The sequence below is a fragment of the Flavobacterium procerum genome (genome assembly GCF_042431625.1).
Classification (GTDB): domain Bacteria; phylum Bacteroidota; class Bacteroidia; order Flavobacteriales; family Flavobacteriaceae; genus Flavobacterium; species Flavobacterium procerum.
Genome location: NZ_JBHLYW010000032.1, coordinates 173015 through 288357, shown reverse-complemented (window position 1 = coordinate 288357; position 115343 = coordinate 173015). Strand labels below are relative to the sequence as shown.

Genomic DNA, 115343 nt, shown 5'->3' with positions numbered 1-115343 from the left:
GAGATTGCGTAAAAGGAGTTTACCCAACAAGTGCTGTAATCATTCAAAAAAAAGTAGAAAATGTTAGACTATAAAGTAAGAAACAGAATAGAGTGGTTTTGCAAGAATAAGATAAACGACTTTTCGCCAACCATTTCGCCAGCTCCAAAAAGCAGAGAAAGAAACGAAATAGAAAGTATTGTCGAAGCAATTCATTATTATACAGAAAGAGGCGTAAACGAGTTTGTAGTTCAAAAGAAATACATGGGCTCTTATTGCACCATTTACCTGAAAAGAAATATCGAAGAAACGTATTTTGTTTCCCGAAACGGCTTTAAAATGGACCACATAAATGTAGAGCAGGCAATCGAAAGTCTTAGAGTATTACATGCCAAAATGCTTGTTGATTTTCCTGAATTCGAGACTCTTTTGATTGCATCAGAATTATTGCCATGGAAAGTTTTGGGAGCAGGATTAATCGAAAAAGAATTTACGGGTTATTATGAAGCTTTACAGACGCAAAATTCTTATTTAAAAGATTCGGGATTGATTGAAAAATTAATCAGTGTCAAAAACGATACAGATTTTACAGCTTACATTTCAGATAAAAAAAAGCTTTCGAGAAAGGAGTTTGCGAGCAAGCACAAAATGCATATTATCCGTCAGTATGATGCTTTGCAGGCAGTAAGAATTCCAGATTTAGATAAACAGCAGGAATCATTAAATGTATTCAAAAATCAAATTGATACTTTTGGTACAGAAGGCAAAATCTATTTTAAACCATTTACGATTTTAAAAGAAGTAAAAATTTCGGGTGAGGAAATAATGCCAAACAGCAATCTGACTTGCGAATTGATTAACGATGACCCGTTTTTGCATTTGGAGATTACAGCTTTAAATAAAGAAGAAAAGCTAAAAGAAATTTATGCTTTTTTCGAAAAACTGACCCAAGCAAACGAAGAAGGAATCATGATAAAACCGGTTCAGAATTACATCAAAGGTTTGCCGCCGTGTTTCAAAGTCAGAAACAACAATTATCTGACTATGATTTATGGAGTGAATTTCCATCAGGATTTTGACTATTATTTAGAAAAAAGAAACGTAAAAAAGAAGTTGGAACAGTCTATAAACGGCTGGGAAATCAACCAAAAAATGCTTCAGATTCCGTATAAAAATCTAGAAGAAGAAAATTACTTGATGCGTTTACTTTTATTGAAACGAATCAACAACGAAGAAATAGAAAAAACATTAGATCCAAGATTATAAAATGAAAAAGATACCCACATTAACGATACTTATAGGTTGTCCGGCATCAGGGAAAAGTACTTTTGCAGAATGGAAAGTAAGAACCGAAGCCAAAACGATGCGAATAAGCCGTGATGAAATCAGGTTTTCTCAATTTCAGGAAACCTTGGATCAGTCATCAGAAAGTATGATTTCGAAAATTATTAACGGACAAATTCAAACCCTGCTTTCAAACAATTGGAACGTAGTTTTGGATACCTGTAATGTGAAGTACGATTATATCAAACAGCCAATAGATAATTTTTCGGAAATGGCGAATATCGAATTTAAAGTGTTTGATTTGCCATTGGAAGAACTTTTTATTAGAAATGAAAAAAGAGACCGAAAAGTACCAAAAAAGGTGATTGAAAACATGTACAATCAATTGCAGAAAACCAAAGAAAAATTTGATTTTAGCCCGATAAAGAAAGTCGAAAAAAACTTGGAATACTGTGCTCAGAATCCCGATTTACCAAAAGCAATTATTTGTGATCTTGACGGAACATTAGCTTTAATGAACGGAAGAAATCCGTTTGATGCAAGCAAATGTGACGAAGACGAACTCAATGCTCCGGTGGCCAATGTATTAAAGAATTACAAAAAACTGGGATACCAAATATTGCTGGTTTCCGGAAGAGAAGACCGATACAAAGAGCCAACATTGCGTTTCCTTGAAAAACACGAAATCGAATACGATGACTTGATCATGAGAAAAACCAAAGACAGCCGAAAAGATTCCATCATCAAAACCGAAATCTACAACGAATTCATAAAAGAGAAATACTTCATAGAATTTGTTCTAGACGATAGAAATCAAGTTGTAGATACTTGGAGAAATGATTTGAAACTGCCTTGTTTTCAGGTCTATTACGGAGATTTTTAAAAAAAGGTTCAAAGAGACAAAGTAACAAAGTGGCAAAGGTTTTTCCGCATTTTATGTCATTTCGACCGAAGGGAGAAATCACACGCGGAATTCGACAAAGATTGGCGACATTCTGTGCGGAGTTTCTAGTGTGATTTCTCCCTTCGGTCGAAATGACAAACTTTACGAAAAAAAACTTTGCGACTCAGCGACTTTGCGAGATTAAAAAGAAAAATTTAGCAACTTAAAATAATAACAACCAGACCAAAGAATAAAAAAATCTTGGTGCCTTAGCGCCTTAGTTGCAAAAAACAAAAAACAATGAAAACATATATAGATATCGGAATTAATTTAACAAATAAACAATTCCAAAACGACATAGACGATGTTGTACAAGACGCGCTCGACGCCGACGTATCTCAAATGATACTCACAGGCACAAGCGTACGAAATAGCGAAGAATCTGCCAAGATGGCGAGACAATACCCAGGCGTGTTGTATGCTACGGCGGGAATACATCCGCATGATGCGAAGAGTTTCGACGCGCAGAGTATTTCGAAACTTAGGAAATTATTAGAACTGAAACACGTTGTTTCGGTTGGCGAATGCGGACTCGATTTTGATCGTGACTTTTCGCCCAGAAACAAACAGGAAGAATGTTATAAAGCCCAATTAGAATTGGCGATTGAAGTTCAGAAACCGTTGTTTTTGCATGAAAGAAGCGCTTTTAGTTCTTTTATGAATAGTACCAAAGACTATTTACCGCAATTGCCAAAAGCCGTTGTACATTGTTTTACGGGAACGTTGCAAGAAGCCAAAACCTATCTCGATAACGGATTTTATCTGGGTTTTACGGGAGCGATTTCAGATGCCAAACGTTTCAGCCATTTAAAAGAAGTCATTCAGTACGTACCGCTCGACCGAATGATGATTGAAACCGATGCGCCGTTTATGCTTCCTAAAAATGTCCCGAACAGCCTTTTGAAGAAATATCATGAACGCAGATGCGAACCGGCATTTCTGCCTTATGTTGCGGGAACAATTGCCCAGTTTAAAGGAATTAGTTTGGATAAGGTTGCAGAAGAAACGACTCGAAATTCTAAAAGTTTTTTTGTTATTTAGTTTTGTTCTCCTAACTCGTTTTCCAAACCTGTTAGGATGAAAAAAAAATCAGAATCATGACAAATCTTAAAAATAGAGGAAAAGAAGCTAGCGATGATACTTTGTTTGGAACGGAGAAAATACAGTTGAAACTAAAAGAAGCCGTAACAGATATGCATTATTTCCTAAGTAGAGGTTATGGCGAAAAAGCAACATTAGCTTTGGTCGGAAACCGATATCGTTTAAATTCTCGTCAGCAACAAGCCGTTCGCGGAATGAGTGCCTCTCAAAGTCAGATTGAAAATCGACAATCTAAAGAAATTCAAAGTTTCGATTTAGAAGGAAAAGAAATTGCGATAGATGGTTTTAACGCTTTGATTTTATTAGAAAGCATTTTGTCAAACGCTTATGTTTTTAAGGGACAAGATGGTTTTATTCGCGATTTGTCGAGTGTGCACGGAACTTATAAGAAAGTAATACAAACATCTCAGGCAATAGAAATGATTGCTGCTTTTTTCAAAAAAGAAAAGATTAAAACATTCTATTGGTTTTTCGATAAACCGGTTTCGAATAGTGGAAGATTAAAAAAAATGATTGAAGAAATAGCTTTAGAAAATCAATACGATTGGCAAGTAGAATTAGTTTATAATCCAGATAAAATCATTGCAGAAAGTAATAAAATTGCCATAACTTCTGATGCTTGGATTTTGGATAATGCTTCAGCTAACTTTAATTTAATGAAATATATTTTGTCGGAAATGAATGTGAATGAAAATGTAATCTGTTTGGAATAAAATGAAATCGAATGTTCTTTTTAATGAAATAAAAGCAGTGATTCCGGACTTAAATAAAGAATGGAAAGAAAAATATGCTTTGTTTTTAACAGATGAAAATCTGGAGCTTTTTTCAGAAAACCTGATTGTTTTTCACAATCAGAAAATAGAAATTTTGAGACTTCCTTATTTCAAAGATGAAATTATAGTTTCATTGCAAGATGCTGTTTCTTGTTTTAAAGACGTTTTAGAAAATTTCGAAAACAATTCAGAGGGATTAAAAAAAAGTTTGATTCAGACTTTCGAAAAAACACCTTTTGAATTCGTTTTACTTATTTTGGGACAACGTTTAACATCTGCCAGCAAACGTGATGAAACGGGAATTCCGCCTGCAAAAGAAATCCTTTTGGAAAGCTGTTTTAAGCCTTTCAATAAAGAAATTTCAATCGCAGCGAGAGCTTGGGAAAAACATGTCGGCAGAAAAAAAGATAGTATTTTTGGAGAAATAAAAGGAAATGTAAACCAGAAAAAAGAAAAAGTAGAAAAGCTTATTAACTACATTATAAATCATAAAACGTGGTGGAATATTTTCTTTCATTATAAACACGGTTTGGTTTACGAAATAAGAATACAAAACGGACAAGGACTGAGATGGTCAGCTGATGGAAAAAAGTTTATCGGATTCTTAGAAGACTTTTTAGAAGAATAAAAATGGAAACAGTTTAGTTAGTTTACTGCCACAAAGGCGCTAAGACGCAAAGAAAACTTAATAGAAAAAACTTAGCGACTCTGCGCCTTTGCGAGATTAAAAAAAAACTTAGCACCATAGTGGCAAAAAAAATACCATTAAGATATTAAGAAAATTAAGTTCAAGCTTTGCCAAGAGAATTAAGCCAAGCTATATTTATGAAAGACAAGCTTAATTTTCTTAATGTCTTAATGGTAAAATAAAAAAAAACTTAGTGCCCTAGCGCCTTCGTGGCAAAACAAAAATATCATGAAAGAAAAAATACTTCAAAAATTAAAAGAAATAGAACTAGAAAAAGACGTAGAAATACTCTTTGCTGTAGAATCGGGAAGTCGTGCCTGGGGATTTGCTTCTCCAGATAGCGATTATGATATTCGTTTTATATACAAACACAAACTCGAGTATTATTTATCACTTTGGGAAAAACCAGATGTAATAGAATTCATGACCGAAGAAGACCTTGACGGTTCTGGCTGGGACTTACGGAAATCCGTAAGGTTGTTAGCAAAATCTAATGCACCTTTGATTGAGTGGTTGTTTTCGCCAATAGTGTATTATGCAAATGATGATTTTGTAAAACAAATGCAGGACTTAGCCGTAGAGTGTTTCTCGCCAATAGCAGTTTTACATCATTATTTGGGAACAACTAAAAAATTTATGGAAGTATGCGAAATGGAAGAAGTAAAACTAAAAAGTTATTTCTACGCTTTACGTACTGCTTTAGCCGGAAAATGGATTATAGAAAAGAATACTTTTCCTCCAGTTGCTTTTGCTGATTTATTACTAATTGCACCGCAAAGCATACGAGAAAAAATAATTGAATTACAGCAAATAAAAGCTAACCATGATGAAAAGTATTTGCATCCAAAAGAAAATTTGATTACTGATTTTTTAATGGAGATAATACAGTTCAATCAAGATAATGCAAATAAATTAGGAAGTGGAAAGAAATTGAGTGAGGAGCTGGATTTGTTTTTTAAAAGTTTAATTTAATTTATATGAAAGATTTTTACGATTTAATTTTTTCTGAAAATACAGAACTAAATGATTATTTTTTAAATGAAGAAGTAGAAGGGATTTCTTTTTTTCCAAAATTCAATAATATAAATATAATTGTTGGAGCTAATAATAGTGGAAAGAGTAGATTTATCAGAAGCTTTATGTCCTTTCAAAATTTGCAAGGAGTAGATGATATCAATAAAATTAAAACTTTTATTCCCATTTATAATAAAGAAGTACAAGAAGTCAATAAAATTATAGATTCCAATATAAATACGTATCAATTTAGGTCAGAAAACACGTACTATTCTGACGGGTCAAATCCTGATAGGGAGAATGTTAAAATTTTATCTCGTAATATATTAAAAGTTTTAGACTTTGATGTGTTAACCGATTTTTTATCAATTGTAAAAGAAAATAAAGATAAGATCGTAAATGTGAGTTATTTTGGTATTAAAAATCAGTATTTAAGCGAGTTCAATGAAATTGATGATTTCTTTTTGAAAGAATTTAAAAGTATAAAAAGATATTATATACCAACATTAAGGACTGCACATTCCTTATTTAATTTTGATTTAAAGCTAGATAAGTATTCTAAAATTGAAAATGATGTTTTTTTAGAGACACTAAATAATTATTATAAGTTGGATAAAATTGATGTTGAAGTTTTTACAGGAATTCATCTATATAAAGAAATTCTTAATACAAGAAATTCTAGAAGAGAAATCAGACAGTCTTTTGAAAAGTTTGAAGATTTTATTGGGAAATATTTTTTTGACAAAAGAAAAGTAGATATAGTAGCTGAATTTAATAAAGATGAGAGTTTAGCTGGAAACAATAATTTAGAAAATATAAGTGTTCATATTGAGGGAGAAAAGAATACTAGAGATTTATTTAGATTAGGAGACGGAATACAAGCTATAATAATTTTAATGTATAAAATTTTTATGTCAGAGAATGACTCGTTTATATTTATTGATGAACCGGAACTTAACCTTCATCCTGGAATGCAACGATTGTTTTTAGAGCAAATAACCAGAAATGATGATTTAAAAAAGAAAAACCTGACTTATATAATAACAACTCATTCTAATCATTTTTTAGATTTGACTATTGAAAAAGAAAATGTCTCTATTTATTCTTTTTCAGCAAAGAAAAATACACATGGTGAGAAACAATTTATAATAAAAAATGTCAATAGAGGAGATAACGAATTGCTTAGGAATTTAGGAGTAAATAATTCGTCAGTATTTATGGCAAATTGTAGTATTTGGGTTGAAGGTATTTCAGATCGTAATTATATAAAAGCATTTTTAAAATCATACTATGATTGGATTGGAAAATCTTATCCTAAAGAAGATATCGATTTTGCTTTTTTTGAGTATGCAGGATCAAATATTGATCATTATATTTTTGAAGACAAAATTGAGAAAGAAGATGTTGAAATTATTTTAGAAGATATAAAAGCTTTAGCAATTAGTAATAGAATATTTCTTTTAGCAGATTCTGATGCATCTAAACAGAGTAGCAAGAAGGGAATTAGATTGAAAGAATTGGAAAATATAAAATCAGATAATTTTATTCCTAAAGTTGTTTGGAATATTAGAGAGATTGAAAATCTTTTGACAAATGAAATGTGGAAAGAAATTCTAATTGAACTTTGCAATAAAACACTAGTTAAATCAAATGAAGCTGAGGTTTTATTAAAAATTGAAGAAGCATTATCAGAAGTTAAATATTCAGATTATGAAAAAAGATACGTGGGAGAATTTCTAGAAGAAATAAAAAATAAAATGGGTAAGATCTCTTCATCATTTATACTTAACCAATCTACTTACGAAGTAAAGTCTGATGGTTCTTTTGGAACAATAATCAATAAAAAGGAATTAAGTGAATTGGTTTTTAATAAAAATTTCTCATGGGAAACTTTATCCAAAAATAAAGAAATTGAAAAATTAACAATTGAAATTTATAAATTCATTTCACGAAAGCAATGACCATCAAAGATTTAAAATCCCAAAGCCTAATCCTTTTCGAAGTTATTTCGGGAAGTAAATCTTTTGGGTTAAATACACCAACTTCTGATACCGATATTAAAGGCGTTTATTATCTGCCAAAAGAAAAATTCTTTGGACTTGATTATATTCCGCAGATTAGTAATGAAACAAATGATGAGGTTTATTATGAAATTGGTCGTTTTGTAGAATTACTGCTTAAAAATAATCCAAATATTCTGGAGATTTTGGCTTCGCCTGAAGATTGTATTTTGTACAAACATCCGGTAATGGAGTATTTGCAACTAGAAGATTTTCTATCTAAACTCTGTAAAGATTCTTTTGCCGGTTATGCCGTAACTCAAATCAAAAAGGCGAGAGGTTTAAACAAGAAAATTGTAAATCCGTTACCAAAAGAAAAGAAAAGTCTTTTAGATTTTTGTTATGTTTTAAAAGGTTACGAAACGGTTTCATTATCAGGATTTCTAAAAGAAAATAGTTGGAATCAAGAACAGATGGGTTTGGTAAATCTTCCTAATTCAAAAGGAATGTTTGCAATGTTTTATGATGAAAATAAAACTTTAGGTTATAAAGGAATTATTCAGAAAGAAAATTCTAATGAAGTTTCACTTTCATCAATTCCAAAAAATGAAAAAATAATAGGTTATTTATCTTGCAATCAAGACGGATATTCTAAATATTGTAAAGAGTACACTGAATATTGGAATTGGATTGAAAAACGAAATGAAGATCGTTACAATACAAACCAACAACACGGAAAGAATTACGATAGCAAAAACATGATGCATACAATTCGTCTTTTACAAACGGCTGAACAAATTCTTTCGACAGGAAAATTGAATATTAGAGTTTCCAATCGTGATGAATTATTAGATATAAAAGCGGGAAATAGAGAATATGATGATTTACTTGAAATGGCGGATAATTTAATTGCTTCAATAGAAAGTTATTATCTAACTTCCAATCTTCCTGAAAAGGCAGATGAAGATAAGGCAATTAAAACCTTAATTGAAATTAGAGAACAATTTTACCAATAAAAACCCAAACCCTGCAAATACCAATTTGCAGGGTATTTTTTTAGTATCAAATCGTACTTTTAATTCTGAGATTTTTTAACATTTTAAAGACATTATTTTAAGAATAAAATGATTTAAAATTCTTACATTACCACCTCAAAATAAAAGCCGATTAAAGATGAATATCAGCATCTCAGTTAAACAATTAGGAAAAAAACATCCGCTTCTTCAGGAAAAAAGTATCGCTCTGGATATCGAAAATCCTGTCATTTCCACACAAAAACTAATCGAATCGATTGTAGAGTATCAGGTACAATTATTCCATGCTTCCTCTTTTGAATTTGAAGACGAAGACAAAATCCATCTTCCAAAAGAAAATTACCTTCCCATTTTAACCGATACGGGAAAAGTGGGTTTTGGCGCACTTTACAACCACAACAAAGTAGATTTGGCCAAAGCGCAGGAAAATGCCATTCTAGCTTTCGAAGACGGTTTGTACGCAGTTTTCTATGGCGACGATCAGCTCGAAACTTTAAGCGAGGAAATCGATTTATCCAAAAACAAATCCATCACTTTTATCAGGCTTACGTTTCTGGCGGGAAGCTATTGGTGATTAAATTCCAAAAAATAAATTCCAAATTCCAAATCTTTGGGTGAAATCCTTCGATTTCGCTAAGGACAATGTGAAGCAATCTAAAATCTAAAATCAGAAATCTAAAATATAAAAACATGACAATTGAAGATTTATTAAAAAGCAAAGCAATCGAGAATCCGATTAAGAGATTCAAGAAAGAACTGGAGGAAATTGTAAACAGTAATCTGGTTACGAAATTATTTTCCGGATCAAAACTCAAAAAAGAAGTCGCTGAGTTTGGTTTGGAGTTTCTTAAGCTTGACGACAATTATTACAGCAATTATATTTCGCTGGGTTCTAAACAAGCCGAAAAATTTACAGCACTGATAAAAGAGAATATTTGGGAAGACAAAAACTATTATGATCTTTTGGTTTTCTTTTTTGGGGAAGAAAATGCGGTTTATGTAAAAGAGGCTTGGAACAGACTTCCGCTAAAAATGTATCAAACGGGGTATTCCAGACGCTCTTTTAGAGCGCCAAATCATAAAAAATATCTGTTGGTCAATCAGGTTAATTTTCTGCGTTCTTTGCTCGGCGGACCGAATAAATACCATTATCAGGACAGCAAATCAGTTTATTATGATTTAAGCATCGAAGATCAAATCCGATTTGATACTGAGATTTCGAATTCTGGCAATCAGTTTATGATTTGGTCCGTGGCGCTTGATTTAAACAAAGAAAATCTCTATCAGCTTTTTGAAGATATTATTTTCAATAAAGAACCACAGGGAAAAGTTTCCAGAAACATTATCAAAGCACTTTTAAACAGTGAGAAAAAAGAAAACTGGGAACTGGTAGAAAAATTATTGCTTTCGGCACAGCGTCAGGAAGGACTTCGTCAGGTTGTTTTAGAAGCGTTGGACGAAACCAGTATCGGCGCTTTGCAATACATGATCAAAGTGATTATCGATAATAAACTGAGCCGTTTTTCTTCGGTTGTACGAGCGATCGATACTTGGACAGGTTTGGGCTGGGATGCGGAGAAAGAAACTACGATTCGTACTATTATCGAATTGGCCTATGGTTATTTTTCGAATCCAGAAACTATTCCGTCAGGCATTCGCAGTAAAAATAATAACGAAGCCTATATGGCGCTTTGGGTTCAGGGCGTTTTTGATGTCGAAAAAACGACTCCGTTTCTGTACGAATTAGTAGAAAAAGGAACGCTTGAAAAGAAATGTCTCGCATTGAAATTTGCAGGAGAAACCAACGATCCGTATATCGAAATGCCTCTTTATTTTAAAGCTTTAGACGACGAAAACCTTCAAGTTTTGGCATTTGCCATTCCAAGAATGAACATGCTTTTGGAAGCCAATACGAAATCAAAATATTATATCGAAAATGCTGATTATCCGGATTTCTTCAATAAAGTGTATAATCTTGCCGAAATGATAACCGTAAAAGAAAAAACTTTTGAAGGAAAAGTATTTTCATGGCTCAATGCGAAGTTCGAAAAAGATACTTTGTATTCGTCGGCCATTAATTTAATTGGCGATCATAACGATAGATTGGAACTTATTTTAAATCAGTTCGAAACTTTTTCTATCAATTTAAGAGAAAAACTCACGCGTCAAATTCTGGGCGATTATTACTGTTATTCGTTTTACAGTTTTAAAAGTAATGAAGGAAAAGAGAAAAAAGCACCAACGGATTTCCAAAGAAGTTTTGCTTTAAGAATTCTGAAAGACAGGGGAGAATCGCTTGTAGCTTCGGCAATTTCTACTTTAAATAATCTTACGCTTACGGCTGACGAATTGGCCATTTTTCAGGAATTATACAAACGTAAAAACTCCAATTTAAAGAAAAACCTAACGTCGATTTTACTGAAACAGGAAGATCAAAACATTATCACTTTTGTAGATGCGATTCTGGAAAAAGGCGATATGGAACAGCGTATGTCTGCTTTGGATATCATGTTGCAATTGCAGAAAAACAACAAACTGACGGATAAAGTAAACGATTGGGTAAAAGCGTATTCGGCAAGACCAAAAATTACCGAAAAAGAAACTAAATTTATTGAACAGTTAGAACCGTCGCAAAAGAAAAATATTCTAAGCGCCGAAAACGGATACGGTTTCTTTACGCCAAATCATGTTTCAGCTTATGAATTGCCAAAACCAGCTTCGGATTCTTTGTATTCAAAAGCGGTAAAAGCACAGCAATATGGTTTTTCAAAATCGATGTCTCATATTAAAAATGAAATTTCGAAACTGTATCAATTATTCGAAGAAAACCGAAATTATGAATACGAAATCGAAAACTACGATAACAGTAAAGAAACGGTATTGCTTGGAAATACTTTCAGACAGTTAAAAAATCTGAAAGACGAAAAAGACAAGGAAGTTTTGGCGACAAATTATCCTTTGTATGAGGTTTGGTCAGGTTGGTTTCAGGATTCAGGATTAGACGAAAGAGATTTGTTTTTAATAACGCTGGTAAGCAATTGCGACCGAAAAGTCTGGCGTGATTTCCTCGAAAAACATGTTTTTTATTATAAAGAATTATTACCGCACCCCAACAAAAGAGGTTACGATTGGGACAATGCGATTTTGAATATTTTGAATGCTTTAAAGCTAAAATATGACTTTAAAGAAGAAACAGATTTCTTGATTGATGCTTGTACAACTTTGTATGCCGATCTTCCGCAATCTGTTTTGGAGTTTGAATACAAACCGGGAAAAGACCAATATTATTACAATTCGGATAGTGGAAATGGCTGGCAGAATCAGGGCTTTTTTGATATTTATCTGAATAAAATCAGTTTAGCCGATTTAACTCCGGAACAGGAAAACAAAGTTTGGAATCTCTACAGATGGCGACAACTCAACGGACTGGAAAGAAACATTTCGTACTGTAAACCGCCAATTCATTTATACTGCACTGCTTTTGAACAAAAATTAATTACCGAAGGCGAATTGTACGAAGGTATTTTGGAATCGGAAAGAATTTCGGTTTTAACCAGCGAAAGTAAGCATTACAGACATTACGGAAGTGAAGAATTGCTAAAAACGTTCCCATTTTTAGTTCCGATGATTGATAAAATCCGCGAAACATTTTTGGATATCGAAGTCAAAAGAGGCGATTCGAATACTTCGGTTACACCTTTGGTACAGAGTTTCCAGAAAATTTATGGCATTAATCGTTTGGTCGAAATGCTTACTGCGCTTGGAAAAGCAAGTTTGTACAAAGGTTATATTTATTCGTGGAGTTATACCGAATTGACGAAACAAAAGCTATTCAGTTATTTACTGAAAAGATGTTATCCGTTAGAATCTGATACACAGCAAATTTTTAATGAAGCCGTTAAAAAAGCCAAAATCTCAGAAGAAAGATTAATTCAGACGGCAATTTATGCGCCGCAATGGCAAAAGTTCATCAGTAATTATTTAGACTGGAAAGGTCTGGACGAAGGAATCTGGTGGTTTCATGCGCATACTAAAACGGCAAGTTACAGTGCTGTAAACTCGGAACTGGAAAGCGAAATGGCGAAATTCTCTTCTATCGATTTACAGGATTTTAAAGACGGAGCGGTAGATAAAGATTGGTTCGTTTCGGCCTATAAAAAATTAGGCAAAGCCAAATGGGAAATGCTGTACGAATCGGCTAAATATGTAACCGACGGAAACGGACATCGTCGCGCGCGTTTGTATGCAGACACAATTACAGGCGATTTGAAAATCAGGGAAGTTACTGCCAAAGTAAAAGACAAACGTGATCAGGATTATTTGCGTGTTTACGGTTTGGTGCCTTTAAGCAAAGCGAGTCCTGAAAAAGATATTTTGGCGCGTTACGAATATTTACAGCAGTTTAAAAAAGAGAGTAAAGAGTTTGGTTCGATGAAACAAGCGAGCGAAGCTTTGGCAATTCGTGTAGCTTTGGAAAACTTAGCCAGAAATGCGGGTTATCCGGATCCTGTTCGTTTGACTTGGGCTATGGAAACCAAACAAATTCAGAATATTTTATCTAAAGAAACTGAGGTTAAGTTAGATGATGTAACGATAAGTTTGGTCATCAACAAAGAAGGAAAAGCCGATTTGGTTACTTTGAAAGGCGATAAAGAATTAAAATCGATTCCGCCGAAATACAAAAAAGACAAAGGAATTCTCGAACTGACGAATTACCGCAAAACGATGCGCGAGCAATGGACACGTTCAAGAAAAGGTCTTGAAGAAAGTATGATTCGCGGAGACGAGTTCTTATTCGCAGAAATGCAGAATCTTTTCGAACATCCAATCATTTCTAAGCATTTGGAGAAATTGGTTTTTATTTCCAACGAAGATCAAATTGGTTTTTATGTAGATGGAAATCTGGTAACGGCTTTAGGAGAAATGATTTCGTTAAATGAAAAACAGACTTTTAGAATCGCACACTGTTTTGATTTGCATAAAAATAATGTTTGGACAGATTTTCAGAAATATTGTTTTGATAATAAATTGCAACAGCCGTTTAAACAGATTTTCAGAGAATTGTATGTTCCAACGCCAGATGAATTAAAAGAAAAATCAATTTCAAGACGTTACGCCGGACATCAGGTTCAGCCAAATCAGACTTTAGCATTATTAAAAGGAAGAGGCTGGAAAGTAGATTATGAAGAAGGATTGCAGAAAGTTTTCCATAAAGAAGGCTACCAGGTAAAAATGTATGCTTTGGCAGACTGGTTCTCTCCGGCAGATGTCGAAAGCCCGACTTTGGAAACGATTGAATTCCATTCCTTAAAAGATTATAAAAACATCGCTTTTGAAGATATAAATCCGAGGATTTTCTCCGAAGTAATGCGCGACATTGATTTAGTTGTAAGCGTTGCTCATGTTGGCGGTGTTGATCCGGAAGCGAGTCATTCTTCTATCGAAATGAGAGCGGTATTGTTAAGAGAAACATTGCGTTTGTTCAAAATCAAGAATGTAGAAATTACCGGAAACCACGCCATCATAAAAGGACAATTAGCAGAATACAGCGTTCATTTAGGAAGCGCGATTGTACATCAGGTTCCAGGTAAATATTTATCGATATTGCCAATTCACTCACAGCACAGAGGACGTTTGTTCCTTCCATTTGCAGACGACGATCCGAAATCGGCTGAGGTAATGTCTAAAGTTTTATTGTTTGCCAAAGACAATGAAATTCAGGATCCAACTGTTTTGAGTCAGATTGATAAGACGTATGCTTAATTAAATATTTGATTAAACCTAACAGGTTTTTAAAACCTGTTAGGTTTGGTCTTATTATAATTTCAAATATCAATTTCAAAACAATGATTTTGCGAATCTCTGCGAATTTTTTGCGAACCTCTGCGAAATAACAATTTAAAACAAAATAAAAAAATCAGTTTTAATCCGCGTTTTCGCGATAGCGAATCCGTAAAATCCGCGTCTAAATTTTAGATAAGCTTAGAATAAGTATGTTGAAAAAATAACCACAGCAATGAAAAAAAGACTTAAATATATTGAAGGCAATTCAGATAAATTCTGGGAAATAAATGTTACTGGATTTGAATTTACAGTAACTTATGGTAAAAACGGAACCTCTGGAACTTCGCAGACCAAAAGTTTTGCTACGGATGAAGAATGCCTAAGAGTCGCCGAAAAATTATTAAATGAAAAAATTAAAAAAGGATATTCTGAAAGCGGAGAAGTTACTGACGTTGCAAAACCCAAAACGGCTAAAGGAATCAATTCTGCAGCTGTTTTACAGGAGTACGACGATATCATAAAATCAAAAGATATTAAGCTGTTGTTGCCTTTTTTAAAAGAAAATTCAAAGGGAAACATTGAAGCTTTAAAGAAACAGATCAAGAAAAATAAAAGATACTGGACGCAATACATCGATTTGTCTAAAGAACCCGAATTTCTCAAAAAGAACAAAACGAATAACAATTGGGGATCTTCATGGGGAACGAGAGGAGATTTTTTACAAAAAGAAATCATTACCTTGAGCGGTATAGCTTTATTTGACAAAACTGATATCAACTCATGGGATGACGCGTTTCAATTGTTAGATGAGGCAAATCGCAAACCGTACGTAATAGAAATTCTTCAATGGGCAAAACCAAACTGGCTGGAAACTTTTATTCTCGAAAAGGTCAGAAGGTCAGATTGGCTGAGTTTTAGTTACTATATTCTGCGTCAGTTTGAAGAGTTGGGGCTGATACAATTCAATCCAGAATTGTATGCCTTATGTTTGGGCAGTACCAATGAATGGCGTAGTAGTATCAAATCGAGAGTTTTTATCGCTAAGGTTTTAGAAGATAAAACAACTTATCAACGTGATATTCCAGAGCTTTTTAATTATGAAACTATTCTTCATACTATTTTGTTTCGGGATAATGATAAGCAAAAACACGATGAGTTTAGTACGTGGGCAATTATTTACAAAGAATTGTTGGATCAGAAAAAAATGAACCGTGCTTTCTTTTTTGAAAATGCCATTCAGATACAGACTAAAGAATGGAACAACAACGTGAAATCTTTCTTTAGAAAAAGAATCGAAGAATTTGCTGCGACAGAAGATGAATTAGTTGTTTTTCAGGAGAATATATTTTCGTTTTTACACAATGCGTACCCACCTATTACGAGTTACGGAATCGAATTGATAAAGAAAATCTACAATCATCCTAAATTCAAAACCAAATCATTTTTAGAGTGGCTCGAGCCGATGATGATGAGAAGCGATTGTAAAGCAGGAATAAAAAGTGTATTGCCAGTTTTAGAAAAAATAAGCAAAGCCAATCCAAAGTTAAACAATCAGATTGCTTCAATCATCACTGATATTTATGTAATTGCTGACTTGACTTTACAGGAACGTGCAAGTAAAATCCTTGTAAAAGTAGGTTCTGCAAAAGATAAAGCATTGAAAGAAAAACTGACTTCATACGTGACTTTAATGCAAGGAAACATCAAATCTGGTTTAAGTCAGTTTATGGATGAAGATTCTTTGATTATTGATGAGATTGGTTTTGAAGAATACCAATTTGAACCCAAGAAAGAATTGTTGCTAACAGAAGAAGTAACTTTGCCGAAGGATTGGAATGAAATTTTGTTTCAGTTTGGAAATTTCATCGGTTCAGAGGAAGTTCTCGATACCGAAATTCTGATGAATACCTATATTCAGCAAAGAGATTTATTCCCAGAAGATTATAGTTCACAATTACAGCCGTACGAAAAACAGCTTCAAAAACATTATTTTGAGGCGAATCACAAGAATGTGATGAAGTCATTTTTATCTCAAAAAATTGAAAATATTAAGGGAGGATTTGACAATCGATTCAAACATTATTCAAAAATAAATACCATTCTTTTGATCAAACCTTTGTTGGAAAAAGTACAACAAAAGATGGACTCAAATTCTAAGTTGCCACTACTTTCTTTTCCAAGTCACAAACCGTATTGGGTTGCGCCGAAAGTTTTGTTAGAGAGGATAATTGCTTATCAAAAAGCAAACGAAGAGATTGATTATCTGGATTTAGCGATTGCGATTGCCAGAATGCCAAGAGAAAATACTGAAGAAGCGATTTCATTACTAAATAAGATTGAAGGCGAATTGAAAACGCTTTTGTCTTTTGCTTTAGGAAAAGAAGACAAATTGATGATTGATTCTACTTCATTAGTCTCAAAATTGCTGGCAACATTCGGTAAAACCACCAAAGAAACCGGAAATTTGTCTTTATGGGCAGTTGTGGCAAGAACATTTTATCCAGAAGATACTTTTAAAGAATTTGAAAATACTTATTTAAAGGAAGTTCCCTTTGTGGTTTCGCCTTACAGACCAGAAATTAAGTTCAAGGAACAATGGAATGAATGGAGAAATTATCAAACTAAAGAAAAAGAAAGATCACCATCTTGGTACGAACTGCGTTTTGATATGCCAAACTATACCAAAGTTCCGAATTATCTAATTTACAGTCAGGATATTTATACGCGATCAAACAGTTGGGATTATTGTTTAAATTATGCTGGAAACACCTATTATTGGCACAGTTTAATGCCGCAAAATTCGGATGCGTTAGCATTGACTTTGCTGAATAATTGCAGAATTACAGATGGATCAAAACCCGAATTAAAAGGTTACTTGGACGTGATGAACAGACCAGAATTTAGATTTTCTGAAAACAGCTTGGTTTTGTTTGCAACATTTTTTTTCCAAGAGAAAAAAGATTTGAGATTATTAGCTTCTGAAACTTTAATCAACTTAATAGAAAAACAAATTGTTGATATCGAAAAACTTGCTGAAAAAACAGCATTTTTGGCTTCTGAGAAATATGGCGCGTTTTCAAGATTAACAGATGGAATAATCACCTTGAAAGATATTTCTCCTTTGCACAATAGTGCTTTGTTCCAGTTTTTTAATGTCTTTTTTGCTCATTTGGATGTTCAAGATAAGCTTCCAACAAATTTCAAGAAAATGGTCGAAAATTATGTCGATGTTTTAATTAAAATCAATCAAAAGCCATCAGAAAAAGCGATTGCCTTTTTTGAAAAATGGAAAGATAATGCTTCGCTTAAATCATTGATTAAGCAAATTTTAAAATAAAGAAAATGACAGACTTACAATATAATTACAAAGGAGTTTCGACATACAGCAAAACAAAAGGCATCAATAATTTGGTTTTGGCACATCAAACCGAAATAGAAGAAGTCAATAATATTCCTTGTTTTTTCTGGGGAAGTTTGACAGATCCTTATGTGACGGCAAAATGCTGGAGTACGATTGCCAAAGTAGTTCGTTCGAGTTTTGGGCCGATTCCGCCTAGCCTTCGTGACCCGATTGTTTCTGCCGGATCAGAGAGACTTCGTTTTGAAGGATTTTCGTCCTGCAACGGAGTTTATGTAAGATTGGATATGAAGCCTGAAGCCATTGACGGCGAATTTATAGCAAACGGAACTACAAATGTTGATTTCAATGATCCGATGCTGAATGCATTGAATGCCATTCAAAAAAACGAAAAAGTAACGCTTGCCGTTGGCCAGCAGGATGTTCAGGTGATTACCAGCAAAGCAAAAGTAGTAGAGAAAAAAGTGACTTTGCCCATGCGCTGGATAAAAGGTTTAACAAGCGTTCAGTTGTATTTGGCGGATATGGATTTGAAATTTGAACTCAACAAAATTCAAACCATTCAGCTTTTTCAAAGTCTGCCGAAAGGAAACGTAAAAGGCGATTTTTTTATAACCAAAAGAGCTGGAAAATTTATGTTTTCGACTTTGGCAACTTCAGACGGAGTTAGAATTGGCGGCGTGCAAAGACTACGTTTGTTAGAAGGAATTTTGGCGATTGTCGATAAGATTTTTATTTACGAATCTGATGATAAACAAACTTGTGCAGTGGTATGCGAATTTGGAAAAATGCAGTTATTGATGGCTTTTTCTCCAGATTCCTATCGCGGATTTTCAGGTGAAGGAAATGTATTGGAAACCATGACTGAAAACCTGCCAATGGAATGGGTTTATGGATTAAACAGTTTATTAAAATCAAATGAAATGTTTGACCCAACCATGCTTTCTATAGAAAATGATATTGATTTTGGAACTATGGACAATCTGACTTCAAATCTATCTTCGATGGGATTGTTAGGTTATGATTTAAGCGAAAAAGCTCATTTCTACAGACGACTTCCTTTTAAAACGGAACGTATTTTGTCTTTAAATCCGAGGTTGAAAAACGCCAAAAAACTAATCGATAACGAAGAAATTGAAATTGTAGAACGAAAAGCCAATTATATTGAAGCAAAAGTAAAAGGTTCTGGCGTAGTGCATAAAGTGATTATTGACAATGAGTTGCAAAGATGTACCTGCGATTGGTTTACGGCCTATCAAGGAAAGCGCGGAATTTGTAAGCATGTTTTAGCTGTAAAAATGACAATTTCTTAGTATTAGGAATATAAAAGACGATTCTATGTATATTCCTTTAGGTGATTTTAAAAAAACGCTTTACAGTGTTATTTTTTTTCTGATAGTTCCACTGTGTTTTTTGGAAGCACAAACCACTTTTGAAGAGCTGCCCAATATAGAAGTGCTGTCTCCCAGAGCGGTTAAACAAATACAGAAGCAAAAAAAGAATGGACTTGTCATCACCGATACGCCTGCCGCTATTTTTATCAATAACTATAGAAACAAAAACAGTAAGTTGTTCCATAAATTTAGAAAATTGGAGCAAGAAATCTATAAATTCTCTGGTTTTGATGGCGCTGTTGGCACTTCGTTTCCTATGATGACCATGTCAAGTGCAGCGGTGAGTTTTAAAAATGGAGATTCCGAATTTGTATTAGACAGTGTTTACATGCCAGAATGCGGTCTTATTCTTAATAATGGGAAAGATGCTCCAGTTATCATTAGAGGTTTGAAAGATTCGTACGTACCTTATTTTAAAGCCTACTTTGCAGTTGCAAATACAGAAGCTTTTCAGAAAATGATAAGCAAGTTTGAGAAAAAAGCAGACAGAAAAAGCAATAAACAATTTAAAAAGGATTTCAAAAATAAAGTGAATGAGATTGATGAGAATGAAGGAGAACATATTGCATTTCCCAAGGAAGCTGTAGATGAGGCTAATCATAATATTTTTAAGGCTTTGTTTGTAGAAGATGATATTATTCCCGATTACAAAAAAATGAAGAATACCAAAAGGGTTTATATCGAATATACAACAGGCAGTTGGAAAGGCAGAAATTATACTTTTGAATACGACAAACAACAACGAATTGTAGCTTATCAAAGAAAATTGTATGGTAATACCGACATGGATACTTATAAAGTGAAATATTTTGCAGATGGATTGATTAAAAAATTGGACTACATTAATGAACGCACCGATATTAATTCAAAATCATACACAACAATACTGGTTAAAACACCCGATTCGCTCACAGTTCGTGTATTATTGGTTCCTAGTAAAGGAGAGGGAGCAGCCGTAAGCATTGAATTAGACGATTTATATTCATACGATTTTTATTATGATGCTTTATATCAGCTGAAAGAAATGAATTGGCTGTCGGGGCAGATAGTTCTTAACAATACCCAATATAATTATCTAAATAAAAACCTTATAAAAAAAGTGCGGACAGTCTTAGATGACAAAAAGTCTCCAATACTGATTATGACTGAGAATTTCAGCTACAACAAAAAAAATGAAATGATTGGCAAGAATTTTAGTTATGATCGAAAGGGCGTTGAAAACACCAAAGGCAGTTATATTATATCGGTAGAAGGAGAAAGGGAGGAAGGAAAAGACGAAATGACTCTTACTTATTTTTATGATAAACAAGGAAGAAAAGTACTTGCAAAAAACACAAACGTAAATTTTCCTTATGAAATAAAGTTCTCCTATGAGGATTTTTAATTATACTTTTAAAAATAAAAAACAACGAATTTCGTAATAAAATGTTAAATTAAGATAAAAAAGACTACATTTGCATCAAAATATAACAAAAGAGATACATATGAAACTTTCAGTAAGCAGAATTTTTGAACAATTAGCCGGAGATTATCCAGTTGAAAGCTCAGGATGCCTATGTATTTTTTATGAAGTGAAAATGTAAATTTTAGAGTCAAACTCATCATAAAACCAAAAAGCGTCCTCATTTCAGGGCGCTTTTTTTGTTTTTTATGACCATTTGAATTCGTCGAATACCGCAAGAATTAGATTTAAAAATGATTAAAAAGAAGTCTTAACTAAAAAAAACTAAAAAAATAATTGACCAAATGTTTAATGATTAATCAAAATAGCGAAATACAATCTTGAAAAGTAATCCGATGAGTAACAATCATTTGATAAAAAGATAAATCTGCATCAGTTTGCGGACAGGAATTTCTTTGCTTTAATTTTGGATTTAACTAATTGATAATCAGAAAAATAATCTTAAAAAATATTTGGAAATATGATTTTTTCGACATTATCTTTGCCGAACAAAATTGAAACAAAGCGTTTCAAATAATAGCAAGAATTTTTAAAATATAATACAGCATATAAAATGGCTTTACAAAGTAAAATATCATATAGACTACCAGCAAACGCAAGCTTCAAACTTGGACGTTTCACAATGCAGGTGCATCAATATAGGCAATAGGATAGTTATATCACGTTGAATTTTGTAAAGCACCTTTGATCAGGTGCTTTTTTTATGCCTATTGTTTTACCACGAAGACACAAAATAGCAAAGGTTATAAGTATAAAAAAAATAAAACTTTGAGTCTTAGCGCCTTTGTGGCAAAAGAAAAATAAATGATTTTGTAGCTCAGTTGGATAGAGCGTCTGCCTTATATGCAGATGGTCGAAGGTTCGAATCCTTCCAAAATTACTTGTTCTCTAGAAGGAACTGGCTCATTGGGGTTACTGGATAACCTTCCCGACTGTCTCTCGGGAGAAACGGGTTCGATTCCCATGAGCCGCTTTTTTTTTAAGATGCTTAGGTTGTAAGATACTGAGACTCTAAGAATTTTAGATGTTGATAAGGTTTAGATTCAAAGATTTGAAGAGAACTTAGCTTCTTAGAATCTTAGCAACTCAGAATCTTAGAAAAACTGGGAAGATAACGGTGGCTGTTTACCCGCCTTGGACGCGGGAGGTCGCAGGTTCGAATCCTGCTTCCCAGACAAATATTGAAAATGCCCCGAAGGCACAAAGGTTTGATGAAGATATAAAAAGAAAACTTTGCGACTCTGCGACTTTGCGAGAGATTTTGAGGATGAAGTGAGAGTAATATTCTCGCAATCCCGATTGCTATCGGGAGCCAAGACGCTAAGAAAAAACTTTGTGACTTTGTCCCTTAGTGGCAAACTAAAAATAATAAAAATGAAAAAGATAAGTACATTATTCGCAAAGAATCCTAACGATTTAGGTAGAGTTATAGATAAGATTAATATTGAAAATAAATGGGTTTTTGATGGAGAAGCCATTGCAACCCGCAAATTTGACGGTACATCTGCAGCTATTATTGATGGAGAAATCTTTAAAAGATTTGATGCTAAAAAAGGAAGAACAATTCCAGAAGGAGCAATTCCGTGCCAGGAGGCAGATTCAATTTCGGGACATCATCCGCATTGGTTAAAATGTATTCGCTCAAAATCGGAAGACAAACATTTTTTCGAAGGTTTCGATGCATTGGAAGATAAAATCGAAGGAACTTACGAATTATGCGGACCCAAAGTACAAGGAAACCCTGAAAAGTTTGCAAAACATACTTTGGTCAAACATGGCAAGGAAGTGCTTGATTTTGTTAATCTTGAATTTGATGATCTAAAAATATTCTTAGAAGAAAATGATATTGAGGGAATTGTTTTTCACCATATTTCAGATGGAAGAATGTGTAAATTAAGAAAATCAGATTTCGGAATTAAACGTACGAAATTAGAATTTGTATAGATTTTATGTTCTGCGCAGAATAATTGCGCAGAACCATTTGAATCTTTGTTCAAGAAATAAAAGTTCTTTAGAAAAATAAATTACATCAAAGGAAACTTTGATTTACAATATCAAACAAGTCCGGTTGCGTGTTTCTGTATAGCACCATTGTAGGGAACTTTTCGCAGAGGCGAATTATGTTTTTCTATGCAGCTTGATTTGGAGGTTTTAATGGTTTTCCAAAAAACTATCACACACAAGGGATCTAAGGGTTGTGGGTTCGAATCCCACTCGCAGCGATGCGGTGGCTCAAATAGGATAGAGCATTAGAGTGTTTACGCAGGTTCGAATCCTGCACCAATTTCGATTGGTTGGACGAGTCCGGTTTAAGTCAACAGACTGAAAATCTGTATTTCGAGAGACCATCACTCTTAAAAAGATGACTAGTAAAAGAAACTGATTTGTCTTTGTCAGTGAAATCAGGATTTTGCAATCCGAAATTTCACACTCATGATAAAGCCAGTGCGAAAGTACTGTTTTTTGAAGCAGTCGTTTTCTTTTCGGTTTGATTGTAAAATGATTTGGGGATCATTTTTACCAAATACAACCGCAAACAATTCGGGTAAAACAAACAACAATTTTTGACCCGCTTTTTTCGGAGGATAAAGGCAAGGAGGTTTTTTTAAAATTTAGAGAATAGAATAAAGAAAATATAAAATAGAACAAAGATTTCTTCTGTTTCAAAACATAAAACAAAGAAGAACTTGAAACAAAAAAAAAATGATAAAGAGAATTGAAATCGAAACCTACCAAGTGGGCTTGGTGTTCGAAAATAGAAAATTAGTAAAAGTAATCGAAGAAGGTTTACACTGGATCTTTGGAAATAAAAATGTCATGATTTACGATTTGAATGGATCTTTTCAGGCTCCTTTTGAACTTGAGATTTTATTGCAGAATCAAGTATTGGCTTCACTTTTAGAAATTGTTGAGGTTGCTGATAACGAGATTGTACTGCAATTCGTAAAAGGGAATTTCAAAGAAATTTTAGCGCCAGGAAAATATGCTTTTTGGAAGGGAATTGTAAAAAATGAATTCATAAAAGCGGATTTGTCTAAAATCGAAATCACAGAAAATATTTCAGTGAATTTGCTAGAGAATCCAAAACTTAGATACTTCACAAGAAAGTACATAGTAGCAAGTAATGACAAAGCGTTGTTGTTTGTGAATGGCACTTTCGTGAAAGAACTAAAATCAGGAACGTATTACTTCTGGAATAATGCAATTACAATCGAGGTTAAAACAATCGATATGAGGCAACAGCAAGTAGAAATTTCTGGTCAGGAATTGTTGACTAAAGATAAAGCAGGATTAAGAATCAACTTTTTTGTAAAATACCAAGTGGTTGATATTTTGAAAGCTTTGGTCGAGAATAAAGATTTTGAGAAACAATTGTATGTTACAATGCAATTGGCTTTGAGAGCTTTTATAGGAGGTTTGACTTTAGATGAATTGTTAAGCAAAAAAGATGCTATTGCAGAAACTATTTTGGAAGAAGCAAAAACTAAAATCAAAGATTTAGGTTTGGTCATTTCTGATGCTGGAATAAGAGACGTAATTCTTCCAGGAGATATGAAAGAAATCATGAATCAGGTTTTGGTTGCTGAGAAAAAAGCACAGGCAAACAGCATCATGAGAAGAGAAGAAACTGCCGCAACAAGAAGTTTGCTAAACACAGCAAAGCTGATGGAAGAAAACGAAATGTTGTGGAAATTGAAAGAAATGGAATATGTCGAAAAAATTGCTGACAAAATCGGTGAAATTACCATTTCTGGAGGCGGAAACGTGATTGGTCAATTGAAGGAAATCTTCGTCAAGTAAAAAAGAACCATTAGCAGTAAATGTCTATAGTTTAAGTTTAATAATAAAAATTTAAGGATGAATCAAGATATAGTAATTACGTTGAACCACAAGTTTGGTCAAAACGGTATCGTTGAAGTTAGTGAGCCTGGGTTTGCCTCAATCAGAGAGGTAAACGTGGAAAACATTAAAAAATGGAATGAAAAGGTAAATTCGAGAGATTATCTCATTTAGAGGTATTTATCCAGTATAGTAAAGGTGTTTTTAAAGCTTTGCAAAGTACTGGAATCTCAAGAATTACCTAGTCTTTCCTGAGATTCCCAAGAATGCAAAAAAAAATACCATGAAAAACAATACACTAAAAAAATATAAAAAAGCGATTATAAATAAATATGAGACAGAAAAAGAGGGAAAATACTTTGATTATTTGTACAAGCCATCTCGTGGGAAACTTCGTGATCTGTGCTGGCTTATTTTCGAAAATAACCCAACTCAAGAAGATTTGAACGTCTTCAGAAATTTCCTGTCTCTCGATTTTGATCACACTAAAAAGAATAAGTTCAAAGAGAAAAAAGATAAGTTTAGACCTATTGAGACTTTCTTTAAAGGAGAAACAGATCTGACAAACATTGATGCTATAAATATGGCGGCAATTATGGTCGATTTTCATCCGCGTCCTTTTAAAAAGTTTTACGAAAATTCTAAAATTGAAGAGGTAAAACCAGTACAACAGATGGAAAAAGCTAAAGCGGTTTTTGAAAAAATGATTTCTGCGAAAAAGGAAGAGACCGCGAAAAAGAAGAAGAGGAATTTCTTTCTAGATTTCAAAAGCATGTTCTTATAGGGTTTTGCCACGAAGGCGCTAGGGCACAAAGTTTTTTTTAGCCACAGATTATAAAGATTAAAAGGATTATAAAAATCTGCTGAATTTGCTGAATCTGCGGGAGAATAAAATCTTAGCGTGCCTTTGCGTAAACCTTTGCGGTTAGAAAGTCTCAAAGCTTTTTAGCCACAGATTAAAAGGATTAAAAACGATTATGAAAAAATCTGCTCAAATCTGCAAAATCTGCGTGAAACAAATCTTTTCGGTTAAATAAACAAAACATTAAAAACATAAAGAAAATGAAAACTACAGATAAAATTATCATTATTGATTTAGAAGCCACTTGTTGGCAGAGCGCGGTTCCGAAAGGACAGCAGAATGAAATTATCGAAATCGGTCTTGCCGTTCTTAATACAGAAAACGGAGAAATTACGAAGAACAATGGCATTCTTATTAAACCGCAACGTTCGACAGTAAGTTCGTTTTGCACTGAGCTGACAACGATTACACAGGATTTACTAGATCGAAACGGGGTGAATTTTGAAGAAGCATTAAATATGCTGGTAGACGAATACAATCCTGATTTATATACTTGGGCAAGTTACGGCCAGTACGATTTGAATATGCTAAGAAAACAATGCCAGTCGTTTGGAGTTGAGTATCCAATGAGCAACGAACATATTAATGTCAAGACTTATTTTGCTGAAAAATTCGGATTAGACCGAGCGACAGGAATGAATGGAGCCTTGCAAATGCTGAATATTCCGTTGGAGGGAACACATCATCGCGGTGTAGACGATGCAAAAAATATTGCCAAGATTTTGAATTGGTGCCTTAAAAATTAGAATTTGATTTGTTGATTGCAGTTGCCCAAAAAGGATAGCGGATAGTTGCAAAAAGGAAAACTGTAAATACAACTATTTACAGTTTTCTAATGATGTCGGTTAGTCTTTCATTATGAAAAAAGGATATTTAAGCAGTCATGAAAAACGATTTAAATCCATTCTCCAGAGGCATTGTAATCATCGGGAAGATAAGTAAGGTATTGAACCATTCTAGGAGTTTCCCCTTTGTTGGGCGTTGCGCAGTGTGGCAGTGCGTTATGCCAGATTATAAAATCTCCCGCATCGCCTGGGATTGGTTTTGCTTTTAATGTCTGAAGTGCTTTTTCTCTTGGGTTTTCGTCTGGTTCAATTTCGTCCAGCCATTTGTCAATTTGTTTATGGAATCCAGGAACACAGTGAAAAGCTCCATCATTTGGTCCGCAGTCGGTTAAGTAGAGTAATCCCTGCAATCCTGATACAAGCGGTTTTTTTAAACTGATATCCCAATGCAGCGAACTTCCAAGAAATAAAAAACTATCTGTTTCTGGCGGGTTAAAACTTACCTTATCTATCGTTCTGTAGATTTTGGTCGTTTTATACAGCTGTTCATACGCTTTTTTGATTCTAGGCGAAAAACGATTACGGTTTAATATTTCATGATCCGAAAAATTCAGCATCAGTCCTTTTTGGTTTTCATGTAGGTTGTACCAGCTTTCTTTCTGGTTAGGATTCATTTTTAGGTATTCCCAAATGACATCTTGTGTGTTTTTGCAGTCTTCTTTTGAGATGGCATTTTTAACAACCACATAACCATTTTGGTTCCAAAATTCAAGATCTTGTTCAGAAAGGACATTTTCAGTCAAATCTGTGGTTTCGAGCGCATTTCGTTTTCGGTTGTTGATCCAGGTTTTGAAAGTCTCAAAATCGGGTTTTTCAAAATAGATAAATTGTAAAGCATCTTCCATGCCAATGCCCAATTGATACAAGGTTTTAATCTCGTAGTCCCAATTGCTAAGGAGGGCATCGGTACTTTTAGGATTTGTATTGCGTTTCCAAAATTGTTCGAGAATAGTCCACGGCATAATTTTTTGATTATAGTTGAGATAAGCTCAAAAATACAGGATTTCTGGTTTGGTATTTAAAGTAAAAATACCTGTTTTTATCCTGAAAAAATGCTTATTGCAACTGTGAAAATCAAATGATTTTCAAAAAATAAATTTTAACAAAGTTCAGATTTAATAATATATTTGTCAGTATGGCATTTTTAAGGAATATGCTGATTAAGATTTTTTCATATAATGAATAAAATAAACACTCCTTTTTTAGATACAATCTACCAACTCAGAACAATTGAGAAGATCATACTTTATAATAAGCTGCTTTCCATTTCTAAAGAGGAAGAGACAGAAACTATTCTTTTTTTGGAAAATGAATACGATAAAGAAGTTTTAGAATATCCCGGAATTCCTCCTGTATTTAACGCAGACGCAGCTTTGTGGGGCGCAAAAACGGTTTATTTGGCGGCGCAGTTCCTGCTTTACAGAGAACTCAGTTTTGAAGATACGAATACTCTTTTGCCTCATTTTAAAGGAAAAAAAGATGCCTCAGCTTTTATTTGTGCAGATCTGTGTCTGCGTTTTCTGCCTCAGATTCTTGCGGAATTGAAAAGACTGGATGCCGATGATCCGGTTATCTCACTTTTAGAAATGCATTTATTGAATTTCCATTATTCAGTAATTGGATTTGAGATTGAAACTGCTAAGATTAATTTTGATGAAATAGCCTCAGACGATTGTTTATTGCAGTTGTATATTGACCGAATCGTAGAAAGAAAAGCTCTGAAATTTACGGAATCTGATTTCATCAAAAAACAATTGGAAATTGGTTTTGGCGATTATAGAAAACTGTTTTGGGCAGGCTTGTAAAGTAGAAGAAGAAATAAAATAAAAGATAAAATAAATGAATGCTACCGATAAATTAAATGTTGTTTTAAAGCATATTAAAGAAATTTTTGTTGGAAAAGACGAAATTATAGATTTGTTAGGAATTGGATTATTAGCAAGAGAAAATGCTTTTTTGCTAGGCCCTCCAGGAACGGCAAAAAGTGCCTTGGTTAGGGCTTTGTCTAACGGAATTGAAGGCGGTAAAAATTTTGAGTATTTGTTAACGCGTTTTACAGAGCCTAATGAAATTTTCGGGCCTTTCGATATCCGTAAACTTAAAGAAGGCGAATTGATTACCAATACAGAGGGAATGATGCCTGAAGCCTCGATGGTATTTTTGGATGAAATCTTTAATGCCAATTCGGCGATTCTGAATAGTTTATTAATGGCACTTAACGAAAAGATATTCAGACGTGGTAAGGAAACAAAAAAATTACCCGCTTTGATGTTTGTAGGCGCGAGTAATGTGCTTCCTGAAGATGAATCACTTAATGCCTTGTTGGACCGTTTTCTTATTCGTATAAAATGTGATTATGTCGAGCCAGATTTGCTGCATCAGGTTTTATTGGCCGGATGGAAGCTAGAAAGCGCAAATGCTGGAGAAACACCAACAATTACTGCTGATGAAATACGCGGGTTGCAGCAACTTTGTAGACAAGTGGACTTAACGCCTACACGAAATGAGTACGTAGACATTATTCACAGTCTGAGAAATACTGGAATAAAAGTATCCGATCGACGTGCTGTTAAATTGCAGAACCTCATTGCGGCTAGTGCTTTAATGTGTGGCAGAAACGAAGCTGTCTTGTCTGATTTTTGGGTGCTGAAATATATTTGGGATAACGAAGAACAAATCGAAATTCTGGAAAGCATTATCAATAAGATTATCGAAAAAGACAAATCTGAATCTGCACACCCGCAAGCATTGCACAATAAGACACCAGATGCCGAAAGTGTGATGAAAGAAGTACAGTATCTGACTGAAAAATGGCAAGATGAAAATCTTTCGTTTGAAGAACAAAACATCATAAAAGATAAACTTCGTTTTATTCAGACCCGTTGTGATTGGATTAAAGATGCTGAAAAGAAAAAATACATTCAGGATCATATAGAATCATTGTGGCAGAAAATCCTGCAGACCGTTTAATATGTATCTCTTAGAAATAAACAAAGAACACAAAAGCCTTTTAGGTGTTATAAGGCATTGGGAAAATCTAAAAACAGCATTTGATGCCGATAGCATTTGGATTAAAGATTTTTCTTTTGAACAAATCAATTCAGATGCAGTTCTTCAAATTCCGTATGTACATATGTACGAATTAAAAGAAAATCTGCTGTTTGAGAAGGGGAAATTGCTCCCGTCAAAAAAACTGCCGTCTGGATTGTTGTGGACACCCATAGTTCGTGCTCTTCCTGTTTCGCTACCTGGTTTTAATCATAATTTTTTTGGTATTAATCATGAAATAGAAATTTCATTAATACCCTCAGAAGAAATAAAAGATGCTTTTGCCTTGTTGGTAAATTACAATGACCTAAAGGCATACATAGAAACAGCGCCGAGATTTAGACTTGAGCCACTCCAATGGGTGATCATCGATGATAAGATTCTTATTATCGGAAATCCGCAACTGCCGATAAAAGGAAGTGTCTATTGGTTTAACAACTATTTTTTAATACCTGTTGGCTATGATTTTGAATGGTTTTCTCTGATAAAAAAGCTTCAGGATAAATTAAACCCATCAGCAGAAAAAATGATACTTTGGAATAAGGATGGAACTTATACCGCCATTTCTTCAGAAAATATAAAACCGCTTTCGTTGAGCTCTTTTCGCTTAACTTTTTCATAATAAATCAAATGGAATTTCAAAAATACTTTCAATCATATCACGATTATTTCTGGGAATGGGAAAACAATTCTGATGGACAGATTCATGATGCAGTCGCAATTTCTGACGGGCAAACAATTGGATATGTGCAGTTTGTTGTCGAAATTTTAGATTTTTTGTCTGATGAGGGCATACCTCCGTTTGGAAGTTTATTAATGGCAATTGCGGCCACAAATCCTGAAGGAGAACAGGCGATTGAAATGATTCATGAAATAGCAAAAAAGAAACAGCTAGAAAAAAACTCTAATCCTAATTTTAGGATTGGTGCAAGCATGGATTTTTTAAAAATACTTGCCGCTTTGCCAGAAGAATACAAAAGAGGCGAAAAAAGAGTGCTGCTGTTTCAAACTATTTTTAAGGATTGCCACAACAGAATTTCTGCAGAGAGAGCGAAAAGATGTATTGCAGATTATAAAAAACGTCAGCCCTATGTTTATAAAATCTTAGACAAGATTGAGTTCAACGAACCTAATTTTATTAAAGATTTCAGGACGCTTGCTTTGTTAAAAGCAAAATTTCCGTTAGTTCAATCTCTATTAGATGCAATGGAAAATATTCCGAGTAAGGAATTGCGTGAAAAGCTGGATGACGAAATTTTAGAAGAAAAAAATAGCACAGAAACGGCAGTCGGTTTTGTAGACCAGCTTATAGAAGAAAACAAGACTTTTCAGGTCGGAAGCTTGATAAAATGTCTTTGGTCGGGATTTAATATTCCGTTACATCATAATCATCCGAGCGAACAGCCTTTAGGAGGAATCTCAGATTTGACTAATAAAGGTGATTTTGATAAGCTTGTTATTTCAGAATTTGCGTATGATGACGATGTTTTTATGTCGAGGATTGCGAATAACGAAGCTCTTTTTATTCAAAGAGAAGTGCCGCCTGAATCAGAAAAATTTGAACGTATTTTGTTGATTGATGCATCGCTGAAAAATTGGGGAAATCCTAAGATTCTCTCCTTTGCTTCGGCGATAGCGATTGCCAGACATCCAAAAACAGATATTGCTTGTAGGGCTTTTGTTTTGGGTGATACCTTCAAAGAAATTATTCTAGAAAATGTAAATCAAGTAATAGACGCTTTAGGAGAGCTTAACGGCAAACTGGATTGTGCGGCTGGACTTGATTTGTTTTTCAAGGAAAACAAAATAAACAGTAAAAGCCAGGAAGTGTTTCTATTTTCTTCAGAAGAAAGCCTTAAGCTTATTCCGATGCGAAATGCCTTGAGTACTTATTTTTCAGCTATAAAATATGTTTTTGAGATGCAGTTGCAGACCATTAGTATATATAAACATCAGAATAAAGGCCGAAAACAGCTTCAGCAGATTACACTGCCGTTAGACGAATTGTGGACGGTTAGAAAAAATAAAAAGTATTCGAAAAAAGCGTTAACAGGAAGTATTCCAATTTTATATCCTGCGGAAAGATCCTATCAAAATGTTTTTGGATGCCAAGACGATTTTTACACCTACATAAACGGTAATTTATTTATGTTTACCAGTGAGCAGTTTGATAAAGGATTCTTAAAGATTGCATCTAATCTAAAGTTAGGAAATGGCAATTTTGCATTGAAGACAAATGATAGGGAAGAAAAAATCTTGCTATGTCATAACTCTGATTTGAAACAAAAGGTGCAGACTTTTAATCTAAATACAGGCATAATGCAAGAGTATTTTGTATCGGATTATAAGATTAATCTTGCCACTGTTAATGTTTTTGTGTACAACAACGAATTTTACTTCTACAGTGAAATCGATTTCTGGCATATTGCAGATGATTTTAAATTAACCTGGCTTAGAGAGGTGAAAATCCGCCAAGCTCAGTTAGATTATTCTAAAAGGAAGTATGAATTTGTGAATAGTTATAAATTTAACAAACTTAAATACACTGTAATCAAAAGAATAGACCGTGTATATATACATCAAAATCTTTTGAACGTAAACGGTTATACGATTTCAAATTTTTTATTCGAAAAAGACAATCATTTAGCGAGGCGAAATGGTACCATTCGATTGGAAGAAAGAGTGAATTTGATTCTGAAAAACAAAGGAAAATCTCCTTTAGAGATTGTAAAGTATATAAAAGAGAATACAAATAAAAGTCTAAAGGAAGCTAAAGACATTGTAGATCAAGATTTTGGAATTGTTTTGGAGAATGTTACAAAATCTGATGCAGAAAAATTTAAGGTTGTTCTTGAAAGAAGTGGAGCGGTTTGTTATATCGAAATACAGTATTTTCAATCTGAAGATGGCAGCAAAATAAGCAATCAAGATGGGATTCTGGTTTTTGAAAGCAGTAATCCAGAAATTGAGAAATTTTATATTCCGTTCATTTTTCATATGCAGACTGCGTATATGTCTGAGCAAGAATTTGCTGGGAATGATTATTTTATTTCAGAGCATTCACAGGACGAAATAGAAGAAGAAAACTTCAGAGAAAAATATATAAATCCTTTTATTTCAAATATTGTCGGTTATGGATTTTAGACTACAAATTAGTTCGAAGAATGTTTATCCTAAAGAAGGAATCCTTATTAAAGGCGCAAACCCGGATTTATGGCTTTATGAAATTCAAAAAATGGGATTGGAATTGGACAAAATCACTGTTTTTCCGCTTCCAGATGTAAAAGCAAATGAAGTATTCGGTTGTTTGGTTTTTAATAAAAAGAAAACGAAAGTTTTAGATACAGGAAAAAATAATTTCTGTCAGTTGGTTGAAAATAAATTGTTTATTCCTGAAAACACCAACGTTTTTCCGATATTGACAAAAGAAGAATGGCAGAAATTGTTTTCAGAAAACTATCATTTTCTACATCCTGTGATTGGTTTGGTTGAACTAAACGATGAGGTAAACTGGGACGATTTTATAAAAGTTCCAAAAGAGGTGACAGTGGCAATTACAGAACCGAGTAAGAGTGTTGTGATTCCGAAATTTATTTCTTCGTTTACGATAGAAGTAGATCAGGAAGAAATATTGAAGCATATCGAGAATCCGTTGTCTGAGGAAGAAATTATTGAAAAACTTCCTTTCAACATGAAAAAGCTGATGCAAGGAAACAATCGCGAAATGGATAAATTTTTAGCTTATTTAGAGAAACATCCAGAGAAAGCCATGCAACTTGCTATTCCGCTCGACACACTCGGAACATCCAGAGGCGGAAATGGAGGAACTTTTTCTTTTAATTCGGGTATCGGTGAGTTGTTTAATTTTGGATGGATCAGACGATTTTTTGATAATCTGTCTTCAGGAGGAAATAACTCAACCGGATTTTTCAGATACGGTTTTGTGTTGCTTTTTATGATTCTGGCGCGCAGTTGTAAAGGATCCGAAGTAAAAGAAAATCTGCCTTCGATACTGGTATTTGTTGTGATTCTTATTATTGTGATTTTTCTGATTTCATTATGGGCAGGATCACAGTCTGGTTCTTCAGGTTCTGTTTCTGGAGGCTCATTCTTGATTGATTCAAATAGGTTTAATACTTTGCGAAGCAGATATGAAAAACTGGCGCAAGATTATATTGCCAGAAAAGAATACGAAAAGGCTTCGCATATTTATTTGAAGCTTTTGAAGAACAATCATCAGGCAGCCAAAGTTTTAGAAGATGGCGGTTTGTACCGTGAAGCCGGATCGGTTTATTTAAAATACCTTCAAAACAAAATAAAAGCGGCAGAATTGTACGAAAAAGGGCATGCTTACAATGAAGCACTTGCATTGTACAAAGAACTCAATCAGGATGAAAAGACTGGTGATTTATACCTGTTGCTGCATAATAAGTCTGAAGCAGATAAATATTTTAATAAAGTAATTTCGAATTATAAAGCACATTCTCAATATGTCAAGGCTTCTCTCATTTATAAAAATAAGATAGGAGATAGGACTCAGGCGCAGGATTTATTGCTTGAAGGATGGCGAACAAACCAAGATGCGGGCAAATGTCTCAATAATTACTTTGCCAATATTTCTGATGCAGAAGCCTTGGAGGTTGCAATTAGAAGTGTTTACAAAAATGATGTAAAAGACGAAAACGCTTCGTTGTTTCTTCATTTGTTAAAGTACGAACACAGCAGATTTGAGGAAATCGAAGAAGTAACAAGAAATATTGCCTATGAGATTGTGGCTAGCAGAATTGATAAAAATCCAGAAATAGCCTCTGAACTGATTCATTATGCAAAAAACAATTCAACACTACTAAAAGATGTAGGAAGATATAAGCTAAAAGCAAAGCGAAGTTAGTAGGCTATAAATTTGAATAAATTTGAAAGTAAAAACGGCTGTCTTAATCAAGACAGCCGTTTTCCTTTGGTTATATTATTTTGATTTAATTATTTCCGTAGATTTTTGCGTAAAGATCTTTGTAAATTTCTTTGATGATTTTACGTTTTAATTTTAAAGTAGGAGTCAGCTGTCCGCCGTCTATTGACCATACGTCAGGAGTAAGCTCAAAACGTTTGATTTGTTCCCAGTGTCCGAATTTTTTGTTTATTCCTTCAATTTCTTCATCAATTCGTTTAATGACATCAGGATTTTTACTGATTTCTTCTGTTGAGGTTCCTAAACTTATTTTATGGATTTTGGCCCATTCTTTCACAAATTCAAAATTTGGCTGAATAAAAGCAGCTGGCATTTTTTCGCCTTCACCGATAACCATTATCTGCTCAATAAAACGCGATTGTTTCATAGCATTTTCAATCATCTGTGGTGCAATGTATTTTCCGCCAGAGGTTTTGAACATTTCTTTTTTACGGTCAGTGATTTTAAGGAAACCTTCGCTGTCAATTTCACCAATATCTCCCGTATGGAAATAACCGTCCTGAACCGCTTCTGCAGTTTTTTCAGGATCTTTGTAGTAACCCAACATTACATTTGGTCCTTTTAGAAGGATTTCTCCATCTTCTGCAATCTTAATTTCAAGATTCTGAATTGGTTTTCCAACAGTTCCAATCTTAAATCCTTTATTTCTTTGATCGTTTACAGCAATAACAGGAGATGTTTCCGTTAAACCGTAACCTTCCATAACTGGGATTTCTGCTGCAGCAAAAACTCTTGTCAAACGAGGCTGCAATGCCGCGCTGCCCGAAACCATTAAATCCAATCTTCCACCCAAACCTTCTTTCCATTTGCTGAAAATAAGTTTTCGGGCAATTTTTAATTGAAATTCATACCAGAAACCATTGGCTCCGTATGGCTCATATTTTAAACCTAAATCAATAGCCCAGAAAAAGAGTTTTTTCTTGATGCCCGTTAGTTCTGCTCCTTTTGCATAAATCTTGTCGTAAACTTTCTCTAAAAGCCTTGGAACTGCGGTAATAACAGTAGGTTTTACTTCTTTTAAGTTATCGCTGATTTTGTCAATAGATTCTCCAAAATAAACCGATACGCCGTAATATTGATAAATGTATAAAATCATTCTTTCAAAAATATGACAAATCGGAAGGAAGCTCAAAGCGGTACTGTTTCCTGCATTAAAAGGAATTCGTGGAGAACTGTCCAAAACGTTTGAAACAATATTTCTATGAGAAAGCATTACGCCTTTTGGTTTTCCTGTGGTTCCAGAAGTGTAAATGATTGTTGCCAAATCATCTGTTTTAATGCTGTCTTTTCTGGCTTCAACTTCGTTTTGGTTGCTTTCGTCTGCGCCCAGTGTCAAAAGTTCAGACCAATGTTTGCAACCTTCGATTTCATCAAAAGAATAAACTTCTTTTAAAGAAGGAACATTGGCTTTTATGGCATTTACTTTCTGAAGAACTTCTGTATCAGAAACAAAACAGTAAATACTGCCGCTATGGTTTAATATATATTCGTAATCTTCTTCGGCTATTGTTGGGTATATTGGAACATTCTGTGCACCAGTTTGCTGAATCCCAATATCCATTATATTCCACTCCGTTCTATTGTTCGAAGTAATTAAAGCAATTTTATCATCTTTTTGAATGCCCATTCGAAGTAAAGCTCTCGAAACGGCATTAGCTTTTGCAATATATTCCTGGCTGGACGTTTTTTCCCAGACTCCATTTTTTTTTGTTGCTAGAGCAACAGGAAGGTTATAAGTTTCTAGTTGATAATAGGGAAAATCAAAAAGGCGTGTGATTGAAACCATGTTTAATATATTGAATTTTATTGCAAATTAAATAAAATTTAGGAATGATTTTTAATTTTATGGAATTTTATCGGAAAATTTACGACTGCTTTAAAAAACAACGAAAACGTTTTCTTTTTGACATGGTTTTTTCTTAAAAAGCGAGAAATGTTTAATTTGAACTGCTTTTTAGAGACTATTGTACGTTGTAATCTTCATAAACTTTTACTCTTTCGCCCATTAAGAACATTTTTTTCTTTGCAAAATGAATAGAAAACTGCGAATAACTCCATTCGTTGCTGTCATTTGGACGATACCAGAACGTATAGGTCGCACTGTTGAATCCTTCTTTAAAAATAGGCACTCCGTCTTCTGTACATTCAATTCCCCAGTTCATCTTTTTTTTGCTTTTATCATCTGACTGAATAAAACCCGTTCCGTCTGGATTTAAAACGGTAACTGGCTCAGCCATTCCGATTGGGGCATAAGTTCCTGGAGCTGGATATCCAATCGTAGTAGTGATAAAACGCGATTTGGAATTGTAGGTGATTTGATTTACTTCAACTTGAGAAAAGGATTTTGTAACAAATAAAAAAAATACAGCAAATAATAGAGGGGCGGCTTTCATTTTTGACATAGGTTTAAGTGTTTTTGGGTTGGGGGAAATCATAGTGATTTCGAGGCTAAATATAACTCAATTTTTTAATAGAATCACCCCTTAAAAACACAAGAATCATTTTTTTAATTCTAACCAGTCTAGAATCCGTTTTTTACTCCGTTGAGAACTGATTTTCGAGTAATTTTTCTTTAAAATCAGATTTAAAGGTGTACGCAAAAGTCAGCATAAAAGCGCGAGTGTCCGATTTAGAAGTTCTATAGTTTCTAAACAATGAAGTGTTGTTTTTGTAACCACTTTCTAAAGTGTTAAACATATCGGTTACTACTAGACCCAAACGAGCATTGCTTTTTCCTAATTTTTGCTGAAACCCTAAATCTATATTGTAAATCGGAATTCTTTTTCCTTGAGCTGTAGCAATAGAGGAGTTGTAATTTCCAATAATTTGAAGTTTTCCTCCTTTCCAAGGAACAAAATTATTTATAAGTTTTCCGTACCAGCTAAAAGCATTGCTTACAGCGTCTTGTGCTTGCTCGAGATTCCCTGCATTAATGCGTTGCTGAAAAGCAGTTAAGCTCATATTTGCATCATAAAATGAGAAAGGTTTTAAGCCGAAAATCGTTTCAACTCCATAAGTAATTGTGTTTCCAATATTTTGAGGTTGCAGTAAAATAACTCCATTGTCTTGAAGAATAGAATATTGTCGGATTGTATTGTTTGCATTTCTATAAAAGGCATTTCCTGAAAAGGAATAAGAATTCCAATCTTTATTATAATTTAATTCTACAATATGAATAATTTCAGGTTTCAAATACGGATTTCCTCCATGCGGATTCAAGGCATCGGTAATATCTACAAACGGATTTAAATCGTCTAAATCTGGTCGATTGATGCGTTTGCTGTAACCGAATTTTAAAAACTCATCTGATTGAAAATTCAGCTGTACAGAAGCAGAAGGAAAGAATTTTAGATAATTGTTTGAGAAACTATCGCTTCCATTTTCTGTTTTTCCATTATTAGTAACTTGTTCTGCGCGAAGTCCTAAATTGTATTTCCATTTTGGATTGTCTTTAGAACCCGAATACAAATTTACAAGCCCGTAAACTGCATTTATCTGTTCGTTAAAATCGAAAATATTGCTTGTCAGCGGATTAACGACATAATCGCCATTTGCTAAATCGGCACTTTGGAAATCAGAATTAAAGAACCTGAAAGTTCCTTTGTATCCTGTTTCAATTATTGATTTTTCTGAAATAGGAAAACTGTAGTTCAAAATTGCATTCGAAATGTTTTCTTTTTCATAATTATGAGTGCGCTGCCAGAAAGTATCACCAATAAGATTTTGATTTTCATCATATTTATCAGTGTCAATATTGGTGTTTTCTCTGTGAAAATTATATGAAGTAGTGATGCTGGCATTTAGACTTTTTCTATCATCAGAAAATTTTCGATCATAATTAAAAGCAAATTCTGTAGCTTTTGAACGTTCTAATTCTAAAGAATGACGTTTATTACCAGAATAAAATTGATTAGAACTGTTAAAAACATCTGTTTTTAAAGTTTCGCCATTATCCTGACTTTCGATATTTCCTACCGATTCAAAAGAAAAAACATTTCTCTCATTTGGCGAAAAATCGACATTGAATTTTAAGTTCTGTAAACCTTCCGTTCTTTGATCGCTTCTGTTTTGCTCAATAAGATGTTCATCATCAATAAAATAATTGGTTCTTTCGCCTTTTATGCTTTTTGTTCGTCCAGCAAAACGATTATCATATGCTAATCCAATATTCCATTTATCTGTTTTATTATTTAAAAGAACAGAACTATTCATTCTTCCTTTTGATCCAAATCCACCGCCAAGTACTATTGCACCATTTAAGCCATTTAAATTGTTTTTTTTCAGCTTAATGTTGATGATGCCACTTTCAGCATTCGCATCGTATTTTGCGGTGGGACTTGTGATAATTTCGATACTTTCAATACTGCTTGCAGGAATCTGGTTCATATTGGTAATAGCAGAATTTTTTCCGTTGATTAAAATTAGAGGTGTTTTTCCTCTAAGCGAAATGGCATCATCTGCATCTACAGCAACTGTAGGAATGTTTTTCAGCATATCAATAGCTGTTCCGCCGGATTGTGAAATATTGGATACGGCATTAAAAACAAAACCTTCATTGGTTTTCTGAATTTGTTTTTTCTGCGAATTGACAACAACAGTATTGAGCAGATTGGCATCTTCCTGTAAAACGATAGTTCCAAGTGAAAGCGAAGATCCGCTATGTTTTATCTTTTGATTTATGGTTTTAAATCCTATCAAACGAAATTTTAAGATGTAATCGGATGGATGAATGTTTTCAAGAGTAAATTTTCCTGAAGAATCAGTAACTGCATATGCAACTGTTTTGGTGGTATCAGTAACTGATTTTAAGACTACATCGACGAATTCAATTGGCATTTTCCCATCTGAAACAGTTCCATTTATAGAATTTGTTTTTTGACTAAAAGAAGATTGGCTTATGGCAAATAATAAAATTGCAGCGACTAAATTTTGTTTCCATTTTTTCATGAGACAAATATATTTATGCGAATATTTATACTCGCTTAAACTGTCTTAAGATACCATTAAGCTATTCTTATATGTTAATTAGAGTACGGTTAATGAACTTGAAAAAAATAGGAATTATACCCTTTGAAAAACAGTGGCTTACCTTGTGGAATCTAATTTTGCGTATCCTAATTTTACCTCAATCAAATGCGTAAACCGAAAAGCAAAAGAGTAGGTACAAATCAAATCATGAAATTATGGAAACTGCTTTATTTTTAGCAATGGGCTGGTGTGGAACCAAATACCCAGGCTGGTGGAGACGTTTTTGGAAAAATCCACCACCACCTCCAAATCCAGAACCTTGGTGGACTATTGCATTAATCGGAATTGGATTGGTAGCAGGGGCTGCCGGCGGATTATTATTTAGTAACGCCATTGCTGAAAATCAATTTTTTGCAGGTCAAAATGCAGTCGCTTCAGGGCTATTTGCTTTTGGCGCTTCAAATGTTGTAACTGGCATAATTTCTATTTTTAGAAAGTGAAAAAATGCTTCGACTTAGGGATAGCGTCGAAGCATTTTTCTATAATGGAAATGATGTCTGAGTAAATATTTTTTGCCACGAATTTCACGAATTATTTTTTAGAATTATTTGTTGTTTGTAAAATAGGACAAAGAATTTTAAAATCATTTTAATCCTTTAATCTGTGGCTAAAAAAAAAATAGTTAAAATTCGTGAATTGCTACGCCTATTCGCTATCGCTCGGGTCGTGGCTATCAAAAAAAAACGCCCGATAATTTCGGGCGCTTTTCATAAGATATATTTTTTAGTTTTTCTCAATCCATTTTCTGGCATTGACAAAAGCTTCATGCCAAGGTGAAACCTCGTCATTTCTGTCTTTTGGATAATGCGCCCAGTTCCATTGGAAAGTCGAACGCTCAATGTGAGGCATCATAACCAAATGTCTTCCGGTTTTGTCACACATCATAGCGGTGTTGTAATCAGAACCGTTAGGATTTGCTGGATAACCTTCATAAGCATATTTAGAAACAATGTTGTATTGGTCTTCTGAATATGGTAATTTGAATTTTCCTTCTCCGTGAGAAACCCAAACTCCTAAAGTGCTTCCAGCCAAAGTCGATAACATAACAGAGTTGTTTTCCTGAACTTTTACAGAAGTAAAAATACTTTCGTGTTTGTTACTTTCGTTATGGTGCATTTTCCCATGAATTTCGTGTTCTGGATTAATTACTTCCAATTCCATAAACAACTGGCATCCGTTACAGATTCCAACAGAAAGCGTATCTTCTCTTTTGAAGAATTTGTCTAAAGCTGTTTTTGCTTTTTCGTTGTATAAGAAAGCTCCAGCCCAACCTTTAGCAGAACCTAAAACGTCTGAATTAGAGAATCCTCCAACGGCTCCAATAAACTGAATATCTTCAAGAGTTTCACGGCCAGAAATTAAATCCGTCATGTGAACGTCTTTTACGTCAAATCCAGCCAAGTACATTGCATTTGCCATTTCACGCTCAGAATTACTTCCTTTTTCACGAATAATAGCTGCTTTTGGTCTTGGTTTCGAATTGTCGATTTCTGGTTTCTTTCCTGTAAAGTGCGCAGGGAAAGTATAATTTAAAACCTGATTTTTGTAGTTTTCAAAACGAGCTTTTGCTGTTCCGTTTTTAGATTGTTTTTGATCTAATAAATAAGAAGTCTCGAACCAAACATCTCTGTACTCCGCAATATCCAAATTATAAATTCCAAATTCCAAACGTGGTTTGCTTTGAACTGTTCCTAATTTGAAGAATTCGATGTTGTTTGCATTTAATTTTGCTTCAACAGCCGAATCAGATTTAGCTTGGAAAACGATTCCGATATTTTCTGCGAAAAGGATTTTCAATAAATCTTTTTCCGCGAAAGCGCTGAAATCAATTTTAGCTCCAAGATTAACATCAGCAAAACACAATTCTAATAAAGTAGTGATTAAACCACCGCTTCCGATATCGTGACCCGCTAAGATTTGGCTTTCGCCGATTAATTCCTGAATTGTATTAAAGGCATTTTTGAAGAAAGAAGCATTTTTAATAGTAGAAGTTTCGTTTCCGATTGTATTTCTAATTTGTGCAAAAGATGAACCTCCAAGTTTGAAATCATCCTGAGACAAATTGATATAATAGATTGAATCTCCGTTTTTCTGTAAAACTGGTTCAACAACTTTTCTAATATCTGTACAGTTTCCAGCAGCCGAAATAATAACCGTTCCTGGCGCGATTACTTCGTCATTTGGATATTTTTGTTTCATTGAAAGTGAATCTTTTCCTGTTGGAATATTGATTCCCAATTCAATAGCGAAATCTGAACAACCTTTTACAGCATCATATAAACGAGCATCTTCGCCTTCGTTTTTACAAGCCCACATCCAGTTTGCAGATAATGAAACGCCGCCTAAACCATTAATAATCGGCGCCCAAACAATGTTTGATAACGATTCTGCAATAGCATTTCTACTTCCTGCAACAGGATCAATCAAAGCCGCAATAGGAGCGTGGCCAATAGAAGTTGCAATTCCTTCTTTTCCTAAATAATCCAAAGTCATAACTCCAACATTATTCAAAGGCAATTGTAAAGGTCCGGCATTTTGTTGTTTAGCAACTTTTCCTCCAACGCAACGGTCCACTTTGTTTGTCAACCAGTCTTTTGAAGCAACAGCCTCTAAACGTAAAACGTCTTTTAAATAACTTTCGAAATCCCCTGCGTTGTAAGCAACATCAGCATATTTTCTATCGATAGTTTTGTCTGTCATAACCGTTTTTGGAGAACTTCCGAAGAAATCTTCTAAAGCATAATCCATCGGTTTTGAACCATTTGATTTTGATTCGAATGTAAAACGGTGATCTCCCGTTACATCTCCAACCTGATACATTGGAGAACGCTCTCTGTCAGCAATTCTTTGTAATGTGTCAATATCTTTTTGACTAATAACCAATCCCATTCTTTCCTGAGATTCGTTACCAATAATTTCTTTTGCAGAAAGAGTAGGGTCTCCAACTGGTAATTTGTCTAAATCAATCAAACCTCCAGTTTCTTCCACTAATTCTGAAAGACAGTTTAAGTGTCCACCCGCACCGTGATCGTGAATCGAAACAATTGGATTATTGTCGCTTTCTACTAAACCGCGAATTGCGTTTGCAGCACGTTTTTGCATTTCAGGGTTTGAACGCTGAATCGCATTCAACTCAATTCCTGAACCAAAAGCACCAGTATCTGCAGAAGAAACCGCAGCACCACCCATTCCGATTCTATAATTTTCTCCACCAAGAATTACGATTTTATCACCTTCCTGTGGTTTATGTTTTATGGCTTGATTTAATTTTCCGTAGCCAATTCCGCCCGCTTGCATGATTACTTTATCGTAACCAATTTTACGGTCGTTTTCTGAATGTTCGAAAGTCAAAACAGAACCTGTAATTAACGGCTGACCAAATTTATTTCCGAAATCAGAAGCTCCGTTTGAAGCTTTAATCAAAATATCCATTGGTGTTTGGTACAACCATTTTCTTTCTTCAACTGCATTTTCCCATTTTCTGTTGTTGTTCAAACGAGAATAAGATGTCATATAAACCGCAGTTCCAGCTAATGGCAAAGAACCTTGACCTCCAGCTAAACGGTCACGAATTTCTCCTCCTGAACCTGTTGCAGCTCCGTTGAAAGGCTCAACAGTTGTTGGGAAATTGTGTGTTTCTGCTTTTAAAGATAAAACAGAATCAAATTCTTTTATTTCGTAAAAATCAGGTTTATCAGCCGATTTTGGTGCAAATTGCTGCACTTTTGGTCCTTTTACAAAAGCAACGTTGTCTTTGTAAGCAGAAACAATATCGTTAGGATTTTCCTGAGATGTTTTTTTGATTAATTTGAAAAGAGAAGTTTCTTTTTCTTCTCCGTCAATCACAAATGTTCCGTTGAAAATTTTGTGTCGGCAGTGCTCTGAGTTTGCTTGAGAGAAAGCAAAAATCTCAGAATCCGTTAATTTTCTTCCAAGTTTAGTTGCAAGATTATTTAAGTAATCAACTTCTTCTTCGCTTAAAGCTAAACCTTCAACTTTGTTGTAAGTGGCAATATCATCAATTTCCAGAATAGGTTCTGGCTGAATGTTGATTGTGTAGATTTCTTGGTCTAATCCATTGAATTTTTGAGAAAGCATTGGGTCAAAATCAGTGAAATCTTCCGTTGCAGGATGAAATTCCTCGATTCTGATAATGCCCGAAATTCCCATGTTTTGAGTGATTTCTACAGCATTGGTACTCCAAGGTGTAATCATAGTAGCACGCGGACCAACAAAAAAATCCGTCAAAGCGGATTTCTCGATCTTATGTGCATCGGCAAAAAGCCAGTTTAATTTTGAAATGTCTTGAGCTGAAATTTCGTTTTCCGTTTGTACGGCAAAAACAGTTTTGCTTTGGTTTTCAAAGAAATGGATCATTTTGTGTGTTTGTTGTATTGAGCTGCAAATTTAATGTAAATAAATAGTAAGCGCAAATTTGAAAACAATCTCTTTTTAAAAAAAATGAAATTGCTTTTTTCTTGCATTTTTTTTACTAAAAATACGCAAAATCAATAGGTTTTGGTTTCTTGAACATTTCAAAGATTGGTGAAAAATCTACATGGATATGTTCTGCTAGATTAAACTTTTAGAAAGAAAGAAAACAAAAATAAAACTTTAGATTTTCTGCATTGTGTAAAAATGAATTTGCAAAATTTACGAAACCTTGAAATAGGTGAAAACGACATTTTTTCATTAAAATCGTTTTGTAGAGATAAAAAAAGCGGCAATTAGCCGCTTTTTAGTCGATGAAAATCTAAATTTTAATTAATAATAACCTTTTTATATGTCGTTTTTTGAGCTGTAGTAATTTTAAGAATATAGATTCCTGATGATAGATTTTGAATAGAAACTTCTGGAGAAGTTGTGTTTTGTTTTTCGAAAACTTTTTGACCAGAGAATGAGAAAACTTCAATGGAATAAGAAAGATCTAGATTGTCTGTTGTGACGTCAAAATTACCATTTGAAGGATTTGGATAAATTAAAATTTTGTTAAAATCAGAAATAATTTCTTCTTCTTCAATTGTTGCAGTTTGAACCATTTTGCTGGCTAAATTGTTACAAGTGTCTTGTGAGAAAGAATCCCATTGCGCACTTAGATTGAAAGTGGTGCTTGGAGAAGTTACAGTCGATTTTCTTCTTAAAGTAACATCAACAGCAAAATTGGCTGTTCCGCCATTGAAAGTCCCAATAATATCAATTAGAACTCCGTTTTTGAACAAACCAACAGCATCATTTCCGTTAAAAGTCAGTTCTGTTGCTGTTGTCGAAATATTGGCCGCACTTGTAGAAAAACAGCTTGAAGAAATGGAATTGTTAACAATTACAAATTTGCTTCCGTTGGTCAATGTTCCGCTTAAAGCCAAACCAGTGCTCCATGCGCCGGCTCCGTTGGTTTGTTTTTTTATCGTATAAGTCGATAAGTTCACAGAACTTCCGGTGTTGTTAGCAATTTCCAGCGCTTTATTGTTTCCAGAACCTTCAATGTATTCAGAGAAAAGCAAATCTGTTACGGTTCCTGTTCCACTACTATTGGTTGTAACCGAAATGATGTTGCTTGAAGCAGAAGTATTTCCAGTCGCATCTTTTGCTTTTACATAAATAGAATAGGTTGTTGAAGCTGTCAAACCTGTAATAGTCGTTGTTAAACCTGAAGCTGTGGTTTTTAAAGCGCTATTCGCATAAACGTCATAACCTGTAACGGCAACATTATCTGTGGATGCATTCCACGAAAGTGTAATCGAAGTCGAAGTTTTTGATGTTGAAACTAGACTTGTGGGTGCTGTTGGTGCTTGAGTATCTGTAGAAGATGTTCCGCCCCAAATTTGATTTACATATTCAGGATGGTCGATAAATGGGTTTCTGTTGTTTTGGCGTGCGTAGATAGCATTGTTTCTCGCAATTTCTCTCGGGCTCACAGGGTCTTGTGCATGCCAGGCCAAAAGCATATTTAAAAAAGCAGTTGTAAAAACTTGGTTGCTTGATCCATTAAACATAGGAAAAGAATATCCTGCAATAGTGTTTTCGTATCGTGTTGCAAAATAGAAATACATTCTGGCAATATCTCCTTTAAAAGCATTGATTGGTTCGAAAACTGTTCCTGAATATCCAGAAACGGCACTCGATCCTAATTTGCTTCCGTTCTGTGAAGTGTAAGTTGCGGAATTTACATTTCCGTGCGGATAATTAGAACGCATTCCGTTTACTTTTCCATCGGTTGGAGTTATAAAATGAGCATCGGCTACCATTGGAGATTGTTCGTTAAAAACTGACTGTGGAATGATATGTTCTCTATTGTAGCAATCACCTTCGACAGAATAATTGCCGCATCTTTGAGTGGTTCCTGTTGTATAAGTATAGGGATCTGTTCCCGATGGATTTTCAGAATACATATCTAATATGGTTCCGTCATTTTCGTAGAAATTGTCAACATCAGAAGTTAGGTAAGTAGTATAAAGTCCAGCGTAGCCATTGTTGGTGTGTCCTTTAATGATGTTATACAATTGTGTTTTTAGAGTATAACCCGTTCCAGTTGCTGTGCTGTAATAACCGGATGGAATTTGAGCAAAACCAATTGTAACAAACATTAACAGCAGTAAAAAGTAGTTTTTTTTCATAAATTAATAGTTTTAAGATTTGGTTTGGAAATTCAATTTTTTCTTTTTAAATATTTGTAATTTAGAAAGTTAAAATTATATTGTAGCAAATCTACTACTTTTATGAACGCGCTACGTTAAGCGATGTTTAATTTTGGATATATTTTCTTACGATGTTTTTTTATTTGCCACGAAGGCGCTAAGACACTAATATTTTTTTAAGACAATGATTAATGGCACATTCTGTGGAATGTTTTGCCAAAAAAATCTTGGCGTCTTAGTGCCTTTGTGGCAAAACAATTACTTAGGAAAATCTTGACTTTGATAAGCCCCCAAATCCGGTGGAGAAGTTCTTGTAACTCCTAAAATATCTAACGGAATGATATACGTCTGATTTCCTTTCGCGAAAGCGGCAGAAGTTTTGTCGATATTAAATTTATTTTCAGAAGGCTTATAAAACCTCGGATTCTCATTCAAAATGATATTATTATAATGTTCCGTATCAGTTTTAAATTGATAAAGTAGATTTGTGGACGAACTGCTGAATTTTAAAAGACAGTTATTCAATTGATACACAAATGCTGCATTTGTGTTTTTAGACAGATTAAACTCATTGATTCCGGATCCATAAATGATGCAGTTGTTAAAAACGGCTTTCGTGAGCGGATTTGCTTCTGGACTGGCTCCAGCCAATGCATTGCTAAGATTTACGGCAAACTGTGAACTGCTTGGCCAATTGTTATTGAAGGTGCAATGCGTAAAACTGTAACTTCCTCCATAAAGGCAAGAAAGAGAGGCTAAACCACTGTAGTTTATTACAATGTTTTCGCCATTTATTTCTGAGTTTTGAGCTAAGATTCCGTATTGGGCGCAGTTGAAAATCTGTGTGTTTTTAATTGAAATTGGATTATTTTGCGTTTTTATGTCTAAACCGATTACGGCATTTTTTATAGTCAAATGATTGATTGAGTGATTTATACTTTGTGTGGAAAGAATCACAGATTTCCATTGCCCTGGAATACCCGAATAAAGTGATTCTAAGCGATCGCCTTCAAAAATAACTTCGTTTTCTAGTTTTTCGGTATTTGAAATTCCTCCGTTAATCTGAATAGAAGCTTTATCGCCAACATACAATCCTGAATTGGCATGAAAATGTACTCTGGCGCCAGCATTAAAGATTACGGTTTTGTCTTCGGGAACCCCAGCATAGCCATAAATAACGTACGGTTTTTGATTGGTAAAAATCAATTCATTTCCATTTTCTGGATTGTTTTCATCCAAATAAAACCCATCAACAGCTTTACCATCAATTTGAATTTTTTCTTTTGTTCCGTCGGGGTTTTGTTGTGGAAATAAGAATACAGCATCCTGAATTAAGGTAACCAAGGCTACTTCTTGTAAATTGGCACCACTATCAAACTGAATTTCATCGGTATATAGAAAATCCACAGGATTAGCATCTGTAATATCCGCAGTCGTTTCAATAAAAATGTATAAGCTGTCTTTCGCCAAAAGCGTAACATCGTTAAAAATTTTTCCGTTGTTGCCGCTCATTCCGTCAACAGTCATTCGGTATTTTGAGTTTAAGCCTTTTTTTAGCTGTATAATCGGAATCGAAATATCATTTTTGCTTCGGTTGTAAACTTTTAATTGATAAGTGCTTGAACCGATGTTTTTGAAAATGGTATCCAAATAAACTGTATCTTTTGAAAACTTCAAATCTCCCGTACTGGCAACGGTATCAAAATCGGTTCTACACGAACTAAAAGCTAGAATGATTCCGAAAATAAAAAATACAAAGTATTGACGCATTTTGATTGGTTTGGTTTTTTGCCACAGATTAAAAGGATTAAAATGATTTTTTTTTTTGCCACAAATTACACGAATTTTCACAAATTATAATGAAATAGAATTCGTGAAAATTCGTGCAATTCGTGGCTGTCTTAAAAAAGTAAATCCTTTTTATATGTGTAATCAGTGGCAATAAAAAGCCAAAGATTGATTTTGATTGTTTTTGTAAAAATAACAAAAAACTGACAGGTTTGAAGAGGAATTAGAATTTTAGAACAGCATTTTCGCTTTTGTGTCTTATCTTTCTTTAATTTTACGATTTTAAAGATTATTTTAATGAATTATACAAAACAACAGATTTTGGCGCATTGCAATGAGTTTTCTAAAAACACATTGATGGAAACGCTCAAAATAGAATATATCGACGCCGGAGAAGATTTTTTAACAGCAAAAATGCCTGTAAATCCAAGTGTTCACCAACCAATGGGTTTGCTTCATGGAGGTGCATCTGTCGCTTTGGCAGAAAGTGTGGGAAGCGCGGCTTCTTTCTTTTTCATCAATCCGAAAGAGCAGGAGGTAAGAGGTATCGAAATTTCTGCAAATCATCTAAAAAGTATTCGCGAAGGATATGTTTTCGGAACAGCCAGAATTATTCATAAAGGAAGAAGCCTTCATTTGTGGGAAATTAAAATTACAGATGAAGAAGGCAATTTGGTTTCGCTTTGCAAATTGACGAATATGGTTTTGGACAGAAAGAAAAGTGAGTAAATTATGAATCCATTTTTCTTAAAAATTAAAAAGCATAAAGAACAAAATTTGCCTTTTGTACTTTATTCTAAACCTAATACAACAAATCTCATTGGCATTTTACAACAAGACAATACGCTCCATAAAGTTTCGGATTACAGCGAAAAAGGTTTTGTTTTTGCCTCTTTTGATGAAAAACAGCTTATTCTGATTCCCGAAACTGAATCAGAAATTAGTACTGTCGAAAAAGAAACAACTTCATTTGGCCCAATAGAAATTGATGATTTGAATTTTGATCCCGAAGCTAAATTTCAATATGAATATTTAGTGGCTCAGGGAATTCAGGCAATTCGAAACGAAGAATTTAAAAAAGTTGTTTTGTCAAGAAGCGAAGAGGTTCCTTTGTCTGAATTTGATTTTATTGAAACTTTTCAGCACTTGGTTCAATTGTATCCCGCAACTTTTTGTTATTGTTTCTTTCATCCCAAAATCGGACTTTGGATGGGAGCAACGCCAGAAAAGCTTTTGAAAGCCAACGGCAATGTTTTTGAAACCATGGCTTTGGCAGGAACGCAGAAAGATAATGCAGCAACTGAAATTGTTTGGCAGCAAAAAGAAAAAGACGAACAACAATTTGTGACTGATTTTATTGTAAAAAGGCTTAAAGAATTTACAGCTTCGGTTGTAGTTTCTGAACCTTATAGTTTGAAAGCGGGCTCGATTTGGCATATTAAAACTGATATTTCAGGTGTTTTGAAAGATAACTCGACTTTAGAGGAAGTGATTGACACCTTGCATCCGACTCCTGCCGTTTGCGGACTTCCAAAGAAAAAAGCAAAAGGATTTATTATCGAAAACGAGAATTACGATCGTACTTTTTATACGGGTTTTCTAGGAGAATTAAACAGCACTTTTGGTGAAACAGAAGCAAGCTCTGATTTATTTGTAAATTTACGATGCATGCAGATTCAGGAAGAAAAAGCGATTTTGTACATGGGCTGCGGTATTACAAAAGAAAGTATTCCCGAAAAAGAATGGGAAGAAAGCGTCAACAAATCGATGACGATGAAAAAAGTATTAAAAAAATAGTTTCAAGTTTGAAGTTTCAGGTTTCACGTTCTGTACGCAACCTGAAACTTGAAACCTGAAACTTGAAACCAGAAACAAAAATTATGAAATTAGATATATTAGCCTTTGGCGCACATCCAGACGATGTAGAATTGGGTTGCGCTGGAACCATTTTAAAAGAAGTTTCCCTTGGGAAAAAAGTAGGTATTGTAGATTTGACACGGGGAGAATTAGGAACGCGTGGTTCTGCTGAAATCCGAGATGAGGAAGCTAAGGCAGCCGCAGCGATTTTAGGGGTTGTCGTACGCGAAAATCTGCGTATGCGTGATGGATTTTTTGTGAATGATGAAAAACATCAATTAGAAGTCATAAAAATGATTCGAAAGTACAAACCTGAGATTGTATTGTGCAATGCAATTGACGATCGCCATATTGATCATGGAAAAGGAAGTAAACTAGTTTCTGATGCCTGCTTTTTATCTGGTTTGATGAAAATAGAAACTTCTATTGATGGCGAAAAACAAGAAGCTTGGAGACCGAAGGTGGTTTACCATTATATTCAGTGGAAAAATATCGAACCAGATTTCGTTGTAGACATTACGGGGTTTGAACATAAAAAAATTGAAGCCGTTGCAGCTTATAAAACGCAGTTTTACGATCCAGATTCAAAAGAGCCAGCAACGCCGATTACCAGTAAAAACTTCTTTGAAAGTTTAAATTATCGTGCGCAAGACTTAGGAAGATTAGTTGGGAAAGATTTTGCCGAAGGTTTTACAGTTGAAAGGTGTTTGGCAGTCAGTAGTTTAGAAAATTTATTGTAAATTTTTCATTTTTTTCTTTGTAGAACTGAACCTTTGTTCTATATTTGCACTCGCTAAGCAAAAATGGTGGTTGTAGCTCAGCTGGTTAGAGTAGCGGTTTGTGGTGCCGCGGGTCGCCGGTTCGAACCCGGTCAGCCACCCAGATTTAAAGCCTTGAAGAAATTCAAGGCTTTTTTTGTTTTCTGACGAAAACAAAAAAAATAAAATTCCAATTTTTTGGAAATTTCAAATTCCAAATTTCAAACTCCAAATTCAAATCGCAATATCAAATGTAGCCCACGGTTTTAACCATGTAGACGGTGGGGATATAGATTGTGGTAATGTTGCGTTCCAGCGGTTGAAATTGCTGGTTATGTTTTCAAATATTGGCGAATAAATTGGAATGTATTAGATTTCTTCTTTTACAAGCAATTTGAGATTGGAATTTGGAATTTTTTATTTCGAAATTTAAAAACATTGGAAATTAAAAAAGCCCGACTGTAAAGTCGAGCTTTTCGGGTGGTTATTATATTTGGTTTCTGTATTATCTGATTTCTTCAAATGTGGTTCCTTGCTTTATATCGCCTGTTTTAAAGCCTTTTTTGAACCAATACATTCTTTGTTCTGATGTTCCGTGGGTAAATGAGTCAGGAACAACATGTCCTTGCATTTTACTCTGTATAGCATCGTCGCCAACGGCATTCGCTGCACTTAAGGCTTCTTCTATATCTCCCGTATCTAAGTTTTCCTGATTGTAATGTGCCCATACACCAGCATAAAAATCTGCCTGAAGTTCTAGTGCAACAGAAAGTTTATTGGCGGCAGCTTCGCTTTTTCCTTGCTGTTCCTGACGCATTTTTGCAGATGTTCCTAACAATGTTTGGATATGATGTCCAATCTCATGTGCGATGACGTAAGCAATGGCAAAATCTCCTCCTTTTGCGCCGAATTTGGTTTTGAGTTCGTCAAAAAATCCTAAATCCATGTAGACTTTGCGGTCACCGGGACAATAAAACGGACCTGATGCAGACGAAGCGCCTCCGCAGGCAGTTTGTACAGAACCTCTAAAAAGAACCAGTTTTGGTTTTTCATATGTCATTCCGTTTTCTTCAAAAATCTTACTCCAAATGTCTTCATTATCTGCAAGGACAACTTTTACAAAATTCCCAAGCTCTTCGTCTTCTTTGCTTAAAGGAGCGGCAGTCTCTGTCTGGTTTTGCCCGCCCTGCATTTGTTCTAGTGCAGAACCTACAGCCTGGCCGGTTTCGCCTCCAAATACATTAAGCAGTAAAATAATTATACCGATGACTCCGCCTCCAATAACAGCTTTTCCGCCCGAAATTGACCTGCGGTCTTCAACATTATCACTTTGTCTTCTGCCTAACCATTTCATAATGTATTTTTTTGCTTTAGTTTATGATTCTTGATGCACGAATGTATGTATTTTTTTATGAATAAAGTGTTAACAAAACTGAATTAGTTTTTTTTAATAATTCTTTTTTAGCCAAGAAAAGACATCTCAGATTTACTTGAGCCATTTTATTAATGCTTCTTCTACTGTTCCTTTCATGATTGGTTTAGAAATGTAATCATCCATACCGGCAGAAATGCATTTATTTCGTTCTTCTTTTTCGGCTCCGGCAGTTACAGCAATTATCGGAATATCTCTTCCTTTTGCGGTGTTTCTAATGGCTTTTGTTGTTTCGTAACCGTTCATAATCGGCATTTGAATGTCCATAAAAACCAAGGTCGGATTTATGTGTTCAAATTGCTGAACGGCCTCATAGCCATTTTCACATTCAAAAATAAAAGCATTATTGTAGAGGTTTTTAATAATAGTTTTTAAAAGCAGCATGTTTACCTTGTTGTCTTCGACAATTAAAAAGGTAATAAGTTTATCGTTGCTTTCATTGTTTTCCGAGTCTAAATCCAAATTAAGGCTTTTAAGTTCTGCTTTGTATTTGTCGTTAATGGTTTGATTGCTGGTTTTTAGATTTAGGTCAAAATAAAAATTGCTTCCTTCTCCGATTTTGCTTTCGAGCTGCAAACGGCTTTCCATTAAAGCAAGAAGCTGATTTGAAATGGTTAGGCCGAGTCCAGTTCCTCCAAATTTTCTAGTGGTAGAACTGTCTTCCTGTGAAAAAGCTTTGAAAATTTTCTTTTGGTTTTTCTCTAAAATTCCAATTCCCGTATCAATTACCGAGAAACGAATTATGCAGTTGTTGTTTTTATCTTTTTCTAATACCGAAACGTTTAGTTTAATAGAACCTTCGTTGGTAAATTTGACTGCATTTGAGAGCAAATTAATCAGGATTTGTTTGATTCTAACAATATCTGTCCAGATATATTTTGGAACATCTGAATCAATATTAAGCTCCAGTCGTAGGTCCTTTTGATTAGATTCGTAAACAATTAAATCGAAAACCTGACCCAAAACTTTTTTGATGTCATAGAGGTCAATAAACAATTCCAGTTTTCCAGCTTCAATCTTAGAAAAATCAAGGATATCATTGATGATTTCAAGCAGCGAATGCGCCGACTGATTTATGGTTGTCATGTATTTTTCTTGAATTTCTTCGAGCTCAGTTTTCATTAGTAAATGTGTAAAACCGATAATTCCGTTGAGTGGTGTTCTAATTTCGTGTGACATGTTTGCCAAGAAATCCGATTTTGATTTGTTTGCGGCCTCGGCAAGCTGTTTTGCTTTTATTGCATCTTCAATCTCCTTTTTGTTGGTAATATCGAAGTAGATTCCGCCTACAAATTCAATTTCGTCTTCTTTTTTAATCACGTCACCAAATTCTTCTACCCAGATGTATTCGCCAGTTTTGCGTTTAATTCTATAAACATTATGCAACGGCATTCCTTTCTGCAGATTATCAATTTGATTGTTGATTACTTCATCTTTATCATCATGATGAATCAACGAAAGAAAGGATAAATTATTTTCAATAAATTCAGATTTTGAATAACCGGTTAAGTTTAAAACTTCATCATTAAGAAAAATTTTGGTCGAAAAAGCATCAAATTTAGACAAGTAGACAGTTCCCGGAATATTATTGGCAATAAGTTTGAATTTTTCTTCACTTTCAATAATTTTATTTTCATTCCGATTTCTTTCTAACGCTGATGAAATGTTATTAGCTAGAACCTGAAAGATATAGATTTCTTCTTCAGACCATTTTCTCTCCTGAAAACAATCATCAAAACCAATAAAACCCATAAAAATATCATTGATATAAAGCGGCAGAATTAAAATTGATTTGATTTCATTCTCAATTAAAAGTTGCTTAAAAAATCCTTCTTTAAGTTTTCTTGTAAAGGTGTTAAGGATTTTTTTGTTTTGTGCTGATTCGTAAATTTCTTTGAGATTTTCTGGCGTTAGGTGTCGTAAAGGAGTAATTTGGTGTCTGACGCCTTCTCTAGACCATTTGTATTTTTGGCTTACCGTATCTGTCAAAAAATCTCTTTCGTAGTAATACATATGATCTACTTTGGCTGCTTTTCCTATCAAATCATAAGTTTCCTGAAACATTTGCTGTGTACTTTTGCTTAAGAGGAATTTTTCGGTACAAAGAGAAAGCGCATACAAAAGCTGGCTTTTAAATTCCAATCTTCTTTCGGCTTCTAAACGCATTTGAGATGAAATTGCCAGCGAAATTACATCGGAGATTGTTCTGGCATAATTGATGTCTTCATTGTCCCATTCCCGCTTTTGTTCGGTGCTTTCAAAACAAACCACTCCGGCAAGTTGTCCGTTTAAGAAAATCGGAACATCCAACATTGATTTTATATTGTTTTTAGTGAAGTATAAAATCTCAAATTCTGAGGTTTCTAATTTGTTGAAAACGTCTGGAGCATTGATAATTGCCTTATTGTTTAAAGTCTCAAAATAAATAGGATACGACTCTTTATTTAAAATGTTTTTATCGGAAACGTTTTGATTGTCAAGGCTGAAAAGGTTTTTACAAGTTATGATATCCTTTTCATATCTCCAGAAACTGACACGATTGGATTTGCTGACATTTGTTGCCTCTTGGATGATAAGGTCGATTACGGTATTTAAATTGTCGTATTGACTAAAATCGGTTGTAGAAAGTTTTTTGGTTGAATTGTTGTAAGCTTCGATTTTTTTGAGACGCCTTTTTTTCTCGTTTTCGATGTTTTTTATTTTAGTAATATCCCGTGCAATTCCCGAATATCCTAGTGTTTGTCCCAAATCATTTTTACGGACTATGATTTTCTGTGAAATCCAGATTTCGCTGCCATCTTTTGTTAGAACCGGAATTTCGATTACTGGAAAATTATTTTCGTTCAGTTGTAAATTTTCGTAAAAATCTACGGCATTTGTCAAATAGCTTTCATGTATGAAATTAGAATAATGCTGATTTATGATTTCATTTTGCGAATAGCCGAGAATTGAATATCCAAACTCATTGATAAAAGTGAAATAACCATCGACATCAATTTCAAAAATAATATCTGTTGCAGTCTGAATAAGATTTTTATATTGATCCTGAACGATAATTTGCTCTGTTACATCTTGTCCGATGCTGATAATCAAATCATCAGAGAATTTTTTGTCTTTCCACTGAATGTATTTGTATTCGCCATTTTCTGCTTTTAGTTTTTTGATATAAAGCTTGTTTTCTTCGGCATTTAAAGGGTTTAATTTTTCTTCAGATTCAGATTCCTGTGTCAGTTTCCAGAATTTTAAGCCAAGTACTTCTTCAGGTTGATAACCTAAAATGGAAGTGATGGTTTCGCTGCAGAATAAAATTTCGCCTTTCTGGTTTGATGCGATAGTAAGAGAATTTCCTTTATGTACAATTTCGCTAGCAAACCTGAAATTGTCTTTGTTGTTTTGAAGTACCGCATACTTAACCTGATTGATGATGAAAATAAGAATGCAGAAATTAATCAGTAAAACAGATGATTTTATGGGGATTAACTGAAATGTGACCGTGACAAGCAGAAAAACAAAAACAAGCGCTACAAACAGCCAGTAGATTTGTATCGGTTTTAAGACGCTGTACGAAAAGAAGAAAGATATTAAGAAAACAATGACCGGAACAACATCTTTTGGAAGTAAAACGATATTGAATCCGACATAGCTCATGTAAATGAAAAAGCAAAAAATGAAGATTTGCCTAATTTGTTCTCTCAGCCATTTTACCCTGTCGGTGATGGCGTAAATTACAAGAACCGAGATTCCGATTGAAACATTTAAAATCAGTAGGCTTTTTGGTCTGATTTTGAAAATTTCATTAATAATTTCAATGACAATTACGGCTATTCCGAAGAATAAAGCGTATAACTGATATTCTCGCGTTATAGCTTCTTCTTCTTTCTTTTTTTCTATGAAATTTCCAATTTTTGCCTTTATTCTAAAAAACTGATAAACCAGCAAAGACAGAAAACCTAAGAGCGATAATCCTAAAAGAATGAGTTTAGGATTGTTGTAAAAAATAATATCGGAGTTAAAAACATACCAGTTTGTCATAATTGATTTTAGGGCACTGCCAAAATCAGCAGTTCCTGAAACCAATAAATTGATAAAACTATAGTATGAGACCATAGAATCTAGGTATGTTTGGTTTAGTTAATAGCATTTTTGAAATAGCTAAAAAAAGTTGGTCAGTCTTTTTTCAGATTAGATTTTTCAATATTTAAAATCAGATTCACCAATAGAATCGATAGGGTCTTTTGTGTTTTCAACGCCAAAAATTGCAAAATAAACTGCATATGCTACTGAGGTATTAAAAACCGCCGTAAAAATTACCCCGATACAACAAGCAAAAAAGCCTACCATAGAGCCAAAAAAGCCTACAATGAAAAAAGCGAATATTGTAATAGGATCTTTGGTAACAATTGCTAAACTTCCTTTTATCGCATCTAGAGCTCTCAGATTTCCAAAAATCACCAAAGGAATTGTCAAAAACATGAAATAAGATATAATAAACGAAATCAGATTACCAACTAAAAGCACTCCGATACTGTCTAAAAAATTCGCGATTGAAGTTCCTATCAAAGTTGGTATAAAGGACGCAATAAAAATTTGTGCAAAATAAGGAGCTTTGTAATAGGTGAAAATAGTCGAAACATTAAATGTAATGTCCTGATCGGCAGAATCGGCCATTTTAAGGAAACCCGCACCAAATGGAGCAACTAATGCTGTTATTAAAGAAATTGCCGCGGTAGAAGAAAGCAGTTCTACATAAGTCAGATTCTGTGGGTCAAACCTCTCAATAAAATCTTTTGAAATATTTTCTATTCCTAAATACGTCACAAGTCCAGCCATAAAAGCCATACCGAAAAGTATAGAGAAAACTAAAATGATAAGTCCTGAGTAAAGTGCTATTTTTTTGTAATTTTCAAAAGCATGATTAAATACAGTTGAAAAATCTAGAGAGTAGCCATTTCTTTTGATGTCCTCAATTCGAGAAAGTGTAGATTTCATTGTTAACGTAAAATTGTTTTATAAACAGTGTTTTTAATTGATAAACTTGACGTAAATATAATATTTTTAATCAATTCTTTATCGAAATCTACAAAACATTGCGAAATTGTTTTAGACTGATTTACAGCCAATCAAGTATTTTTTTTATAGAAGAGAGTTTGTCTTTGTAAGGGGCATAGCGCATTGGAAGATCGAGCCAGTTTGCTTTTTTGACAATTGCCTTATGATGCGAAAAAGTATCGAAGCTAAGTTTGCCGTGATATGCGCCGATGCCGCTGTGTCCGACACCTCCAAACGGAAGTCTCTTGTTTGAAAAATGTACAACAGTATCGTTGATGCATCCTCCGCCAAAAGAATAGTCCGAAATTAATTTTTTTGAAAATGATTTATTTTCACTGAAAATATAAAAAGCAAGTGGTTTCTCATATCGGCTTACTACATTTTTGATGTCGTTTTCATTTTCGTAAGTCAGAATTGGAAGAATAGGGCCGAAAATCTCTTCTTTCATAACCGGACTTTCCAAATGAGGTTCTTCCAAAAGCGTAGGCGCTATGTAAAGCTTGTTGGCGTCGTTTTCTCCTCCAAACAATATATTTTCATTTTGAATCATATTGGTAAGACGAAACCAATTTTTTGTGTTTATGATACGAGCAAAATCGGGTGACTTATCAATTTTTTTGCCATAAGCTTCTATGATTTCTTCTATAAGGTAAGAGATGAAATTGACTTTCATGTTTTTCTGAATCAGAATATAATCGGGAGCAATGCAGGTTTGTCCCGCATTTATAAATTTTCCCCATACAATTCGCTTTGCGGCCAGTTTTAAATCAGCGGTTTCGTCTACAATACAAGGATTTTTCCCGCCAAGTTCCAAGGTTACAGGCGTAAGATTTTCAGCTGCAGCTCTTGCGATAATTTTTCCAACAGTAGGACTTCCTGTAAAAAAAATGTAGTCCCAACGTTTTTCGAGTAATTTATTAGAAACATCAACACCTCCTTCAAAAACATCAACGTGGTTGATATGAAAAGTCTTTTCTATAATTTTAGCAATAATAGCAGAAGTATGAGGAGTAAGTTCCGAGGGTTTTAAAGTCACTTTGTTTCCCGCTGCGACTGCCGCGATTAGAGGGCATAAAGCCAATTGAAAAGGGTAATTCCAAGGAGCGATAATCAAGACATTCCCGTATGGTTCTTTATAAAGATAATCTGAAGAAGGAAAATTAAGAAGCGATGGGAAAACACGTTTGGGTTTTGCCCATTTGTGAATGTTTTTTATTGTGTTTTTTAAATCTGAAATGACATAACTGGTTTCAGTGACAACAGCCTCAAACTCTGGTTTCTTAAAATCATCATACAAAGCTTTGATAATTAAATCCTCGCTTTTCTGAATAGTGTATAATAACTTTTTAAGGGTTTCCTTTCGGTATCCGATGTCGCTTTTATAGTCCATTTTGCAATCAGCTTGTTTTTTTGACTATGCAAGTTAATCGATAAAATTCAATAATTTGTCAATTTAATCATAAAATCACACGGCATTCCAAACTGGATCATCGGGCACAGGAGCCTCTATAACAATGTTCTCTTTAGAAACAGGGTGTGTAAAAACCAGTTTTCGGGCATGAAGATGAATGCCTCCGTCTGGATTGCTTCTGTCTGCGCCATATTTTAGATCCCCTTTTATTGGAGAACCAATCGCTGTCAATTGAGCCCGAATCTGATGGTGGCGTCCGGTATGCAGATTTATTTCCAATGCAGTATAATGCTGCAGTTCTTTGATGATTGTATAATCTAAACTCGCTTTTTTGCTGTCGGGAACTTCTTTTAAATGTGCTTTTGAAGTGTTGTTTTTTTCATTTCGTTTTAAAAAATGAACCAATACTGCTTTGGCTTCTTTTGGTTTGTTTTTAACAACTGCCCAATACGTTTTTTGAGTTTCGCGATTGCTGAACATTTCATTCATTCGCGACAATGCTTTGCTGGTTCTGGCAAAAACAACAATTCCGGTTGTAGGTCTGTCCAAACGGTGAATGACTCCAAGAAAAACATCTCCAGGTTTGTTGTATTTTTCCTTTATATATTCTCTCACAATATCAGAAAGCGGTTTGTCGCCAGTTTTGTCACCTTGAACAATATCACCAACACGTTTATTGATCACAATTAAGTGATTGTCTTCATGTAGAATCTGCAGATTGTTTTTGTTGGAAAGAATTTTCATGGAAATGATTTAATTTAAAATTAGAACCTAAAAAAATATACCTCCGACCAAAGCCGGAGGCATCAAAAAATTATATTAAGAATCTTTGTCTCTTTGTAACTCAGAAGCTTAAAGAAGTTAATATTGTTCTTTATCATTCGGAAAATCGCTCGATTTTACATCAGCTGCATATTGTCCGATTGCTTTAGTCATTTCTTCGTATAGATTAAGATAACGGCGAAGGAAACGTGGGCTGAATTCATTGTTCATTCCTAACATATCATGAATAACCAGAACTTGTCCGTCAACACCACCTCCGGCACCAATCCCGATAACTGGAATCGAAATACTTTGTGCAACTTGTTTCGCTAAATCGGCAGGAATTTTTTCAAGGACTACTCCAAAACAGCCTATTTTTTCAAGCATTTTAGCATCTTCGATAAGTTTTTCTGCTTCTTCTTCCTCTTTGGCGCGCACGCTGTAAGTTCCAAATTTATAGATGGATTGTGGCGTTAAACCTAAATGCCCCATTACCGGAATTCCTGCATTTAATATCTTTTTGATTGATTCCTTAATTTCTTTACCACCTTCCAATTTTACGGCATGTGCGCCACTTTCTTTCATGATTCTGATAGCAGAACGTAAAGCTTCTTTAGGATCAGACTGGTAACTTCCGAATGGAAGATCCACCACAACCAAAGCGCGCTCAATGGCACGAACTACAGAAGAAGCATGATAAATCATTTGGTCTAAAGTAATTGGAAGCGTCGTTTCGTGTCCAGCCATTACATTTGAAGCCGAATCTCCTACCAAAATTACATCAACACCTGCTGTGTCAACAATTTTTGCCATTGTATAATCATAAGCCGTCAGCATAGAGATTTTTTCTCCATTGCTTTTCATTTCGATTAACGATTTTGTTGTGATTCTTTTGTAATCTTTTTTTGCTACTGACATTGTATTATTTTTTTTTTGTGAATGTAAAAGTATTGAATAATTGTAAAAACGGAATCAGCAATAAAAGAATATTTCGACGGTAAACAAATTTCCATCCTTAAATTCTAACTGAATCTGTCCATCTTCTAAGTGTAAAGCATAATGATGCGCCGCTTTTATGGAAGCATCAATATAAGTTCCGTATTTTTCAATAAAGTTTTTTTCGGTTAAATTGTGATCGAAAATTGCTTTTGAATTAAGAATAAATTTATTGTTTTCGTTTACAGTAGCTTTTACCACTGCAACAAGATTTTTGCTTTCATCTACAGAAACTTCCAAATCTGGATAACAATAAAAAGTATCGCTTATATAAACCCCGCATCCGTCCTCGACTGTTTTCTTTCTTATTGGCTGATTGTACAGTTTTAAAAGGTCTTTTAGTGTAAGATTGTATGATTTGGTTTTAATTCCTTTAAGTGAAAATTCCGATTTTTGGGATAAGGTGGTAATTTGTTCGTGAGTTTTCTGCTGTTCTAACTTTTTTGCCAAAAGGATATTCAGTTCTGTTTCAGAAATTAATTTAGGGTCGTTTAATTCTTTAACAACTAAATAGTAGCGATCGTAAGCAGGAGTCAGTTTTTTGTAACCGCTGTTCCAAGCGAGTTCGACAAGTCTTTCGCTGATTGTTTTTCTTTGATTTTTTTTCGAAAGATCTAATTGGTCAAACTCTTTGATTAATTGATCAAAATTCGGTCTTTTTCCGAGATATTTTCGTTGTACAAATTTATTGTACTCATCCCGAAACGAACCACTGATGTTTACCCATTCGTCTTGGTTTTTAGGGACATAATTAACAGAAACGGGATCACCAGTAAATAAAATTTCTCGAATTTTCGAGGTTTTATCTGGCATTGCCCTTGCTTTTAAACCGGCAGCCAAAACAAAAAGATGTGGACTGCCATAGTAACTGTCGCCACTTTCAATAACTGGATTTTCGTTGTCTTTTATCTTAAAATCTGAAGCGTTCAAGGATTTAGAAACATACTTTGCCTCAACATAACCTTCAGAAAAATTATCAGATTGTATTTTGTACCAGCCATTTTCATTTTCAGATAATAATTTTATTGCTGCACCGTATTTAAAGTAACCTAGAAAATCAGAAGATTTGTTTTTAGAAGTATATAATCTGGTATCCGATTTTATATAATACAGTTCTTGTGAATGCAGTAAGAAGGAGCAGCAAAAAACAAAAAGAAAATAGTATTTTTTCATAAATAGTTTGAAGTTTTTTACGAATTTACGCCAATTAATTAAAATACAATTCGAGTAAATTCGTAAAATCTGCAACAAGATTAAATTAACAATCGGCCATATTTACAGCTATTGCCAGACCACCTTCTGACGTTTCTTTGTATTTTGAATTCATATCTTGAGCCGTTTCCCACATCGTATTTATAACTTTATCCAGAGGTACTTTTGCATTTTTAGAATCAGTTTCTAGAGCCAATTCGGCAGCATTGATAGCTTTTATAGCGCCCATTGTGTTTCGTTCGATACACGGAATTTGTACCAAACCGCCAATTGGGTCACAAGTCAATCCTAAATGATGTTCCATTGCAATTTCGGCGGCCATAAGAACTTGTGCAGGAGTACCACCCATCAATTCGCAGAGTGCCGCAGCCGCCATTGAAGATGAAACGCCGATTTCTGCTTGACAGCCTCCCATTGCAGCAGAAATTGTCGATCCTTGTTTGAAAAGGCTTCCGATTTCTCCAGCAACCATCAAAAATTGTTTGATTTCTTCAGGACCGGCATTGTGATTTTCAATAACCATATAATACATTAAAACGGCCGGAATTACACCAGAACTTCCGTTGGTCGGAGCGGTAACAACTCTTCCTAAAGAGGCATTTACCTCATTCACGGCAAGTGCAAAACAGCTTACCCATTTTAGGATTTGTCGAAATTTGACTTCAGTTTTTCGTATCTCTTCAAGCCAGCTTTGTGGATCGTTATAATTTGAAAGTCCAATCAGGTTTTGGTGCATATCAAAAGCCCTGCGTCGTACATTTAGTCCGCCTGGAAGAACACCTTCTGAATGACAGCCAATGTACATGCATTCGAGCATCGTATTCCAGATGCGCATTAATTCAGAATCGATTTCGGCTTCTGTACGCATCGATTTTTCATTTTCATACACAATTTCAGAGATTTTCTTGTTTTCTTGAATAGTGTATTTAAGCAAATCATCGGCATTGTTGATCATAAACGGAAAAGCGCATTTTATGGCTGTTTTTTTTATCGCATTTTCGCGTTCTTCTTTTACTACAAAACCGCCTCCAATAGAGTAGAAAGTCGATTCGTATTCAGAATCATCATTTTTATAAGCCGTAAATTTCAATCCATTTGCATGAAAGGGAAGGAAGTCTTTATTGAAAACAATATCTTGAAGGAAATAAAATGGAATTGGAAATTGATTTCCTAAAACAATTTCATTTTTGGTTTCAATTTTTTTGATGATACCAGCAATATCTTCCACGGGAATGTATTCTGGATCTTGACCGCTCAAACCCAGCATGACTGCCAAATCTGTCGCGTGCCCTTTTCCTGTGAGAGAAAGAGAGCCGTACAAATCGACTTTAATACGGTTAATCTGATCTAAAATTGATTCGCTTCGAAGCTCTTCTAAAAAGCGTTCTGCAGCTCTCCATGGGCCTAAAGTATGTGAACTTGAGGGACCAACACCAATTTTAAGCATATCAAAAACTGAAATACATTCTTCCATTGTTCTAATTTTACTATTACAAAGATAATTGAATAATGCAATGAATCGTTAATTTGAATTAACAACTTTGAATATTTGTTAAAATAAATATTAAATTTTAATAATTTAGCAATGAATTAAAATTAATTACTTAATATGCAGATTTCCTAATTAATTTATGTTTTTTAGGTATTTTTGTATTGAAATAGACTAGATATAGCTCATTTCTTTTATTAATACTTCTGTGATTTTATCAAAGCTCAAAAAGTCTTTTTTATATCAAATACCACAAGAAGATAAAGTTACAATATGATAGAATTTTTTACACATTTGGTACACGAGTTAAAATTTCCGCTTGCAAAACCAGTACCTATTTTTTCTCTTATACTACTCATAATTTTACTATGCCCGATTTTATTGAAAAAAATTAATATTCCGGGTATTATCGGACTCATTATTTCTGGAGTCGTTATCGGGCCTCATGGCTTAAACATGCTTGCAAAAAGCGATGCAGTAGATTTGTTTTCTACGATCGGGCTTTTATATATCATGTTTATTGCCGGGCTAGAATTGGATATGAACGAGTTTAAAGCCAATAGAAACAAGAGTTTGTTATTTGGTTTTTTTACTTTTATTTTCCCCTTGTCAATTGGATTTCCGGTTTGTTTTTATTTTCTGAATTACGATTTTAATGCCAGTTTTTTAACGGCGAGCATGTTTGCCACACATACTTTGGTAGCGTATCCGATTGTAAGCAAACTTGGCATTGCTAAAAATCAAGCGGTGGCAATAACTGTCGGCGGTACGATTCTGACTGACACTGCGGTTTTAATTATTCTGGCCGTCATTATGGGAAATAGCCAAGGAAACCTGAATCAGGCTTTTTGGATCAAACTATGTGTTTCACTAGCAATCTTTTCAGCAATCATGTTTATTTTGATTCCGCGAATTGCCAAATGGTTTTTCAAGAAGCTGGAAAGCGAAAAACATGCTCATTACATCTTTGTTCTTTCTGTGGTTTTCTTTGCTGCTTTTCTTGCCGAAGTTGCTGGAGTTGAACCTATTATTGGGGCCTTTGTTGCCGGTTTGGCGCTTAATCCGCTAATTCCGCATTCGTCTGCTTTGATGAATCGAATTGAATTTATCGGAAATTCGCTGTTTATTCCTTTTTTCCTGATTTCTGTTGGAATGTTGGTTGACATAAGTGTTATTTTGAGTGGTCCTACAGCTCTTATTGTTGCAGGAACATTGAGTGTCGTAGCCATTTTTGGAAAATGGACAGCAGCCTTTTTTACTCAGATTGTCTTTAAATATACGCGTACCGAAAGACAGCTTATTTTTGGATTGAGTAGTGCGCACGCGGCTGCAACTCTGGCTGTTATTCTGGTCGGATTCAAAGCCAACATATTAGATGAAAATATTCTTAACGGTACTATCATTTTGATTCTGATTACCTGTATCGTCGCTTCTTTTGCAACCGAAAAAGCTGCCAAAAAAATCGCAATCTGCGAAGAAGAAGTCTCTCTTGAAGATGCTGGGAAAGACCAGATTTTAGACGAACACATTCTTATTCCGTTAGCCAAAACCTCTGCCGCGGCAAGTCTTTTGGATTTTGCTTTATTGATTAAAGACAAAAAATCCTCAAATCCGGTCACGCTTTTGACGATTGTACCAAACAACGATCAGGCCGAAAAGAATATTTTAAAATACAGAAAAGCGGTTGATAAATTTGTAGTGCAAGGATCGGCTTCTGAAACAAAAATCAATACGATTGCGAGGATAGATCATAATCCTGCGAGCGGTATTGCAAGGACTTCAAAAGAAATTATGTCGGATATTGTGATTATTGGCTGGCCAAGAAAAACGGGTTTCCTAGATAAGATTTTTGGAGAAAATGTCGATTCAATTATCAATAATGTTGACAAAACCTTGTTTATCTGCAACTTTCAAAGAAATTTTATAGAAGAAAAAAGGCTGGTTTTTGTATGTCCTCCTTTTTCTGAAAGAGGAATCGGATTTCATGTGCTACTTCAGAAAATTTGCCGTTTGTCTCAGGAATTGAGTATTCCTATTGTGGTTTATGCCGAGTACAATACGCATCAGGCAATTCAACAAATCGCAGTTAACCTAAAATTGAATGCCAAATTAGGATTCAAAAGCGTAATGGATTGGGAGAATTTTGAAACGATTTCAGATGAAATGACCGTAAATGATTTGGTTGTTTTTAATTTATCTCGAAAAGGTTCGGTTTCTTATTTGTCCATTTTTGAAAGATTACCTCAGAAATTTGAGAAATATTTCGACGCCAATAATGTGATTTTGGCTTATCCGCAAGACGACCGTAAAGAAAGTGCTATGGATGCCTACGAAGATTTTACCGCTACGCCACTGACCAAAAGTTTAGAAGCGATTGAACAGATTGGTAAAGGGCTTGGTAATATTTTGAAGAAAGGATAATGTAAAAAACGATTAAAATGAATCACAACATAAAATCAATACGTCCGTTTATAGGTTCTAAAGATTTTGAAATTTCCAGAAGATTTTATCAGGATTTGGGATTTGAAGAAACGATTCTAGAATCTAATTTTTCTGTTTTTAAAATAGGTGAAACGGCCTTTTATCTTCAGGATTATTACGATAAAAACTGGATTGAAAATACCATGATTTTTCTTGAAGTCGATGATGTTGAAAGATATTACAACGAACTTTTGGCATTGAACCTGACCGAAAAATATGGCGTAAAACTAACACCGATTCGCAAAATGGAGTGGGGAAGCGAATGTTTTTTACACGATCCAGCGGGAGTTTTATGGCATTTCGGAAAGTTTAATTAATTTAGAATTATAAACTAAAGTTTTTTAAATGAATTGTTTTTTCAGTTCTCTGATACCAATCATTAAAAACCAATTCAAGATTTTCGGCTCTAAATTCCCCAAAATCAAAACTTCTGAATTTTTCTGTTGTCTCAATTAATTTTGTGGGGTTTTGCAGTTTTTCCTGAAACCTCATAACCGTTGCATGCGCTGTCGAAATCGCATATCGGCTGTCGATGCTTTGCTCTAAATTTGTTTTTTTGAAGTTTCCTCGAAGGTTATTTCGCAATATATTCAACGATTCATCTGCCGGAAAACCCTGAAGCATCAATGCAGATGCAGAAGCAGTAACTCCTTGAAATCTAATTTTAATTTCATTCAAATCAATTAGGCTTTTTTGAATGATTGAAATGTATTCTTCAACATTTATTTTGTCTAATGTAAATCCGTTGTAACAAGAAATAATAGACATTATGGTAATATGTATGTCTGAATCGGGATAATAATACTGATTCGGTTCAATTTTCTGAAGTTCGTTTAAAAATAAATGTACGGCAGATTTCGTTTTTTCGTCTGGACGGAGTAACAAAGTGATTCCAAAACGTGAATCTTGCTCGTTTTTTATTTCGTAATCTATTGCATAATTGTTGCTTAAAATTACTTTGGAAGATTCTTGGTAAAGCTGGTCGTAATGTTTTTTTAAATTCATTTTATTTCTTTTTCGCTTTCTCCAGATTTTCTTTCACCCTGAATTTTACAATTCGCGAAATCAGATCAAAAGGCATAGAATCTTTTAACGGAAACTGAACAGACCCTTTTCCCGATTTATAAATCGAAAGTTCTTCTTTAAAAGCGTCATGTCCTGTTGGCAATGCATACAAACCGATATGATTTTTATAGGCAGCGAAATAAACCACAATTCCGTTTTGCTCAAAAGCCGGCATCGAATAACTGATTTTTTCCTTTGCTTCGGGAGCGGCTTTCTGAATCACAACTCTGATTTTTTCCAAAATCTCTTGTACTTCAGGCGGAAATGCACCAATATATTGATCGATATTTTCAGGTTTTTTTACTTCCATTTTTTTGTTTCAGGTTTCAAAACTGAGATGTTTTTTTAAGCAAGTCCTTTCGGAAATCGGTCCAAAACTAGATTTAGTCTGATATTGTGTTCGAGAAAAGCTTTAGCTCCAGCTAAAACAAGTGTGAAACCTTCTGTAGAGTTTCGCACCTGATCGATAATCTTATCAGCATCTCCTTTTAAACCAGAATTAATAATACTGACAAAAGTTTCACTTTCATTTAGTTCCGTAAAAATCCATTCTACAATAGTTGTTTCGTTAGGAGCGCCCCATTCTATCACAATCTTTTTGTTTTCGTGTAAGACATGGGTTTTAACCTGAAGAGAAAATCCATACATTTCCCACGTCCATTCGGTAGTTTGGTCTTCTTCTAATTTTCCGGAACCTTTTGTAAACCAAAACTTAGAAGTGATTTCGGGGTCAACAAAAGCCTTAAAAACTTCTGAAACAGGTTTTCGAATCAGCATTTCAGCTTTTGCGAAGTGGTTGTTTGCTGCTTTCATTCTCGTATGATTTAGAAGTTAATAAAAATCGATAAATGTAAAGATAATACTATTTTTTCGGAGAATTACCGCAATCCAGAATTCACAGCTTTTGTTTGTCAATCCATTTCCCTACAGTTGGAGCTTGATAGTTTTTCATCTGTTGCAACAAATCTTCAATATCATTACTCACCAAAAGCATTTTCTGATTGACTTCTTTCAGCAATCCTTTTTCAGTCATCGTTTCGAGCAAATCAATCAGCGAATCATAAAATCCGTTGATGTTTAAAATGGCAATCGGTTTTTTATGAAGTCCTAATTGCGCCCAAGTCAGCATTTCGAATAACTCTTCCAAAGTTCCAAATCCGCCCGGAAGCGCTATTACGCCATCGCATAAATCATTCATTTTGGTTTTTCTTTCGTGCATGCTTTCTACCAAAATTAATTCGGTTAAACCGAGATGAGCAATTTCTTTAGAGCGCAAAAAATTCGGAAGCACTCCAATTACTTTTCCTCCTGCATTTAATGCTCCATCAGCAACGGCGCCCATCAAACCGACATTGGCACCGCCATAAACTAATTCTATATTTTGTTCTGCCAAAGTTTTTCCGGTCAAAACGGCTTGTTCTTCATATATTTTATCAGTGCCAAAACTAGAGGCACAGAAAACTGTAATTCTTTTCATTGTTATATTTGTTTAGTTCTTAGTTCTTAGTCTTTAGTTCTTAATCTCTAACGCTTTTTCAATTCATATTCAAAATAAGGCACATCAACACCATTAATCGTAAATGCTAGATCATTGATTTTCTCTGCTCCTAGTTTTAAAACGGCTTTTTGAGAACGAAAATTTTCTGATCCAACATGAAAAAGGACCGAATCAACATGTTGAAAAGCATAATCGATTAATAATTTTTTATTTGATTTATTATAAGGGCCGCCCCAATATTTTCTTGTAATAAAAGTATAGCCAATTCCGACAGTCGATTTTTCAGGATCATAATCGTAAAAGCTTGTTGTTCCCATTACTTCATCGGTTTGTTTATCGAGAATCAAAAATGGACTTTTTGTAAGTATCATTTCGAAAAAAGTTGTAAAGACCTCTTTTTTGTATCGATCTTTTACAGGATTCTGCTCCCAAATAAGCTGATCCGATGCAGCTTGAAACAACACTTCAAAATGTTTTTCTTTTAACGGAATTAATTTTGTGATTTCGTTTTCTAATAAATCAGGTTGTAAATTAAATTCTGATGTTTGCATTTTTTTGGTTTTTAGCGAAGGTTAGAATTTTAAATTTTCCTGATTTGAACACAGGAAACATTTTCCATTTTTATCTTTTTTCCCGTTTTCTTCAAAAGTCCTGTTTTTTCATCTCTTTTAAAAAGAATTGCAGTACCTGAATTCACATTTGCTGCTATTAGAAAATTACCGTTTTCATCAAGAGCAAAAACTCTAGGATGTTTTCCGTAAGTTGACTGATAGCCAATGTTTTTCAGAAGCCCGTTTTCGTCAATGGAAAAAATGGCGATATTGTTTTCTTTACCGCGATTTGAGGCGTACAGAAATTTTCCGTCAGGCGAAATATGAACATCAGAACTTTCAAAGCTTTCGGTAATCGAGTCAGGATGGGTGTTAATTCGCTGGATTTTCGTTAAAGTGCCATTTTTGTATTCATAAACACTTACTGCGCCAGCCATTTCTTCGATGCAATATCCAAATTTTTTGTTTGGATGAAAAGTAAAATGACGCGGTCCCGCTTCTAAGTCGGTTTTTGTAAAAGGGTTTTTCGTTTCTACTAATGGTCTTTTTTGATTTTCATCAAAAGCATAACACCGAATTTTATCGGCACCCAAATCGGGCATAAACAAATAATCATTTTCTGGAGAAAAAACAACCGAATGAACGTGAGAACGAGTTTGCCTTTCTTTGTTTGTACTTCCGTCAGCATATTGGAAATTCTGCGCGAGTGAATCTATTTTTCCATTTTCTAAAATCGGATGAACAGAAACGCTTCCTTCCGTATAATTTCCGTTTACCAGCCATTTCCCGCTTTTGTGAACCGAAACATAAACGGGATTTTCACCTTTGCTGGATTGTTTGTTTAAAAAAACAAGAGATTTGTTTTCTGGATTAAATTCAAAACTGGATACACTTCCTGCGTTCGGAGTTTTGGTATCGGTGCAGGCATAAACATATTTTCCATTTGGAGAAATAGTGAGGTAAGACGGATTTATAACATTTTTTACGCCCGCAACTTTGGTTAAATTTCCCTTGTTGTCCAATTCGTAAACTTGGATAGATTCGGCATTTAAATCACGATTATACGAACCCAGAAAGACATAATTTTTCTGTGCGAACGAAACAAAAGAAAGTAAGACGGCAAAGAGTATAAAGAGATTTTTTTTCACTGTAATCTATTTTTGTTTTTAGAATTGAATTAGAGTTTCAAATTTAAAATTTAGAGTTTGGAATTTAAAACTTGGAATTTATTTTTTTACTGAATTCCTACCCACCATTGTGTAAACTTTTGGTCTTCGTTTTTTAATTCAACTATTTCTCCAATTATCGGAGTCATTAACGGAATTGGTTTTTCTACTAAATTATTCAATTCATTAATTTTAATCAAAGGTTCGTCCCAAGGATGCAACGATAATGCAAATTTAGAAGAATGAACGGGAATTGCCCTCTTTGTATTTAAATCCTGAATCGCTTTTACGACATCTTCGGGCATTTTATGAATGTATTTCCATTTTTCGTTGTATTGTCCGTTTTCAATAACTGCAATATCAAATGGACCATATTTTTTGCCGATTTCCGAATAATGAACATCATAACCGCCGTCGCCGCCCAGAAACATTTTAAAATTTCCTGCTTCTAAAACAAAAGATGTCCAAAGCGTGTTGCAACGCTTGATGCTTCTGCCCGAAAAATGTCTCGTAGGTGTAGTATAAAGCGTAAGATTTTGATCAAGTTCTATTTTTTCGTGCCAGTCTTTTTCGATTATATTTTCAAGCGGAAATTTCCAAAATTCAAAATGAGAACCAACGCCAAGCGGGCAGATTACTTTTCTGATTTTGGGTTTTAAATCCATTATGGTTTTATAGTCCAGATGATCATAATGATCGTGTGTTATCAATAAATAATCAATTTCAGGAAAATCGGACGCATCATAAATATCAGTTCCCTTAAAAGATCTTGTGCTTCCGTAAATGGGCGAGGCGTTGCCACTAAAAACAGGATCAATCAGAAACCGTTTGCCTTCAATCTGAATATAATACGAAGAATGCCCAAACCAAACCATTATGTCGTCTGAAATGGGAATCTCTGCTAAATTGTTTTTGATAGACGGAATACGGTCAACAGGGATTTTACGTTCGACTTTCTTAAATAGAAATTCATAAAAAACTTCAAAATAAGTATAGCCTTCCGTAAATTCTGGAGTAAAACTGATATTTTCGAATTTTCCGTTTTTATACTGTTGCGATTTCTCGATCAATGCGAGTCTTTTTCCTGAAGGTCTTTTTCCATATCGTGGATGGAACAGAAAATACAAAAGAACGGCCGATACAAGAATTACAATGGTAGTCGACATTTTAAGTTGTGGGATATAATTTTTTTATTTCTTTAATAGATTCTGAAATCATTTTTTTGAATATTTCCAAATCGATATCTGCTAGTTTTTTGACGTATATACAACCTTTTCCAGCTTTGTGTTTTCCAAATTTTAAAAGCAGTTCGTCTTTATTTTCAAAAGTAGAATTCAGATAAAGCGAAAAAGCGTCTTTTCTTGGCGAAAAAGCTAAGAGTGGTGCATCTCCTTCATGTCCGCTGTCGTATTTATAGTGATAACTTCCAAAACCAATAATGTTGGCTCCCCAGATTTTAGGCTCAGATCCCGTTGCTTCTTGCATAATTTTTACAAGCTCAAAAGAATCGTTTCTTTTGATTTCGTTTTCGACAGCATTAATAAATTCAACAACGCTGTTTTGTGTTTCTGTTGTTTTATTTTTCGCCATTTTGAATTATTTTTTAAGTAATAAATCGCTTTCAAAAAGGATGTTTTTGATTTTGAACCCAGAAGCATAAAACAAATTAGAATCTTCAGGCATCTGATTCTCCAAAACAATCAAACTCACATCACTTTCTGGAAAGTATAAATTTACAGAAGAAAATCCATCACCGAGACCTGTATGGCCTAAATATTTGTATTTTTCTTTTTGGATATTTCTAATTCCGTAGCCATAACCGTTTGCTTCTTTTCCAAAGAAATTGTGCTGTGACAGAATTGTGTTTTTTATCAGTAATTGATACGATTCTGGCTTTAAGATTTTGCCCTTGTGAAGATTGTTGTTCCAAACAGCCAAATCTTCTACAGTCGAAAGTATACCGTCTGCGCCTAAATTTCCATCATTTATAAAGCCTGGTTCAACTGGAGTAAACACATTATTGACATTGTAATATCCGGTGGCCAGATTTTGAGTTTTATCTTTGGCATAACAAATAGTCCGATTCATTTTTAATTTTTTAAAAAGGGCTTCAGCTATTTCGGTATAGCTTTTTTTTGTAGAAAATTCTACAATTTTTCCAAGCAGGCTGTAGTTTAGGTTTCCGTACTTAAACTGTGTTCCAGGTCTAAAAGCCAAAGGTTTTTCTATATCGACAATTCCGTGCGAGTGATTTAAAAGCTGGTGAACCGTAACAGAATCTGCCCAGCTTTGTTTGAGTTCAGGCAGGTATTTTTTTATTGGCGCATTTAAATCAACGTTTCCTTTTTCAACTTCCAATAAAATCAAAACGGCAGTAATCTGTTTGCTGTTTGACATTATTTCAAATTGTGTATCTATTTTTAAAGGTTTTTTAGTTTCAAAATTAGAACTACCTTTTACGTTAGAATATAATGTTTTTCCGTTTTTTGAAATAACAACAGTGCCATTAAAAACGGGATTTGTTTTTTGAATTGAACTATCGATGCTTTTTTTGTAATCTACTTTTTTTTGTGCCGATGAATGAGCGCTGGAAATGATAAAAAGAAAAAGCAAAGAAATTTTAGAAATGAAGTTCATTAGGTTTTATAGGGGGTTTTAGTTTAAGGTTTCAAGTTTCAAGTTTCAGGTTTCAGGTTTCAAGTTCAAACAAAACGTGAAACTTGAAACCTGAAACAAAAAAATTAAAACATTCCGTTTTCGTTAATTGTTTCTTTTGGAATTGGCTGTCCTAAATCCCAAAGTTCAATGATTTTATCTTCTTTGAATTTTAGAATGTGTACTACGGCAAAACCAATATCGGTGGGACTTTGTTTTAAGTGCGAATGTACCGCAACCAAATTTTCGTCTTCCAAAATATGATGAATTTTAAAAATCTTATTCGGATTTGTTCTTGCAGATTCTTCCATGGCGAGCATTAAAGTTGCTGCATCGCCTTTGAAATGTGAGTTATGGTGCTTGAATTTTGGACTTACATGAAGTCGGAATGCCTCGTGCGAATGCCCGCTCGCCGCCAGTTTCAAAAAATTCCGGACAATTTCTTTCCTATTCATAACGTAATGGTTTTAGGTGTACTAAGTTATAAAAATCAACTTTAAGTTCTTTGCAGAAATGCCTCTGAAAATTATAAAATTAGATGCTTTTTTAAAGTTTGTTTTTGAAATGAAAAAGATTTCGAACTGAACTAAAAAAAGTTGTCAATTATGTATTGAATGCTGTAAGGCAAGATTAAAAAAAGAACAATCGAAATCAAACCAATTAGAGTTACTCGCCATCCGCCATAAAAATCGCCTCCCTTTTGTGCGTGGTTTTGAATTTTCTTTTCCTGATGTTTTTTTACTACTAGATAGGATATCAAAATGTAAAGAGCTGGAAAGACAATTCCAGGGAAATTTGGCGGTATAATAAAAACAATCCCAACAAGAATTGGAGTTGAAATAAAGGTCACTGCCAAAGTGTTTCTAGCTTTTACAGTGTCATTAAACGCTTTAAAATTTTCTGCAATCAGATAACCGGCTGCAAGCGAACCAGCAAAAAATGCAGCAAGATTTATTGCTTTTGCCGAATATATTTTTTCTGTGGGAATTTCTTCAAAAACGGATTGTTTGTAATTTTCTTCTTCTAACATTTCGAATGCAACCTATTTAATTATTTGGAGATGAAAAATACGAAATTTAGGCAATTTAAATTAGGAATAAGACTGTATTTTTTTCGGGATTTTGCTGATGATTTTAAAATGTTCATTCATAACTTTTTCGAGTTCTAAAGTCCCTCCCAAAATGATCATTTCTTTGTGAATAAAACGTTTGCCGAGACGGTCTTCGAGCATTATTTTTTCCATACTCTGTGCAATTTCAATTTCATTTAAAAATGCATTCGGGTGTCCGGCTGTGCAGATGACAAGTCCAAACGGAATAGTTTTCATTTTTCTTGAAATTTCATTTTGCCCGTAAGCATATCCGACAGCATATACGCGATCAAACCAGCCTTTTAATTTGGCAGGACAATCGCTCCACCATACGGGATATAAAAAAATGATGCAATCTGCCTTTTCTATCTTTTCCTGTTCTGCCAGAACATCAACAGGAATCGGAAGCTGTGTTTTTGCAAATCCTTCACGTTCATATTCGTCTTCAGACATATCCGAGCGGAAATTCATTTCATACAAATCAGAAATTTCAATATTCCAATTCTCTTTTTGAAGAGCTGTTTTGAGCTGTTCTAAAACCTGAAAAGTATACGATTTTTTGCTTGGATGACTGTAAACGATTAGTATATTCATAAATTTCTTTTTAGTTAAAGTTTGTCTTCCGCCTCATAAATCCATTCTGGCGCGTCATCAATATGTTGTCTCAGCAATAAATTAAGTTGCGCAGTATGATGCTGGACATGACGCATATTGTAAAGCAGTATTTCGATTATGTTGTACCGCATAGATTCTGATTCATTTTGCCAAAAAGCATTTTCGACATCATCGAGTCCTGCAATCAAATCCCGGCATTTTTTTCGACAGAAATACAGGTAGTTCAATACTTCTTCTTTTGTATAAATCCTTTCCGGCATTCGATCCTCAAATTCAGAGAGCGAAAAAGGTTCGGGAGGAGTGAATCCTATTGGGTTGCGTGTTAGATAATAATCTAAGAAAAATACGCAGTGATAAGCCTTGTATCCAAATTCAGCTTGGGTATCCCAAAACGTTTCGGGACATAATTTGCAAGCATTTTCAAGCATATCAATACTGGCACCGAATTGCCTCCATAAAACTTTTTTTAACCAATTTTCCATAATTAAGTAAGTGTTTTTGAATTGCTGATAATGAGTTTTAAATGTTAAAAATGCATTTTAATGATTCATTTTTGATAAAGTTTATTAATATTTTTTTAGAATTTTAAATTGGTATAAAGTTAATTCTTATTTTTAACCATCTACAAAATTACATTCAAATATGAAAAAAATCTATGCTGCGGTTTTGCTGTTAACGGCTTCTTTTTCAGTTTTCGCGCAATTAAAAACGCCATCAGAATTTATTCCGAACTACGGAAAACAGATCAGTTATTACCATCAGGTTGAAGCGTATTTTAAATATCTGACAGAACAGTCGCAATTCATCAAAAAACAGCAGTACGGACAGACAAACGAACAACGTGATCTGAATGTTTATTTTATTTCTGTACCTGATAATTTAAACAATCTTGAAAAAATTCGAAATAATAATTTGGCCTCAATCGGACTTTCGAATCAAAAATCTGCCGAAGTAGACGGAAAAATTATTGTTTGGCTGAGTTTTAACGTTCACGGAAATGAATTTGCCGGAACCGAAAGCGCCATGACCGTTGCTTATGAATTGCTAAATCCTGCGAATGAAAACAGTAAAAAGTGGCTACAAAACACCATCGTAGTTTTAGATCCCTGTATTAATCCTGACGGCTATTCTCGATACGGAAACTGGTTGCGCGAAGTCTCAGGAAAAAAAACACATCCTGGTCTTTACGACAGAGAACATATGGAGGTATGGCCTGGAGGAAGATACAACCACTATCTTTTTGACCTGAATCGTGACTGGGCATGGCAGACACAAGCAGAATCGGTACAACGATTGAAAATTTATAATCAATGGATGCCTCAGGTACATACCGATGTACATGAAATGAGTTACAATTCGCCTTATTTTTTTCCTCCCGCAGCAGAACCGCTTCATGAGTTTATTGAGCAGTATCAAAGAGATTTTTATACTGTCTTAGGAAAAAATATTGCGGCAAAATTTGATCAGAATAATTGGATGTATAATACGAGAGAACGTTTTGATCTCTTTTATCCAAGTTATGGTGATACTTATCCAACTTATAATGGCGCAGTTGGTCTTACTGTTGAACAGGGCGGAATAGGGGCAGGCCGTGAAGTGACGATGGAAAACGGAGCAAACGTAACCATAAAAGATCGTTTGACTCATCATGCTGCAACGGTTCTTACAGTGGTTGAAAGTGCTGCTTCGCAAAGAGAAGTACTCTTGAAAGGCTTTAAAGATTTTCATCTGAATGCAAGAAAAAAAGCCAAAGGGGTTTATAAAACCTACGTTTTGAAAAATAATGCCAAGCTTGAACAGCTTACAGAAATGCTTCGAAAAAATAATATTGAATATGCCTATGCAGATGCATCTGGAACCGAATCGGGTTTTCATTATCAAAGCAAAAAAAATGTAAGTTTTAAAATAGAACCAAACGATTTGATTGTTAAAGCCGATCAGCCGAGATCGGTGTTGACGCAAGTACTTTTTGAGCCAAATCAGAAACTGAACGATAGTTTATCATATGATATCACAGCTTGGGCATTGCCACTCGCTTATGGAACAGAAGGTTACGCTGTTAAAAATAGCATTCAGATCAAAACTAAAAATACTATTGAAATTGCTGCTAAAAATATTCCAGCAAATGTTTACGCTTTTTATGTTCCTTGGAACAACAGAACTTCGGCTCAGGTTCTTTCGCTATTGCATCAAGCCGGAATAAAAGTGCGTTCTGCAATGAAAAAGGCCGTTTTTGGAACTATTGAAATCGAACCTGGAGGCTTAATAATCAGCAAAGCAGATAATCCTAAAACAGCAGATTTTGAGAAAACAGTCAGTTCGATTATCAAAATCAAAAGTGATTATAATTTTATCACGACCGGATTTTCTGTAAATTCTAAAGATATCGGTGGTGAAAATTTTGTTCTTTTGAAAGCACCAAAAATTTTAATGCTTTCGGGCAAAGGAATCGCTTCGACCGAATTTGGTGCGAACTGGTTTTATCTCGATGAAACTATTGCGTATCCTGTAAGTATAGTCGAAACGGCAAACTTGAATAGAGTGAAATTATATCAGTACAATACATTGATTCTTTCTGATGGTAATTACGATTTGTCTGAAGATCAGAAAAAACAACTCGACGATTGGATTAAAAACGGTGGTAAAGTCATCGCGATGAGCAGCGCAATTTCACTTTTTCAGGATAGAGAAGGTTATGCTTTGAGTTTGTTTGCCAGCAAAGAAGACAAAGAAAAGTCTGAGAAAGAAGAAAAAGAACTCGAACTGAAAAAGAGATTTTTAGATTTTGAAGGTACGGAACGACGTACAATTTCGGGGTCGATTCCGGGCGCTATTATAGAGAATAAACTGGATAAGACTTATCCGCTGGCTTTTGGTTTAGGAAATAGCTATTTTAGTTTAAAGACTAACGAAAGATCTTTTTCATTACTAAAAAATGCGGTAAATGCGGTTTATATTCCAAAGGGATATTTGAGCTACGGATTTGTTGGTAATGATATAAAAAAGAAACTAAACGAAACCGTAAGTTTTGCCGTAGACAAAAAAGGAGATGGATCTGTAATTTATATGATGGACAATCCGCTATTCAGAGGTTTCTGGGAAAACGGAATTCTGTTGTTCAGCAATGCCTTATTTTTAGTGAATTAAGTTATGGGGTTTGCCGCGAAGGCACTAAGGCACAAAGTTTTTATAAAAAAAGACGCACAACAGTGAGTCCTTCAAAATATCTTTGTGCCTTAGCGACTTAGCGGCAGAAAAAAAAATTAAATGCCCATTTGTTTCTTTATATCGATATTGAAACCATATTGTTCTTCAACGGGAATAATTTTTCGAGATGTTTTATTAATGTCAGAACCTTCTTCTGACCACAGAAACGGATAAAAATTAAAGACTTTATCGCCTTCGAGTTTCAGTATTTCTGTTTTCCAGCCTTCCCATCTGCTTCCTTCGTAATATTTATCTAAGTCGTTGTTGAAACAGAATAATAAAAACTCGTCATAGGTAATTTCAAGTGGCTCATATTGAAGATTATCTGGAGAGAAATAATACATTTTGTCGATATCTTTTCCAAGTCCGCCATAATTTAGAAGGTAAAAACCTCCAAGAGCATCGTCGGCAACGAGAAGAAAAGCTGGTTTTTCTCCTGTTTTTGAAGTTTTTCCTTTGTTCCATTCTGGAAGGCTTCGGTTTAATTTTGAGCTTCCTGAGCCTAAAATTCTGATCCAGCCGTTGTCAACTAAAATTCCGCCAGTTTTGTACACGACAGCACCTAATGCCGTACTAGCTGGAATTTGTGCTTGATAAAGTGCATCCGAAGCTTTTTGCGTTTCGGCAGGCAATACTTCGACTTTGTTTTTGGCATTGTCAATCCATTCTTTTACGGTTTTCCATTCGGTGTCGGGATTGCTTAATTCTTTTATGGAACGCATTTTTGTTTGTGAAAAGGAGATTAATGTAAAAAAGATAAAGGTAATCGGCGTCAATAGTTTCATTATAAATATAGTTTTTTGAATAGTATTATTTTAATCGAAGTAAAACTCCTTTGCGTTTGACAATGTTTTTATAATCCCACTGAATTTCCCTTGCTTTTTTGAGCCAGCGTTTTAAATCTTCCTTATCGACTTGCGATGCAGATGTATAGCGCATTTCAGCCGCTTTAAAAGAACCTTCATTTTGGAGTTTTTCTTCATCAAATGATTGTCCGCTCCAGAATAGTAATCGCACAGAATCTTTGAGTTTGCTGTATCCCGCGACCGGATTTCCATCTAAGAACCAAACCGGATGCCGATGCCAGATTTTACTTTCTGCTTCTGCTAGCATAGTACTGATTTCAAATTCTAAAAGATTACATATTTCTTTATCTTCCGTATTTTGTGAATCGTTATAAGCTTTGATTTCCTCATTCATAATTTCAAATTTATAAGTTTAGAGCAAAACTGCTATGGCCGTGATTACGTTTTTTAACTTACTGCAACAGCTGGAGTCGGATCGTTTTCCTTAATTCTTATTTTGCATTTTCTTTCAATCTCATATACATTTTCGATTGCGGCAATGTAGATAATATCCGGAACAAAAACATCAGGACCATTTTTTCTACTTTCAGTTTTACCTGTTCTTAATTGATATTCTAAATCTCCAAAATTGTTTTTGGCTTTAATTTTTACATTTCCGGTAAACTGTTCCCAGTCTGTAATTGTGGTTTTCCCTTTGCGGAAATGAATTAATCTGGTTTCGGTACCAACAAAATAACCTCCTTCTTTAAACAATGAAATAATTCCGGAAATAAGTACATAGATTCCTGCTGACAGTAAGACAAAAATGATAAGTCCCGGCAAAATTAATTCTGAATCATTGCTTTCGAAATAAACTTCTTCCTCTTCGAATAATTCATTAAAAAAAGCAAATACAAACATGCTAATAAAAGCACACATTGCAAGTCCTATAAATACACCACCCACTGATTTTCTGAGCGGTTCGTGACGTTTTGCCTTTATAATAAAATCTGTTTTTTCATTTTGAAGTAATTCTTTCAGATCGATTGGTATTTCTGTCGCATTCATTCTTTGGTTAATTTGTTAGATTTGTTTTGGGTGTTCGAATAGTATATTCTAAAATCTAAAGTAAAGTATTTTTTGTCAATTCAAACAAAATATATTCACCATTCGGAGATAGTCCTTTGCTTTTTTCGATAAAACCTTTTCTACGGTAAAAATCAACGGCTTTGGTGTTTTTTAGAAGACATTTTAAGCGCATTGGCAATTTTGTTTTTTCGATTGCTGTTTTTAATAATGCAGTTGCGATACCTTTGTTTTGGTATTCATGATGAATGTACAAGTGATGAATAAAATGATTGGGTTTCCAGATTGAAATAAAACCAACTGGTCTGTCATCTAAAAGTGCAGTTAAGATAAATTCTCCTTGGGTTTCTTTGTCGAAATCTTCTAATTTGAATTTTGTAGTATCAAGCCATGAAAATGCAGTAATTCTTTCGTTTAAGAATAACGTTCTTAAATCTGTAAAATCGGTTTTTCTTGGTTCTATAATGATCATCAGCTAAGCTCTGAATCAGGTTTTAGAGAATAATGAATATGAAGTTATGAAGAGCGCTTCGTTTTTTTTCCAAAATAATATTGGTATTCGTTGTCAAAAGCATAGCCTTGCTCATCAATTACTTTAAAATGAAAACTGCTGAGACTTTTGCTTTTAATTTTTTTGACCTCTTTTGCTATTGTTCTGATAAACCAAGCAAAATTGGCATCTACAGCATAAAATGCATTGTCGCATTCTTGATAATATTCCTGATTGTTGACACAGTTTTCTAAAAAATGAAAACTGGAAGGGTCTGCATCTTCAATAATTTTATTTCGAAAATAGACATGATTTTTGTCCTTAGAAATGTTTTCAATCAAATCTGGATGCGGAATTCCAAAGCTTTCAATATCGACGCCGATTATTTCGTTTGTATAACCGCTGTAGATTTTTTGATTGGCTTTTATATAATGATTATTCAGAATTACTGCTTTTGAAAAATCATAGGGAAGTCGTTCATCAAAATAAAAATAATTAGAATCGTCGGCTGTAAAGCCTTTTTCAAAATCGAGAATACGAAAACTCGCTGGATCCGCATTTTCTAAAACAGCAAAACCACACATATAGCTCGAAATGTATACATTTGTTTTGTCTTTAAAATAATGATGTGTAGAATCATTGCTCTGAAGCAATTCAAAACTTTCAAAATCAATGACTTTATAATACTTTCTAAAAACTTCATTGTCAAACTGAAGTATCATTTTGTTGTCTATGATTTTAAAATGGTGTCCTAAATCTTTGATCATGTTTTTTTGAATTGTACTTTTTAAATGCATTTTCGATTGATTCGAATTCCTAAATATACTCTTTACCGATTTAGGTTACAATACGATTCTGGATTTTATCACAATCTTTAACGTTTTCTTATTGTTTCTAAAAGTCTTGGCAGAAGAGAATTATTGCTTTAAATAAGCATACATGATGCCTTGTTTACAAAACAGTGTTATTGTAATATTTTTTAAAAACGGTGCTTAAATTGTTGACAAATTCTTTAGTGTATTGTCCCGTTGGATCTAAATCGGGATCTAAGATTGTAATTTCAAGACCGACAAGTTTTGGACTTTTAAACAAATATGAATTCAATTCGTTAAATTCGTCATAAGTAAGGCCATCGGGCGTTCTGCTGTCCACGCAAGGCATGATTTGATCGTTTAAAACATCTACATCTATATGGAGCCAGAAACCATCGAGATTTTTTTCTTCAACTTCATTAAGAAATAGATTTGCAGCATTTCTAATTCCTTTTTTTCTAAGATCTCGCAGACTTACATAAGTGGCAGAAGAATTTCTGATTTCGTTCTCGTATTCATCGTCATATTCTCGATTGCCTGCGCACCAAAGATTTTCTTCTTTTATATAAGGTTGCAAACCCAGAATATTACTTAGTTTTTCAGGACCTTTTCCAGTTGCTAAAGAAGCTGCCAAACCACCCGCGCCACCAGTTTCAGACAATGAGACATCCATAAAATCGGTATGTCCGTCAAGGTAAAATAAGCCGTAGTTTCCTTTTTGTTTTAAAGCTATTGCAGTTCCTAAGAGTATGCTGCAGTCACCACCCAAAACAAAAGGAAACTTATTCTGACTTAGTAAATTATTGATTAAATAGGCCTGTTCTCGAGAATAATCGACCAATGCATTGGCATTTAGAATCTTTGTTTCAGGATCTATCTTATTAGAATATTTTGGAGCATCTAGCCTTTTAATGTTTTTTGGATTAATGAAAGTATGAAGATTATGTTTCCACAACCAATCTGGGAGACGATTAACTCCGGGCTCTTTTCCTGGTTCAGATTCTTTTAAACCCAAATTTGATGGAAATTCAACAATACATACTTCTTTCATAACTTTTAAGATTTGTGGAATATAAAGTTATTAAAATAATTGCGTTAAAATTCTTTCAAAAATAAAATACTATAATAAGATTTTTTATCTCAGTTTACTTTAAAGAAAATAGAATTTGCAATAACTTAATTGCTTTATTGGTTTTGAAAAATTATAACATCATCGAATTTTTCAATTTGGTCTATTATAAAAAGACTGTCGTTAAAATAATCCATATCAAAATCCTGATCTCCCCAAACTTCAAAACGTTTTTGGGCCGTTTTTAATTTTTCTTTATCGAAAGGCTTTTCGTTCCAATCTTCTTCTAAATCTTCGGCAATTTCCAAGGCTTCTTCATTTACATGTTTTTCCTCTGACAAATAAATATAAAAGTTATATCCATCGTTAAAAGTGATTGTGATCTGTTTTTCGCTTAAGACAATTTGAGGTTTATCAGTAATTACAGGTCTTGAATAAAAAGTTTCTAGATGATTTTTTAAAACCACTAAGTTCGCATTGGATGAAGGCGGAAGAAATGCTAAATGTGAATAAAAAGAATTTGCCATTTTATTTTTTTTATGATTCTAATAACGGAAATAAATGCTCCCATTGCAATTGTTTGGCATAATCGTATGCTGTTTTGCCGTGTTGGTTTGCCGCATTTTTATCTGCTCCCGAAGCGAGTAATACTTCTACCGATGTCTGGTTTCCAGCAATTGCTTCGCGGTGCAGAAAAGTATAACCTTGTTCGTCTTGAGAACTCACTTCTTGAGGGTTGTTCGTTACAAATTCAATCAGGCTATCTTTCATGTTTTTACTCATCGGATGTTCAATAAGGTTTTCTGGTTTTTCTTTTTGCTCATAAACAAGCAGGATATCGTTGTAATCACCAAAATCCATTCCCCAAGCATCATCATGCTCTTCTCTTTCGGCTTCACTCATTTCAGAACGCATAGCTTGTATCGTAAAACCGCCATAAGTTTTGCCTTGCGTTGCAAATAACCAATCGCTGATTTGGTTTATCGGTATTGCAATTTCATCGCCGTTTTGCACATTTGTCAATTCGCCTGGATCGTTTATGAGAACGCCATAAATGTTTTCACCGTCAAAATTGATGTCATTGATCCACATATGTTCGACAATGGTTTCGCCATCAATTTCTTGAGTGAAAGCCAATTTTACGCAAGCAACATCCAATGCTGGAATAATTCTGCGGTATTCCCAAGAGAGTTCTCTCCAGAAATATTTAAAAGTTTCCTGTGCTTTTTTATAGGCTTCTATCATTTTCGGATTTTCTCCATCGGCAAAGAAGATTCTGTCGTTTTCCATTATTTTAAATTTTTAGTACAATTTTTTTGAGAGTAATAACGAAAAAAAATCCGACTTGTTTTTTTGCAAGCCGGATTTTTCTGGTTTGAAGGAAATAAATTAGAAATTTACATCATCGGCAACATTTCCGCCTTGTTCAGCAGCAAATTTCGCTGCATATTCTTTTTGTTTTTCCTGCTGATAATCAGAAAATCTAATAATGTCTTCTGAATTCCAGTTTTGATTTTGTTCTGTCATCCACTGCATTGCCACAGATTGGAAATCAGCTAAATTGATTCCGAAAGTATCCAAAATCCATTGTGCACCATCAATTCCATATTCATAAGCTGCTTGTCTTGCTCCAGCAAGTTCTTCGTAGAAATAACGGTCAGTTTTCATTCTTTCTAAATTAGCAGCTCCTTCTTCAGAAATTGCAGCTTTAAGGTTTTCTAATTGCGGAACCGTTACATTTTCAGCATAATATTGTCCAAACAAAGTTGTAACTGTAAATGAAGTATCTTCGCCCATACGCTGTGGCCAGATTGTGTTTAGTTCTTCCCAAACGGCTGGTTCAAATCCCATAGCTCGGCAAACTTCAAGATAATCGATTCCGGCACTGATTTTAAGACACATTGCAGTGTAAGTTCTTAAATCTACACCGTGAACTGGCTCAAGAAACGGATTGTTGTCATCTACTTTTACAAATCCAGATGTTTGAACTCCTGTATATTTTAAAGAATTTGCATGTTCAAAACGAATCATTTGGTCAGAATCGCAGTTGTTCCATTCTGTGTAAACCGCTCTTCTATAGTTGAAATAAATGTTTTGAATGTCTTTTTCATCAAGATTTTCTCCGCTTGCACGTTCGTCAGCAATCCAAGCTTCGGCTCTTTCGGCTACTTCATTATCAAAATCTTCTACAGAATAATGCGTTCCGTGCAAAGTTTCAGGATCGTATTCTGTTTCCTGATAATTATCTTCATAATCAGTTTGGTTATCGATGCTAGAATCTTGAGCTTCGTAATTTTGAGTTTCAGGTTTGTTGTCGCCGGTTAAGGAACCAAAAAGTTTTTTAAACATGTTTCTTTTTTTAGGGGTTAATAAATTATAAATATCGTAGTTGATTCTGATACATTTTTTCGTTGTGATCTTTCAAATCGGGCGTTATTTTGTTCCATTCATCGTACATTGCCCTTAAATATTGCTGATTGAGTTTTGGAGCATTCTGAATCACAAATTTTCTTTGCTCTTCCAAATCGTCTATTTTAGACTGGATTTCACTTAAAACATTTTTGTCTGACTGATGTATTTTGCTCAGTTCCAATTCATGGATCTGATAATAAAATTCTCTTTCCTTGCTGTTTTCGATTTCGAAATCCTTTTTAAGATGTGCTGTTCGCTGTTCAGCCAAATCGCGGGCTATATTTTGCAGATTTCTTGCCTGAGTACTTGGCGAAAAAGTATTCTGCGTTTTGCAGTAAGGACAGGAAATATAGGTTTCAATCAAGAAAATCCGATCAATAGTAAGACCGCCACCGCATTGGGTGCAGTTGAATTTGTTTTTTACAGTTTCGAATTCGTTGATGATGTTTTGATATTCAATTTCAAGATCGCGTTCCTGTGTTTTTTCGATTTCGTTTCTCCAGTATTCTGATTTATCTTCAAAATCATTATAACGATCAGAACAGGTATTTCTAAAATCAGAAACCAAATCATGATGCGGACTTAAAACGGATATTTGAGAATTGTAATAGTTGTAAACGTCAATTATCTTTTCTTCGTAAGTGTCTCTGGCTTTCTCTCTAATGTTTTGGATTTGACCGTTTACACCAGAATAGACTCTATGAAAAGTTCTTTTATACAAATCGTCATCTTCTTGAAGAAGTTGTTTTAATTCGGGAATTGCCGCTGTTGCGAATTCTTCCATTTTGGCTTCCAATTTCTCAAGAAAGGCAAACCATCTCTGTTTTGATTCCTCAAGTTCCGAATGCCATTCAGGAATTGCTTCCTGACTTTGATTTTGTTTTTTATTGAATAATCCGAACACTTTCTTTGATTTTTTAAAGTGAATTGTCTTCTTTTTTAATATAAACTCCGTCTGTGAGTTTTACGCTCAAAAACTCAAATCCGCAATAAGCGCAATGCGTCAGTCCATCTTGTTTGGCTCTTCCGGCACCACAATTGGGACAATCTTTAAGCTGCATTTTTGCTTCACTGATTTCTGGATCGCCTCCGTAATTGGATTGGTTTTTTGCTTTTTCTTTGAGCCTGTCCAAAAATGAATTTACTTTTTTATCTTCCATTATAACTGACTTAATAATGCTGCTTTTTTGGCTTTAAATTCGTCTTCATCAATTAAGCCAGCATCAAACAAAGATTTTAATTTTTGAAGTTTAGAGGTCAAGTCGTCTTTTTCTTCTTTTGGAGTTTCCTTATTCTGCTGTAATTGATTTAAAAGTAGCGCCATACTTGCCGCATTTTGCGTTGCATCGTGAAGCGCGGTTCCTTTATCGCCAATTGCTGTAGCGGTATTGAATTTGGTAAATTTATCCATATCGGTTACCATATTCATATTGGTGATTTTGTCATAATGTGCTGTAACTTCTTCCGGAAGCGTGACACTTGTAACTACAAATTGTGTGAGTTCTATTCCGAATTGAAGGAAATAAGGCTTTAGATAAGGTTCGATTTTTTGACTTAACTGTGTAATATTTCCGGCTACATCTGTAATAGTAATATTTTCGTTTGCCAAAACTTCTCCAAATTTTGGAGCCACAAAATCTCGCAGCTGGCTTTGCAGTTCAAAAATGGTAAGTTGCTCATAAGTTCCAGCATATTGCGTAAAAAATTTGGCAGGATCGGCAATTCTGATATCAAAACTTCCGAAAGCTCGAACTCTGATTTGTCCGAATTGTGGATCGTTTAGTAAAATAGGAGCAGGAGTTCCCCATTTGTTATTGATGAACTGATGTGTGTTGAAAAAATAAACATCGACTTTAAACGGACTTTCGAATCCGTATTTCCATCCTTTTAAGCTGCTTAAAATTGGAATGTTTTCTGTAGACAAAGTGTGTAATCCAGGAGAGAAAACATCTGCAAGACGGCCTTCGTTTAACAACATAACTTTCTGGCTTTCACGCACAGTCAGTTTTGCTCCGTTTTTAATTTCCTTGTCTTCGTCGTAAAACTTCCACATGAGTAAATTAGGATTACTGGCTGTGGCCTCGATTATTTCAATAAATGGCAGTTTCATAACATCTTATTTATAAAGAATAAAAATAAGAATTATAGGACGAGTACAATGCTTTTTTAGGTCAAATTTTTAACAATTTTCATCTTTATAATAAATAGTGTCTGAGATACTTGTAGATTAGATTTGAAAAGAAAAATCCGGTTTTTATATAAAACCGGATTCAATTTTTGGATTATTTTCTGATTTTGTATTTGATTTTCCAATATAAAAAAACAGTCATTGCGTTTAAAAAAGCCAAAATCCATAACAAAGGATTACTGAAAAAATCCTGATAAGAATTTCCTTTTGGAATTTCAACCAAAGGCACAAAAACAATTATATCCATTAAAATAGCTGTTGCAGACATGATCAAACCCAACTGAAAACCAGAAGTTTTGTTTTCTTTTTTATAATAAAATGAAGCTCCTAAAATAGCATAAAGAATAATTAAAAAACAGACAATCAAAGTTTGTAAGTTTAGTGATTCTTTTAGGAAAGGAATTTTTTCTAAAATCATAAAAGAAACTGCGACACAAATCCACACTATTACTCCTGAAAGAATGGCTCTAAAGTAATTCATGACAATTGGCTTATTTCGTTCCAGACTCCAGTTTGTGATGTTTTTTTCACATACTCTTTAAAATCGGTTGCTTTGCGTCCAAGAACTTTTTCAATGTCATTTGTTATAGAAGAATTTCTTCCGTCAAGCACTTCAGAAAACAAATAGTTTACGAGCCAGATTTCTTCTTCAGGAACATGATACTCACGAAGTGCATTTATATATTCGTCTAATGTAAGGGACTGAAAAATGATTTTTCGTTCTGTTTGGGTTGCAATTTCTTTTACAGCATGCTCAAATGTAAGCAGGTGAGGACCTGTAAGTTCGTAGGTTTTTCCGTTGTGTTTTTCGTCTAAAAGTGTTTCCGCAACAACTTCTGCGATATCGTCTGCATCTGTAAAAGGCTCTAAAACATCGGCTTTTGGTAGTGCGACGAATCCAGATAAAATTGGTTCTAGAAAAATACTTTCGCTAAAATTCTGATTGAACCAGCTGGCACGTACGATTGTCCAGTTTTGAGCTGTTGCTTTTACGATTTCTTCGCAGATTTGTGCTTCTTTTTCGCCTCTGCCAGATAGTAAAACTATTTTTTTTATGCCGTATTTGGTTGCCAAGATTGTAAAGTCTTGAATGATTTTTGGAGCGGTTGGTACAGCCAAATCCGGTTGAAATGTGATGTAGACACTATCGATGTTTTTGACCACATTAGGCCAAGTTTCGGGTTTTTCCCAGTCAAAAGGAATAGCTGCTGATCTTGAACCAATTCTGATTTCTACATTGTTCTTTTCGCTTAGTAATGCAGCAACTCTACGTCCTGTTTTTCCGTTGCCGCCTAGAATTAAAATTTTCTTTGTTTCCATTGTAAAATGTTTTTATGATTAATGATGACGCAAAGTTGCCGTCTTCATCATAAAAACATTTGTCTGAAAAGAATTAAGATTTGTTTGAAAGGAATTGTTTTTTGACTTCGTTTGGTCGAGATCCGAATTTTTTCTGAAAGGCGTTAGAAAATGAGCTCAGGCTTTCGTAACCTACTTCCCAAGCGGTTTCCTGTACTGTTTTTTCGCTGTTGCAAAGCAATTCATAAGCTTTGTTAAGACGTTCTTCGTGAATGTATTTATACACCGGAATTCCGAATAATTCTTTAAAATTCTTTTTTAATTTATTGCTGTTGAGTCCAATCAGTTTAGAAAGTTCAGTTATTGTAGGAGGTTGTGAATAATTGCTGCTTACAATATCTTTAGCCTGAAAAAGCTGTTCTTTTTCTCTTTCACTCAATTCATTTTTTCTTTCGCTGTCTAAAAGAGCAAAATAGTGCGCAAGAAGTTCATTAACTTGACTTTTTAAAAACAAAAGCCTAGTATTTCCGGTATAAGTAGTGTTGAATATTTTTTGAACGGCCAATTGCATTTCGAGAGTCATAAATAGAGTTGGGCCTTTTACAAAATGTGCTTTCGGATTTACCAAATCGGGCAACTTTTTTTCGAAAATTTCTTTTTCGGTCTGTGGTAAAGTTTGCAGTGTCTTTAGTTTTGCAAAAATACTGATTGACTGCAATGGCTTTTCGGGTGCGATTTTATGAGCAAATTCCACTTTTTGATTTCCGAAAAAGGAAATCGCCAAACCAGTTGTATTGGTTAAGTATTTTATTTGATTGTTGTGTTTTATTTCTAATTCGACATTTCCTGATCCGTAAAAAGCAAAACCAACCGCGTCACCATCTATTTCGCATTTCTGAATAAATTCTTTATTCGAATTGGATTGTTCAATCAAGACAATAAAATTGTTTACTTCTATGATATCGGTGGTCATTTTTTTTAATTAGATAATTAGTCAATTTGATAATTAGAAAATTTGATAATTAGTCAATTAGATAATTATTTGATTTTTATGGCTTTATATTTAGTCAAATATAAACTAAGTTGGTTGCATATTTTTATTTATGAGCGCTATTATTAATCCAAAAGTTAAAAGAAGACAAAAAACAAGCCATGTATAGGCTATAAATTTTGTTTCGCCGTAATTTTTATTGCCTTCATACGCTCTGATTCTGAAATAAGAATTTGTTGAGTTTTTTAAATTATGAGCTAAATTTTTATAGTTTGAGACTTCTAATGACGTAATTGCAATCTTTTTTAATTCAAAAAATTCTATAACTATTTTTGTGCCTGTGTATATCTCGTTTTCCGAGAAATTTCGAGAATGCTTTATGTTGTATTTTTCTATTCTCACTTTTTTGATTTCTTCTATATCAATTTCCTTGGTTTTAAAAAGCAAAGGATATCTAATTATCAATTGGTCGTTCGTAAGAATTATTTTCTTTGTAACTAACAGTAGATAAAGACCAAGTAAAGCAAAACAACAGAACAAACTTATCATGATTTTTGAAGCAAGTATAATAGTGTCATCATTGCCATTTAGACCACCGCCAGCATATATCATGAATACAAAGCTTCCTGAAAATAAAATAGCGATTAGTCCTATAGCAACTTGAAATAAACTAGGATTTGCTATTATTTTGATGTCGTCCTGCATTTTTTAAAATTAGACTTGGATTCATTATTGTAAAATAAAGAATTCAAAAGTGATTATGGTTCAAATATAATTTATTGAAAAGAATAATTTTTACTGAACAAGTAAAAACATTTTGCAGAAATGTCATAAAAAAATCCGATTTACTTTCGCAAATCGGATTTTATAAATTGAAAATTATATATAACCGTAAAACGGTATATTTTTACAAGTGAATTACTTCGCCGTAAGCATCAGCAACAGCTTCCATAACCGCCTCGCTCATTGTTGGGTGAGGGTGGATTGCTTTTAAGATTTCGTGACCAGTAGTTTCTAGTTTACGAGCGACAACTGCTTCAGCAATCATATCGGTAACACCAGCACCAATCATATGGCATCCTAACCATTCTCCGTATTTAGCATCAAAGATTACTTTTACGAATCCGTCTGCAGCTCCGGCAGCTTTTGCTTTTCCAGAAGCTGAGAATGGGAATTTACCAATTTTTAATTCGTAACCTTTTTCTTTTGCTTGTTTTTCTGTTAAACCTACAGAAGCGATTTCTGGAGTAGCATAAGTACAACCAGGAACGTTTCCGTAATCGATTGGTTCTACGTGAAGACCTTTGATTTTCTCCATACAGTTGATACCTTCAGCAGAAGCAACGTGAGCTAAAGCCTGACCTGGAGTAACGTCTCCAATTGCATAGTATCCAGGAATATTAGTTGCGTTGTAAGCGTTTACTAAGATTTTGTCTCTGTCAACTGCGATTCCAACTTCTTCTAAACCGATGTTTTCAATGTTTGTTTTGATTCCAACTGCAGAAAGTACGATGTCAGCTTCAAGAATTTCTTCTCCTTTTGCTGTTTTTACAGTTGCTTTTACTCCGTTTCCAGAAGTATCAATTTTTTCTACAGAAGCGTTAGTCATGATTTTTACACCCGCTTTCTTCATAGAACGCTCCATTTGTTTAGAAATGTCTTCGTCTTCTACAGGAACGATGTTTGGCATAAATTCTACGATAGTAACGTCTGTTCCCATTGAGTTGTAGAAGTGAGCGAACTCAACTCCAATTGCTCCCGAACCAACGATAATCATAGATTTTGGCTGCGTTGGCAAAGTCATTGCCTGACGGTATCCAATTACTTTTACACCATCTTGAGGTAAGTTTGGCAACTCGCGAGAACGAGCTCCAGTTGCGATGATAATGTGATCAGCGCTGTATTCTGTAACTTTATTGTCTTTATCAGTAACGTCAAGTTTTTTTCCTGGTTTCAGTTTTCCAAAACCTTCGATAACGTCAATTTTGTTTTTTTTCATTAAGAACTGAACTCCTTTGCTCATTCCTTCAGCAACACCACGGCTACGTTGAATAACTGCAGGGAAATCTTTGTCGAATTCAGAAACTTTCAATCCGTAATCAGAAGCGTGTTTTAAATAATCAAAAACTTGAGCCGATTTTAATAATGCTTTAGTTGGGATACATCCCCAGTTTAAACATACACCACCTAAGTTTTCTTTTTCTACTACAGCTACTTTAAAGCCTAATTGAGAAGCTCTAATCGCTGTTACATATCCTCCAGGACCACTTCCTAAAACAATAACGTCGTATTTCATTTTTTTGGTTTTTAGTATTAACTACCGAAAATGAAGTTTATAATTCCGAAACTCACTTTCGATTTTTATTTTTGTTATTTGTGCTTGCGAATTTAATGATTTATTTTAATTTTTTGGGATTGTTTTTTTTGTTTCCAGTTTGAGGTCTCAAGTTTTAAGCTTTTATCAAAAAGTTTTGCCACGAATTCCACAAATTAACACGAATCTTAAGAATTAGTGAAAATTTGTGGAATTCGTGGCAAATTATGTTTTGCAACCTGAAAGAAATTAAACTTTCACATGTCCCCAGTTTTCTCCGCTGGCGATTCTGCGAATCTGCATTTCACTGACTCCGAATTGTTTAGCAATCATTTTTAAACGTGTTTTTTGTTCGGGACGGGCGAGGATTTTTTTAATCAACATTACCTTTGTGGTAGTGAGTTTTCTTCCGTCTGCTTTTAGATTGTGTTCGATTAGATTTTTTTTCGCCTGAATCACACGCGGACTTTTGCGGCTGTGATCCATCATTTCCTGTTTGGTAGCCCATCTGAGATTATTGACATCATCATTGCTTCTGTTGTAATCCAGATGCAGTACATAAGTTTGGTCTTCAGAATGTTTTGGGATAAAATACTGCGCTACAAGTTTGTATAAGAATAAGTATTTGTTGACGATTTTGTCGTCTTGTTTTACTTTAAAGCGAAAGGTTGGATAACCATCGCTCAAACCGCCTTTAAGGAGGCGGCCATTTTCAATTTCATCAGTAAAACTTATTAAACGCCCTCTGTTCGAAATGGCGTATCTTAATTGTAATGAGGCATTTATTTCTATTTCTTTAAACTCTTCGTTTGGATAAAATCGTATATGTGGCATATTCCTTTTTCATTTGATGTTTGTTTCTCAAAGATAAAGAATAAACCAAAAAAGAATGTTAATAAGCTGGTTATGAGTATTAGTTTTATGATTCTTATAACGCTTTTTTAACTTTTAAAAAGGTGTTTTGCTATTTTAAAACTGAATTTCCTACCATAAATTACGAATCCTGTAGATTTTTTAATTTTTTTTTAAGAGGAAATTTATTGATCAAGCCAGTTTTTAAAGTTGTTTATTTCTTTTTTACTGATGATGATCGGGTCTTCTTCTAAAGCCGTTACGGTGAGTTTTAATTCGATTTTCTGATGCGAATGTTTCACTACTTCTTTAATAATGTCTCGAGCTACAATATATTTTCGGTTTACCTTAAAAAAATTGAAAGGATCTAGATTAGTAATGATATCAGTCAGTGTATTATTGTACAAATAGCTGTTTCCGGTTTTAGTGTAAATAAAAAGATGTTTTCCTGTTGCTGCAAAAAAGGTGATGTCGCTCTCGTTGATTGAAACAAGCTTATAGCCGTGATTTACCAAAAAGTGACGTTGAATTTTACTAGTTTCATCATTTTCAAGAGCTACCAAGGATTCAATGGTAGAGTCAATGTTGAAACTGTCTTTGATTTTTTTGAATTTGTGAAGCGCTTCAAACAATTCTTCTTCTTCAAAAGGCTTTAAAAGATAATCGATTGTAAAATGTTTAAAAACCGAAATGGCATAAACATCATAAGCCGTAACAAATATGACAGGGCAGGAGACAGTAGTTTTTTCAAAAATGTCCAGACTTTTTCCGTCGCCAAGATGGATGTCCATAAAAGCCAGGTCGGGTTTGTTTTCGCTGAAATATGCTACAGCTTCTTTTACAGATTTAAGAACTGTGACTTGAGAAAGCTGTAAAATATCTTGCTGTTCTAAGATAGATTTCAGATAACTGGAAGCAAGATATTCGTCTTCAACAATGGCAATTTTCATTTTTGAATTTTTCCGCAAAAGTAGAAAAAAAACTTTCTCTAATTTTTTAGCTTTTAAAATGATTATTTAGCCCAGCTCTAATGTTGTTTTAATATTGTAAGTAATGTATTTAATTGTTGTAAATTCTAGTAAATATCGTAAGTTATATCTGTAGCTAAATATCTATTTTTTGTTTTTATTGTAATAATTTAGCTTATTATTTTTTTTTAATAAAAATGCATTTTAATCTTTTTTATTAATATGCAAAAGAGGCCCGGCTGTAAAAGCCGGACCTCTTTCAAAAAAAACAATAGGTATTATAGATTGGGATTGTTTAATCTCGCTTCTATCGGATAGATAATCGTATAACGCGGATCGTTTTGTATCAAATTAAAATCTTCACCATTGAAAGAGTGAACGATTGGTTGTTGAGTTGTTCTTCTCAAATCAAACCAACGGTGCCCTTCAGCAGCAAATTCACGTTTTCTTTCTGCTAAGATGAAGGTATTCAAATCAGCTGCATTCATTGCATTGATATCACTTTCAAGCTGTGTAAAAGCAGCATTAGTATATCTGTTTTTTACAAAACTTATCATAGTTGTTTTAGCATCAGCAATGTTGTTCAATTTTAATGAAGTTTCTGCTTTTGTTAAATACAGTTCAGAAGTTCTGAAAGAACATCTTCGGTCATTATCACCTCCTTTTTGGATTCTGAAACGGCTTCCGCTTGCGCTAAAGTAAAGAGGAAAACGTAAGTCAGTCGTTCTTGTATATGAGCCAGTTAAATCTGCTGATGCATAAAAAAGACGGTTAAGACTTGGAGTGTATGTATTCTCAAGTGCTAAAATAGATTCTTTTGAATCGTATTTTGTCGTAAGTACAGCAGTTGCTTTTAAGTCAACAAGCTCATTTTTGATCGCTAATGCTTTGTTGACAGCATCTAAAGATTTTTGCCATTGTTGCTGGTATAAGTAAATACGGCTTTCTAAACTGTATAAAGCTACTTTAGAAAAACGGTAATTTTTACCTGTTGGTTGTGTACTTAAATTAATCAGACTTTCTGCTTTTTCAGTGTCAGAAATTACCTGATTGTAAATTACTTCAACACTCTGAGCAACATAAACCTGCTCTAAATCAATTTCTAAAGCCAATGGAACTCCTTTGTCTGAACCAGAAGTTGTTGCATTGTAAGGCTTTCCGAAAAGATTAATCAAATCAAAATAAGCCATAGCTCTTAAAGCGTATGCCTCACCAATTAATTGGTTTTTTTCAGCTGAATTACCTAGTTTGCCAGGTGCTTCATTAATAATTACATTAGTGTAAAAAATGATATTGTATAAAGCTGCATACTGAAAAGATATTGTACTAGCATCAGGATTTGCATCTTTCCAGATATAAATATCTTTGTAAAGATTAAGTTCATCACCGAATTCATCAATAGCCAATTCATCAGTACGAACTGCAGATAATGATTTGTGCTCAGGATAACCATGGTATGCTTTTGTTAATACCGCGCGGTACTGCTCTAATGTTTCAGGAATAACTCGACCAACAGGCTGAACGTCTAGATAGTCATCGCAGCTTGTTACGGCAATCGCAGCAACAAAAAGTAATATATATTTTGAGATTTTTTTCATCTTTAATTTTAATTAGAAAGTTACATTACATCCTAAAGTGAATGATTTAGGAACTGGTTGTGCATAAATATTTCCGAATGTTTCAGGATCAAAGTAGCCTTTGTAATCAGAGCTGATTACGAATAAGTTTCTAGCTTCAACATTGAATCTAATGCTTGCAATATTGATTTGATCTGTAAACGATTTAGGGAATGTATAACCTAAACGGATACTACTTAATCTCATGTAGCTCATTTCACTAACCCATGTATCTAAATAATTCATGGTAGTGATTTGATTTTGTCCAGAATACCATAAGTACGCCATATAAGAATCTCCAGCTGCTAAATCTTTACCATTTACCGCAGGTAAATTTGAAGAAGTGTTTGTTGGCGACCATGCATTTAAAACGTCTCTGCTGTAGTTCTGTCCTCTATCTACAATTGTTCCGTTGTAAGGAGGAGTTCTTGTTACAGTTTGCTTAATGTTGAAAGAAGCTGCAATTGCAAGATCAAAATTTTGTACTTTAAATGTATTTGTGATACCACCAGTAAATTTAGGATCTCTGTCTCCTAAGTAAACAAATAAATCTCTAAATTCAGCTGCACTTAATTTTGACTGTGCTAGTTCTCCAGGGAAAAAGTCAGCATAAGGATCGTATAAACCAAAGAATGTTTGAGTATTTACAGTTTCTCCTTTTTTGTTTACAAATAAAGGGTAACCGTTTTCGTCGATTCCGTTTGTTTTAAATCCGAATACAGAATTTACAGCATATCCTTCTCTGTTTGGAAGATATTCAGTATCACGAACTTGTACACGGTCTACGTTGCTCTTGTTGTGAGAGAAGTTAATGCTTGTATTCCATTTAAAGTTTGGACGGTCAATGTTTTTTGTAGAAAGGGTAATCTCATAACCTTTATTGCTCACTTGTGCCCAGTTCAAGTTTGTATACTCAAAACCATTTTCTAACGGAAGCGCTCTTGATGCAATTAAGTCACTACTTTTTCTTCCGTACATATCTGTTACAATGCTGATGCGGTTGTTGAATAATCCAATATCAGCTCCAACGTTAGTGTTTGTAGTTTTTTCCCAACGTAATTTATCATTTGGTGGGCTGTCAATTACAATATTTTGTTCTGCTTGTCCTGGAAGAATAACTGATGAATTGTATTGACCAATTACATAAGGAGAAGTACCTTTATCAATATTACCTTGTAAACCGTAAGACGCACGAAGTCTTAAGTTCGAAATTGTCTGGTTGTCTTTTAAGAAGTTTTCTTCTGAAACTGCCCATGAAGCAGATGATGACCATAATGGTAAATATTTATACTTAGGATCTACACCAAATAAATCTGAACCATCGTATCTAACACTTCCAAAAATACTATATTTTCTGTCGTAAGTATAAGAAGCTGTAGCAAAGAAAGATGCAAATGCATTTTCATTTTTAGCTTTCGCATATTGTATCCAATCTCTTTCTCTAGCAAAAGATGAATTCGGGAAAATAATCTGCTGCGTAGTTAAGTTTTTCTCATCAAAACCAAATCCTTTAGTAGAAACTGATGTAACGTAGTTTCTTCTTAACTCGTTACCCACCATTGCTTCAATTTCGTGTTTCTCTCCTAAAGATTTAGAGTAGTTCACCATTGTTTTCAAGTTGTACTGAAAGAAATCGGTGTTTGTGTTTTGGATTACTCCACCAACAGGAAGGAAGTAGTTTTGAACTCCACCGCTGAAGTAGCTTGATTTTTCTCTTACGTTTCTTGTGTAGTAAGTGTCTTTACCAGCAAATTTTTCATTTGATGAATTGTCTAATTGTAAACCTAACTGAGATGTTACTTTTAAGTCTTTAGTAACTTTGTATTCAGCATCTAATAAGGCTTTAACAGCTCTTGTTTTTAATTCGTGTGAAGTGTTTTCTCTTTCTTCTAAGAAGTTGAAATCTACTTTACGATCAGAGTATCCAACAATATCAGCATCATATTTGTAACTTCCATCTTGGTTGTATGGAGTTAAATATGGGTTTACATTTCTTGAGTAGTTAGATGGGCTTGTAAAAGCATAAGCATCTGTTAGGTAAGATGAAGTTTTGTTTTCTGAAGCAAAAATACCCACACCAACTTTAAATTTATCAGTGATTTCGTAGTTGTTTTTTAATGTTACGTTGTAACGTTTAAATCCAGTTCCTACAGTAGCTCCTTTTTCATCATAGTAACCTAAAGAGAAATAATAGTCAGATCTCTCTCCACCACCAGATAAGCTTAAACCGTGCTGCGTGTTTATAGCAGTTTGGTACAATAAATTACCCCAGTTGGTATTGTTGTTTCTTAAAGTATTGATTGATTGTTGTGTTTGAGGGCTCAAAGCAGAGAATCCACCAGCTCTGTATGCTGCTAATTCATTTGATCCGTTTAAGATACGCATAATATCTCCACCGTCAGCTCTATAAGTTAATTCCTCACGTGAAGCAAGACCAAGTTCAAAATCAACTTTTTCGTTTGCGTTCATTAAGTTTAATTTAGAAAAATCAGGTCTTTGTGTAATAAAGGTATTCGTGTTAAGAGTTACTACCATTTTACCGGCACGTCCTTTTTTAGTCGTTACCACGATAACACCATTTGCGGCACGAGCTCCGTAAATAGCCGTTGCAGCAGCATCTTTTAAGATTGTTATGTCTTTAATATCATCAGGGTTCAAACCAGCGATAGAATAGTTGTTTAATACGTCGATATTATCTTTATCGAAATTTTTAGGAACATCATTTCCTTCTAATGGTAAACCATCAAGTACCCATAATGGATCTTGAGAACCGTTAAGAGAAGCAGTACCCCTGATTCTGATTTTTGCAGGTGCTCCAGGTGCTCCAGATGGTGTACTTACAGCAACTCCGGCAATTTGTCCAACTAATAATTGGTCAATACTTGAAACCCCTGTCTGCTGAATTGCAGCCATGTCGATTTTGGTAACCGCAGCAGTAAGCTTTCTTTTCTCAATTTTTTGGTAACCTGTTACAACAACCTCTTGAAGTTTTGCAGTTTCAGATTTTAAGTTAATTGTATAGTTTTTTTGAGCATCCAATTCAAGTGTATACGATTTGTATCCCATGAACGTAACTCTTAAAGAAGTAACATTTTTTCCAACTTTCAAGGTAAATTTACCATCGAAATCTGTAGTAGTTCCGATTCCTTCACTTTGAATAATACCTGCCATAGCAGTTTTGTTTGAAATGGAATTATTCTCAACGAAGATAGATGCACCAGGAATTGGCGACAAGTCTGCTTCATCTTGAATGATTCCCGTAATAGTTCGGGTTTCCTGCGAGTATCCTGCGATGGCCAGGAACAGCAGTAAGGCATGTAAAATTTTCTTCATGTTTTGGGTTGTGTAATTATTAAAAGGTTGTATTATTCAGGGCTTTTTCGATTCTTTGTATTAAATCGAAGTAATGGTTTTTGGTCGACTGATCTCCGGTGTTTTTCTTCAATTTTAATAATTGAAGCACTTTGTTCAGCTCTCCTTTTTTATCAGAAGTAATTTCTGTAACTCTTTTTAATGCTGTTTGATTGATGTTTCGTACCATATGAGCATCATCCAAATAACTACATAAATGTGGCATGTTTAAAGTCTGCTGAATTTCAAGGTTCTTCTTAGTGTCCGTTTTTTCAAACAAAATATTGGTAGAAACAATCAAAACATCAACATAATTTTTCTGCGTCATTCTTTCCATAATAGTCAAAGATTTATTTTGAATGGTTCCTGCAAATACGTTCTGATGTATTTTTTTAAACAAGTCATTTACGGTAAAAACAGCCTCTTTGGTTTTGTTTCTTTGAAATAATTCGTTTTCTGTCATTCTAAGCAGACGGTCATCACTGAATAAATGGTAGATAACGTCGTACTGAAGTTCTCTAGCCAATGTATAAGGCGTGTACTCGTAAGGTCCAACAGGAGAATCTTTCAATGGATTTGTTTTTTCCAGAATATCATTAAAAAACAACCATTGCGGAATCGTGATAATGTTTCTGTTTAAATAATCTGCTGCCTTTTTTTGCATTGCTGCCGGCACAGGAACGTAACTTTGTTTACCGTCTCCGTGAACCGTTGTATTTAGATAAACCCCACCAATGTTGTTCATAACATGGTGGTTGTACATTTTCCATTGCCCGATAGCCCCAATATAAAGCTTACCAGTTTCGTAGTAAGATTTGTCTTTGTCATAAGTCCAGCTTACGATACTATCAACTACACGTTTTAGGTTTTTCAAGCCATACTCACTTGCTTTAACAGCATCATTTCCTAAATCTTCAGACTGAGAACGCGGGTCAATTACACTTCCTTGTTGTTCACCATAAAAATAAATCGGATCATTTTGGTGTTTTGTAATCGCTTCATTCAGTTTTGCTGTTTCGTCATCGTTTGGTCCGTACCATCTGTAACCCCATTCGATGGCGTATTTATCGTATTCTCCAATTTTTGGAGTAATCACTGTCACGTTATCTTCAGGTTGTGCTACATAATTGTAACGAGCATAATCCATGATAGAAGGAGCAGTACCGCCCATTTTTGCTGTGAATTCTTTAGAACGCAAAGACTCAACATCATAAGCAAAAGAAGATCCCATATTGTGTTTTAAGCCAAATGTATGTCCAACTTCGTGAGACGATACAAAACGAATCGCTTCACCCATGTGTTCATCACTAAATTTGTTTCCTCTTGCTTTCGGGTCGATTGGCCCAGTTTGAATGCGCATCCAGCTGTGTAGCGAAGTCATCACATTATGCCACCAGATAATATCTGCCTCTATAATCTCGCCACTTCTTGGGTCAACAACCGACGGGCCCATGGCATTAGATTTTGGAGATGCAGCATAAGTGATAACCGAGTAACGTACATCATCAATGTCAAAATCTAAATCTTTTTCAGTAGGTTCTTTTGCTATGATCGCATTTTTAAAACCAGCTCTCTCAAAAGCTGCCTGCCAATCGTGAACTCCATCAATAATGTATTGTCTCCATTGTTTTGGAGTAGACGGATCGATGTAATAAACGATTGGTTTTTTCGGCTCTACTAATTCACCTTTCAAATAACGTTCTTCATCTTCTTTTTTAGGTTCTAAACGCCAGCGTGTAATCAATTCTTTTTCAAGCATTGCCTGCTGTGTATCGGCAAAGTACCAATGCGTTTCAGTAAAGTAACCTATTCGATTGTCAGAAAAACGTGGTTTCATTGGAGTTTTATCCAATAAAATAATATTAGTTGTAACTCCCAAGGTAATCGGCACTGTCGGACCGTTATCGCTGAAAGAAGTTGTAAGCTGTGATTTTACTACAATGTTTTTAGGGAAAGATTTTAATCCTTCGATATAGGATAAATCAGATTTTGCAGAACCGCTTAAGCCAATGTTATTAAAAACATCATTAAAGCTTTTCTGTTTTCCGTCGAAAATCTTGTTTACTTTAATAACAACTGAAGTCGAATCGTTGTTCTTGGTTTCAATGTCAAAAACTTCGATAATCGATTCGGAGAAATTGTCTACAACAGAAGCTGTGATGGCATCTTCTTTAGGAGAAGAAACTTTAGGCTGATAGGTTTTTACCCATACTTTTTTTGCAATTGTATCTTTGTAAAAGGAAATGATTTTGTTTTCGTAATTCATCCCTTTGTTTAAACCACGCTCGTTAATCTCGTAAGGAACCTGAGATAATTTATTTACAAGCAGAAATTCTCTTTTAAACAAACTATCCTGAATTTCAAAATAAACATCGGTTTTAACTTGAATGATGTTGAATAGTCCTTTTTTTATTGTTCCCTTTTTTACAAGGTCATTATATTTTTTACCTTTTTTAGCGTCAGTAGAATCTTTTTTTACTAATTCAGTTTCAGCGTCTTTTTTCTTCTTTTTTTGCGAAAGAACTGTAACCGGAATGAATAATAGTAAAATGAGTAAGCAGAATAATTTTACATTATGTAGGAATGCCTTTTCCTTCATTTTGATGTTAAGTTTAAGTTAATTTTCGCCGAAACTATTCTATTATAAAGCAGAAAAAAAACAAAATGGAGTGAATGGCTTTTTTTTAGGAGTGAATAGATATTAAAGGCAAGATACATACAAATTTGCCGTCTTTTTCTGATGTTTCAAAATCGGTTTTTCCGTAGAAATTATAGGTGCTTGAAAGGTATTTCAGACCAAATTTTGTACTTGGTATATAATGCGATTTTTTCTGCAAATTATTGCTAATTACAACCTGATTTTTCTGAACAACAATTTCTGTCGTCAGCGGATTTTCCTGTGTAGCCATATTGTGTTTTATGGCATTTTCGATAATAATCTGAAATGCCAAATACGGAATAGATTTTTCCAATGCACTCTCGTCTTCAATTTTGATTGAAAAGAATAATTCTTCCTTGAAACGTGTCTGTTGCAAAAAGATGTATTTTTCTATGAATAACAATTCTTCTTTCAGCTTGACAATATTATTTTCTGGTGGATCTATCAAATAACGATAAATACGCGAAAGATTCAGCGTAAATTTTTGTGCTGTCTTTACATCGCTTCCCACCAACATATAAAGAGAGTTTAGCGAATTGAATAAAAAATGCGGATTGATCTGTTCCTTTAGATGCTGTAATTGAATTAAAACTTTTTCTTTTACAATTTTTTCATTCTCAACCAGAAGTCGGTTTTTTTCCTTTATAGCAATTCCTTTTTCTCTATAGGCACGTCTGTTTGCATAAGAAAATAAATAGAAGATTAGCAAAAGCATAACCGTTGTTATCGAATATGTCCAAGTTGAATATTTTTTTGTCAATAAAACATTCTCATCCTCAAAAATTTTCGGAAAATTAACACGGATATACCAAGGCAGATTTTTAACATCTAATCTCGATGTAAAACTGATGACATCCAATTTTAAATATTCAGACATTACGACTCTTGTAGTATAATCTTTATCGCGATTAAAAATCGTATCGGATGGCTTAATAGGCGCAATCGCATAAATGTTTTTTCCTATAAAAGTAGAGTCTGGATGATAGACACATCTTCCTGTAGAATCAAACACAAAAGTATAGCTCGAAGCTGTTTTGTCTACATTCGAGAAAAAATCACTTAGTTTTTTTAAAGCGATATCGTAGCCATAACGAACCGTTGTATGATTTTTAGAGATGGTTTTAAAGTAGATTCTCCAAATCCATTTTTCTCCTTGTCGAAGAATCGTGTTGCTTCGTGTAGTGTTCTTATTTTTAAAAATAAAATCAGCAACATTCTTTTTTACTTCATCAGCAATAGAATCGGTACCAAATTCTATTTTTTCATCATTAATCTGGAACCAAGTATCAACTATCATTAAATTGACAGACTGAACTGAAGAAAGTAGTTTTATATTAGTCGCTAGATTAGATTTATTGCTAATTTCTACAACATGTTTGATTCTGTTTTCTTGTTCCAGAAATCTCGAAAATTCGCGCGACATTAATTCTCTTTTTTGAATAGAGTTACGTCGTGCTTTATCCTTATTTGCTGTTTCTGTTATATCGGTAATTAGATTACTGAGAATATAAACAGAAGAAACCGTAAGGAAAATAGAAACGGCCACATAAATTAAAAAGGCGCGTCTCGAGGTTATTTTTTTTAATCTAAATTTCAAAGAAAAGAATGTTTTAATTCGCGGCCGCAAACTGCGAATCGTATAGGTTTTTATAATAACCATCAGTTTTATGCAATAATTCCTGATGCGTTCCTTGTTCTACAATTAGACCTTTGTCCATTACTACAATTTTATCTGCATTTACAATGGTTGCCAGTCGGTGCGCGATGATAATCGAAGTTCTTCCTTTTGTAATCGTTTCCGTTGCACGCTGAATCATTTCTTCAGAATACGTATCGATTGACGAAGTGGCTTCGTCCAAAATCAAAATACTCGGATTGCTTACATACGATCGCAGAAAGGCAATCAACTGTCGTTGTCCAGACGAAAGCATTACGCCGCGTTCTTTTACATCAAAATCATAATTATCTGGAAGGTTCATGATGAAATTGTGAACTCCGATTTTTTTTGCGGCATCAATTACCTGTTCTCGCGTAATCTCAGGATTATGCAGCGTAATATTGTTGTAAATCGTATCGGCAAACAAAAACACATCTTGCAAAACAACAGCAATTTGTCTTCGAAGTGAAGCCAGTGTATAGTTTTCTATATTTTGGCCGTCAATAGAAATGGTACCGCTGTTGATTTCGTAAAAACGATTGAGCAGATTTATAATGGTCGATTTTCCGGCGCCAGTAGATCCGACAATAGCAACTGTCTGTCCAGAAGCTACCGATAAATCAATTCCTTTGATGACTTCTTCTTCCGGAATATAACTGAAACGTACATCTTTGAATTCAATTTTTCCATCAAAAACAGGAGCTTCGATTTTTCCAGTATCTTGAATGTGGTCTTGAGTGTCGATAATGTCAAAAACACGATTGGCCGCAATCATTCCGAGTTGCATTTCGTTAAATTTATCCGCAATCTGACGCAGCGGATTAAAAAGCATTCCGATAAACATCGTATAAGAGAACAAATCTCCGAAAGTAGTAAAATGATCTCCGTTCAAAATCCTAAAACCGCCATAAACTACAACCAATCCTAAAGTTATAGATGAGATAATATCGGCAATCGGAAAGAAAATAGAGTTGTATAAAATCGTTTTGATCCAGGCCGTTTTGTGTTTGTTGTTGATTTCCTTGAAGTTTTCGGCTTCAATTTTTTCACGGTTAAAAAGCTGTACGATTTTCATACCTGTAACACGTTCCTGCACAAAAGAGTTCATGTTGGCAATCTGCGTTCGTACTTCCTCAAAAGCCACCTGCATTTTGCGCTGGAAAATTCTTGTCACAAATACCAGAATAGGCATTGCAATAACAACAATCCAAGTCAGTTTCCAATTCATATAAAACATAAAAAGGAGCACCACGAGCATTTTCATCAAATCACTGATGATCATAAACAATCCTTGGCTAAAGATGCGGGCAATAGATTCAATATCCGAAACGGCTCTTGTTACCAATTGTCCAACCGGAACCAAATCGAAATATTTCATTCTAAAACTCAGAATATGCTTAAAAAGCTTCGTACGAATGTCTTTTACAATATCCTGTCCGAGCCAGTTGGCCCAGTAAACAAAATAAAACTGAGAAAAGACCTCCATCAGCAATACAATTCCCATCAGGATAATGTACTGCAATAAACCCATTTTGTCGTGAGTTTTTATGTAGCCGTCGACTGTTTGTTTTAATAAATAAGGACGAAGGGCCGCAAAAATAGACAGCGAAACGGCAAATATAATTACGCCATAGTAGCGCCATTTATAAGGCTTTGTATATTTTAAAATTCGTTTAAATAATCCAGTATCAAATGCTTTTGCTTTCATTTATTTTCAGAAGCTGTTTCCTGCTTTTCGTTGCAAGTTTTTTTCAAAAATAGGTTTTTGTATTGTTTTTTATAAGAGCTTCCTCCGGTCGCTTTATAAAAAACACAAAAAACACTATTTTTTTCAAAAAAGCTTTTCACTTCAATCAGGGCTATTTTGTAATATAATCGTAATAAATATCGGTTAAATATAATCCATGCGCCGGAACCGAAAAACCGGCTTTTTCTCTGTTTTTGCTGGCAATGATGTTTTCAAAATCTTCCAGCGTAATTTTGTGCAAACCTATATTGATTAAGGTTCCCACAATAGATCGTACCATATTCCTCAAAAAACGATTAGCCGAAATGGTGAAAATCAGTTTGTTGTTTTCTTCTTTCCAAAAAGCCTCAAAAATCGTGCAGTCAAAAGTATTAACATCTGTATTTACTTTAGAAAAACACTGAAAATCGGTATGCTTCAATAAAAGCTGCGCTGCTTCATTCATCAAAGCCACATCGAGTTTTTGAGACACATACCAGCTCAACTCCTGTAAAAACGGATTTTTAACGGTATTTATATGGTATTCATACGTTCGTTTTGATGCATCAAATCTGCAATGCGCATCATCGTGAACTGGAATAATGTCAAAAATCGCAATATCTTTTGGGAGATAAGAATTCAGTTTATGAACTAAATTCAGCACATCAATATTTTTTTCGGTATCAAAATGCCCAAACATCTCACTTGCATGCACACCAGTATCAGTTCTGCCAGCGCCCATAATGCTGATAGTCTCATTCAGCAAAACCGAAAAGGCTTTGTTTAATGTTTCCTGTACAGACGATGCGTTTGGCTGTATCTGCCAGCCGTGATAAGGAGTGCCGTTATAAGCAAATCGAATAAAATATCTCACTTTAGAGGTTCAAAGGTTCAGAGTGCGCAAAGGTACGAAAAAAAGATACTAAGATTCTGAGATGCTAAGATACTGAGATTTTTTTCTTTTTGGAGAACAAAGGTTTTTCCATTGTCTATATCTGTAGAGGCGCACTGCAGTGCGTCTAACGTTAGATTTTAAAAAAAATAAGAACAGCACGAAAGACACACTGCGGTGCGTCTCTACAAAAAAACTCAGTATCTTAGCATCTTATAATCTCAGCCACTTAAAAAAAATGACCAAAATCCTTTTGCTTTCCGATACCCACAGCCACATTGACGATACCATTCTGAAATATGTCTCGCAAGCCGATGAAGTTTGGCATGCGGGTGATATTGGCGATTTAAAAGTTACGGATACTATTAAAAATCTTAAACCTTTACGGGCGGTTTACGGAAATATAGATGATGCCAAAGCGAGATTGGAGTTCCCGTTGAACAATCGTTTTTCTTGCGAAAATGTTTCAGTTTGGATTACGCATATCGGCGGTTATCCGGGCAAATACAATCCGAGTGTAAGGGAAGAGCTGGTGCAGAATCCGCCTAAGATTTTTATCTGCGGACATTCACATATTTTAAAAGTCATGTTCGATAAAAAGAACAATCTCTTGCATATGAATCCTGGTGCTGCAGGAAAAAGCGGTTTTCACAAAGTAAGGACAATGCTTCGATTTGTTATTGACGATGACAAAATCAAAGATTTGGAAATTATAGAAATAGGAGAGAAGTAGCCATTAATGCGGTAACGGAATCTCGATTTCTATTTTTGTTCCTTCATTCATTTTAGAGAGCACAGACAGGTTGCCTTTGTATTTTTTAATTCGGGCTCTAATTCGGTTTAATCCAAAACCTTCGGCATCTTTTAGCTTTCTGTTCTTAAAACCAATTCCGTTATCCTGAATTTTAATGCTCAAATTATTGTTTTTTTCGTTAAGCCTAATTTCGGCTCTAGTCGCACAACTGTGTTTGATGATGTTGTTGAATAATTCAGAAACAATAAAATAGATTTTCATTTCAAATTTTTCAGGATATCTTTTTTGAGTCGAAATTTCACTTAAAAACTCAAAGTCAATATTTGAATTCGAATTTTTTTCGCATAAATCTTCAAGAGCATAAATAAGACCGAAACGCAGTAGTAACGACGGTACAAGGTCATGCGACATATCACGCAAAAGATCGTGTGCTTCTGCGAGTATCGATTTTGCTTTTCTGATTTCTTCAGAGTCAATCCGATTTTGTGCTGTAAAAACATTTAAATGCAATCCCGCCGAGGATAAAAGCGAATTGACATTGTCGTGTAAAAAAGACGCTATTTTTTTTCTTTCAATTTCCTGACTGTCAATGCCAGAATTTATTACATCAAGAAGTATTTTTTGCTTAATGTCTTTGCGTTTTATTTTTTGTTTGAGTTTGCTGTTCTGATAGAAAAAGTAAAACAAAAAGAACAAGATAATAACCAGAATTACAGATAAGCTTACCACTTTTTTGTTTCTTAATTGTTCCAGTTTTTGGTGCTCAACAATGTTGTTTTTATTTTGAGAAACAGCGGTAGTGTTTGCAGGGGAATATTGCCGCGCGTGAACAAGATTTGTGTTCAGCGAAAGGAAAAAAATGTAAAAGAACAATGCTCTCCAAAACATAATTAAATATTTTAAGAATTTATAATATTATGTTTCAAAGCATATTTTACAAGTCCGATAGTGCTCTTTACGTTTAGTTTTTTCATAAGATTTTTTCGGTGACTTTCTACAGTGTGGCTGCTTATATAAAGTTTTTCACTGATTTCTGTTCCGCTGTATTCTAGTGAAATAAGGGTAATGATTTCAATTTCGCGTGGACTTAATAACGGGTTGTCATTTAACGCATTCTGGTTCATTTTGGGATGATTTCCCATAAAAGAATTGAAGATTTTTTCTCTTACGGTGTCAGAAAAATATTCCTCTCCTTCTTGAACTGCCTTAATCGCCTCGATGATGTTTTCTCCGGCACATTTTTTTGTCAAATAACCTTTTGCGCCCAGTTTCATGACTTCCTTAATGATTTTTAAATCTTCATAACTAGAAAGGATGATAACTTTACATGGAGCATCATGTTCTTTAAATTCTTTTAAAGTTTCGATTCCGTCTTTATTCGGCATACTGATATCCAAAATAAGAATATCGGCATTGTTGTTTGTTACGTCTTCATAAAGCGTCCTGCCGTCAACAGATTGTCCGACTACTTCAAAGTTGGGAACAGTTTGTAACAGATTGGTTAGTCCGTCAAGGAGAACCTGATGGTCATCTGCAAGATGTATTTTTATCGTGGTCGGCATACAGTTTTTTAAATCTAAAACTGTCAAATTTATGAAAAAAATATCTTACAAAGACGGTTGTTTGTATTGTATTGACGCTAATTGCTAAAAATGGGACATAAAAAAACCCGAATAATTAAATTCGGGTTCTTCTTCGCACAAATAAACTAAGTTTATAGGTTTATCTCAAACGGTCAACAGATTTTACAAGATCTTCGTCCTTTTTGATGGCCTTATTAGCTAAAACTAATAACACGATAGCAACAATCGGAAGAAACATCCCAATACCTTTCTCAGAGACTTCAGTCTCTCCAGATAAATTTAGTGATCGGTATACAAATAATCCTAATAAAATTAAATTTAATATCATATTCAGTCTGTTCATTACAAACTGGTTTTGTCTTTTTTTGAATGAAATAATGCTTATTACGGAAAGCATGGTGCTTAAGCTTAGCAAAATGGTATAAAACTGATCTTGCATAAAAAAGAAAGGTTTTCCGTCTGCTGTTTTCCAAAGCGGAATAAACAACATCAAAATGCCAGTTGCTATAAATGCAAGAATTAAATATACTGTCTGAATTCGTTGTAACATAATCTAAAATTGTTTTACAAAAATATATTTTCTTTTTTTAAAATACTATTGTATGATTAAATTTTATTCGTATTATTGCATCATAATACCGTAAGCACTTCATACTGCGGTCAATTCAAATTTATTATCTACCTATTCTTTTTACAGTTTTTCCTTTAAAATAATTAAATTCATAGAATATTCATGTTTGATATTTCTGCATTAAAAGAAATGAAGCTTTCTGAGCTTCAAGAAATAGCTAAGTTAGCTAAAACCATAAAGTTTAATGGTGTCAAGAAAGAGACTTTAATTAGTCAGATTTTAGCACATCAGGAAGCATCTCTTGCAAGTGCTGAAGCTCCTCAAACAAACGCAGTTTCTGATGCAAAAGATGATAAGCCAAAACGCGCCAGAATCGCTCCAGCAAAAACCAAAGCAGCAAATACCAAAACTACTCCCGTTCTAGAATTTGATAAAGACGAAACTGTTCAAAAAGAAGAAAATCAGGAGATTGTAGCTGAAACTGCAGCAATTGCTCCAGAAGCTAAAGAAGTCAAAAAGACAGACAAGAAAGAGCCTAAAGTCGTAAAATTTAATAAGTCGGCATACGAGAAAAAAGTAGCTCTTAAAAAAGAAAAAGAAGTTTTAAAAGAAAATATTCCAGCAGAAATTCCAGTAACAGAAAATGTTCAAAATGATGCTGTCGCTCCAGTAAACACTGATGCAGAGGCCGAAAAAACTACACAATCGCCTGTTGCTAAAAAGGTCAATCCGAATCAAAATAAAAACCAGAACCAAAACCCAAATCAGAATCAAAACGGGAACGGAAACGGAAACAACAACAATAATCAAAATCCTAATCATAAAAACAAAAAAAGCAATAATTTCAGAGATTCAGATTTTGAATTTGACGGAATTATAGAAAGCGAAGGCGTTCTTGAAATGATGCCAGACGGCTACGGTTTTTTACGTTCATCAGATTATAATTACCTAGCTTCTCCAGATGATATTTATTTATCAACTTCGCAGATTAGATTATTTGGTTTAAAAACCGGAGATACTGTAAAAGGAGTTGTTCGTCCTCCGAAAGAAGGAGAGAAATTTTTTCCTTTAGTTCGTGTACTTAAAATCAACGGACACGATCCGCAAGTAGTTCGCGATAGGGTTTCTTTTGAGCACTTGACGCCTGTTTTTCCTTCAGAAAAATTCAAATTAGCCGAAAAAGGCAGTTCTATATCAACCCGAATTATTGATTTGTTTTCTCCTATCGGAAAAGGGCAGCGTGGAATGATTGTGGCACAGCCAAAAACAGGTAAAACAATGCTTTTAAAAGACATTGCAAATGCCATCGCAGCAAATCATCCAGAAGTGTATTTAATCGTTCTTTTGATAGACGAGCGTCCTGAGGAGGTTACAGATATGCAACGAAGCGTACGAGGTGAGGTTATCGCATCAACATTTGACAGAGAACCGCAAGAACATGTTAAAATTGCTAACATTGTGCTCGAAAAATCAAAACGTTTAGTAGAATGCGGACATGATGTTGTTATTCTTTTGGATTCGATTACACGTTTGGCAAGAGCTTACAATACGGTTCAGCCTGCATCAGGAAAAGTATTGAGTGGAGGTGTGGATGCCAACGCATTACAAAAACCAAAACGTTTCTTCGGAGCCGCAAGAAATGTTGAAAATGGAGGTTCGTTAAGTATTATCGCAACTGCCTTAACTGAAACGGGTTCTAAAATGGACGAGGTTATTTTTGAAGAATTCAAAGGAACCGGTAATATGGAGCTTCAGTTAGACCGTAAGATTGCCAACAAACGTATTTTCCCTGCTATCGATCTTACATCATCAAGCACACGACGTGATGATTTATTGTTAGATGAAAAAACATTACAAAGAATGTGGATCATGCGTAAGTACCTTTCAGACATGAACCCAGTTGAATCTATGGATTTCGTAAACGACCGTTTCAAGAAAACTAGAAACAACGAAGAGTTTTTGATTTCTATGAATGACTAAGTAAGGAACAAAGGTTCAAAGTAACAAAGGTTCAGAGTTTTTTTACTGTGAATCTATAAAAACAAAAAAGGATGAGTTTATTAAAAACTCATCCTTTTTTGTTTTATCTGGTAACTTAAAATCTTTGTTGCTTTGAACCTTTGCTCCTAAAATAGGTTCCTATTTTTTATCAACTATCGGTCTATTTTCTCTGTTGGCTAAATCCCAAGCGATTACGAAGGCTAGTTGTGTTCTTTTTGTTAAAGCGTCGTATTCGATTTTTTGAGGTTCGTCGCCTTTTTGGTGGTAATCTTCGTGAACTCCGTTGAAGAAGAAAACAGATGGGATTCCGTGTTTTGCGAAGTTGTAATGGTCAGAACGTTCGTAGAAATGGTTTGGGTCTTTCGGGTCGTTAAATTTGAAATCCAAATCCATTTTAATGTATTTGTCATTTTGATCCACAACAGTTTTATGCAGTTCAGATGATAATCTGTCGGCACCGATTACATAAACGTAATTGTTTGTATTAGCATGCTCAACATCACGACGACCAATCATGTCAATGTTGATGTCAGCTATTGTATTTGCTATAGGAAACAATGGATTTTCAGAATAAAAACGAGATCCGTGAAGGCCGTGTTCTTCTCCAGTTACGTGAAGAAACAAAATAGAACGTTTTGGTCCGTGTCCTTGTTTTTTTGCTTTAGCGAAAGCTTTAGCCATTTCTATAACAGCAACTGTTCCTGAACCGTCATCGTCTGCTCCATTGTAAACTTCTCCATCTTTAATTCCAACATGGTCATAATGCGCAGAGATTACCAAAATTTCATCCGGTTTTTCAGAACCTTCTATAAAAGCCCAAATGTTCTCAGAATCAGGAAGATTTTGATTTCGTCTTGCGTTTAAATAAGAGGCAGGAATATGCTGATAGTAATCTGAAGCTCCTTTTGGAAAAGAGATGCCATTCTTTTTGTATTGCTCAATCATATAAAGGCCTGCTTTCTTCTGTCCTGCAGAACCCGTTTCGCGGCCTTCCATTTCATCAGAAGCAATAACGTATAACATTGTTTTAAGGTCCTTCTGCGTAATGAGTTTCATGTATTTTGTTGGATCAGAATTGTCTTTTGAGCCAACAGACTGCGTGTTTTTACATGAAAACGCAGAAGCGATTAATAATAAAATCAGTAATTTTTTCATTCTAGATTGTTAGTGTAAATTAATAAATATGTATAGGACATAAGCCGTCAGTAAAAATAGTATAAATATAGAGTTTAGAAAGAATAATAGTACACTTTTAACAAATGAGACTGTCCTTGATTCTCCATAAAAACGATGATGCGCAGGGTAGAAATAGTAGCACATCCAGACAGTTCCGACAAAAGTAGTGATATTTGATATAAGGCTTAACGGACTGTCTTCTCCAAAAGAGCCAATAATTCTGTCGATAATGAACATTATAAGAAACATAAGTAGTAAAAACGAAAAATAATGGAGTGTAAAAATACCGTGGTCAAAATAATACCATCTCTTTTTATTGTGAAAAAGCCAAAGAAAAAAAGCAAAAAAAGGCATTACAATAAAAAGGATTTTCGGTATATTATGGAAAAAAGATTCTACGAATTTTTCGATTATTTCCTTTTTTGTGTTGGTTTCCGTAACATGCACTGCTTTCTCATAAACCCAATAACTAAAAGCATTTAGTTTCTCACTTTCTTTTCCATATTTCTGTATAGAATCAATTTCTTTCATCGATTTTAGCTGAAAGTATTTTTTCTTATTACTGTTTAAACCGTTTTTTTCTGAACTTTCAAAGTTTGATGTGATTTCTTTTTCACCTTTTGTTAAACTGTCTTTTGTTTTACTTGGAAACAAAGCAATTAGCAAGAAAGTGATAAAACTGATAAAAATATAAAGCCTGACTGGAGCTAAATAAGAAAGGCGTTTTCCTGATAGGTATTCTTTAGTAAGCGTTGAAGGCTTAAAAAGCAGATTGCGAATAGTTCTCCAAAAAGCATTTTCGTAATGCGTTAAATCTTCGAAGAAATGAACAAATAAGTGATGGAAAGTTTTTCGGCTTTCGCTGTTTTCTTGTCCGCAATTTGGGCAGAATTTTTGTTCGACCACATGCCTGCAGTTCAAACAGGTTTTGTCTTTTCTAATTGTGTTATGTGACATTGAATTGGTTTGATTGGTTTGTCTTTGGTGGGATTTGGTGGTATTATTTTTTTAAAACTTCGTTTAAGAAAAGCTGTAAGTGATCAAAAGATCTTTTGGCAGCCAAAGCGTTATAAGCAGCGCCTTTAGAATTGTCGTTTCCTGCCTCCGGATTCGTAAATGAATGTACCGAATTTGCATAATAAATCATCTGCCAATCGGCTTTGGTATCGCGCATTTCCTGCTGGAAAGCGGTAATTTCTTCTTTCGGAACAAAAGGATCATCGGCACCATGACAAATCAAGACTTTTGCAGTGAACGGTTCCGCAGCACGGCTGGCATCTTTTCCTAAACCGCCATGAAAAGAAGCGATTCCTTTTACATTCAAATGGCCTCGTGCGGCTTCAAGAACTCCTGTTCCTCCAAAGCAATATCCGATTGCCACGATATTATCTGCATTGGCTCCCGATTTTACTAATTCTTGTAAGGCAGCATCGATTCTTTTTTGATATGCCTCGTAATTCTTTTTATAGAAACCAGCTTGTTTTCCAGCTTCGGAAGTGTTTTTTGGATAATTTCCTTCTCCGTAAATATCAGCGATAAAAACATGATAACCAAGTTTAGATAAGTTCTCCGCAATATCTTTAGATGCCTTGTCAATTCCAAGCCAAGCCGGAAGAAGTAAGATTCCAGGATTTTGAGTGTTTTTCTTTGCAGATTTTACAAATAATCCGTTAAGTGACTGATTACCTTCGGAATATTTTACAGGTTTTAGTTGTGCCATGATTGTAGTAGAAAACAATAAGGTTGCAATTATAAATGTAGCTGTATTTTTCATTTTTTACAATTTTTAACAAATATCAGAAATATTATGTTACAAAAAAACCTCGAAAGCTATTTCTTACGAGGTTATTTAACAATTTAGTTTAAGAGGGATCATTGACCCGGATGATAGGTCTTTTCAGCGTTTTTTTCTACATCTTCTTTATAAAACAATACATCTTTAAATTTTCCTTGTTGATACATTTCTGATTGATCGTCAAAATGTTTTGAGTTTTTATCGCCACTGTTTCCGCCCGCTAAGAGTGATTTAGCTTTTATTCTTGAACCGAATTCTACCGCACAGACAAAACTGTTTCCGTTATAGCCATACCTTTTTTTAGAATTGTTCTGATAATTGCTTTTAAAGGAAGGAAGGCTTCCCCAAGAGCCTGGCCCAAAACCGATTGGCAGACTTGACAGATTATCGTCGTATTTTAAATTAATGTCACCACTGTTACGCTGAAAACGGTTAATTTCTCCCCATTTTACCTGCCAAGTTCCCCATTTTGATTTTAATTCGTTTAAAACACTCTGCAACTGTGGAATCATTTGTTCGGCAGTAGCTTTTTTGGCAAAATTTAAAGTGTTTGCCACCTGATCGGGTTCTCCTTCGTCTACATACGCTTTTTGAATTATAGGATCAAGTTTGTATGCCCATTCGATTGCCAGCGATGCAGGAACAGAATTCTCGTTTGCATAATAATCCCAATTACTCATGATGGATACTGCTTGCGCTAATTCGTCATAATTTGGATAATCTGATTTAATGGTTTCAAAAACGCGTTTAAGATTTGGAATCAAAATTTCGAAAATAGATAATTTCGAATCGTAGCCTTTTGCTATAACTTGGTCTAATGTATATTTTTCAGGATTTTCAAAAATTCGTACTGCATTGATACCTCTAAAGTTTTCTCCGTCAGGCGCCATATAAGGCGGGAAATTTTCTTTTTTCGGACTGTTTTTTCCAGCCGAAGTAAAAGGTGTCGAATTGCAATTTTGTAGCCAGCCGTTTAAAGGATTGTATACATGAACGGTTTCGTTTACTTCATGAAGTCCATGCCATTGCGTGGCTGAGACAGATCCATCCATTACTTTTGACCAGTTTAGTTTTTTATCTCTTATCGGGATAAAATTTCCATGCCAATAGGCAATGTTTCCTTTGTTATCGGCATAAACGGTGTTGTTGGAAGTATTTGCTTTTAAATCCATAGCTTTTTTGTATTCTTCAAAAGACTTGGATTTGGTACGTGTCCAGCTTTGGATTAAACTGGTCATGGAGCGGTTCATCGATTTTAAGCTGATCCATTTTCCGTCTCTTTCTGCCATTACCGGACCTTTGTTGGTAAAAAACGTTTTAAATTCTTTAGAATGCAATTTTCCGTTTTCGGTATATTTTATAGTGATTTGTTTTTCTTTTACAGGATATAGTTTCTTGTCAAGCTCATAATAATATTTTCCTTTTTTTGAACTGATTTTCTCCGCGTACATATCTGCAACATCTACATTTGATGAAGTATGCATCCAACCGCAGTTTTCGTTGAAACCCTGATAAACAAAAAACTGTCCCCAAGTTACGGCTCCATAAACATTTAAACCTTCTTCGCTGGAAATCTGAACTTCGGGCCTGAAATAAAAAGTGGTATGCGGATTAATATACAAAATTGCATTGCCGCTAGTTGTTTTGGATGGTGCAAAAGCAAAACCATTTGATCCGGTTTGGACGTATTTTTCTCTTTCGACATAAGCAACCTTGTCTTTATTTCCAGAGTAAAATGCTTTTAATTCTGCTGTAGAAAGATCTGCCGTGCTGATTGCTCCGATGCTTCCATCGGTCCATAATAGAGGAAACCAAGGCTCAAAATGAGTTAAAAGGGCTGGTTTTACTTCGGGATGTTTGTAGAGATAAAAATTGATTGCATCTGCATAACTGTTTAGGAGTTTTTTAAGCCAAATTGGTGCTTTTTTATAATCTTCTTTTGCTTCTTCGGTATCAATCAAAAGCCGAATTTCAAGATCATTGTACAAAACCGACTGTCCTTTTACTTCAGAAAGGCGTCCGAGTTTTTCAATATAATTCATTTCAATACGCTGAAAATCATCTTCACATTGTGCATACAAAAGTCCAAAAACAGCATCTGCGTCAGTTTTTCCATAAACATGCGGAATTCCCCAATTGTCTCTGATTATTGTAACCTGTTTTGCTGCTTTTTCTAAACGGTCAATTTCTTTTAGACTAATTTTCTGTGCATTAACAAAGAAACTTATAAAAAACAGTGCAGTAATAATTTTCGCTCTGCGAATAAAATCAGACATGATTATTTAATTTTAAATTTTTGACCCGAAGTATAAATGCTCATTTGCAGGCTTTCGATAGAAATGAGGTTGTTTTTTTTCGATTTTAAAATACCTTTCGGATTTCGAACTACAATAACTTCACTTTCTCCGGTTACTTCTACTTCATTGTTTCGAACTATAATCGCGGTACTTTCATCGATTCCGATTCCCGTTAGCGATGGAAATTCGACCAATGCAGAAAGAAGTCTATTGTAGCGGTTACGTTTAAGAAAATGCTGGTCAATCACGGCTGTTTTCAATAAACCTAATCCTTCAGAAGTTTCTAGATTATCATAACGAATGTTGTCAAAAGTTCCTGAATATTCCTTTTCTAGTTTTTGGTTTCCGGTAATCATTTTTTCAGACATCACGGCCGCACCGGCGCTGGTACCCGAAATGGTGCTTCCGTTTTCGTAAGCTTTTAAAATAGCCGTTTTTATAGGAGTATTATGCACCACAGACATGAAACGAGTTTGGTCGCCGCCGCTTATAAAAATCAATTTTGCTTTTTGAAGCGAGTCGGTAAGTTTTTTATTTTGAGCCGTTTCCTTATTGAAATTGAGCATCACAATCGGATGTGGCGTAAGTTTTACCATTTGATTTTTGAAGAAGATAAAAGAACTGTCGGGTTCTTCGCTGGACATCGGAAGAACGGCAATAAAATCCTTTTGTCCAAGTTGGGCGACTTCCAAAACCTTTTTCATCAATTCGTCAGAACGATCTCCGCCGCCGATGATAAATAATTTTCCTTTAGGATTCTGAGCTTCTGAAAAAAAGGAACAGAAAAACATCGAAAAAAATAACAGACGAAAAACGGAGAAATTGTTCATGGTTTTACTTTTAAAAACGTTTTATAAGGTAATGTTTCGTTTAAAG

General features: G+C 34.5%; 94 protein-coding genes and 3 tRNA genes (2 of these 97 running past the window's edge). 35 read left to right on the top strand and 62 right to left on the bottom strand.

The genetic code is table 11. The annotated features are described in order from the left end of the window. The 20 genes from ACFFLS_RS25420 to ACFFLS_RS25325 form a co-directional block, all read left to right on the top strand. Window positions 1-74, top strand: partial view of a class I SAM-dependent methyltransferase gene (locus tag ACFFLS_RS25420; protein WP_379682762.1) — the 3' portion only. The gene continues 1222 nt to the left of window position 1, outside the view; 74 of the gene's 1296 nt are visible here — the last part of the coding sequence; its start codon lies off the left edge, out of view; the stop codon is at window positions 72-74. Then, window positions 61-1245: a DNA ligase-like domain-containing protein gene (locus ACFFLS_RS25415; RefSeq protein WP_379682761.1), complete on the top strand. Its 1185-nt coding sequence runs from the start codon at window positions 61-63 to the stop codon at window positions 1243-1245. The genes ACFFLS_RS25420 and ACFFLS_RS25415 overlap by 14 nt, the downstream gene beginning before the upstream one ends. Window position 1246: 1 nt before the next feature. After that, window positions 1247-2146 carry a phosphatase domain-containing protein gene (locus ACFFLS_RS25410; protein WP_379682760.1) on the top strand — a complete coding sequence of 300 codons (900 nt, stop codon included), beginning with the start codon at window positions 1247-1249 and terminating at the stop codon, window positions 2144-2146. Window positions 2147-2446: 300 nt separating this feature from the next. After that, the gene (locus ACFFLS_RS25405) at window positions 2447-3247 is read left to right on the top strand and encodes a TatD family hydrolase (RefSeq protein ID WP_379682759.1); all 801 of its coding nucleotides are present in this window, start codon (window positions 2447-2449) and stop codon (window positions 3245-3247) included. A gap of 56 nt (window positions 3248-3303) precedes the next feature. Beyond that, window positions 3304-4020, top strand: coding sequence for a DUF434 domain-containing protein (locus ACFFLS_RS25400; protein WP_379682758.1), 717 nt, complete (start codon window positions 3304-3306; stop codon window positions 4018-4020). Between the two features lies 1 nt (window position 4021). Further along, window positions 4022-4708, top strand: coding sequence for a tRNase toxin domain-containing protein (locus ACFFLS_RS25395; RefSeq protein WP_379682757.1), 687 nt, complete (start codon window positions 4022-4024; stop codon window positions 4706-4708). 288 nt (window positions 4709-4996) lie between these two features. Further along, a complete protein-coding gene (locus ACFFLS_RS25390; protein ID WP_379682756.1) occupies window positions 4997-5740 on the top strand; it encodes a nucleotidyltransferase domain-containing protein in 744 nt (247 codons plus the stop codon). A gap of 5 nt (window positions 5741-5745) precedes the next feature. Continuing rightward, a complete protein-coding gene (locus ACFFLS_RS25385; protein WP_379682755.1) occupies window positions 5746-7743 on the top strand; it encodes an AAA family ATPase in 1998 nt (665 codons plus the stop codon). Continuing rightward, window positions 7740-8798 (top strand): nucleotidyltransferase domain-containing protein, encoded by a 1059-nt coding sequence (locus tag ACFFLS_RS25380; RefSeq protein WP_379682754.1) that lies wholly within the window; start codon window positions 7740-7742, stop codon window positions 8796-8798. The genes ACFFLS_RS25385 and ACFFLS_RS25380 overlap by 4 nt, the downstream gene beginning before the upstream one ends. Window positions 8799-8955: 157 nt before the next feature. Next, window positions 8956-9390, top strand: coding sequence for a hypothetical protein (locus ACFFLS_RS25375; RefSeq protein WP_379682753.1), 435 nt, complete (start codon window positions 8956-8958; stop codon window positions 9388-9390). 116 nt (window positions 9391-9506) lie between these two features. Further along, entirely contained in the window at window positions 9507-14579 is a 5073-nt protein-coding gene (locus ACFFLS_RS25370; protein ID WP_379682752.1) for a DUF4132 domain-containing protein, read from the top strand. A gap of 253 nt (window positions 14580-14832) precedes the next feature. Continuing rightward, window positions 14833-17937, top strand: a complete 3105-nt coding sequence (locus ACFFLS_RS25365) for a DUF6493 family protein (protein WP_379682751.1) — start codon at window positions 14833-14835, stop codon at window positions 17935-17937. 5 nt (window positions 17938-17942) lie between these two features. Beyond that, window positions 17943-19271: an SWIM zinc finger family protein gene (locus ACFFLS_RS25360; protein WP_379682750.1), complete on the top strand. Its 1329-nt coding sequence runs from the start codon at window positions 17943-17945 to the stop codon at window positions 19269-19271. Between the two features lie 25 nt (window positions 19272-19296). Beyond that, the gene (locus ACFFLS_RS25355; protein ID WP_379682749.1) at window positions 19297-20736 is read left to right on the top strand and encodes a hypothetical protein; all 1440 of its coding nucleotides are present in this window, start codon (window positions 19297-19299) and stop codon (window positions 20734-20736) included. Between the two features lie 884 nt (window positions 20737-21620). Next, a tRNA-Ile gene (locus ACFFLS_RS25350) sits at window positions 21621-21694 on the top strand. A gap of 223 nt (window positions 21695-21917) precedes the next feature. Next, window positions 21918-21989, top strand: a tRNA-Pro gene (locus tag ACFFLS_RS25345). 199 nt (window positions 21990-22188) lie between these two features. Then, the gene (locus ACFFLS_RS25340) at window positions 22189-22758 is read left to right on the top strand and encodes an RNA ligase 1 family protein (RefSeq protein ID WP_379682748.1); all 570 of its coding nucleotides are present in this window, start codon (window positions 22189-22191) and stop codon (window positions 22756-22758) included. Between the two features lie 759 nt (window positions 22759-23517). Continuing rightward, window positions 23518-24615, top strand: coding sequence for a slipin family protein (locus tag ACFFLS_RS25335; RefSeq protein ID WP_379682747.1), 1098 nt, complete (start codon window positions 23518-23520; stop codon window positions 24613-24615). Between the two features lie 322 nt (window positions 24616-24937). After that, entirely contained in the window at window positions 24938-25438 is a 501-nt protein-coding gene (locus ACFFLS_RS25330) for a hypothetical protein (RefSeq protein ID WP_379682746.1), read from the top strand. A 278-nt stretch (window positions 25439-25716) separates the two neighbouring features. After that, on the top strand, window positions 25717-26262 hold the full coding sequence (locus ACFFLS_RS25325; RefSeq protein ID WP_379682745.1) for a 3'-5' exonuclease: 546 nt from the start codon (window positions 25717-25719) through the stop codon (window positions 26260-26262). Between the two features lie 149 nt (window positions 26263-26411). Here the strand turns inward: ACFFLS_RS25325 and ACFFLS_RS25320 are convergent, their stop codons facing one another. Beyond that, window positions 26412-27323 (bottom strand): phytanoyl-CoA dioxygenase family protein, encoded by a 912-nt coding sequence (locus ACFFLS_RS25320; RefSeq protein ID WP_379682744.1) that lies wholly within the window; start codon window positions 27321-27323, stop codon window positions 26412-26414. A 216-nt stretch (window positions 27324-27539) separates the two neighbouring features. On the opposite strand from ACFFLS_RS25320, the gene ACFFLS_RS25315 reads away from it, so the two are divergent. The 5 genes from ACFFLS_RS25315 to ACFFLS_RS25295 are packed head-to-tail and all read left to right on the top strand — an operon-like array spanning window position 27540 to window position 34300. After that, window positions 27540-28166 carry a conflict system bpX4 domain-containing protein gene (locus ACFFLS_RS25315; protein ID WP_379682743.1) on the top strand — a complete coding sequence of 209 codons (627 nt, stop codon included), beginning with the start codon at window positions 27540-27542 and terminating at the stop codon, window positions 28164-28166. Between the two features lie 34 nt (window positions 28167-28200). Continuing rightward, window positions 28201-29331: an AAA family ATPase gene (locus ACFFLS_RS25310; protein WP_379682742.1), complete on the top strand. Its 1131-nt coding sequence runs from the start codon at window positions 28201-28203 to the stop codon at window positions 29329-29331. Window position 29332: 1 nt separating this feature from the next. After that, on the top strand, window positions 29333-30031 hold the full coding sequence (locus tag ACFFLS_RS25305; protein ID WP_379682741.1) for a hypothetical protein: 699 nt from the start codon (window positions 29333-29335) through the stop codon (window positions 30029-30031). An 8-nt stretch (window positions 30032-30039) separates the two neighbouring features. Next, entirely contained in the window at window positions 30040-32553 is a 2514-nt protein-coding gene (locus ACFFLS_RS25300; RefSeq protein ID WP_379682740.1) for a ribosomal protein L7/L12, read from the top strand. Further along, complete coding sequence (locus ACFFLS_RS25295; protein ID WP_379682739.1) at window positions 32543-34300, top strand: bpX3 domain-containing protein; 1758 nt, start codon at window positions 32543-32545, stop codon at window positions 34298-34300. The genes ACFFLS_RS25300 and ACFFLS_RS25295 overlap by 11 nt, the downstream gene beginning before the upstream one ends. Before the next feature lie 85 nt (window positions 34301-34385). On the opposite strand, the gene ACFFLS_RS25290 is transcribed toward ACFFLS_RS25295, so the two are convergent. From ACFFLS_RS25290 to ACFFLS_RS25280, 3 genes are all read right to left on the bottom strand, one after another. Beyond that, a complete protein-coding gene (locus tag ACFFLS_RS25290) occupies window positions 34386-36164 on the bottom strand; it encodes an AMP-dependent synthetase/ligase (protein ID WP_379682738.1) in 1779 nt (592 codons plus the stop codon). A gap of 175 nt (window positions 36165-36339) precedes the next feature. Beyond that, window positions 36340-36780, bottom strand: coding sequence for a hypothetical protein (locus ACFFLS_RS25285; RefSeq protein WP_379682737.1), 441 nt, complete (start codon window positions 36778-36780; stop codon window positions 36340-36342). 133 nt (window positions 36781-36913) lie between these two features. Next, window positions 36914-39325, bottom strand: a complete 2412-nt coding sequence (locus tag ACFFLS_RS25280; RefSeq protein ID WP_379682736.1) for a TonB-dependent receptor domain-containing protein — start codon at window positions 39323-39325, stop codon at window positions 36914-36916. A gap of 236 nt (window positions 39326-39561) precedes the next feature. Between ACFFLS_RS25280 and ACFFLS_RS25275 the strand changes: the two genes are divergently transcribed. Next, window positions 39562-39846 carry a hypothetical protein gene (locus tag ACFFLS_RS25275; RefSeq protein ID WP_379682735.1) on the top strand — a complete coding sequence of 95 codons (285 nt, stop codon included), beginning with the start codon at window positions 39562-39564 and terminating at the stop codon, window positions 39844-39846. Window positions 39847-40129: 283 nt separating this feature from the next. Here ACFFLS_RS25275 and purL read toward each other — a convergent pair whose 3' ends face one another. The 3 genes from purL to ACFFLS_RS25260 form a co-directional block, all read right to left on the bottom strand. Beyond that, window positions 40130-43783 carry a phosphoribosylformylglycinamidine synthase gene (purL, locus tag ACFFLS_RS25270; protein WP_379682734.1) on the bottom strand — a complete coding sequence of 1218 codons (3654 nt, stop codon included), beginning with the start codon at window positions 43781-43783 and terminating at the stop codon, window positions 40130-40132. 383 nt (window positions 43784-44166) lie between these two features. Beyond that, window positions 44167-46020 (bottom strand): endonuclease, encoded by a 1854-nt coding sequence (locus ACFFLS_RS25265; RefSeq protein WP_379682733.1) that lies wholly within the window; start codon window positions 46018-46020, stop codon window positions 44167-44169. Window positions 46021-46299: 279 nt separating this feature from the next. Next, on the bottom strand, window positions 46300-47811 hold the full coding sequence (locus ACFFLS_RS25260) for a hypothetical protein (RefSeq protein ID WP_379682732.1): 1512 nt from the start codon (window positions 47809-47811) through the stop codon (window positions 46300-46302). A gap of 315 nt (window positions 47812-48126) precedes the next feature. Between ACFFLS_RS25260 and ACFFLS_RS25255 the strand changes: the two genes are divergently transcribed. The 4 genes from ACFFLS_RS25255 to ACFFLS_RS25240 all read left to right on the top strand — a co-directional run bounded on the left by ACFFLS_RS25255 (window position 48127) and on the right by ACFFLS_RS25240 (window position 50566). Beyond that, the gene (locus ACFFLS_RS25255) at window positions 48127-48558 is read left to right on the top strand and encodes a PaaI family thioesterase (protein ID WP_379682731.1); all 432 of its coding nucleotides are present in this window, start codon (window positions 48127-48129) and stop codon (window positions 48556-48558) included. Between the two features lie 3 nt (window positions 48559-48561). Next, entirely contained in the window at window positions 48562-49626 is a 1065-nt protein-coding gene (locus ACFFLS_RS25250; protein ID WP_379682730.1) for a chorismate-binding protein, read from the top strand. Window positions 49627-49709: 83 nt separating this feature from the next. Continuing rightward, on the top strand, window positions 49710-50426 hold the full coding sequence (gene bshB1, locus ACFFLS_RS25245) for a bacillithiol biosynthesis deacetylase BshB1 (protein WP_379682729.1): 717 nt from the start codon (window positions 49710-49712) through the stop codon (window positions 50424-50426). 66 nt (window positions 50427-50492) lie between these two features. Further along, a tRNA-His gene (locus tag ACFFLS_RS25240) sits at window positions 50493-50566 on the top strand. A gap of 383 nt (window positions 50567-50949) precedes the next feature. Here ACFFLS_RS25240 and ypfJ read toward each other — a convergent pair. From ypfJ to ACFFLS_RS25200, 8 genes are all read right to left on the bottom strand, one after another. Next, window positions 50950-51798 carry a KPN_02809 family neutral zinc metallopeptidase gene (ypfJ, locus tag ACFFLS_RS25235; protein ID WP_379682728.1) on the bottom strand — a complete coding sequence of 283 codons (849 nt, stop codon included), beginning with the start codon at window positions 51796-51798 and terminating at the stop codon, window positions 50950-50952. Window positions 51799-51930: 132 nt separating this feature from the next. Continuing rightward, window positions 51931-55983 carry a PAS domain S-box protein gene (locus tag ACFFLS_RS25230; protein ID WP_379682727.1) on the bottom strand — a complete coding sequence of 1351 codons (4053 nt, stop codon included), beginning with the start codon at window positions 55981-55983 and terminating at the stop codon, window positions 51931-51933. 84 nt (window positions 55984-56067) lie between these two features. Further along, complete coding sequence (locus tag ACFFLS_RS25225) at window positions 56068-56865, bottom strand: hypothetical protein (protein ID WP_379682726.1); 798 nt, start codon at window positions 56863-56865, stop codon at window positions 56068-56070. A 121-nt stretch (window positions 56866-56986) separates the two neighbouring features. Next, window positions 56987-58315 carry an aldehyde dehydrogenase gene (locus ACFFLS_RS25220; protein WP_379682725.1) on the bottom strand — a complete coding sequence of 443 codons (1329 nt, stop codon included), beginning with the start codon at window positions 58313-58315 and terminating at the stop codon, window positions 56987-56989. Window positions 58316-58390: 75 nt separating this feature from the next. Continuing rightward, complete coding sequence (locus tag ACFFLS_RS25215; protein ID WP_379682724.1) at window positions 58391-59080, bottom strand: RluA family pseudouridine synthase; 690 nt, start codon at window positions 59078-59080, stop codon at window positions 58391-58393. Window positions 59081-59197: 117 nt separating this feature from the next. Next, on the bottom strand, window positions 59198-60016 hold the full coding sequence (gene panB, locus ACFFLS_RS25210; RefSeq protein WP_379682723.1) for a 3-methyl-2-oxobutanoate hydroxymethyltransferase: 819 nt from the start codon (window positions 60014-60016) through the stop codon (window positions 59198-59200). 54 nt (window positions 60017-60070) lie between these two features. After that, the gene (locus tag ACFFLS_RS25205; protein ID WP_379682722.1) at window positions 60071-61267 is read right to left on the bottom strand and encodes an SH3 domain-containing protein; all 1197 of its coding nucleotides are present in this window, start codon (window positions 61265-61267) and stop codon (window positions 60071-60073) included. Window positions 61268-61352: 85 nt separating this feature from the next. Further along, on the bottom strand, window positions 61353-62780 hold the full coding sequence (locus ACFFLS_RS25200) for an L-serine ammonia-lyase (RefSeq protein WP_379682721.1): 1428 nt from the start codon (window positions 62778-62780) through the stop codon (window positions 61353-61355). 288 nt (window positions 62781-63068) lie between these two features. On the opposite strand from ACFFLS_RS25200, the gene ACFFLS_RS25195 reads away from it, so the two are divergent. Both ACFFLS_RS25195 and ACFFLS_RS25190 read left to right on the top strand, forming a co-directional pair. Continuing rightward, a complete protein-coding gene (locus tag ACFFLS_RS25195) occupies window positions 63069-65216 on the top strand; it encodes a cation:proton antiporter (protein WP_379682720.1) in 2148 nt (715 codons plus the stop codon). 17 nt (window positions 65217-65233) lie between these two features. Then, the gene (locus tag ACFFLS_RS25190) at window positions 65234-65593 is read left to right on the top strand and encodes a VOC family protein (RefSeq protein ID WP_379682719.1); all 360 of its coding nucleotides are present in this window, start codon (window positions 65234-65236) and stop codon (window positions 65591-65593) included. A 7-nt stretch (window positions 65594-65600) separates the two neighbouring features. On the opposite strand, the gene ACFFLS_RS25185 is transcribed toward ACFFLS_RS25190, so the two are convergent. From ACFFLS_RS25185 to ACFFLS_RS25125, 13 genes are all read right to left on the bottom strand, one after another. Beyond that, window positions 65601-66281, bottom strand: a complete 681-nt coding sequence (locus ACFFLS_RS25185; protein ID WP_379682718.1) for a 2'-5' RNA ligase family protein — start codon at window positions 66279-66281, stop codon at window positions 65601-65603. A 1-nt stretch (window position 66282) separates the two neighbouring features. Continuing rightward, the gene (locus ACFFLS_RS25180) at window positions 66283-66651 is read right to left on the bottom strand and encodes an iron chaperone (RefSeq protein ID WP_379682717.1); all 369 of its coding nucleotides are present in this window, start codon (window positions 66649-66651) and stop codon (window positions 66283-66285) included. 35 nt (window positions 66652-66686) lie between these two features. Beyond that, the gene (locus tag ACFFLS_RS25175) at window positions 66687-67154 is read right to left on the bottom strand and encodes an SRPBCC family protein (protein ID WP_379682716.1); all 468 of its coding nucleotides are present in this window, start codon (window positions 67152-67154) and stop codon (window positions 66687-66689) included. An 82-nt stretch (window positions 67155-67236) separates the two neighbouring features. Continuing rightward, window positions 67237-67818 carry an LOG family protein gene (locus tag ACFFLS_RS25170; RefSeq protein WP_379682715.1) on the bottom strand — a complete coding sequence of 194 codons (582 nt, stop codon included), beginning with the start codon at window positions 67816-67818 and terminating at the stop codon, window positions 67237-67239. Window positions 67819-67865: 47 nt separating this feature from the next. Beyond that, the gene (locus ACFFLS_RS25165; RefSeq protein ID WP_379682714.1) at window positions 67866-68390 is read right to left on the bottom strand and encodes a GNAT family N-acetyltransferase; all 525 of its coding nucleotides are present in this window, start codon (window positions 68388-68390) and stop codon (window positions 67866-67868) included. Window positions 68391-68419: 29 nt separating this feature from the next. Then, window positions 68420-69538 carry a lactonase family protein gene (locus ACFFLS_RS25160; RefSeq protein WP_379682713.1) on the bottom strand — a complete coding sequence of 373 codons (1119 nt, stop codon included), beginning with the start codon at window positions 69536-69538 and terminating at the stop codon, window positions 68420-68422. A gap of 86 nt (window positions 69539-69624) precedes the next feature. Continuing rightward, a complete protein-coding gene (locus tag ACFFLS_RS25155) occupies window positions 69625-70722 on the bottom strand; it encodes an MBL fold metallo-hydrolase (RefSeq protein WP_379682712.1) in 1098 nt (365 codons plus the stop codon). A gap of 1 nt (window position 70723) precedes the next feature. Then, window positions 70724-71146, bottom strand: a complete 423-nt coding sequence (locus ACFFLS_RS25150; protein ID WP_379682711.1) for a DUF1801 domain-containing protein — start codon at window positions 71144-71146, stop codon at window positions 70724-70726. A gap of 6 nt (window positions 71147-71152) precedes the next feature. Next, window positions 71153-72193 (bottom strand): serine hydrolase domain-containing protein, encoded by a 1041-nt coding sequence (locus ACFFLS_RS25145; protein WP_379682710.1) that lies wholly within the window; start codon window positions 72191-72193, stop codon window positions 71153-71155. Between the two features lie 104 nt (window positions 72194-72297). Continuing rightward, window positions 72298-72666 carry a nuclear transport factor 2 family protein gene (locus tag ACFFLS_RS25140; protein WP_379682709.1) on the bottom strand — a complete coding sequence of 123 codons (369 nt, stop codon included), beginning with the start codon at window positions 72664-72666 and terminating at the stop codon, window positions 72298-72300. 131 nt (window positions 72667-72797) lie between these two features. Beyond that, entirely contained in the window at window positions 72798-73241 is a 444-nt protein-coding gene (locus tag ACFFLS_RS25135; protein ID WP_379682708.1) for a hypothetical protein, read from the bottom strand. Window positions 73242-73301: 60 nt separating this feature from the next. Beyond that, complete coding sequence (locus ACFFLS_RS25130) at window positions 73302-73895, bottom strand: NAD(P)H-dependent oxidoreductase (RefSeq protein ID WP_379682707.1); 594 nt, start codon at window positions 73893-73895, stop codon at window positions 73302-73304. Window positions 73896-73909: 14 nt separating this feature from the next. Continuing rightward, window positions 73910-74398 carry a DinB family protein gene (locus tag ACFFLS_RS25125; RefSeq protein WP_379682706.1) on the bottom strand — a complete coding sequence of 163 codons (489 nt, stop codon included), beginning with the start codon at window positions 74396-74398 and terminating at the stop codon, window positions 73910-73912. Between the two features lie 160 nt (window positions 74399-74558). Here ACFFLS_RS25125 and ACFFLS_RS25120 point away from each other — a divergent pair, with 160 nt between their 5' ends. Beyond that, complete coding sequence (locus ACFFLS_RS25120; protein ID WP_379682705.1) at window positions 74559-77063, top strand: M14 family zinc carboxypeptidase; 2505 nt, start codon at window positions 74559-74561, stop codon at window positions 77061-77063. 116 nt (window positions 77064-77179) lie between these two features. Here the strand turns inward: ACFFLS_RS25120 and ACFFLS_RS25115 are convergent, their stop codons facing one another. The 25 genes from ACFFLS_RS25115 to truA form a co-directional block, all read right to left on the bottom strand. After that, on the bottom strand, window positions 77180-77845 hold the full coding sequence (locus ACFFLS_RS25115; protein WP_379682704.1) for a DUF2625 domain-containing protein: 666 nt from the start codon (window positions 77843-77845) through the stop codon (window positions 77180-77182). An 88-nt stretch (window positions 77846-77933) separates the two neighbouring features. After that, window positions 77934-78323, bottom strand: a complete 390-nt coding sequence (locus ACFFLS_RS25110; protein WP_379682703.1) for a DUF1801 domain-containing protein — start codon at window positions 78321-78323, stop codon at window positions 77934-77936. A 53-nt stretch (window positions 78324-78376) separates the two neighbouring features. Then, the gene (locus tag ACFFLS_RS25105) at window positions 78377-78976 is read right to left on the bottom strand and encodes a hypothetical protein (RefSeq protein ID WP_379682702.1); all 600 of its coding nucleotides are present in this window, start codon (window positions 78974-78976) and stop codon (window positions 78377-78379) included. A 55-nt stretch (window positions 78977-79031) separates the two neighbouring features. After that, the gene (locus ACFFLS_RS25100) at window positions 79032-79466 is read right to left on the bottom strand and encodes a GNAT family N-acetyltransferase (protein ID WP_379682701.1); all 435 of its coding nucleotides are present in this window, start codon (window positions 79464-79466) and stop codon (window positions 79032-79034) included. Between the two features lie 44 nt (window positions 79467-79510). After that, window positions 79511-80251 (bottom strand): DKNYY domain-containing protein, encoded by a 741-nt coding sequence (locus tag ACFFLS_RS25095; RefSeq protein ID WP_379682700.1) that lies wholly within the window; start codon window positions 80249-80251, stop codon window positions 79511-79513. Window positions 80252-80435: 184 nt separating this feature from the next. After that, window positions 80436-81347 (bottom strand): arginase family protein, encoded by a 912-nt coding sequence (locus tag ACFFLS_RS25090; protein ID WP_379682699.1) that lies wholly within the window; start codon window positions 81345-81347, stop codon window positions 80436-80438. A gap of 134 nt (window positions 81348-81481) precedes the next feature. Continuing rightward, entirely contained in the window at window positions 81482-81892 is a 411-nt protein-coding gene (locus tag ACFFLS_RS25085) for a hypothetical protein (protein ID WP_379682698.1), read from the bottom strand. Window positions 81893-81902: 10 nt separating this feature from the next. Continuing rightward, window positions 81903-82655 carry a DUF2314 domain-containing protein gene (locus tag ACFFLS_RS25080; RefSeq protein WP_379682697.1) on the bottom strand — a complete coding sequence of 251 codons (753 nt, stop codon included), beginning with the start codon at window positions 82653-82655 and terminating at the stop codon, window positions 81903-81905. A gap of 99 nt (window positions 82656-82754) precedes the next feature. Continuing rightward, the gene (locus tag ACFFLS_RS25075; RefSeq protein WP_379682696.1) at window positions 82755-83714 is read right to left on the bottom strand and encodes a DUF6620 family protein; all 960 of its coding nucleotides are present in this window, start codon (window positions 83712-83714) and stop codon (window positions 82755-82757) included. 25 nt (window positions 83715-83739) lie between these two features. After that, on the bottom strand, window positions 83740-84681 hold the full coding sequence (locus ACFFLS_RS25070; RefSeq protein WP_379682695.1) for a hypothetical protein: 942 nt from the start codon (window positions 84679-84681) through the stop codon (window positions 83740-83742). A gap of 13 nt (window positions 84682-84694) precedes the next feature. Beyond that, complete coding sequence (locus ACFFLS_RS25065) at window positions 84695-84937, bottom strand: hypothetical protein (protein WP_379682694.1); 243 nt, start codon at window positions 84935-84937, stop codon at window positions 84695-84697. Beyond that, window positions 84937-85887 carry an SPFH domain-containing protein gene (locus ACFFLS_RS25060; RefSeq protein ID WP_379682693.1) on the bottom strand — a complete coding sequence of 317 codons (951 nt, stop codon included), beginning with the start codon at window positions 85885-85887 and terminating at the stop codon, window positions 84937-84939. Before ACFFLS_RS25060 ends, ACFFLS_RS25065 begins: the two co-directional genes overlap by 1 nt. Before the next feature lie 172 nt (window positions 85888-86059). After that, window positions 86060-86446: a DUF5367 family protein gene (locus ACFFLS_RS25055; RefSeq protein ID WP_379682692.1), complete on the bottom strand. Its 387-nt coding sequence runs from the start codon at window positions 86444-86446 to the stop codon at window positions 86060-86062. After that, window positions 86443-87285 carry a Rossmann-fold NAD(P)-binding domain-containing protein gene (locus ACFFLS_RS25050; protein WP_379682691.1) on the bottom strand — a complete coding sequence of 281 codons (843 nt, stop codon included), beginning with the start codon at window positions 87283-87285 and terminating at the stop codon, window positions 86443-86445. The genes ACFFLS_RS25055 and ACFFLS_RS25050 overlap by 4 nt, the downstream gene beginning before the upstream one ends. A 73-nt stretch (window positions 87286-87358) precedes the next feature. Then, entirely contained in the window at window positions 87359-88237 is an 879-nt protein-coding gene (locus ACFFLS_RS25045; protein WP_379682690.1) for a helix-turn-helix domain-containing protein, read from the bottom strand. Between the two features lie 105 nt (window positions 88238-88342). Beyond that, complete coding sequence (locus tag ACFFLS_RS25040) at window positions 88343-88960, bottom strand: EbsA family protein (RefSeq protein ID WP_379682689.1); 618 nt, start codon at window positions 88958-88960, stop codon at window positions 88343-88345. A gap of 202 nt (window positions 88961-89162) precedes the next feature. After that, window positions 89163-90551 (bottom strand): dihydrolipoyl dehydrogenase, encoded by a 1389-nt coding sequence (lpdA, locus tag ACFFLS_RS25035; protein WP_379682688.1) that lies wholly within the window; start codon window positions 90549-90551, stop codon window positions 89163-89165. A 267-nt stretch (window positions 90552-90818) separates the two neighbouring features. Further along, a complete protein-coding gene (locus tag ACFFLS_RS25030; RefSeq protein WP_379682687.1) occupies window positions 90819-91403 on the bottom strand; it encodes an NUMOD4 domain-containing protein in 585 nt (194 codons plus the stop codon). Window positions 91404-91606: 203 nt separating this feature from the next. Further along, a complete protein-coding gene (locus ACFFLS_RS25025) occupies window positions 91607-92371 on the bottom strand; it encodes a LytR/AlgR family response regulator transcription factor (RefSeq protein ID WP_379682686.1) in 765 nt (254 codons plus the stop codon). A gap of 296 nt (window positions 92372-92667) precedes the next feature. Continuing rightward, window positions 92668-93987, bottom strand: coding sequence for a RagB/SusD family nutrient uptake outer membrane protein (locus tag ACFFLS_RS25020; protein WP_379682685.1), 1320 nt, complete (start codon window positions 93985-93987; stop codon window positions 92668-92670). A 12-nt stretch (window positions 93988-93999) separates the two neighbouring features. Further along, on the bottom strand, window positions 94000-97338 hold the full coding sequence (locus tag ACFFLS_RS25015) for a SusC/RagA family TonB-linked outer membrane protein (RefSeq protein ID WP_379682684.1): 3339 nt from the start codon (window positions 97336-97338) through the stop codon (window positions 94000-94002). 19 nt (window positions 97339-97357) lie between these two features. Then, complete coding sequence (locus ACFFLS_RS25010) at window positions 97358-99955, bottom strand: zinc-dependent metalloprotease (RefSeq protein WP_379682683.1); 2598 nt, start codon at window positions 99953-99955, stop codon at window positions 97358-97360. Between the two features lie 85 nt (window positions 99956-100040). After that, on the bottom strand, window positions 100041-101612 hold the full coding sequence (locus ACFFLS_RS25005) for a histidine kinase (protein ID WP_379689723.1): 1572 nt from the start codon (window positions 101610-101612) through the stop codon (window positions 100041-100043). Between the two features lie 13 nt (window positions 101613-101625). Continuing rightward, window positions 101626-103380, bottom strand: coding sequence for an ABC transporter ATP-binding protein (locus tag ACFFLS_RS25000; RefSeq protein ID WP_379682680.1), 1755 nt, complete (start codon window positions 103378-103380; stop codon window positions 101626-101628). A gap of 151 nt (window positions 103381-103531) precedes the next feature. Then, window positions 103532-104272, bottom strand: coding sequence for a tRNA pseudouridine(38-40) synthase TruA (gene truA / locus ACFFLS_RS24995; RefSeq protein WP_379682679.1), 741 nt, complete (start codon window positions 104270-104272; stop codon window positions 103532-103534). Window positions 104273-104528: 256 nt separating this feature from the next. Here truA and ACFFLS_RS24990 point away from each other — a divergent pair, with 256 nt between their 5' ends. After that, a complete protein-coding gene (locus ACFFLS_RS24990; RefSeq protein ID WP_379682678.1) occupies window positions 104529-105023 on the top strand; it encodes a metallophosphoesterase family protein in 495 nt (164 codons plus the stop codon). Window positions 105024-105026: 3 nt separating this feature from the next. Here ACFFLS_RS24990 and ACFFLS_RS24985 read toward each other — a convergent pair whose 3' ends face one another. The 3 genes from ACFFLS_RS24985 to ACFFLS_RS24975 all read right to left on the bottom strand — a co-directional run bounded on the left by ACFFLS_RS24985 (window position 105027) and on the right by ACFFLS_RS24975 (window position 107177). Beyond that, complete coding sequence (locus ACFFLS_RS24985) at window positions 105027-105932, bottom strand: sensor histidine kinase (protein WP_379682677.1); 906 nt, start codon at window positions 105930-105932, stop codon at window positions 105027-105029. An 11-nt stretch (window positions 105933-105943) separates the two neighbouring features. Further along, window positions 105944-106606, bottom strand: a complete 663-nt coding sequence (locus ACFFLS_RS24980) for a response regulator transcription factor (RefSeq protein ID WP_379682676.1) — start codon at window positions 106604-106606, stop codon at window positions 105944-105946. A gap of 160 nt (window positions 106607-106766) precedes the next feature. Then, on the bottom strand, window positions 106767-107177 hold the full coding sequence (locus ACFFLS_RS24975) for a DUF4293 domain-containing protein (RefSeq protein WP_379682675.1): 411 nt from the start codon (window positions 107175-107177) through the stop codon (window positions 106767-106769). A gap of 183 nt (window positions 107178-107360) precedes the next feature. Here ACFFLS_RS24975 and rho point away from each other — a divergent pair, with 183 nt between their 5' ends. Further along, window positions 107361-109178, top strand: coding sequence for a transcription termination factor Rho (gene rho / locus ACFFLS_RS24970; RefSeq protein WP_379682674.1), 1818 nt, complete (start codon window positions 107361-107363; stop codon window positions 109176-109178). A 159-nt stretch (window positions 109179-109337) separates the two neighbouring features. Here the strand turns inward: rho and ACFFLS_RS24965 are convergent, their stop codons facing one another. The 6 genes from ACFFLS_RS24965 to ACFFLS_RS24940 form a co-directional block, all read right to left on the bottom strand. After that, window positions 109338-110354: a M28 family peptidase gene (locus ACFFLS_RS24965; RefSeq protein WP_379682673.1), complete on the bottom strand. Its 1017-nt coding sequence runs from the start codon at window positions 110352-110354 to the stop codon at window positions 109338-109340. A gap of 9 nt (window positions 110355-110363) precedes the next feature. Further along, entirely contained in the window at window positions 110364-111332 is a 969-nt protein-coding gene (locus ACFFLS_RS24960; RefSeq protein ID WP_379682672.1) for a DUF3667 domain-containing protein, read from the bottom strand. Window positions 111333-111375: 43 nt separating this feature from the next. After that, window positions 111376-112149 carry a dienelactone hydrolase family protein gene (locus ACFFLS_RS24955; RefSeq protein ID WP_379682671.1) on the bottom strand — a complete coding sequence of 258 codons (774 nt, stop codon included), beginning with the start codon at window positions 112147-112149 and terminating at the stop codon, window positions 111376-111378. A 98-nt stretch (window positions 112150-112247) separates the two neighbouring features. After that, window positions 112248-114446, bottom strand: coding sequence for a penicillin acylase family protein (locus ACFFLS_RS24950; protein WP_379682670.1), 2199 nt, complete (start codon window positions 114444-114446; stop codon window positions 112248-112250). Window positions 114447-114448: 2 nt separating this feature from the next. Then, window positions 114449-115297, bottom strand: coding sequence for a cyanophycinase (locus ACFFLS_RS24945; protein ID WP_379682669.1), 849 nt, complete (start codon window positions 115295-115297; stop codon window positions 114449-114451). A 21-nt stretch (window positions 115298-115318) separates the two neighbouring features. Then, on the bottom strand, window positions 115319-115343 hold the 3' portion of the coding sequence (locus ACFFLS_RS24940) for an Lrp/AsnC family transcriptional regulator (RefSeq protein WP_379682668.1). 428 nt of this gene lie beyond the right edge of the window; 25 of the gene's 453 nt are visible here — the last part of the coding sequence; its start codon lies off the right edge, out of view; its stop codon occupies window positions 115319-115321.

What these genes read in the sequence shown, in the direction of transcription:
- ACFFLS_RS25415 (WP_379682761.1), top strand. Translation starts at nt 61, where the DNA reads ATGTTAGACTATAAAGTAAGAAACAGAATAGAGTGGTTTTGCAAGAAT.
- ACFFLS_RS25410 (WP_379682760.1), top strand. Translation starts at nt 1,247, where the DNA reads ATGAAAAAGATACCCACATTAACGATACTTATAGGTTGTCCGGCATCA.
- ACFFLS_RS25405 (WP_379682759.1), top strand. Translation starts at nt 2,447, where the DNA reads ATGAAAACATATATAGATATCGGAATTAATTTAACAAATAAACAATTC.
- ACFFLS_RS25400 (WP_379682758.1), top strand. Translation starts at nt 3,304, where the DNA reads ATGACAAATCTTAAAAATAGAGGAAAAGAAGCTAGCGATGATACTTTG.
- ACFFLS_RS25395 (WP_379682757.1), top strand. Translation starts at nt 4,022, where the DNA reads ATGAAATCGAATGTTCTTTTTAATGAAATAAAAGCAGTGATTCCGGAC.
- ACFFLS_RS25390 (WP_379682756.1), top strand. Translation starts at nt 4,997, where the DNA reads ATGAAAGAAAAAATACTTCAAAAATTAAAAGAAATAGAACTAGAAAAA.
- ACFFLS_RS25385 (WP_379682755.1), top strand. Translation starts at nt 5,746, where the DNA reads ATGAAAGATTTTTACGATTTAATTTTTTCTGAAAATACAGAACTAAAT.
- ACFFLS_RS25380 (WP_379682754.1), top strand. Translation starts at nt 7,740, where the DNA reads ATGACCATCAAAGATTTAAAATCCCAAAGCCTAATCCTTTTCGAAGTT.
- ACFFLS_RS25375 (WP_379682753.1), top strand. Translation starts at nt 8,956, where the DNA reads ATGAATATCAGCATCTCAGTTAAACAATTAGGAAAAAAACATCCGCTT.
- ACFFLS_RS25370 (WP_379682752.1), top strand. Translation starts at nt 9,507, where the DNA reads ATGACAATTGAAGATTTATTAAAAAGCAAAGCAATCGAGAATCCGATT.
- ACFFLS_RS25365 (WP_379682751.1), top strand. Translation starts at nt 14,833, where the DNA reads ATGAAAAAAAGACTTAAATATATTGAAGGCAATTCAGATAAATTCTGG.
- ACFFLS_RS25360 (WP_379682750.1), top strand. Translation starts at nt 17,943, where the DNA reads ATGACAGACTTACAATATAATTACAAAGGAGTTTCGACATACAGCAAA.
- ACFFLS_RS25355 (WP_379682749.1), top strand. Translation starts at nt 19,297, where the DNA reads ATGTATATTCCTTTAGGTGATTTTAAAAAAACGCTTTACAGTGTTATT.
- ACFFLS_RS25340 (WP_379682748.1), top strand. Translation starts at nt 22,189, where the DNA reads ATGAAAAAGATAAGTACATTATTCGCAAAGAATCCTAACGATTTAGGT.
- ACFFLS_RS25335 (WP_379682747.1), top strand. Translation starts at nt 23,518, where the DNA reads ATGATAAAGAGAATTGAAATCGAAACCTACCAAGTGGGCTTGGTGTTC.
- ACFFLS_RS25330 (WP_379682746.1), top strand. Translation starts at nt 24,938, where the DNA reads ATGAAAAACAATACACTAAAAAAATATAAAAAAGCGATTATAAATAAA.
- ACFFLS_RS25325 (WP_379682745.1), top strand. Translation starts at nt 25,717, where the DNA reads ATGAAAACTACAGATAAAATTATCATTATTGATTTAGAAGCCACTTGT.
- ACFFLS_RS25320 (WP_379682744.1), bottom strand. Translation starts at nt 27,323, where the DNA reads ATGCCGTGGACTATTCTCGAACAATTTTGGAAACGCAATACAAATCCT.
- ACFFLS_RS25315 (WP_379682743.1), top strand. Translation starts at nt 27,540, where the DNA reads ATGAATAAAATAAACACTCCTTTTTTAGATACAATCTACCAACTCAGA.
- ACFFLS_RS25310 (WP_379682742.1), top strand. Translation starts at nt 28,201, where the DNA reads ATGAATGCTACCGATAAATTAAATGTTGTTTTAAAGCATATTAAAGAA.
- ACFFLS_RS25305 (WP_379682741.1), top strand. Translation starts at nt 29,333, where the DNA reads ATGTATCTCTTAGAAATAAACAAAGAACACAAAAGCCTTTTAGGTGTT.
- ACFFLS_RS25300 (WP_379682740.1), top strand. Translation starts at nt 30,040, where the DNA reads ATGGAATTTCAAAAATACTTTCAATCATATCACGATTATTTCTGGGAA.
- ACFFLS_RS25295 (WP_379682739.1), top strand. Translation starts at nt 32,543, where the DNA reads ATGGATTTTAGACTACAAATTAGTTCGAAGAATGTTTATCCTAAAGAA.
- ACFFLS_RS25290 (WP_379682738.1), bottom strand. Translation starts at nt 36,164, where the DNA reads ATGGTTTCAATCACACGCCTTTTTGATTTTCCCTATTATCAACTAGAA.
- ACFFLS_RS25285 (WP_379682737.1), bottom strand. Translation starts at nt 36,780, where the DNA reads ATGTCAAAAATGAAAGCCGCCCCTCTATTATTTGCTGTATTTTTTTTA.
- ACFFLS_RS25280 (WP_379682736.1), bottom strand. Translation starts at nt 39,325, where the DNA reads ATGAAAAAATGGAAACAAAATTTAGTCGCTGCAATTTTATTATTTGCC.
- ACFFLS_RS25275 (WP_379682735.1), top strand. Translation starts at nt 39,562, where the DNA reads ATGGAAACTGCTTTATTTTTAGCAATGGGCTGGTGTGGAACCAAATAC.
- purL (WP_379682734.1), bottom strand. Translation starts at nt 43,783, where the DNA reads ATGATCCATTTCTTTGAAAACCAAAGCAAAACTGTTTTTGCCGTACAA.
- ACFFLS_RS25265 (WP_379682733.1), bottom strand. Translation starts at nt 46,020, where the DNA reads ATGAAAAAAAACTACTTTTTACTGCTGTTAATGTTTGTTACAATTGGT.
- ACFFLS_RS25260 (WP_379682732.1), bottom strand. Translation starts at nt 47,811, where the DNA reads ATGCGTCAATACTTTGTATTTTTTATTTTCGGAATCATTCTAGCTTTT.
- ACFFLS_RS25255 (WP_379682731.1), top strand. Translation starts at nt 48,127, where the DNA reads ATGAATTATACAAAACAACAGATTTTGGCGCATTGCAATGAGTTTTCT.
- ACFFLS_RS25250 (WP_379682730.1), top strand. Translation starts at nt 48,562, where the DNA reads ATGAATCCATTTTTCTTAAAAATTAAAAAGCATAAAGAACAAAATTTG.
- bshB1 (WP_379682729.1), top strand. Translation starts at nt 49,710, where the DNA reads ATGAAATTAGATATATTAGCCTTTGGCGCACATCCAGACGATGTAGAA.
- ypfJ (WP_379682728.1), bottom strand. Translation starts at nt 51,798, where the DNA reads ATGAAATGGTTAGGCAGAAGACAAAGTGATAATGTTGAAGACCGCAGG.
- ACFFLS_RS25230 (WP_379682727.1), bottom strand. Translation starts at nt 55,983, where the DNA reads ATGGTCTCATACTATAGTTTTATCAATTTATTGGTTTCAGGAACTGCT.
- ACFFLS_RS25225 (WP_379682726.1), bottom strand. Translation starts at nt 56,865, where the DNA reads ATGAAATCTACACTTTCTCGAATTGAGGACATCAAAAGAAATGGCTAC.
- ACFFLS_RS25220 (WP_379682725.1), bottom strand. Translation starts at nt 58,315, where the DNA reads ATGGACTATAAAAGCGACATCGGATACCGAAAGGAAACCCTTAAAAAG.
- ACFFLS_RS25215 (WP_379682724.1), bottom strand. Translation starts at nt 59,080, where the DNA reads ATGAAAATTCTTTCCAACAAAAACAATCTGCAGATTCTACATGAAGAC.
- panB (WP_379682723.1), bottom strand. Translation starts at nt 60,016, where the DNA reads ATGTCAGTAGCAAAAAAAGATTACAAAAGAATCACAACAAAATCGTTA.
- ACFFLS_RS25205 (WP_379682722.1), bottom strand. Translation starts at nt 61,267, where the DNA reads ATGAAAAAATACTATTTTCTTTTTGTTTTTTGCTGCTCCTTCTTACTG.
- ACFFLS_RS25200 (WP_379682721.1), bottom strand. Translation starts at nt 62,780, where the DNA reads ATGGAAGAATGTATTTCAGTTTTTGATATGCTTAAAATTGGTGTTGGT.
- ACFFLS_RS25195 (WP_379682720.1), top strand. Translation starts at nt 63,069, where the DNA reads ATGATAGAATTTTTTACACATTTGGTACACGAGTTAAAATTTCCGCTT.
- ACFFLS_RS25190 (WP_379682719.1), top strand. Translation starts at nt 65,234, where the DNA reads ATGAATCACAACATAAAATCAATACGTCCGTTTATAGGTTCTAAAGAT.
- ACFFLS_RS25185 (WP_379682718.1), bottom strand. Translation starts at nt 66,281, where the DNA reads ATGAATTTAAAAAAACATTACGACCAGCTTTACCAAGAATCTTCCAAA.
- ACFFLS_RS25180 (WP_379682717.1), bottom strand. Translation starts at nt 66,651, where the DNA reads ATGGAAGTAAAAAAACCTGAAAATATCGATCAATATATTGGTGCATTT.
- ACFFLS_RS25175 (WP_379682716.1), bottom strand. Translation starts at nt 67,154, where the DNA reads ATGAAAGCAGCAAACAACCACTTCGCAAAAGCTGAAATGCTGATTCGA.
- ACFFLS_RS25170 (WP_379682715.1), bottom strand. Translation starts at nt 67,818, where the DNA reads ATGAAAAGAATTACAGTTTTCTGTGCCTCTAGTTTTGGCACTGATAAA.
- ACFFLS_RS25165 (WP_379682714.1), bottom strand. Translation starts at nt 68,390, where the DNA reads ATGCAAACATCAGAATTTAATTTACAACCTGATTTATTAGAAAACGAA.
- ACFFLS_RS25155 (WP_379682712.1), bottom strand. Translation starts at nt 70,722, where the DNA reads ATGTCGACTACCATTGTAATTCTTGTATCGGCCGTTCTTTTGTATTTT.
- ACFFLS_RS25150 (WP_379682711.1), bottom strand. Translation starts at nt 71,146, where the DNA reads ATGGCGAAAAATAAAACAACAGAAACACAAAACAGCGTTGTTGAATTT.
- ACFFLS_RS25145 (WP_379682710.1), bottom strand. Translation starts at nt 72,193, where the DNA reads ATGAACTTCATTTCTAAAATTTCTTTGCTTTTTCTTTTTATCATTTCC.
- ACFFLS_RS25140 (WP_379682709.1), bottom strand. Translation starts at nt 72,666, where the DNA reads ATGAATAGGAAAGAAATTGTCCGGAATTTTTTGAAACTGGCGGCGAGC.
- ACFFLS_RS25135 (WP_379682708.1), bottom strand. Translation starts at nt 73,241, where the DNA reads ATGTTAGAAGAAGAAAATTACAAACAATCCGTTTTTGAAGAAATTCCC.
- ACFFLS_RS25130 (WP_379682707.1), bottom strand. Translation starts at nt 73,895, where the DNA reads ATGAATATACTAATCGTTTACAGTCATCCAAGCAAAAAATCGTATACT.
- ACFFLS_RS25125 (WP_379682706.1), bottom strand. Translation starts at nt 74,398, where the DNA reads ATGGAAAATTGGTTAAAAAAAGTTTTATGGAGGCAATTCGGTGCCAGT.
- ACFFLS_RS25120 (WP_379682705.1), top strand. Translation starts at nt 74,559, where the DNA reads ATGAAAAAAATCTATGCTGCGGTTTTGCTGTTAACGGCTTCTTTTTCA.
- ACFFLS_RS25115 (WP_379682704.1), bottom strand. Translation starts at nt 77,845, where the DNA reads ATGCGTTCCATAAAAGAATTAAGCAATCCCGACACCGAATGGAAAACC.
- ACFFLS_RS25110 (WP_379682703.1), bottom strand. Translation starts at nt 78,323, where the DNA reads ATGAATGAGGAAATCAAAGCTTATAACGATTCACAAAATACGGAAGAT.
- ACFFLS_RS25105 (WP_379682702.1), bottom strand. Translation starts at nt 78,976, where the DNA reads ATGAATGCGACAGAAATACCAATCGATCTGAAAGAATTACTTCAAAAT.
- ACFFLS_RS25100 (WP_379682701.1), bottom strand. Translation starts at nt 79,466, where the DNA reads ATGATCATTATAGAACCAAGAAAAACCGATTTTACAGATTTAAGAACG.
- ACFFLS_RS25095 (WP_379682700.1), bottom strand. Translation starts at nt 80,251, where the DNA reads ATGATCAAAGATTTAGGACACCATTTTAAAATCATAGACAACAAAATG.
- ACFFLS_RS25090 (WP_379682699.1), bottom strand. Translation starts at nt 81,347, where the DNA reads ATGAAAGAAGTATGTATTGTTGAATTTCCATCAAATTTGGGTTTAAAA.
- ACFFLS_RS25085 (WP_379682698.1), bottom strand. Translation starts at nt 81,892, where the DNA reads ATGGCAAATTCTTTTTATTCACATTTAGCATTTCTTCCGCCTTCATCC.
- ACFFLS_RS25080 (WP_379682697.1), bottom strand. Translation starts at nt 82,655, where the DNA reads ATGGAAAACGACAGAATCTTCTTTGCCGATGGAGAAAATCCGAAAATG.
- ACFFLS_RS25075 (WP_379682696.1), bottom strand. Translation starts at nt 83,714, where the DNA reads ATGTTTAAAAAACTTTTTGGTTCCTTAACCGGCGACAACAAACCTGAA.
- ACFFLS_RS25065 (WP_379682694.1), bottom strand. Translation starts at nt 84,937, where the DNA reads ATGGAAGATAAAAAAGTAAATTCATTTTTGGACAGGCTCAAAGAAAAA.
- ACFFLS_RS25060 (WP_379682693.1), bottom strand. Translation starts at nt 85,887, where the DNA reads ATGAAACTGCCATTTATTGAAATAATCGAGGCCACAGCCAGTAATCCT.
- ACFFLS_RS25055 (WP_379682692.1), bottom strand. Translation starts at nt 86,446, where the DNA reads ATGAATTACTTTAGAGCCATTCTTTCAGGAGTAATAGTGTGGATTTGT.
- ACFFLS_RS25050 (WP_379682691.1), bottom strand. Translation starts at nt 87,285, where the DNA reads ATGGAAACAAAGAAAATTTTAATTCTAGGCGGCAACGGAAAAACAGGA.
- ACFFLS_RS25045 (WP_379682690.1), bottom strand. Translation starts at nt 88,237, where the DNA reads ATGACCACCGATATCATAGAAGTAAACAATTTTATTGTCTTGATTGAA.
- ACFFLS_RS25040 (WP_379682689.1), bottom strand. Translation starts at nt 88,960, where the DNA reads ATGCAGGACGACATCAAAATAATAGCAAATCCTAGTTTATTTCAAGTT.
- lpdA (WP_379682688.1), bottom strand. Translation starts at nt 90,551, where the DNA reads ATGAAATACGACGTTATTGTTTTAGGAAGTGGTCCTGGAGGATATGTA.
- ACFFLS_RS25030 (WP_379682687.1), bottom strand. Translation starts at nt 91,403, where the DNA reads ATGCCACATATACGATTTTATCCAAACGAAGAGTTTAAAGAAATAGAA.
- ACFFLS_RS25025 (WP_379682686.1), bottom strand. Translation starts at nt 92,371, where the DNA reads ATGAAAATTGCCATTGTTGAAGACGAATATCTTGCTTCCAGTTATCTG.
- ACFFLS_RS25020 (WP_379682685.1), bottom strand. Translation starts at nt 93,987, where the DNA reads ATGAAAAAAATCTCAAAATATATATTACTTTTTGTTGCTGCGATTGCC.
- ACFFLS_RS25015 (WP_379682684.1), bottom strand. Translation starts at nt 97,338, where the DNA reads ATGAAGAAAATTTTACATGCCTTACTGCTGTTCCTGGCCATCGCAGGA.
- ACFFLS_RS25010 (WP_379682683.1), bottom strand. Translation starts at nt 99,955, where the DNA reads ATGAAGGAAAAGGCATTCCTACATAATGTAAAATTATTCTGCTTACTC.
- ACFFLS_RS25000 (WP_379682680.1), bottom strand. Translation starts at nt 103,380, where the DNA reads ATGAAAGCAAAAGCATTTGATACTGGATTATTTAAACGAATTTTAAAA.
- ACFFLS_RS24990 (WP_379682678.1), top strand. Translation starts at nt 104,529, where the DNA reads ATGACCAAAATCCTTTTGCTTTCCGATACCCACAGCCACATTGACGAT.
- ACFFLS_RS24985 (WP_379682677.1), bottom strand. Translation starts at nt 105,932, where the DNA reads ATGTTTTGGAGAGCATTGTTCTTTTACATTTTTTTCCTTTCGCTGAAC.
- ACFFLS_RS24980 (WP_379682676.1), bottom strand. Translation starts at nt 106,606, where the DNA reads ATGCCGACCACGATAAAAATACATCTTGCAGATGACCATCAGGTTCTC.
- ACFFLS_RS24975 (WP_379682675.1), bottom strand. Translation starts at nt 107,177, where the DNA reads ATGTTACAACGAATTCAGACAGTATATTTAATTCTTGCATTTATAGCA.
- rho (WP_379682674.1), top strand. Translation starts at nt 107,361, where the DNA reads ATGTTTGATATTTCTGCATTAAAAGAAATGAAGCTTTCTGAGCTTCAA.
- ACFFLS_RS24965 (WP_379682673.1), bottom strand. Translation starts at nt 110,354, where the DNA reads ATGAAAAAATTACTGATTTTATTATTAATCGCTTCTGCGTTTTCATGT.
- ACFFLS_RS24960 (WP_379682672.1), bottom strand. Translation starts at nt 111,332, where the DNA reads ATGTCACATAACACAATTAGAAAAGACAAAACCTGTTTGAACTGCAGG.
- ACFFLS_RS24955 (WP_379682671.1), bottom strand. Translation starts at nt 112,149, where the DNA reads ATGAAAAATACAGCTACATTTATAATTGCAACCTTATTGTTTTCTACT.
- ACFFLS_RS24950 (WP_379682670.1), bottom strand. Translation starts at nt 114,446, where the DNA reads ATGTCTGATTTTATTCGCAGAGCGAAAATTATTACTGCACTGTTTTTT.
- ACFFLS_RS24945 (WP_379682669.1), bottom strand. Translation starts at nt 115,297, where the DNA reads ATGAACAATTTCTCCGTTTTTCGTCTGTTATTTTTTTCGATGTTTTTC.